Raw genomic sequence first — 109,690 nt, forward strand, 5'->3', positions numbered from 1 at the left:
AAGCCGGCGCCGTGGCAGCGTTCACCGCCGCCGGAACCGCCTACGCCACCCACGGCGTGCCCCTGGTCCCGGTCTACGTGTTCTACTCCATGTTCGGCTTCCAGCGCACCGGCGACGCCTTCTGGGCCGCAGCGGACCAGATGACCCGCGGCTTCATCATCGGCGCCACCGCAGGACGGACCACCCTCACCGGCGAAGGCCTCCAGCACGCCGACGGCCACTCCCCCCTCCTGGCCTCCACCAACCCGGCAGTGGTCACCTACGACCCCGCCTACGGCTACGAAATGGGCCACATCATCCGCGACGGCCTCGAACGCATGTACGGCCCAGGGTCCGAAGGACACAACGCAGACCGGAACCTCATGTACTACCTCACCGTCTACAACGAGCCCATCGTGCAGCCGGCCGAACCCGAGGAACTGGACGTGCAGGGAGTGGTGGGAGGCATTTACCGGGTGTCGGCGTCGGAAGCTGCAGGACCCAAGGCGCAGATCCTGGCCTCCGGCGTGTCCGTGCCCTGGGCCCTCGAAGCCCAGCGCATCCTGGCCGAGGACTGGTCCGTCTCCGCCGACGTCTGGTCCGTCACCTCCTGGAACGAACTGCGCCGCGACGGCCTGGCCGCCGAGGAAGAAGCCTTCCTCAACCCCGACCAGCCCGCACGCGTCCCGTTCGTCACCCAACAGCTCGAAGGCGCCACCGGCCCCGTCGTCGCCGTCAGCGACTACATGAAGGCCGTCCCCGACCAGATCCGGCAATTCATCCCCAACGAATACGCCACCCTCGGCGCCGACGGCTTCGGCTTCTCCGACACCCGCGCAGCAGCCCGCCGCTACTTCAAGAACGACACCCACTCCATCGTGGTGAAGGCGCTGCAGATGCTGGCGGCGCGGGGCGAAGTCGAGGAGGGCGCACCGCAGTACGCCATGGACCGCTACAAGCTCCTGGACGTCAACGCGGGCACGACGGGTGGAGCCGGCGGTGACGCCTGACCCGATAATCACCGCACGACGGGATGCCTCATGGGTGGACGCCTGACGGGTGGATCCCGACGGGTGATCACCGCAGGAACGGGCACCTGACGGACAGGTCGGCGGCCGGGGCAGTTTCCGGGAGGAAGCTGTCCCGGCCGCCGTCGTCTGGCTAGGGTGCAGGTATGGAGGGACGAATGCAGGAGCGGCAGACCACCGGGATTGTCCTGGCCGCCGGCTCGGGGACGCGCCTGGGCCGGGGTCCCAAAGCCCTGCTCCCCTTCCGCGGGCGTCCGCTGGTGGAGGCTGTGGCCGGGAGCCTGCTCGACGGAGGTTGCCGGGAGGTGGTGGTGGTCCTCGGTTCCGGGGCTGCAGATGTTGCCGCAGCAGCAGAACTGGGACGTTTCCGGACTGCGGTCAACCCCGACTGGCAGTCGGGGATGGGAAGTTCATTCCTGCTGGGCCTGGCGGCAGCTGATCCGGCGGACCACGTGATGGTTGCGTTGACGGACCAGCCCGGGCTGACTCCGGAAACCGTGCGTCGGCTGCTGGCCGTCCACCATTCCGGCCGCATCACCGCCGCTGCGTACCGCGCTCAGGGTGACCCCGCCGGCGAAGGGCAAGCCTGGCTGCGCCGCGGCCACCCGCTGCTCATCGACGCAGACCTGAGGGCAGCGGTTGCTGCAACAGTGGCCGGTGATGCCGGGGCGAGGGGTTTCCTCCGCGCCCACCCGGACGCGGTGGATGAGGTCGACTGCAGCGACCAGTCCACCGGCGAGGACATTGACACCCCGGACCAGCTCCACCTGCTCCGCTAGGCCCGTCCCCGTCTCCGCCAGGCCCGTCCCGCGTCACCGCTGGGCCCGGGCTGGTCAGGTGCGGGTGTGGAGGTATTGACTGAGGGCGTCTTCCCAGGGGGATCCGCGGTGGCGGGTGATGTCGATGGCGCCGGTCGCTGCCGGTGACGACCAAGGGGCGTGCGAGCGGCGTGGCGGTGGCCGGTGGGGTGGTTCCCAGTCCTGGTGTTCGCTTTGGTAGTGGCGGCCGGTGGGTGAGGTCCAGCCCGGTGGTGTGGTTTTGGTGGCGGGGGTGGGTTTCCAGGCTGTGGTGTGGCGGAGCCTGTGGTGTTTCGGGCAGGGCTGGCCGAGGTTGCTGATCCCGGTGGTGCCGCCGTTGGCCCAGGCGAGGAGGTGGTCGGCGTCGTTGTCCAGGGAGTGGTTGCTGCAGCCGGGGAACGGGCATTTGCCGTCGCGCAGCCGCAGCCAGGCCCGCATGGCCTTGGTGAGCCGGTAGCTGGTCCGGCCGATTTCCAGCGGCGCCCCGTCCCGGGGATCCACCAGCACCCGGTAGAACGAGTCTGCACCTTCGGCGACCAGGTTCCGCGCCATCGACGGCGGGATGGGACCGTACCCGTCCAGGACCGCCGGCTCGTCGGTCAGGCCCATGAGTGAGAACACCGGGACGGTCACCAGGACCTGCGCCCGGACCGGCGCGCCCGCCCCGCCCGTACCGGTACCGGTGATGGCACGGGTGCCGCCGCTCTCAGGGCTGGTGCGGTCAAGGCTGGTGCGGTCAGGGCGGGTGTGGGTGGGGCCGGGTGCGGCATAGGTGGCGAGCAGGGCCGTGGTGTAGGTGTCGGCACGGAGCTGGGCGAGGGTGCGCCGCTCGTGCGGGGCCTGGAGGGCGCGGGCTTCGGAGGTGAGGCGGTCCCAGACCGCCGAGGCCCGGTCGGCCGGCAGGTATGCGGTGAGCCAGGCCATCCCGTCCCGGTCCGGGCGGTACTCCACCCGCCGCTCCGCCACCCCCTTGGCGTGCCGTGCCTCGATGCTCCCGGCATGGTGGCGTTCCCGCCAGGTCCGGGCCTTGACCCGGAACCGATGCGCCGGCAACTCCCCCACCCGGCATCCCCGCGCCGCGTCCGCGGCCTCCGGGTCCAGCATCCCGGGCAGGAAATGGGCTTCCAGCGCGGCCGTGCCCGCAGCGTCCAGGCCGGCTACCTCGTCGGCCATCACCAGGGCGTGCTGCCAGGACAGCGCCCCGGCCTGCAGCCCCGCCAACGTCCGGGGCAACGTCGAAACTAGGGCGTGCGCGGTGGCCAGGAACGATGACGCTGCCCGAGGCCCCAACGCCAGGACACAGCCGATCTCCGCCGCGGCCGACATCTCCTGCACCTGCGCCATCACCCCCGGCCCCGCCACCACCGCGGCACTCTCCGAATACGCCACCGCGGCCTTCGCCTTCAACCCCGCAACCCTCGCCTCAACCGCCCGGGCACCAGCCAGGACGTCCAAACACCCGCCCGCCAGAGCAGCCAACGGATCAGCCGCAGAGAACGGCTCGCAACCGGCGCCATCCACCTCCGCGTCCAGCACGGCAAGGGCAGCCCGGATCTCCTCAAACGCCCTCACCACCGCCGCTGTCCCCATAACCCCACTATGGCAAAGGGGTCCGACAATCAAACGGGCACGGCCAGGGGCAACAGCTCAGGCCCGCAACCCGTCCTCCAGCAATTGCTCCAGCCCGCGTTTGAAGCCGGCCCGGCCACCGTGGGCCGGGTGCCGGATTTTCCGGGCGTCCACACCGCTGCGGAGCATGCTCTGGTGGGCCACGTTGCCTACCGCCACGACGGATTGGACACCAAACAGCTCGGCCAGGGCCTGCCAGAACGGGGTGCCCAGGACCGCCTCGGAGGGCCGGGGTGTGCGGTTGGACATCGGCTGGCCTGGCTGGTGGGGATGCCAGGGAAAGGCACTCCACAGCACCGGCAGGATGTCCAGCTCAGCCAGGACCTGCCACATCACCGTTGCCGTGGGTTCCGCCGCCACTCCGGCCGCCTCAGGTGGAAGGACGTAGCCATGGCCTGCGCCGAAGAGTCCGAAGTGGTTGGCCGGTCCCTCGAACATGCCCTTGTTGGTGAACGGTACGCCGGTGATGCGCATGCCGCGGTAGCCTGGCGCCTCGCCCACCAGCAGCACGGTTGGCGATCGTTCCAGCATCTGGGTCAGGTACCAGCGGAGGTTGTCGCGGCGGAGCGCATTTTCCGGGACGGTGTGGTCGTAGAAATTGGTGACGGCAGGTCCCGCGGGCACGGCGGCGAGGCCTTCGATGAAGGCGTCAACACTCCGGGCATCCCGCACGGAACCGTCCAGGGTTCCGCTACCAGCGCGGGTGGACGGCCTCGCGGAAGTAGTGGTCGTAGATCCAGCGGACGCCTTCATCGAACTCGCTGCTGACCTCCACGGAGGAGGCACCGGCGTTCGCGGTGGCCTGGTCCACGTTGCGGGCCCCCGGGATCACGGTGGTGACGCCGTCCTGCGCTGCGATCCAGGCGATCGCCGCCTGGGCCGTGGTGGTGCCGGCGGGAACCAGCTGTTCGAATTCGGCCACAGCCTTCAGCCCCAGCTCGTAGTCCACCCCGGAGAAGGTTTCGCCGACGTCGAACGCCTCGCCCTTTCGGTTGTAGTTCCGGTGGTCGTTGTCGGCAAAGGTGGTTTCCTTGGAGTACTTGCCGGAGAGCAGCCCGGACGCCAGGGGAACACGGGCGATGATGCCCACACCGGCTGCCTTGGCGGCCGGCAGCACCTCGTCCAGCGGCTTGAGGCGGAAGGCGTTGAGGATGATCTGGACCGATGCCGTACCGGGGCGCCGGATGGCTTCCAAAGCCTCGTCGGTGCGCTCCACGCTGACGCCGTAGTTCCTGATGGCGCCCTCGGAGACCAGGGTGTCCAGGGCGTCATAGACCTCGTTGTTGCTGTACACGGGGGTGGGCGGGCAGTGCAGCTGGACCAGGTCCAAGGTGTCGGTTCCCAGGTTCTTCCGCGACCGGTCCACCCACTGGCGGAAGTTTGCCAGGGTGTAGTTTTCCGGGACCTGGTCCATCCGGCGGCCCATCTTGGTGGCCACGGTGATGTCCAGGCCCCGGTTGTCAGCGAGGAACTTACCGATGGCCTGCTCGCTCTTGCCGTCACCGTAGACGTCCGCGGTGTCGAAGAAGGTCACGCCGGCTTCCACCGAGGCGGCGAGGATGGCCTGGGCCTGGTCCGGGTCCACGTTGCCCCAGTCCGCGCCGAGCTGCCAGGTGCCCAGCCCCACGATGGAGACGTTACGTCCGGTCCTGCCTAAAATCCGTTGTTCCATCCCCCGACTATAGGGGGCGCTGCTTCCGGGGCCGGAATTTTACGGCTGGAGGCTCACCGCGCCGAGGGCTCCAGCGTGGGGACCAGGCCTGCCTCCTTAAGTCCCAGGTAGATCCGGTCCCGGGCAATGGGCAGGGACGCAAACCGCACCCCGGTGGCATCCCGGATGGCGTTGGCCAGCGCCGGCGCCACGGGATTGAACGGGCTTTCACTCATGGACTTGGCACCCAGCGGCCCGACGGTGTCGTTGGTGTCCGCGAAGTACACCTCGCTGCGGGGCACGTCGGCGAACGTCGGAATGTGGTACTGCCGGAGGATGTCCGTGGTGACCTTTCCGCCGCGATCCACCACCACTTCCTCGTACAGCGCGGCACCGATGGCCTGCGCGATGCCGCCCTCGATCTGGCCGCGGCACTGGCGCGGGTTGACCACCACGCCGGCGTCGGCTGCCTGAACGCTCTGGAGGATCTTCAACTCGCCCGTGCAGCGGTTCACCGCCACCCGGAAGCCGTGCACGTTGAACGCGACCGAGCGCGGGGTACCGCCCCAGCGGCCTTCAGCAGCGAGTTCGACGCCGGCATCCGCAGCTGCGCGGGCAAGGTCGGCAAGTGCCACGGGCGTTCCGTCCACCACCACGGAGCCGGCGTCCAGGACGCAGGCTGCTGCCTGGGTCTGCCGGGTGCCGGCAGCGAAGGCCCTGATCCTGACGGCGAGCTCCTCGGCCGCGGCGAGCGTGGCCTTGCCGGCCACCACCGTTCCGGCGGAGCCAAAGGCGCCGGTGTCGTGTTCAATCAGGTCAGTGTCCGACTGCCGGACTGCCACCGCTGACGCGGTGGTGGACAGTGCCGTGGCGGCGAGCTGGGCGTGGACGGTGGTGGTGCCGTTGCCGAACTCGGCCGTTCCGACGTCGGCCTGGTACGTCCCGTCCGGCAGGAGCCTGACGCGGGTGTGGGCGAAGTGGCCGCGCGGAGGGACGGTGTCGATCATGGACAGCGCAGAGCCTTCACCCACCAGCCAGTCCGGCCCCAGGTCGTCGAGGCCCGCCTCCCGGTACCGGGCCTCGCCGCGGTCCAGGGCATCGCGGACAAGATCCAGGCACTGGTCCAGCCCATAACTGCCGTAGTGGACGTCCTCCTCAGGTTCCGGCTGGGTGGACAGCATGTCGTCGCCCTCGCGGACCATGTTCTTCCGCCGGAACTCCAGCGGGTCCATCCCAATTCCGGCGGCGAGCTCGTCCATGGCGGACTCGATGGCGAAGATCATCTGGCTGAGCCCGTAGCCGCGGAACGCGCCGGCCGGCACGGTGTTGGTGTACATGGCGTGCGCATCCACTTTCTTGTTGGCGCACTTGTAGACCGCCAGGGATTCCCCGCAGCCGTGGAACATCACGCCGGGGCCGTGGTTGCCGTAGGCCCCCGTGTTGGTGAGGACGTCCAGTTCCAGGGCGGTGAGCGCCCCCTCCTTGGACGCACCCGCCTTGAGCCTGATGGTAAACGGGTGCCGGGTGGTGGTGGCTGTGAACTGTTCCGTCCGCGTCAGTTCCAGCTGGACCGGCCGCCGCAGTTTCAGCGCCGCGAGCGCCACGAGGTCCTCGGTGAGCACCTCCTGCTTGCCGCCGAACCCGCCGCCGACGCGCCCGGCCACCACATGGACCGTGTCCTCCTCCAGGCCGAAGACCCGGCACAGGGTGCGCCGCACCAGGAACGGGACCTGGCTGGAGGTCCGGACCTGCAGCCGCCCGTCGGGGTCGACGGAGGCGATGGCGGCATGGGTTTCCAGCGCCACGTGCTGCACCCGCTGGGTCTGGTAGGTCTGCTCATGGATGACATCGGCGGCGGCGAAACCGTCGGCCACGCTTCCCAGCTCGGAATGCAGTTCGGCCACCACGTTTCCGTCCGGCCGGGCAATGCGGGAGGCGGTGCCGTCCTTGTCCCCGTGGACCAGCGGAGCCCCCGGCAGCAGGGCATCCTGCGGGGTGAAGACAGCCGGCAGTTCCTCGTACTCCACCGTGAGCGCCCGGACGCCGGCCTCGGCCGCGGCCACGGATTCGCCCACGACGGCGGCCACGCGCTGCCCGATGAACCGCACCACGTCGTCGAGCACCCGGGTGTCGTCGGGGTCGTCGGTGAACAGCTCGTGCTGGGCCGTCGAGAACAGCTGCCGCGGCGCGTCCCGGTGGGTCAGGACAGCCACCACCCCGGGAACGACGAGGGCGGCATCGGTGTTGATGGACAGGACCCGGGCGTGGGCATGCGGGGAGCGCAGGATCTTCAAGTGCAGGAGCTCCTGCTGCTGGTCCGCCGGCAGGTCAAGGGTGTAGCGGGCCGTTCCGGTGACCACCGCCCGGCTGGCGGGGGCGGGGACGTCGTCGCCGAGCCGCCCGGGCTCGGGTTCGGGCTGGCCGGCCCCGGCGATGCCGGAGCCGGGCCCCTCGGGGTCGGGGTGTCCGGGGTGTCCGCAGACGGCGTCGGCGATGGCCCGGTACCCGGTGCAGCGGCAGAGGTTGCCTTTGAGGTTCCGGGGCAGGTTCTCCTTTTGTTCGTCGTCGAAGGTTGCCGCGGTCATCACCATGCCCGCGGTGCAGAAGCCGCACTGGAAGCCCTGCCGTTCCATGAACTGCTGCTGGACGGGATGGAGCTCCCCTTCCGGCGCCCCGGCGGCAGCGGCCAGCCCTTCGATGGTGGTGACGGAGTGGCCTTCGGCCCGCACCGCGGGGTAGATGCAGCTGTGCACGGGGGTGCCGTCCACGTGGACCGTGCAGGCTCCGCAGTCGCCGCCGTCGCAGCCTTTCTTGACGCCGGTGGTGCCCTGCTCCCGCACAAACGTCCGCAGGCACTGGCCGGGGCGCGGTTCGGCGCCGGCAGGTGTGCCGTTAATGTCGATGGCCATGCTCAGGCCCCTTTCGGAAGTGCTGTGGAACCGGGAGCGGAGCCGCTCCGGGGCGGCCAGAAGTCGCCGGACACCGGGATGCCGGGGGCACCATCGGGCGCTGCGAGTTCGGCTCGGATTTCTTCGGCCAGCCGGTAGGTCATGTCCCGGCGCCAGGCCGGCAGGCCGTGGATGTCGTCGTGGTAGAGGTCGGCGGGGATGGCCCCGGTGAGGGCCGCGGCCAGGGTGTCCGCGTCAGGCAGGGCGTCGAACCGGAGCTGCACGGGCCGTTTGGTGGCGGCGGTGACGGTCAGGACCAGGGCGGTGCCGCCGTCGAGCCGGCCAATGAGCAGTACTCCGGAGCGGCCGAGGTTGCTCAGCGACAGCCGGCGGAAGGCCACCCGCGAGGCAAGGGCCGACGCCGGCAGGTGGACGCTGCGGAGCAGCTCGCCGGGTGCCAGGCAGTTCTTCGCGTCGCCGGTGACGAAGTCCGCCACCGGCACCGTTTTGCTGGTGGCGCCGGGGCCGAGGATGGTGGCCACCCCGTCCAGCCCGGCGCAGAGGGAGATGACCGGCCCGGCCGGGAGCGAGGTGCAGAGGTTGCCGCCCACCGTGGACATGTTCCAGACCTTGAAGGAGGCAACGAAGGAATCGCAGCATGCGCGGACCAGGTCCAGCGCGGGCCAGGCACGGCCGGACACCTCCGGCGAATCGGGCAGGGCATACAACTCGGCGATGGTGCAGGTGGCGGCCAGATCGATGCCGTCGTCAGTGACGGTGACGGGCGCCCAGCCGGCGTTGCCGAGGTCGAGCAGGCGCCGCAAAGGCTGCGGGCCGAAGGCGTAGCTGCCGTAGGAGAACAGGACCGTTCCGCCGGCCAGCCAGGCGTCGCCGTCCTGCCATTGGCCGGGGTCCGTGGTGGGGACCACGGCCTCGATGGTGTTCATGTCCATGCGATCTCCTGTGCGTCAGAGGGTGCGGGTGCCGGGGACGTGCCGTAGCGGGGCACGCCGTGGTCCGGCGCCGGGTGGTCGTGGATGGGGCCCGGGCGGTCCCGGAGCGGTGTTCCGGTGGCGGTGCGGGTGCGGGCCGCGATAAGCTCGGCCGTGATGGAGACGGCAACCTCGGCGGGGGTGACGGCACCCAGGTCCAGGCCGATGGGCGAGTGCAGGGCGGCGATGCGTTCCGGCCGGACCCCGGCGGCCAGGAGCCCGTCCACGCGCTGCAGGTGGCTCCGCCGCGAGCCCATAGCTCCCACGTAGGCGAGGTCCACGGCGAGCGCCGCTTCCAGCAGCGGAAGGTCGAACTTGGGGTCGTGGGTCAGGACGGCGGCGACGGTGCGGCTGTCCAGCCTGCCCGCGGCGGCTTCGGCTGCCAGGTAGCGGTGCGGCCAGTCAGTGACGACAGCGTCCGCGGCGCCAAAGCGCGGCTGGTTGGCGAAGGCCGGCCGGGCGTCCACCAGGGTGACGTGGTAGCCGAGCAGTTTCGCGGCGGGCACCAGGGCGGCGCCGAAGTCGTTGGCGCCGAACACAAGCATCCGCGGCGGGGCGAGCCGGGATTCCACCAGGACAGCGCCTGCGGCGGCGCCGTCCGCAGTATGGGCGGCATCCTGGTCCGCCGGACAGCCGCCCGGCAGGCCGACGCCGATGACGCCCGCGCCGCCGGAACGGACCAGGGACGCGACCCGGCGGAGCCCTTCGCCGTCCACGCCGTCAATGCCCAGCGACCGGGCGCCGGCGGTGGCGGGATCGGCCAGCACGACGGCGGCACTCCCCCGGTCATCCAGCCGACGGACCAGCGCCACCGGCTGGTCCGGGGCGCAGTCCGCGAGCAGGTGCAGTGCCCGTCGCAGCGGAGCGGCGTCATCGGCGGGAACAGGTTCGATGTGGACGGTGAGCGTGCCGCCGCAGGTGAGTCCGGCGGCGAAGGCGTCGGCGGAACTGAAGCCGAACGTCTCCCGGCGGGTGCCGGCGTCGTCCATGGCGTCCTGCGCGAGCGCCACCACGGCGCCCTCCACGCAGCCACCGGACAGGCTGCCCAGCACCTGGCCTGTCGCCGTGACGATCATGGACGTGCCCACGGGCCGGGGCACTGAACCGGCGGCGGCCACGATGGTGGCGACGGCGAACGGCCGGCCGGCGAGCGCAGGCAACCAGGCGCCCAGCGAAGGGATCAGATCAAGCATTGCGGTGTTCCTCCTGCCGCGCGGTGGTGTCCATTGTCGTTCCTATCCGGTGGTTGGGAAAGCATTCCGGCGGGGACATCCGCATCGTCGGTGCGGGATGCGGATGTCCCGCCGGACCGGGGCTGACGGTGTCAGCCGCCGAGCAGGGCGTTGATGGGTCCGCGGGCGAAGTACACCAGGAACCCGGCGCTGACCACCCACATGAGCGGATGAATCTTCCTCGCCTTGCCGGAGGCTGCCCCGATGATGGCCCAGGACACGAAGCCCACGCCGATGCCGTTGGCGATCGAGTAGCTCAGCGGCATGGTGACGATGGTGAGGAATGCCGGCAGGGCCACGGTGAACTTGGTGAACTTGATCTCGCGGACCTGCGCCATCATCATGGCGCCCACCACCACCAGGGCCGCAGCGGCCACCTCGAGCGGCACCACGCTGGTGAGCGGCGTGAGGAACATCGAACCCAGGAACAGCACGCCGGTGACCACGGAGGCCAGTCCGGTGCGGGCGCCTTCGCCGATGCCGGCCGCGGAGTCGATGTAGACGGTGTTGGACGAGCCGGAGGTTGCCCCGCCGGCCACGGCGCCGAAGCCTTCGACGATGAAGGCCGACTTGAGCCGCGGGAACGTGCCGTCCTTATGCGCGACGCCGGCGCTCTTGGCCAGGCCGGTCATGGTACCCATGGCGTCGAAGAAGTTCGTGAAGACGAGGGTGAACACCAGCATGGTGGCCGCGAGTCCGCCGATCCGGGCGAATGAGCCGAAGAGGTCGAACTGGCCCACCAGGCCCAGGTCCGGCGCCGATACCAGCTGGCCGGAGAGGACGGGGGTGTTCAGGTGCCAGCCGCCGGGGTTGGTGGCGCTGGCGGGGCCGATCTTCATGACGGCTTCGACGACGGCGGCCAGCACGGTGGTGCCGACGATGCCGATGAGGAGCCCGCCCTGGACCTTGCGCGCCACCAGGATGCCCATGGCCAGGAGTCCCACGACGAAGACGAGCGTGGGCACCGAGGTGATGGAGCCGCCGTCGCCCAGTTGTACAGGCGGGCCGCCCGCGGTGGGCCGGACGAAGCCGGAGTCCACGAAGCCGATGAAGGCGATGAACAGGCCGATGCCGACGGTGATGGCGGCTTTCAGTTCCTTGGGGACGGCCCGGAAGATGGCGGTCCGGGCGCCGGTGACGCCGAACAGCACGATCAGGATGCCGTTGATGACCACCAGGCCCATGGCCTCGGCCCAGGTGACCTCCTGGATCACCGAGACTGCCAGGAAGGAATTGATGCCCAACCCGGCGGCCAGGCCGAACGGCAGGTTGGCGATCAGGCCGAAGAGGATGGTCATGACGCCGGCGGTCAGGCCGGTGACGGCACCCACCTGGGCGGCGGAGAGCCAGCCTCCGGCGACGTCGGTGGGGGCGTTGTCGGCGCTGAACCCGCCCAGGATGAGGGGGTTCAGGATGACGATGTACGCCATGGTGAAGAAGGTGACCAGGCCGCCGCGGAATTCCCGGGCGATGGTGGAGCCCCGCCGGCTGATGTGGAAGAACCGGTCAAGGATATTGTTCGGCGCCGGCGAGGTGCTTCCTTGCCGTGCCCGCCCGGCTGCCGTCTGCGTGTCGCGTGCCCCTGCGGGCTCTGCACTGGTGTTCCCGTTCGGGAACAGTGCAGCCTGCTTTTCAGAGGAGTTGTCCAGGATTGTCATCTCAGCCACCGGGCCTTAGTAGTCGATCCTGGTGTCCAGCGTGTTCCAGGTGTTGAACGGCTCCAGCGGTTCCGGTGCCTGGGGATCGCCCAGCTCCAGCTTGGAGACCGGCATCAGGGCGTCCCTGTCCTGGTTGTCGAAGTATTCGTAGAACACGGCGTCGTCAAAGCCCACGGAGGCGGCGTCATGCCGGTCGGCGGCAAAGACAACGCGGCTGACGCGTGCCCACAACGCGGAGGCCAGGCACATGGGGCAGGGCTCGCAGCTGGTGTAGAGGACGGCGCCGCTAAGGTCGAAGGTGCCCAGTTCGCGGCAGGCGGTGCGGATGGCGGTGACTTCGGCGTGGGCCGTGGGATCGTTGTCCGCGGTAACGCGGTTGACGCCGTCGAACGTCTTGCCGTCCGCGGTGACGATCATGGCGCCGAAGGGGCCGCCGCTGTTCAGGACGTTGGCCGTTGCCAGCCGGATGGATCGGGCCAGGTATTGCTCGGCCGTGACGGTGGTACTCATGATGCGACTTCCTTAGTGCCGGGAAGCCTGCTGCCGCGCGGAGGATCAGTGGAACCAGGTGCGAACGGTTACCAGGCTTCAGCATGTGCTGTGAAGGTGTAGTTGCGCCTGGTAGATAGCTTCCCGGGTTCGGGTGCCCGCCTTTGGCAGAATCGAGATTAGCACCGGATTGTGGTCCACGCCATAGCTTTCTGGAAATTTAATTTCGCGATGTGAAATCCTTGTTTCAAGCACTTCACAGTCTCCCGGTCACAAACGCAGGCGTTGACGGCGTCGGATGCCGTTCCCTACGCTGGGTCCACCCGTACTGCCTGCCTCGAGCAGCCTGGCCGCGGGCACCTGGATCAGCAGACAGGGCCTCACTGAGCTGGAATATCTGACAGCCCGCTCACCAAAGGACACCCCATGATCCTCCCCTCCCCCGCTTCCGCCACCCCCGCCGCGCCCCGGCTCTGGATCAGGAATCCCCGGGCAGCCTTCACGGCCAATGGCTTGGACGCCTCAGGCGGCCTGGTAGTCAGCAACGGCGTGATTACCGAGGTCCTGGCCGCCGGACAGCAGCCTGCCACGCCCTGCGCTGAAGTTTTCGACGCCGGCCGGCACGTGCTGCTGCCCGGCCTGGTCAATACGCACCACCACTTCTACCAGACCCTCACCCGGGCGTGGGGTCCGGTGGCCAACGCCCCGCTCTTCCCCTGGCTGCAGAACCTCTATCCCATGTGGGCGAGGCTCACCCCCAAGGATCTTGAGCTGGCCACCACGGTTGCCCTGGCCGAGCTGCTGCTGTCCGGCTGCACCACCGCTGCCGACCACCACTACCTTTTCCCGGCCGGGCTCGAGGACGCCATCGACATCGAGGTGGACGCGGTGCGCAGGCTGGGCATGCGCGCCACGCTCACCCGCGGCTCCATGACCCTGGGAACAGACGACGGCGGCCTGCCGCCACAGTCCACGGTGCAGGATCCGGAGGTGGTGCTGCAGGACAGCGAGCGCCTGGTGCGCCAATACCACGAGCGCGGTGACGATGCGGTGATCCAAATAGCCCTGGCGCCCTGTTCCCCGTTCTCGGTGACCAAGGAGATCATGGCCGAAAGTGCGGCACTGGCCGAACGGCTGGACGTCAGGCTCCACACCCACTTGGCCGAAACCCTGGACGAGGAGGACTTCTGCCGGGAGAGGTTCGGACTGCGGACCGTTGACTACCTGGACAGCGTGGGCTGGTTGACGGACCGCACCTGGCTGGGACACGGCATCCACTTCAGCAATGACGAGATCACCCGCCTCGGAAAGGCGGGCACCGCCGTCGCGCACTGCCCCACCTCCAATATGCGGCTGGCCTCGGGCACGGCGCGCGTCCTGGAACTGGAGGACGCGGGAGTCCCCGTCGGGCTGGGAGTGGACGGCTCGGCGTCGAACGATACCTCCAACATGATCCTCGAGGCACGGCAGGCCCTGTACCTGCAGCGGCTGCGGTACGGCGCGGACGTCCCGGTGGAACGGGCACTGGCCTGGGCCACCCGCGGCTCGGCGGCGGTCCTGGGGCGCGCGGGGCTGGGGCAGCTCGCTCCGGGGACGCAGGCGGACCTGGCCCTGTTCACGCTGGACGACCTGCGCTTCTCCGGCAGCCACGATCCCGTGGCTGCGCTGCTGCTCTGTGCCGCGGACCGGGCCGACCGGGTGATGGTGGGCGGCCGGTGGCGCGTGGTGGACGGCCAGATCCCGGGACTGGACATCGCCGGTCTTATTGCGGACCATTCCGCCGCTGCAAAGAGGCTGGTCAACGGCTGACAGGCAGCACACCCACTGCTAGCGTGGCCGCATGACTCCGTCAAAGACCCCGGCCGAGGTCCTGGACATCGATGGCTTCGAGATCCGGATCTCGAGCCCGGACAGAGTGGTTTTCCCGGACCCCGGGCTGACCAAGCTGGACCTGGTGCGCTACTACCTGGCCGTGGCGGACGGGGCCCTGCGGGGCGCCGGCGGCCGGCCCATGGTGCTCAAGCGCTTCCCGAAAGGCATCGACGCCGAGCCGTTCTTCCAGAAGCGCGTGCCGGAGAACCATCCGGACTTCATCGACACCACCACGCTGCACTACGCCTCGGGGACGTCGGCGGAGGAAGCCGTCATCCGCAATGCGGCGGGCCTGGCCTGGGTGGTCAATCTCGGCTGCCTGGACCTGAATCCGCATCCGGTGCGGGCCGAGGACCTCGAGCACCCGGACGAACTGCGGGTGGACCTGGACCCCATGCCGGGCGTGGACTGGTCGCAGATCGTGGACGTCGCCTATGTGGCGCAGGAAGTGCTCGACGACGTCGGGCTCGTCGGGTGGCCGAAGACCAGCGGGTCGCGCGGACTGCACGTCCTGGTGCGGATTGCCCCGCAGTGGTCCTATAAAGACGTCCGCCTTGCGGCCGAGACGCTGGCGCGCGAGGTGGAAAACCGGGCCCCGGGCCTGGCCACCGCCCGATGGTGGAAGGAGGAACGCGGCGAAAGCGTGTTCGTGGACTTCAACCAGAACGCCAAGGACCGCACCGTGGCGTCGGCCTATTCAGTGCGCGCCCTGCCCGACGCCAGGGTGTCTGCGCCGCTGGCCTGGGAGGAAGTCCGCACGGCCAGGCCGGAGGCATTTACTGTCCCCACCATGCTGGAGCGGTTTGCGGAGATTGGAGACCCGCATCAGGGCATTGATGGTGCGCCGGGTTCGCTGGACGGGCTGCTGGCCCTGGCCAAGGAGCTGGGTCCGGCTGAGAAGGCGCCACGGGCCGGAAACGGATCCGGCCGGCGGCAGTCCACCATGCCGCTGATCGAGGTGGCCCGCACCAAAACCAAGCCGGAGGCACTCGCGGCGCTGGAGGAATGGAAAAGCTGGCACTCCGCCGTCGTGCCCTCCCTGGCCCCGGCCGATGTCCTGGTGGACGGGATGCGCGGGTCCAGTTCGCTCTGGTACCGGGTGCGGGTGAACCTGCAGCACGTCCCCGAAGCGGAACGTCCCACCCAGGAGGAACTGCTGGCCGATTACGACCCGTGGGCCGGCAAACAGTGGCCCGGGCGGCCGGAAAGCCAGTGAGCGCCGGACCCCCTCAACGCTCCGCGTTCAGCGGCGGCTGAAACCCGGGAGGGCATGGATCCAGCGCGACAGGCGGCCGGGGGCGGCACTGCGGTCTTCCGGAACATAGAAGTCAGGGTCCGTGCCACCGCCGAGGGGGAGGTAGAACTCCTGGGCTGAAGGCGCGGCAGCCGGCTGCGGTGCGACGGGCGTCATGTCCTGCTGGTACATCTGATCCTCCTCTTTCACGGTCTGTCGGGGTTCCGCGCGACTCAACACTTGGGTTTCGTATAGCGGAAACTATTTATTGCTATGTGAAAAGCCTAGAAGGAGTTCAGCTCCCCGTCAACGCCCCGCGCTGCCGGCGGGCCAGCCGGACGGTCACAAACGGAATTTTGATTCTGTGATGTACACCACCGCCCGGGAGAGGTACGCTGTTAGGCAACTCGTGGCGCAGGTCACGTAACCTGGGAGCAGCAGGCAGGGTCGTAATGAGCTGGCATCAATGGATGCCGGCTCTTTTTTGTTGGGTCGGCTCCACCGGAAATGCGCTGGAAACGCGCACTTAATTTCAGTGATGGAACCTTGGTTCCACTTACCGGAGATTGGGAAAAGACCATGAGCAGCAAGATCATTCTCGGCGAAAACCAGTACGGCAAGGCCGAAGTCCGCGTCGTCAAGATCACCAGGGACACCAACCGCCACGAGATCGAAGACCTGAACGTCACCTCGCAGCTGCGCGGCGACTTCACCGCGGCCCACCTTGAGGGCGACAACGCCCACGTGGTGGCCACGGACACCCAGAAGAACACCATCTACGCCTTCGCCCGCGACGGCATCGGTTCACCCGAGGCATTCCTCCTGCGCCTGGGCGAGCACTTCACCTCCAGCTTCGACTGGGTCACCGGCGGCCGCTGGGAAGCCGAGTCCTACGCCTGGAACCGCATCCAGGCCCACGGCAGCGAGCACGACCACTCGTTCGTCCGCAACGGCCAGGAAGTGCGCACCGCCGTCCTGGTCCGGGACGGCGCCGACACCCACCTCATCTCGGGACTGAAGGACCTGACCGTCCTGAAGTCCACCCAGTCGGGCTTCGTGGGCTACCCCCGCGACCGCTACACCACCCTTCCGGAAACCACTGACCGGATCCTCGCCACGGACGTTTCGGCCCGCTGGCGCTTCAAGCCCGGCACCGATTTCAGCGCCCTGGACTTCAACAAGAGCTACGACGACGTCAAGGGCCTCCTGCTGGAAGGCTTCACCGAAAAGTACTCGCACGCCCTGCAGCAGACCCTGTTCGACATGGGCACCAAGGTCCTGGAGGCGCACAGCGAGATCGACGAGATCAAGTTCTCCATGCCCAACAAGCACCACTTCCTGGTGGACCTGTCCCCGTTCGGGCTGGACAACCCCAACGAGGTCTTCTTCGCCGCCGACCGCCCCTACGGCCTGATCGAGGCCACCGTCCAGCGCGACGACGCCACCGCGGCGCCCGCAGCCTGGTCCGGCATCGCCGGCTTCTGCTGACCCCTGAACCGGTGGTTGGGTCCGCGGCTCTCGCGGGCCCGCCCACCGGCCCCGCATCTTCAACCACACCTGTTAGCCAGACACCAGTTAGCCAGACGATGACGTCTGCCATGAACCCAGAAAGTCTGCCATGAACACCAAGAAGAAACCGGCCGCCGCGGCAGCCGGAGCCGGCACGCAGGCCGGCCGCCCCGAGGACCAGCGCCTGTCGCTGGGAAGCACGTTCGCCTACGGCTTCCAGCACGTCCTCACCATGTACGGCGGCATCATCGCCCCACCCCTGATCATCGGCGCCGCGGCCGGCATGTCCTCGCAGGACATCGGCCTGCTGATCGCCGCCTGCCTCTTCGTCGGCGGCCTCGCCACCATCCTGCAGACCGTCGGCATCCCCTTCTTCGGGTCGCAGCTTCCGCTGGTGCAGGGCGTGTCCTTCGCCGGAGTCTCCACCATGGTGGCGATCGTCCACGGCGGCGGCGGCATCCAGGCCGTTTTCGGCTCGGTCATCGCAGCCTCTCTCATCGGCCTGCTGATCACCCCGCTGTTTTCCAAGATCATCCGGTTCTTCCCGCCGGTGGTCACCGGCACCGTGATCACCACCATCGGCCTGACCCTGATGCCGGTGGCCGCCAACTGGGCCATGGGCGGCAACAACAAGGCGGACAACTACGGCAGCATGGCCAACATCGGCCTCGCAGCCGCCACCATGGCCATCGTCCTGCTCCTGAGCAAGGTGGGCAGCGCCGCCATCTCGCGGCTCTCGATCCTGCTGGCCATGGTGCTGGGCACCGGCATCGCCTTCGCGTTCGGCATGGCCGACTTTTCCAAGGTGGGCCAGGGCGAGATCGTCGCCTTCCCCACGCCGTTCGCTTTCGGCCCGCCCACGTTCGAGATCGCGGCCATTATCTCCATGCTGATCGTCATCCTGGTCACCCTGACGGAAACCTCGGCGGACATCATCGCCGTGGGCGAGATCGTCGGCACCAAGGTGGATTCCAAGCGGATCGGCAACGGCCTGCGTGCGGACATGCTCTCGAGCGCCATCTCCCCGCTGTTCAACTCCTTCACCCAGAGCGCCTTCGCCCAGAACGTCGGCCTGGTGGCCATCACCGGCGTCAAGAGCCGCTTCGTGGTCAGTGCCGGCGGCCTGATCCTGGTGATCCTCGGCCTGCTGCCCGTCCTGGGCCGGGTGGTCGCAGCGGTGCCCACCCCCGTCCTCGGCGGCGCCGGCGTCGTGCTCTTCGGAACCGTGGCCGCCAGCGGCATCCGGACCCTCTCCAAGGTGGAGTACAGGAACAACATGAACCTGATCGTCGTGGCCGCCTCCATCGGCTTCGGCATGATCCCGATCGCCGCCCCCGCCTTCTACGACCACTTCCCGTCCTGGTTCGGGACCATCTTCCACTCAGGCATCAGCTCCGCAGCCGTGATGGCCATCCTGCTGAACCTGCTGTTCAACCACCTCAAGGCCGGCAACTCGGACAACCAGTCCGTGTTCGTCGCCGGCACCGAACGGGTGGTCCAGGAGCAGGACATCAAGTGCCTGATGGACGGTGACCGGTTCGAGAACGGCAAGCTTATCGACTGCGACGGCAAGGAAGTCCGGATCGAATCGGCCGAAAAGGCTTCGGAGCATTGATCCGGACATAGCAAACGACGGCGGCCCGCACCTTCCAGCGAAGGTGCGGGCCGCCGCCGTCGGCAGTTCTGCAGTATCAGGTGCGGTTCAGCTCCCGCGAGATGGCTTCGGCCGCTTCGCGGAGGACCGGCACGGCCTTGTCCGCGAAGTGTTCGTCCACACGGGACACCGGGCCGGACACGGAGATCGCCGTGGGCGTGGGGGCATTGGGCACGGCCATGGAGAAGCAGCGCACGCCGATCTCCTGCTCTTCTTCGTCGATGGCGTAGCCGCGTTCGCGGATCAGCTTGAGGTCCGCCAGGAGATCGTCGATGTCGCCGATGCTCTTGACGGTGGGGGTGGGCATGCCCGCGCGGGCCACAATGCCGCGGACGGTATCGTCGTCGAGCTGGGCCAGGATGGCCTTGCCGACGCCGGTGGCGTGGGTGTGGGCGCGGCGGCCCACCTCCGTGAACATGCGCATTGAGTGCAGCGAGGGGACCTGGGCCACGTAGATCACCATGTCCGAGTCCAGTACGGCCATGTTGGACGTCTCGCCCAGCTGGTCCACCAGGGCCTTGAGCTGGGGGCGGGCCACGGCACCGAGCTGCTTGTTGGCGCCTTCGCCCAGCCGGATCAGCCGCGGGCCCAGGGCGTAGCGCCGGTTGGGCAGCTGCCTGATGTAGCCGAGCGCCACCAGGGTCCGCAGGAGGCGGTGGATCGTGGGCAGCGGCAGGTCGGTGGACGAGGACAGCTCGCTGAGCGTGACGTCACCACCGGCATCAGTGATGAGCTCCAGCAGCTCGAAGACGCGCTCTACCGACTGCACGCCGCCCGAGGCTTTTTCTGCCATTCCGTTGTCTCCTGTGGCTCGGAATCCGACAACTCTTATCCGCATCGTGAAAAGAGTTGCTTAGAACACCCAACATACAGCACACCGGCACCTGCGGCGATGACACGTCACGCGCCGGCAGCAGTCGCAATCGGAGGGGTTGTATTTCCATCTTGCAGATAATAATATCCATAATACGAAAACATTCGTAAAAGAACGCGTACCGGACCCGGCCCGTTTCACGGCCCCACAGGAGGACATTCAATGGCGAACCCCAGCCCCGGCAATTCGATCACCCTGCGCGTGGAAGCACCGTCCAGCTTCAGCGCCACCAGCGAACTCGCTGCAGCAGTGGGAGCGGCAGGCGCCGCCATCACGGCACTGGACGTCACCGAGTCCCACCACGAGACCCTCGTGGTGGACGTCACCTGCAACACCACCGACGACGCCCACGCCGGCCGCGTCAAGGACGCCCTCAACGCACTCGAGGGCGTCACTGTCCAGCACGTCTCGGACCGCACCTTCCTGATGCACCTCGGCGGCAAGCTCGAGGTGGTCCCCAAGGTTCCGCTGCGCAACCGCGACGACCTGTCCCGGGCCTACACCCCCGGCGTCGCCCGGGTCTGCCTGGCCATCGCCGAAGATCCCGCCGCCGCCCGCAACCTGACCGTCAAGCGCAACACCGTCGCCGTCGTCACCGACGGATCCGCCGTGCTGGGCCTGGGCAACATCGGCCCCGCCGCCGCCCTCCCGGTCATGGAAGGCAAGGCCGCCCTCTTCAAGCAGTTCGCCAACGTTGACGCATGGCCCGTCTGCCTGGACACGCAGGACACCGAGGAGATCATCCGCACCGTCAAGCTCCTGGCACCCGTCTTCGGCGGCGTGAACCTGGAGGACATCGCCGCGCCCCGCTGCTTCGAGATCGAAGCCCGCCTGCGCGAGGAACTGGACATTCCCGTCTTCCACGACGACCAGCACGGCACCGCCATCGTCACCCTCGCCGCCCTGGTCAACGCCCTGCGCGTGGTGGGCAAGGACATCGCGGACGTGAAGATCGTGGTCTCCGGCGTCGGCGCTGCCGGTTCCGCCATCATCCAGCTGCTCAAGGCACAGGGCGCACGGCACATCGTGGCCGCCGGCCGTTCGGGCGCCATCCACAACGGTGAGTCCTACAACGATCCCCACCGCACCTGGATCGCCGAGAACACGAACCAGGAAGGCTTCTCCGGCAGCCTGCACGACGCCCTGGTGGGCGCGGACGTCTTCATCGGTGTCTCCGCCCCGAACATCCTCGGCGAAGAGCACGTCGCCTCCATGGCCAAGGACGCCATCGTGTTCGCCATGGCCAACCCCACCCCCGAGGTGGATCCGGCCATCGCGTCCCGGCACGCCGCCGTCGTGGCCACCGGCCGCAGCGACTTCCCCAACCAGATCAACAACGTCCTGGCCTTCCCCGGCCTGTTCCGCGGACTCCTGGATGTGGGCGCCAGCGACATCACCCCGGAAATGCTGGTGGCCGCTGCCGAAGCAATTGCCAAGCGCGTGAATGATAATGAGCTCAATGCGAGCTACATCATCCCGAGCATTTTCGACCCGCACGTGACCGCCGACGTCGCGGCGGCCGTGGCGGCAGCCGCCCACGCCTCCAACGTTGCCACGGCGGCCGATCCTGCCAAGGACCCGGAACCCGCACTGGCTTCCGTCTGACCGCCCGACTTCCAGCTTTAGGAAAGGACCAGAAATGGCCATCACTGTCACAGATCCCCGGCCGATAGACCGCGCGGAGGAGATCCTCACCCCCAAGGCGCTGGCCTTCGTGGAGGAACTGCACACCCGGTTCGCCGGCACCCGCAACGAGCTGCTGGCGGCCCGCGCCGCCAAGCGGCAGCGGGTGGCCGAAACCGGCAAGCTGGACTTCCTGCCGGAGACCCGGGACGTGCGCGACGGCGACTGGACGGTTGCGCCATCACCTGCGGCCCTGCAGGACCGCCGGGTCGAGATGACCGGGCCTGCCTCGCCGGCGAAGATGGCCATCAACGCCCTGAATTCCGGCGCCAAGGTGTGGCTGGCGGACCTTGAGGACGCCAGCACACCCACCTGGTCCAACGTCATCGACGCCATCCTGAACCTGCGTGACGCCGCCCAGGGCACGCTCAGTTACACCTCGGACGAAGGCAAGGAGTACCGGCTGCGCACCGACGCGCCGCTCGCCGTCGTGGTGGCCCGCCCCCGCGGCTGGCACATGCAGGAGAAGCACCTGCTCATCAACGGTGAACCGGCAGTCGGAGCCCTGGTGGACTTCGGTCTGCACTTCTTCCACATCGCCAAGCAGCTGGTGCTCAACGGCCAGGGCCCGTACTACTACCTGCCCAAGATGGAGAGCCACCTCGAGGCGCGGCTGTGGAACGACGTCTTCGTGTTCGCGCAGGACTTCCTGGGCCTGAACCAGGGCACCATCCGCGCCACCGTGCTGATCGAGACCATCCCGGCGGCGTTCGAAATGGACGAGATCCTGTACGAACTGCGGGACCACGCCTCCGGCCTGAACGCCGGCCGCTGGGACTACCTGTTCAGCATCATCAAGTACTTCCGCGACGCCGGCGAGGAATTCGTCCTGCCGGACCGCGCCTCCGTGGTGATGACCGCCCCGTTCATGCGCGCCTACACCGAACTGCTGGTCAAGACCTGCCACAAGCGCGGCGCCTTCGCCATGGGCGGCATGGCAGCGGTCATCCCCAACCGCCGCCACCCCGAGGTCACGGCCGCCGCCTTCGAGAAGGTCCGGGCGGACAAGACCCGCGAGGCCAACGACGGGTTCGACGGCTCCTGGGTGGCCCACCCGGACCTGGTGCCCACCTGCCGCGAAGTCTTCGACTCGGTACTCGGCGACAAGCCCAACCAGGTGGACAAGCAGCGCCCCGAAGTTTCCGTCACGGCGGAACAGCTCCTGGACGTGTCCTCCGCCCAGGGCCAGGTCACCGAGGCAGGCCTGCGCCTGAACCTGTACGTGGCGGTCGCCTACACGGCCGTGTGGCTGTCCGGGAACGGTGCCGTAGCCATCCACAACCTGATGGAGGACGCCGCCACCGCGGAGATCTCCCGCTCCCAGGTGTGGCAGCAGATCCGCAACAAGTCCGTCCTGGCGGACACCGGCAACACGGTGACCAGGGAACTGGTGGAAAAGATCCTCGGTGAGGAGACCGAACGGCTCCGCACCGAGTTCGGCGACGAAGCGTTCCGCCGGTACTACCAGCCGGCCGGCGAACTGATCGCGGACATCTGCCTGTCCGACGACTACACGGACTTCCTGACCACCCCCGCCTACGAGCTGGTGGACTGAGATGACCGCACCCACCACCTCGCTGACGGCAGGGGACCTCGCCCACATCGATGGGCAGCTGGCCGCCACCGACCGGCTGCTGGACCGGAACTACCCTGGCGACGACGGCTCCCGCCAGCCCGTGCATACGGTGTACGTCCCCGCGGACCGCTTCACGCCGTCGTTCGCGGCTGACTGGGGTGCCCAGGCAGCGGCCACGGCGGAAGCGCACGGCGGCTTCGAAAAGCTGGGACGGCTCCTGGGCCAGGACGCCGGCCTCGCCGAAGCGGTCGCCGGCCGCGTGGACACCAAGCTGCGCACCGAGCCCATCGAGGACCTGCGCCTGGACTTCGAGGACGGCTTCGGGGACAGGGGCGACGACGCCGAGGACGCCGCCGCGGTTGCTGCGGCCTCCGCGGTGGCCCAGTCCGTCGCGGCCGGGTCCGCTCCCCCGTTCATCGGGATCCGCTTCAAATGCTTCGAGGCAGCCACCCGCGCCCGCGGCCTGCGCACCCTGGACCTGTTCGTCTCCGGCCTCGCCGCCTCCGGTGAACTGCCCGACGGCCTGGTCCTGACCCTGCCCAAGGTCACCACCGTGGCGCAGGTGCAGGCCATGGATTACGCAGTCTCCCGGCTGGAGGAAGTCCACGGCCTGCCTGCCGGCCGGCTCCGCTTCGAGGTGCAGGTGGAGACGCCGCAGCTGATCCTCGGCCCGGACGGAACGTCGCCGGTGGCGCAACTGCCGCATGCCGTGCCCGGCCGGATCAGCGGGCTGCACTACGGCACCTACGACTACTCGGCATCGCTGCAGATCTCTGCCGAGTACCAGTCCATGGAGCACCCCGTGGCCGACTTCGCCAAGGAAGTCATGCAGCTGGCAGTGGCAGGCACCGGCATCCGCCTCTCCGACGGCTCCACCAACATCATCCCGGTGGGCGACAACGTGGAAAACGCGTGGGCCCTGCATGGCCGGCTGGTCCGCCGCTCTCTGGAACGCGGCTACTACCAGGGCTGGGACCTGCACCCGGCCCAGCTGCCCAGCCGGTTCGCCGCGACCTACGCGTTCTACCGCGAAGGCCTTCCGGCCGCCGCCGCCCGCCTGCGCAACTACGTGGAGCGGACCGAGGGCGGCGTCATGGACGAGCCCGCCACCGCCCGGGCGCTGGCAGCGTTCGTCCTCCGCGGCGTCCAGTGCGGCGCAGTGGGGACCGAAGAGGTCCAGGCGCTTGCCGGCGTCGGACTTCCGCAGCTCACCGCACTGGCGCACCCGCGGCTCGCCACCACGTCCAACTCCTAAGTCCTCAGCAAAGGAAACCCCTCATGGGCAACTACTACTACCCGCAGGGCGGCCTGCCGCCCCAGACCCACCTGACCACCGAGCGTGCCATCGTCACCGAGGCCTACACGGTGATCCCCAAAGGCGTGCTGACGGACATCGTCACGTCCAACCTGCCGGGCTTCACCAACACCCGCTCCTGGATCATCGCCCGCCCCATCTCCGGCTTCGCCACCACGTTCTCCCAGCTGATCGTCGAGATCGCTCCGGGCGGCGGCGCGCCGAAGGCCGAGTTTGAATCCGGCGTCGAAGGCGTGGTCTTCGTGACCAAGGGCAAGCTGAACCTCACCCTGGACGGCGAACTGCACCACCTCGAGGAAGGCGGCTACGCCTACCTCGCAGCCGGTTCGGAATGGGGCGTGGAGAACGTCTCCGACGACATCGTCTCCTACCACTGGATCCGCAAGGCCTACGAGCGCCTTGAGGGGTACGAGGCCAAGTCCTTCGTTACCAACGAAAAGGACATCGAGCCCACGTCCATGCCGGACACCAACGACGTCTGGAAGACCACCCGCTTTACGGACTCCAGCGACCTGGCCCACGACATGCAGGTCAACATCGTGACGTTCCAGCCCGGCGGCGTCATCCCGTTCCCGGAGACGCACGTCATGGAACACGGCCTGTACGTCCTGGAAGGCAAGGCCATGTACCTGCTGAACAACGACTGGGTTGAGGTGGAGGCCGGCGACTTCATGTGGCTGCGTGCCTTCTGCCCGCAGGCCTGCTACGCCGGAGGCCCGGGCGAATTCCGCTACCTGCTCTACAAGGACATGAACCGCCAGGTGAAGCTCACCTAAACAGGGCCGGCGGGGGAAAATGATCCCATGGGACCGCGCCCATCCGCGCTCTGGAAGCAGGCCGCAGCCGTCCTGGCTGCGGCCTTGCTGGTTGCCGGGGCCGCCGCCTGCACCGGTGAACCCCGCCCTCCGGATCCCACTCCGACCGAGCCGGACAGGGCTGTCGCCTTCGCCCTCCTGGAAGCCTTCAGCGACCGGATGATCGGCGACGGCGCCCCGGCCGTCCTGATCGACGTCAGGTACGGGGGCAGGACGTGGACGCATGTGGCCGGCGTGCGGAACCTCGAAGCGCGCGAACCGGCCACTGCATCCGACCCCATCAGGATAGGCGGCATCACGGAATCGATCGTGGCGGTCTCGGTGATGAAGCTGGTGTCGGAGGGGAAGCTTGGGCTGGATGACCAGGCAGCCCGTTACCTCCCTGAGTTTGGTACGGTTCTGCACCCGCCGGGGCCGGTCAGTGTGCGGCAGCTGCTGACCCATGAGTCCGGGCTCCCCGACTTCACCGGCCCCCTGCTGGCCTCCGGCAGCTGGGAGGACGTGGCGGACCGGCCGCTCAGCCTGGAACAGCAACTGGCCCTCGCAGCCACTGTCCCCTGGCCGGCCAGGCTTGCCCGGGTCTTCAACTACTCCCGGACCGATTACGCCGCCCTGGCATTGATCGTGGAGCGGCTCCGCGGCCGGGACATCGCGGAAGTCCTGGCCACGGACACCACGGGACCGCTGGGCCTTGCATCCACCCGGCTGGGCGGCCCCCGCCCGCCGGACATGGTGCACGGCTACATCACCGTCGGGGGAACGCGGCTGGACACCAGCATGCCCGCGTGGCAGGCGGAGACCCCCGCGTCCGGGATGGCGTCCTCGCTGCAGGACATCAACCGGTTCTATTCGGCGCTGCTCCGCGGCGGGCTGCTCCCGCCGGACACCGTGACGGCGATGAAGGGCGGCTACTCGCAGTATTACGGGCTTGCGCTGCGCCGCTGGAACAACACCTGCAACAACCGGTTCTACTACGGCCTGCCCGGAGACACCGACGGGTACGGGACCGTGGCCATGACCAGCGAGGACGGCAGCACCCAACTGGCCATGGCCGTGGCCTACCCGCCCGAGCCCCCAACCCTGGGCGTGAACCCCCTGGTCACCGAACTGACGGAGGTCTCCCAGGACGCCCTGAACAGCCTGTGCTGAGCGGCGTTGGTGGTGCGACTTAGGCACCGGGGTTGAGGACCACCTTGATGCAGCCGTCTTCCTTCTTTTGGAACTTCTCGTACAGTGCCGGTGCTCCGTCCAGGCCGGCGCGGTGCGTGACCAGGTCCATGACACCCAGCGGATCGGCGTCGTCCTCCACCAGCGGCAGGATGTCATCCGTCCAGCGCCGGACGTTGCACTGGCCCATCCGCACCTGGAGCTGCTTGTCGAACATGGTGAGCATGGGCATGGGGCTGGCTTGGCCGCCGTACACGCCGCTCAGGGACAGCGTGCCGCCGCGGCGGACGACGTCGATGGCCGTGTGCAGCGCTGCGAGCCGGTCCACCCCGGCCGTCTCCATGGCCTTCTGGGCCAGCTTGTCCGGCAGCAGGCCCAGCGCCTGGTGGGCGAAGCCGGCCACGGGTGAGCCATGGGCTTCCATGCCGACGGCGTCCACCACCGCATCCGGACCGCGCCCGTCCGTCGTTTCGCGCAGTTCATCGCCGATGGACCGCGTGTAGTCATAGGTGTCCACGCCGTGCCGGGCGGCCATGGCCCGGCGTTCCGGCACAGGGTCCACGCCCACCACCTTCAGGCCCCGCTGCACGCCGATCCGGGCAGCGAACTGGCCTACCGGGCCAAGGCCGAACACCGCGAGGGTTCCGCCGGGCTGGACGTCGGCGTACTCCACCGCCTGCCAGGCGGTGGGCAGGATGTCGGAGAGGAACAGGTAGCGCTCGTCCGGCAGTTCCGATCCCACCTTGACGGGGCCGTAGTCGGCATGCGGCACGCGCAGGTATTCGGCCTGTCCGCCGGGAACCGAGCCGTAGAGCTCCGAATAGCCGAAGAGGGCCGCGCCGGAACCTTTCTCTGCCACCTGGGTTGTTTCGCACTGGGATTGCAGGCCCTGCTTGCACATGTAGCAGGAGCCGCAGGAAATGTTGAAGGGAACCACAACGCGGTCCCCCTTTCGAAGGTTGGTGACCGCGCTGCCCACCTCTTCGACGATGCCCATCGGCTCGTGGCCGATCACGTCGCCCTTGTGCATATACGGGCCGAGGACCTCATACAGGTGCAGGTCCGAGCCGCAGATGGCCGTGGACGTGATCCGCACGATCGCGTCGGTGGGCTCCTGGATCACGGGGTCCGGAACTTCTTCCACGCTGACGGAGCGTTTCCCTTGCCAGGTCAGTGCTTTCACGGATTTCTCCTTTTCCTCGTGGTGGCGGGCACGCGCCCTTCCCTCGACGCTATCGAAAATGGAACAAGAAAGTAAGTATGCTGACTAAATTCCTTGCCCGCCAACCCACGGCCACCCCGGAAACCCCCGGGCACCGGCAGATGAAACGCAGGCTTCCGGTACTTGTCCACCCTCCCCGGGACTCTTAGCGTAAGTAGGGTCAGACCCGCGCCACACCGGCGGACCTTCATGCCAACGGAACGAGGAACACCATGACGCTGTACCAGCCCGAACCGGTCGAGATTTCCACGCGCATGCGGCCCGGCGAATGGACAGAGGAAAGCCTGGAGGAGCTGGTGGCCAGCTACCGCAGCAGGATCGCGGACATGGGGGCACTCCCGGCTGACGTCGTCACGGACATTGAGCGCAACGACGACGGTTCAGTAAAAGTGGCCGTGTCCTGGGTCAAGCCGGCCGACAACGGCACCGAGGCAGACGCGGCGGGCTGACAAACGGCCTAGCTGCCGCGGGTGAGCAGCTTCCCGATGGCACTGCCGTCAAAGTTCCGCAAAAGGTCCGCCGGACCCTCGTAGACTTCCACCGCGCCGGCGTCCTTGAGCACGTCAGCGCTGATGCCGCCGCAGGTAACGCCCACCGCGGGAACGCCCAGCGCGGCCGCGGCCATCATGTCCCAGACCGCGTCGCCGACGAACACGGCGTCCGCCGGCTGCACCCCAAGGGCTTCCAGGGCTGCTGCGAGGATGTCCGGTGCGGGCTTGCTCTCTTTCGCATCCTTGGAGCTGGTGGCGGCGTCGATGGAACCGCCGGCCCCGAGGACGTCCTTCATGACCTCGAGGTCCTTTTCCCGCGCCGAGGACGCAAGGGCAACGGCCAGGCCCGCCTCATGGCAGCGCGCCAGGAGCTCCCCGACGCCGGCAAAGGGCCGCAGTGACGGCCAGCGGGAAGCATAAAGGGCCCCATGGCTGGCCATGATGTCCTCGTCGTCCGCACGGTCCCGGTCCGGCGGCAGCAGGCTGTCCACCAGCCTCGCCCCGCCCATCCCCACGTAGTAGTGGATGGATGCCATCGGGATGTCATAGCCGAATTGCCGGAAAGCACCCCACCAGGAAATGGTGTGGAAATAGGACGAATCGATCAGAGTCCCGTCAACATCGAACAGGACCCCCCGGCGGGAGGTTCCGTTCGACGCCGACGGCGTTGCGCCGGCGGTCGCCATCACCCCACCGCTGCCCGTCTGGCTCCGGGTGCCTTCTTCCTGCTCGCGGCCTCTTCCTTGGGCGTAGGCACCGGGCGTACGCGGTCCCGGATTACGGTCCCGGCGCCGTCAAGGCTCTTGTCCCGGATCAGGCCGGTCCCGGCGATCTCGCGGGCCATCGCCACTCCGGCAACCGCCGCCCTCTTGGTGGGGAAGGTAACGGAAATAGCCATCAAATGACCTGCCCCGTCCATCATCCTGACCCTATAGCCGCCGTCAGGGGCATCAACGAGTTCAAAATACCCGGCCATGCAAATCACTCCTCCGTCAGTCACGGCGTTGTGCTTGGAGCACTCCCATGAGGTGTTAGTAAGTATACTTATCTGTTCTGCGAAGGGAAAGTTAGGCCCCTGCCGGCGCCGCCTCAGCGCCGTTCGGCCGATTCCGGCTGAATGGGGGTGTCACTCCGGCGAACGGTATCCTGATGCAGCTCCAGGGCGCTAGTCACAAGCGCAAAGTGGCTGAACGCCTGCGGGGTGTTGCCCAGTTGACGGCCCGCCCGGACCGCCCACTCCTCGCTCAGCAACCCCACGTCGTTGCGCAGTTCGAGCAGCCGCTCAAAGAGCTCGCGGGACTCCTCGTGCCGGCCGGCCCCCAGCAGCGCCTCGACCAGCCAGAACGAACATGCCAGGAAGACGCCCTCGTTGCCCGGCAGGCCGTCGTCGCTCTTTTCCGGACGGTAGCGCAGGACGAAACCGTCCTCCGTCAGCTCCCGCTGGATCGCCTCGATGGTGCCGATCACCCGGGGATCGTCCGGGGGCAGGAACCCCACGCGCGGTATGAGCAGGAGGCTGGCGTCCAGCTCCCCGCTGCCATAGGACTGCACGAACGTGTTGCGTTCGGCGTCGAACCCGTTGGCCATCACGTCCCGGTGGATGGTGTCCCGCAGCGCCTCCCACCGCTCCACCGGGCCTGGCAGCCCGGACTCGCGGACGCCCTTGACCATCCGGTCCGCGGCCACCCAGGCCATCACCTTCGAGTGGGTGAAATGGCGCCGGGCTCCGCGCATCTCCCACAGCCCGTTGTCCGGCTGGTCCCAGATGGTTTCCAGGTGCTCCATCAGGGCGCACTGCACGTCCCACGACTCATCCGGGTGCTTGAGCAGGGAGTTCCGCGTCAGCGCCAGGCAATCGAGCACCTCGCCCCAGACATCGAGCTGCAGCTGTTCCGCCGCCCCGTTGCCGATGCGCACCGGAACGGACTTCTCATACCCACGGAGCCAGGGCAGCTCCATTTCCGGCAGGCGGCGTTCGCCGTGGATGCCGTACATGATCTGCAGGTCGGCCGGATCGCCGGCCACCGCCCGCAGCAGCCAGTCGCGCCATGCCGCGGCCTCGGCCGTGTAGCCGGCAGCGAGAAGGGCCTGCAGCGTCATGGTTGCGTCGCGCAGCCAGCAGTACCGGTAGTCCCAGTTGCGCGGGCCGCCCGGCTGTTCGGGGAGCGAGGTGGTGACGGCAGCCACGATGCCGCCGGTAGGTGCGTAGGTCAGTGCCTTGAGGGTCACCAGCGAGCGCACCACCGCTTCCTGGTATTCGCCCTGTACCGTGCACTGGCTGCTCCAGCCCCGCCAGAAGGCGAAGGTGGTGTCCAGGACCTTTTCCGCGTCCACCGAATGCGGCCGGCCCACATGGCTCGGCGCCCAGGTGAGGACGAACGGGACGCGTTCACCGGCACTGACGGTGAAATCGCCAACGGTGTGCATGTTCTCGCCGTGCAGAGGGGCCGGGGTCACGAGGTACACGGCGTCCGGGCCGGCGATCGCGTGGAGTCCGTGCTTGTCCCGGCGGACCCAGGGAACAATGTGCCCGTAATCGAAGCGCAGCACCAGCTCGCAGTGCATTGTCACCGAGCCGCTGACGCCCTCGACGATCCGCACGATGTCCGCCACGGAATCGCGGGGCGGCATGAAGTCGATGACCCGCACCGTGCCGTCGGGGGTCTCCCATTCGGTTTCCAGGATGAGGCTGCCGTCCCGGTAGCTCCGCCGCGTGCAGGGGCCGCCGCCCTCCGGCGCCAGCAGCCAACGGCCGGCGTCCGGTGTGTCCAGCAGCGCGCTGAAGCATGCCGGCGAGTCGAACCGGGGCAGGCACAGCCAGTCGATGGAGCCTTCATTGCTGATCAGCGCCCCGGTTTGAAGGTCGCCTACCACCGCATAATCCTCGATTCGCGCCATGACCTTACCCTGCCACAAACCGGCCCGCGGTTTGTGGTGCCGGCCGGTGTAGCCTGCAGGAGTGGCAGTCCATATCGGCACCTCAGGATGGAGTTACGGGCACTGGGACAACGTCCTGTACCCGCCGGGGCTGCCGGCCGGGAAGCGGCTGGAGCATTACGTGGCGGAGTTCACGACGGTGGAACTGAACGCAAGCTTTTACCGGTGGCCGCGGGACATCACCTTCGCGGGCTGGAACCACCGCCTGCCGCCTGGCTTCACCATGTCCGTCAAGGCTCCCCGCGGCCTGACCCACGCCCGGAAGCTGTACCAGCCGGAGGTGTGGCTGGAGCGGATCGCGCGGTGCTGGCACGAACTCGGGGACAAACGGGCGGTGCTGCTGGTGCAGTTGCCGCCGCAGCTGGAACGGGACGACGCCCGCCTGGACTACTTCCTGGCCGCGGTGCCGGAATGGATCCGGGTGACGGTGGAGTTCCGGCACCCCACCTGGGACTGTCCGGAGGTGCTGGCCATCCTGGAACGGCACGGGGCGGCCTACTGCATCATGAGCGGCGCCAACCTGCCCTGCCTGCTCCAGACCACCGCGCCGTTCGCCTATGTGCGGCTGCACGGGCCGGACCACCGGCACCTGTACGCAGGGTCCTACTCCGACGCGGACCTGCACTGGTGGGCGGACAGGATCCGGGGCTGGGCCGGCAGCGGCCTGGACGTTTACGCCTACTTCAATAACGACGGCGGCGGCAACGCCGTGCGGAACGCCCGGACCCTGCGCGCCATCCTGGGGGACGGTTGACGTCATAGTGGGCCGGCACCGGCACGCTGCGCCAGCACCTGCCCCCGCCCTGTGGCAGAGTGGAGCCATGGACCCGGCTCCGCAGAATCCGCCCCAGCCCGCAGCCCGGACGCCCCGGACCCAACCCGACGCCACGGACAACAACCAGGAGCTTCACGGCAACCAGGTGTTCCGGCTGGCGCACCGGGCCTCCGATGCGTTCAACACCTTCCGGATCCGCCTGGCCCGGCGCTGGAAGTTCGTTCCGCAGACCATTGCCTACCAGGGCTACGGATCCACAACGCGGGTCCGTGTCCTGGGCCGTGTGTTGATGACGCAGAAGCCGCTGCCGGGCAGCAAAGCCGAGCAGGAGGCACGGAACGGCACCCAGAACGTGCGCGGGTGGCGGGCCTTCACCGGCGTCCCGCTGCAGTTCATCGACGTCGACATCACCATTGGCGATGTGGTCACCCGCGTGCGCGCCGACCGCGGCGGCCTGGTGGACACCGAGGTGGACGTGGAGCTTTCGCCCGGCTGGCACACGGTGGTCCTGCAGGCCGAAGGAACAGAACCGGCCGAGGCCCTGGTGCACGTCATTGCCCCCGACGTGAAGTTCGGCATCGTGTCCGACATTGATGACACGGTCATGGTCACGGCACTCCCCCGACCCTTCCTGGCCCTGTGGAACACGTTTGTCCTCAGCGAGCGCGCCCGCATGGCAACGCCCGGCATGGCTGTGCTGCTTGACCGGCTGACCATCGAACATCCCGACGCCCCGATCATCTACCTGTCCACCGGCCCGTGGAATGCGGCCCCCACCCTGGCCAGGTTCCTGAGCCGGAACATGTACCCGTCCGGCCCGCTCCTGCTGACCGACTGGGGCCTGACGCAGGACCGCTGGTTCCGCAGCGGCCAGGACCACAAGCACCGCAACCTGGAACGGCTCAGCCGGGAGTTCCCGGACATGCGGTGGCTGCTTATTGGCGACAACGGCCAGCACGACGAAGCCATCTACTCCAGCTTCGCCGCCCGGAACCCGGACAAGGTGGCGGCCATCGCCATCCGCCAGTTGTCCGTCAGTGAGTCCGTCTTTGCCGGCGGCCACTCCGAGGACGGGGATCACACGGCCTCGAAGGTCCCGTGGATCTACTCCCCGGACGGCGCCGGGATCGCCAGGCAGCTGGGCATGCTGGACCTGCTCTAGCCGCCGGAAGGCTCACCGGCCCGGCGCCGGCACCCCTGGCATGTTCAGGCCGCGTCCTCCGGGATGACCGCCTGGGCGATCGCCGCGCCGGCGGCCAGGGACAGGTCCCGTTCCTCGATGAGTTCCTGCAGCCAGAAGTAGGAAGCCTTGGGGGTGCGCTCCAGCGTCTCGTAGTCGACGTGGAGCAGCCCGAACGGCTGCTTGTAGCCGGCGGACCATTCGAAGTTGTCCAGCAGCGACCAGACGTAATAGCCGCGCAGGTCCACGGACTCCGCCGCACCGCCGGGGGCGGTGGCCCGCAGCGCCGTCTCCAGGTGGTCCGAGAGGTACTTGAGCCGGCGCTCGTCCGGGATGAAGCGCGTGTTGGTGGACTTGTCCCGGACAATGATGTCCTCGAAGCTGGCGCCGCCCTCGGTCAGGATGACCGGCGGCAGGTTGGGGTAGCGTTCGGCCATTTCCTTCAGCGCCACGGCAATGTACTCGGGCTTGACGGGCCAGCCGTAGGCGGTGATGTCCGCTTCCGGCCAGGTCTCGACATGGAACGGGGTGCCCCCGCTGCCGGCAGCGCTGAGGTCGCTGCCCATGGCTTCGGCCATGCTGGCAGGAACGGCGCCCCCACCGGATCCCGCGGCCACCTTAGTGGGCATGTAGTAGTTGAGCCCATAGAAATCCAGCGGCTGGGAGATCAGCTCCATATCCTCGTCCGGATGCTCGAAGGAGCTGAAGAATTTCGCGGCCCTGATCAGGTCCGGGTATTTGCCGGTGAGCACCGGATCCGCGTAGAGCCGGTTCTGGCCAAGATCCATCAGGCCGGCGCTGATCCGGTCGAGCGGGTTGGCGGAGTTGGGCACCATGGGCGAGTAGACGTTGGTCATGCCGATCTCGCCGGGCACCCGCGCCGCGCGCAGGGCCTGCACCGCGAGCCCGTGGCCCAGCAGCTGGTGGTGGACCGTGGGGAAGGCACCCAGGGCCAGCTCCTTGCCGGGCGAGTGCAGCCCGAACGCGTAGCCGTTGGCGCTGACGGTGGCGGGCTCGTTGATGGTGACCCAGCGGGCCACCCGGTCCCCGAACGCCTCGGCCAGGATGGCGGTGTACTCCCCCAGCCGGTAGGCCGTGTCACGGTTCATCCAGCCGTCGGCCTCGTCCAGTGCCAGCGGCGTGTCCCAGTGGTAGATGGTGGCCATCGGTGAGATGCCGTTGGCCAGCAGCTCGTCCAGGAGGCGGTCGTAGAACGCCAGGCCGGCCTTGTTGGCCGGCCCCCGCCCGGTGGGCTGGATCCGCGGCCAGGCGAAGGAGAACCGGTAGGAGTCCACCCCGAGCTGCTTCATCAGGGCCACATCCTGCGGCATCCGGTGGTAGTGGTCGGTGGCCACCACCGGGCTGTGGTCCTCCACGATGGCGCCGGGTTTGGCGGCAAAGACGTCCCAGCCGGCCGGCCCCCGCCCGTCCTCCTCCAAAGCCCCTTCGATCTGGAAAGCTGCGGTGGCAACACCGAGCGTGAACCCCGGCGGAATAAGTGCGGCGAGGTCCTTGGCGGAGATATGCATGGAGGGGCCTTAGGGGTCAACGGCGGATAAGTACGTCTCAGGATGGCACAGCAATCCGCTGCTGACGAGCAACTGCGGGAGCAGCGCTTCGCTGCGCCGCGGGTGCCGGCTACTGCGAGCCGAACAGGAACTCCTTGGCGTGCGCCACCGCCTTCCGGAAGGCGTCGTTGCGGAGGGTCACCAGGTGCTCGGGTTCGCCGTCCATCGGCTCCAGGTAGGCCGTATAGCCCGGCCGGAGGACCCAGATATCCCCGGCGGGCGGCAGGTAGAACACGCCAAAGGAACGCTGTTGTTTCTCCTCCGTTGTCCACACCGGCACCACCGCCAGGGCAGCACCGGTTGCAGGGTTGATCCACTGCGCACGCGGGAGCGGCTCCTCATGCGCCTCCGGGTCCAGGAAGGGGGCAGTTCCGGCACCCCACCGCTGTTCGAAGCGTTCGTGGAATGCCGGAATCAGGTGTGAATCGTAGCGACGCCAATCGCTCATGCGTTTCTCCGCCTCCTCGGGCCGGTGTTGTGTGGGATGGCCGGTGTCATGCCCAGGGCCCGCTTTCCCAGCGGACCGGGGTGACCCGGATGGTGCCGTCCGGTGCTTCGTGCCGGACCTTGCGGACAGGGACAGGACGGGCCGTTGAGGCCGGCCGGGTCCGTTGGCCCTCCGGCAGCCCGGATGCCTGCGGGTGCCCGGCGCGTTGCCGGTCATAGGCTGCCCGCCGGCCGGGGTCCCGCAGGATGCCGTAGGCCTTCATGATCAGCAGGAGCTCGTCCTGTGCACTACTGCCAGCCGCGCCGTCTGCTGCCACGCCACTTCCTGCACCGTACTCCCGGTCCAGATCCGGGTGGTGGCTGCGCATGAGTGCGCGGTAGGCGCGGGCGATGTCCTGTTGGCTGGCCTGCGGCAGGACGTGCAGGACCGCGTAGTAGTCGGGGATGTTCGTCATGGCTCCCCTCCTTGGCGAAGCTCGAAACCCACTGGTCAGGCACACCCCTATAATCTATGGTGGTGAATATAGATTTCTTATAGCACCGGCGGGAACCCGAGGCAAGGGTTTCCCCGGGGATTTTGGAGACCAGATGGCAGGGACAGATCTGCCGCGGGAGCACCGCCCGTCCGGACGTGCGCTCTACGCCATTTCCGTGGCTGCCAAGCTGGCGGGGACGGGACAGCAGAACATCAGGTTGTATGAGACCAAGGGGCTCCTGACCCCGGCGCGGACGGCCGGGGGCACCCGGCAGTACAGCGAGGATGACATCACCGTGCTGCTGCGGATCGGTGAGCTCCTGGAGCAGGGGCTGAACCTGGCAGGGGTGGCCAAGGTCCTTGAATTGGAGGCCGCCAACGTGAAGCTGCACCGGGCGCTCAAGCGCGCACGGTCCCGTCCGCAGGACTGAAGCTCCTTAGTCCTGCCGTGTTTCGGCCTTGGACAGTTCCCCGGTGACCTCTTCCCCGGGGACCCGCACCGTTCGCCAAGTATCGAGGGCGATGACGCCGGCCAGGATGATCAGGGACAGCGACACCGAGGCCAGCGCGTCGGTGAGCCAGTGGTAGCCAAGGTAGAGGCGGCTCACTGCGGCGAGGATGATGCCGACGCCGGCACCCGCGAAGCCCAGGACCGCGGCCCTGGTGTTCCGGCGCCGCGAGAAGATGAGGAAGGTTCCCACCAGCAGGAAGTCGCAGGCGCCGAGGACATGCCCGGAGGGGAAGGAGAACGTGTGGTCGATCCCGAAGAGCATCTGGTCCACGGGCGGGCGTGAGCGCTTCACGATCTGCAGGATGATCTGGGAGATGATCACGCCGCTGAGCATGGCCGAGGCCAGCAGGATGGGACGCCAGGCATGCTTGGCCGCGAAGCCCCACACCACAATGACCACCAGCACGATGATGGGCAGTGCGATGGGCCCGAACACCACGGCCAGGAAAATCATGACGGCGGTCAGTGTGGCCGAGCGCTCGGTCAGCAGCCAGTCCCGGACGGGTCCGTCCGCGGCGGACAGCCCATCCGCCTGCAGCACGCTGATCAGCGTGGCGATGAACAGCGCCAGGCCGGCGATGGCCAGGATGACCGAGGCCCGGTACAGCCCGCGCCGGTCCGCGGGTTCCACGAAACGTTCCTCCACCACGAACTTGTCGTGGAAGGCCCGCCAGCGCCCGGACCTTCCGGCGGCCCCGGAACCTGCTGCTTCTCTTTGTGCCACCGCGGTGTCCGTTCTTGCCGTGCAGGGTTGCTGCCAGTGAATGATCGTCCAGTGAGTCTTCATTATGAAGTCTCACTGAAGTGAAGACTATCCCTGCCGGCCCCCGCCGGGACGATCAACGCCCATCAGGTCGACCCGGAAGTCCGGGCGCCGTGCAGCCGGTCAGAGCGATCCGGTGGTGAACTGCCAGGTCTTTGCGGTCAGTGGGTTCCCGGCCAGGTCCCGGATGCCGGAGCTGCCGCCTGACACCGCCACGGTGTATTTGGTCCTGGCGGCAAGGGCCTGCTGGGGGTCCAGGATCCACTGGTTGGTGGTGCCGTTGCGGTAGACGGCCGCTGCCACAGCGGCGCCGGTGGCAGCGTTCCGGAGGGTGAAGGTGCCGGTGGTGACGCCCTGGACGGGTTCGCTGAAGGTCACGGCGGCGTTGCTGGTCCGCCGCACCAGCAGGGCGTTGCTGCCAGGCGTGAACGCGGTGATGGCCGGCGCGGGGCCGGTGGTGAACCGCCAGCTGGTGGTGGCCAGGGGCGTGCCGGCGGCGTCGCGGATGGCTGAGGTGCCGCCGGCCAGGGTGGCGGTGTAGGTGCTGTCCGCGGGCAGGTTCGCCGACGGGTCCAGGGTAGCGGTCCTGGTGGCGGAGTTGTACGTGACGGTGGCCGGGACCGTGCTGCCGGCGGAATTGCGCAGCAGGAAGGTGCCGGCGCCCACCCCCTGCACATCAACGCTGAACGTTGCGGTCACGGTGGTGCCCGCGGCGACGGCCACGGCATTCGACGCAGGCGACGCCGACACCATGGTGGGTGCCGGAGCGGGCGCGGGTGCCGGCGCCGGAGCAGGGGCCGCGGCCCCGGCGAACAGCAGCCGGTTCGGTGTGCCGGCGGACGCTCCGCCGATGACGCCGGAGGTTGCCGAGGATGCCAGCGCACCCGCCACCTGGGCCGGGGTCAGGGCCGGGTTTTGGGACAGCAGCACTGCGGCGGCCCCCGCCACGTGCGGCGTGGCCATGGATGTGCCGGACATCGAGGCGGTGGCCGTGGTGGAGGTGTAGTAGGCCGAGGTGATCCCCACGCCCGGTGCGTAGAGGTCCACGCAGGATCCGAAATTTGAGAAGGACGCCTGGCGGTCGGTGGAATCGCTGGCAGCCACGGTGATGGCGGCGGGCACCCGGGCCGGGGAACTTCCGCACGCATCCACCGCGGAGTTCCCGGCGGCAACCACGGCCGTGACGCCGTCGTTCATGACGGCCTGGATGGCCGCGTCCACGGCGGAACTGGCCGGGCCGCCGAGGCTGAGGTTCACCACGGCGGGCACGCCGGCGGTGTGGTGCGCCGCCACCCAGTCCAGGCCCGCCACCACGTCGGAGTTGTACCCGGAACCGTTGCAGTCCAGGACGCGCACGGGCACCACCGTGGCTGCCTTGGCCACGCCGTAGGTGGCGCCGGCGACGGTCCCGGCCACGTGGGTGCCGTGCCCGTTGCAGTCGCCGGAGCCCCTGCCGTCGCTGACGGCAGTCCATCCGGCCGAGACCCGTCCACCGAAGTCGGCGTGCTGGGCCAGGACGCCGGTGTCCACTACATACGCGGTCACCCCTGCCCCGGCGGCGGCCCAGGTGTAGGAGCCGGACAGCGGCAGCGGCCTTTGGTCCACGCGGTCCAGGCCCCAGGGTGCGGGCTGCTGGGTTCCGGCCAGGCCAACCCGGGCGTCCGGCTCAACGGACGCTGCCCGTCCGGAGCGCACCAGTGCAGCCGCCTGGGCCGGCGTCGCGGTGACGACGGCGGCCCGCATCGCGTGCGTGAAGGTACGTCCGACGGCGAGGCCTTGCCGCCGGAGTCCGTCCGCCTCCGCCGCAACGTCCGCTGCGGCGGCGAACCGGACGATGTAACGCCCGGAGTCGGAGGCCGTGGCAGTGGCCACGGATGCATCGTTGACAGGAAAGGGGGTGGCGGGAGCTGCTGCGGCTGGAATTGCGGCGGCCAGGGCGAGCACCGGAAGCAACGCGGGCAGCATGAAGAACGGGGTACGAATGGCGGGGTCCTTGGGATAGCGGCTGGACGGCGGAGCGGGGTGGTGGACCGCCTATGCCACAAGGGTAGGAGCCCGGCAGGCCGCAGCACCGGGTCCTTGCAGGATCCTTCGCCAAGCCTTGCAGGTTCCTGCGGAACCTCAGCCCTGCCGGTGGTGGCGCCAGCTGTGTTCGGGTTCGAATCCGAGGAGCCGCCGTGCCTTGTCGATCGAAAGCATCGTCTCGTGCTCGCCCAGGTCCTTCGTGACGGTCACGGCGGGAAACACCTCCGCGGCCAAGTCAGCGCTGGACCGGCTCATCACGGTGTCCGCGTTGGCGATGATGAAGGCCTCGAACCCCGGCTTGCCGTTCTCCAGCGCTTTCGCCACGGCCTGGGCGCCGTCGCGGCCGTCAATGTAGCCCCACAGGTTCCACTTCCGCAGCGTGGCGTCGGCGTCGAAGGACGGGAACCGGGCGTAGTCCTCCACGTCCATGACGTTGGAGAACCGGAGCCCCACGATGCTCAGCTCCGGGTCCCAGCGCGTCAATTCCGCAGCCATCCGCTCCTCCAGGGTCTTCACCAGGGAGTAGGTGCTTTCCGGGCGGGGCGGGTATTCCTCATCCACGGGGATGTAGGGCGGGTCGACGTCGAAGGGCAGCCCCAGCACCGTCTCGCTCGAGGCGTAGACCACCTTTTTGATCCCGGCCCGGCGGGCCGCCTGGAAGACGTTGTAGGTGGAGAGCATGTTGTTCTCGAACGTTGCGGCGTCCGGCAGGATGCCCGGCGCCGGAATGGCACCGAGGTGGACGACGGCGTCGAATCCCTCATGCCGGTCATCCACGCCCAGCAGTGCGTCCAGGACCTGGCCGTAGTTCCGCAGGTCCACCACGAGGAGCCCCGGGCTGCGGGTCCCTTCGCGGTCCAGGGTGAGGACCTGGTGTCCGTCCTCCGTGAGGCGGCGGACAACGTGCCGGCCGAGTTTTCCGTTTCCGCCGGTGACGGCAATCTTCATGGACTTTCCTTTGCTGGTGGGGCGGAGATCAGGCGCCGCGGGAGGTGGCCAGGAAATTCTCGACGGCGGTGATCGCCAGGGCGGTGATCGCGCCGGGTTCCCCCGTGCCGTCCACGGACACCAGGATGCCCCGGCCGGCGTAGCCCGAGACTACCTCATGGGTCTGGGTCCGGTAGAGCTTCAGGCGGTGCCGGAAGACTTCCACGGTGTCATCCGAGCGTCCCTGGTCCTGCGCCCTCCGGTGCATCCGCTGCTCCAGTTCCGCATCGGGGGCCCGCAGTTCCAGGACGGCGTCCAGTGCCGTGCCCAGGGAGGCCAGGATGCTGTCCAGTTCGGCGGCCTGGGGGACGGTCCGCGGGTAGCCGTCCAGGAGGAAGCCGGCCTGCAGGTCCCGATCCTGCAGCCGGTCCCTGACCAGGGCGTTGGTGAGCTGGTCCGGGACGAACCTGCCGCCGTCGAGGTATTCAGCGGCCTGGACCCCCAGGACGGTTTCCCGGCTTACGTTGCTGCGGAAGATGTCGCCGGTGGAAACGGCCGGGACGTTGAAGTGGCGGGCCAGGTGTTCGGCCTGCGTCCCCTTGCCCGAGCCGGGCGGACCGATAATGAGCAATCTGGTCATGTTCGCGTCCCTCCGGTGAAGCTCCGTTGGTGCCCGGCCGCCGCCGCGGTCGCGGCGACCGCTTCATTCTGCCGGGAAGACCGGGAGTTGGCCACTGTCCGTGGACGCGCCACCATGACACTTTGTGCTGCCGGTCGATGTATATACTTCTGGATATCGGTTTAGCAGCAGGCCGTTGGAAAGTTCGTCGATCCAGCGACCAGAACCTCCTCCGGCATGGACCGGAGCCGGGGCGCTCGTTGCCGGGTCGTTTTGACCTGAGCGAATGGCACCAGAGAATCGTGGCCAGCGAGTCAACAGCTAAAACCGATACATCCATTACCGATTACCTGCACGAACTGGTCCTCAGCAGCTCCGACGTTGAGGACTTCCTTAATGAACTCGCGCGGGTGTCGGCGCGCAACCTTTCCGAGCCCGACGACGAGATCCTGTGTGCCATCACGCTGCTGCGGCAGCGGAAGGCCGCCACCGTGGCCAGCAGCAGCCCCGACGCCGCATCCCTTGGGGTCCTGGAGCACCAGTATGCCGAAACTCCCAGCCTGACGGCATCCGCGGAGAAGGTCACGGTGCATGTGCCCGACCTGGCGCGGGACGGCAGCTGGCCCGAGTACTCGGAGGCGCTGAAGGCCCAGGGGATCCGTTCCCTGCTTGCCCTGCCCTTCCGGCTGGAGGGCGAAACCAAGGCCGCCCTCATGCTGTACTCACAACGGCCGTACCGCTTCGAGGGCCGTGCCCTGGGTTTCGCCGAAGACTTCGTCAGCCAGACATCGCTGGCCCTCCGCCTGGCGGTGCGCTTTGCGCACTACAGCGAAACGGCGGCCAACCTGCGCGCCACCCTGGAATCCCGCACCGTGATCGACATGGCGGTGGGCATCATCATGGCCCAGAACAGGTGCAGCCAGCATGACGCGTTCGAGATCCTGAAGACCGCCTCGAGCACCCGCAATTCCAAGCTGCATGACGTGGCGTCCGCCGTGGTCAATTCGCTGGGCCAGGGGCCAGCCAGGACGCATTACGACGGCTAGCCCCGCCACGCTAGACTGATGCCATCTTTTTGGCCTGGGGGGCTTCGATGGAACAGCAGCGTGTGTGCCTTGTCGTGGAGGATAACGACGATATCCGTGGACTCATCAGCGTTGTCCTCACGCGCGCCGGGTTCACGGTCAAGGCGGTGGCCAGCGGTGCCGAAGGCATTGCAGCCGCCGCCGATCCGGCGGTTTCGCTGGTCACCCTGGACCTTGGCCTGCCGGACATGGACGGGCATGTGGTGGCACGGGCCATCCGGTCGTTGAGCAAGGCGCCGCTGCTCTTCCTCACTGCACGGTCCGAGAGCGACGACGTGCTGGCTGGCATGGCATCCGGCGCCGCCGCGTACCTCACCAAGCCGTTCCACCCGAAGGAACTCACGGAGCTGGCCAACCAGTTGTGCCCCGCCTCTGTTTCACAGGCCTCTCACATCAACGGCAAAACGTACTGCTAACTTGCCTCCCTAAAAAGGAGGCATGACTTCACCGCACACCACACCCCGTAAACCCCGCCGCGTCCGGCACGCCCTCGCCGCCGGCGCCGTAGCGCTCTCCCTGTCGGCCGGCGGAGCCACCGCCTGGGCCCTGGACCGGTTCGTGATCCAGCACGTGGAGATCGCCGACGTGTCGGCCTACCAGGCGGCCCAGTCGGGCACCACCGGGACGGGCACCGGCACAACCTCGGATTCAGGCTCGGCGGCCAGCGGCGACGCGGTCACAACCGGCACCTCCTATACCTCCGGTTCATCCAGCATCAACATCTCCACGGTGACCACCGGCAGCGGTGACAGCACGGTCACCTACTACGTTGCCGACGTCGTCCTGGATGACGCCACCGCACTGCAGTCCGCTTTCGCCAACGACAGCTTCGGCGAGAACATCACCGAAACCACGTCCGCCATCGCCGAGGACAACAATGCCGTCTTTGCCATCAACGGCGACTACTACGGGTTCCGGGACACCGGCATCGTGATCCGCAACGGCGTGGTGTTCCGCGACGAAGGCGCCCGCCAGGGCCTCGCCTTCTACCGCGACGGCACGGTGAAGATTTACGACGAGACCTCCACCACCGCCGAACAGCTGGTGGCTGACGGGGTCTGGAACACCCTCTCCTTCGGCCCGTCCCTCCTGGACAACGGCCAGGTGGCCGCCGGCATCGAGGACGTCGAAGTGGACACCAATTTCGGCAACCATTCGATCCAGGGTGCGCAGCCCCGCACCGCCGTCGGGGTCATCGACGACAACCATCTGGTGTTCGTGGTGGTGGACGGCCGCAGCCCCGGCTACAGCGCCGGCGTCACCATGACCGGGTTGGCGGAAATCATGCAGGGCCTGGGTGCCACCACCGCCTACAACATTGACGGCGGCGGCTCCTCCACCATGTACTTCAACGGTTCACTGGTCAACAACCCGCTGGGCCAGAACAAGGAACGCGGCACTTCCGACATCCTCTACATCGCGCAGTAGCCGGCCATGGTCATCCTGATTCCGGCCTACGAGCCGGACCGGCACCTGCCCGCACTCATCCGCAGCATCCGCGCAGCCGAGCCGTGGACCGCCGTCGTGGTGGTTGACGACGGCAGCGGCCCCGCCTACCGGCACGTGTTCGACGACGTGAGGGCGCTGGGGTGCCACGTCATCGGCTATTCCCGCAACCGGGGCAAAGGGTTTGCGCTGAAGGCCGGCTTCGGCTTCATCGCGGACACGCTGCCCGGCCAGGACGTGGTCTGCGCGGACAGCGACGGACAGCACACGGTCACGGACATCCTCCGCGTCGCGGCCGCCGTGCAGGCGACCTGCCGGGAACCCCGCGGCTCCGCCACCATGGTGCTGGGCAGCAGGCGCTTCACCGGGGACGTTCCTGCCCGCAGCCGGCTGGGGAACACCGCCACCCGCTGGCTGTTCACCCTGGCCACCGGCGAGCGCATCCCGGACACCCAGACCGGGCTGCGCGGCTACCCGGCGGCCATGCTCCCCTGGCTCCGCAGCGTCCGCGGGGACCGGTACGAGTACGAGCTGAACGTCCTGCTGGAAGCGAAGAACGCCGGCTGCACCATCCGGCCGCTGGACATTGCCACCGTGTACCTGGACCACAACTCGGGCTCCCACTTCCGGCCGCTGGCAGACTCGGCCCGCATCTACGCGCCCCTGCTGACCTTCCTGGCGTCGTCCTTTGCGGCATTCCTGGTGGACACCTTTGTCTTCCTGCTCCTCACCATCCTGGTGGACTCGCTGCTGCTGGCGGTGCTGGGCGCCAGGGCCGTCAGCGCCGCGGTGAACTTCCTGGTGAACCGGCACGTGGTGTTCCGCCACGGCAGGGACAGGCCCGCCCGGGCCGCCGGTGCCCGCTACGCCGGGCTCGCCGCTGTGCTCCTGGCGGCGAACTTCTGCTTGCTCCTGGCACTGGAGGCCGCCGGAGTGCAGGCCCTGCCGGCCAAGATCCTGGCCGAGCTGGCCCTGCTGGCCATCAGTTTCGCGGTGCAGCACCGCTGGCTCTTCGCCCGGAAACCTGGCCCTGCAGGGGGCGCCGCAGACTCAGCGGACACTGCCGGGAAACCGTCGGCCAGGGCTCATATTTCCAGCTGGGTTCCGTCACAGCACCCGCACAGTAACGCCCGGCAACGTAGCAATCAGCCCACAGATAAACCTTCCGGAGAACCCCATGAACCTTCTTTTCATCGCCGCTGACCTCGCGGCCATCAGCATCCTCACCTTCGCCCTGTACCTGCGGCGCCACCGCCGGCGGGACCTGGTGGTCTCCTACCTCGGAATGAACGTGGGCGTCCTGGCAGTAGCCACCGCGCTGTCCGGCTCAGCCGCCGGGCTGGGCCTCGGGCTGGGCCTGTTCGGCGTCCTGTCCATCATCCGGCTCCGTTCCACCGAGCTGGCGCAGCACGAGGTGGCCTACTACTTCTCGGCGCTGGCCCTGGGCCTCATCGCCGGGCTCGGCATCGAACCGTTCTGGCTGACCGCATCCCTGATGGCACTGGTCCTGGCGGTCATGTTCGTGGGCGACCACCCCCGCCTCCTGCCGGCGCACCGCCACCAGACCGTCATCCTGGACCGCGCCATCGCCGGGGACCGTGAACTGTATGCACGGCTGGAGGAAGTCCTCCACGGCAGGGTCCACTCCGCCACCGTCCAGCAACTGGACCTGGTCAACGATAAGACCATCGTGGACGTCCGCTACGCCTACTCCCCCGGGTCTTTCACGGCAGCCCCCTCCGTGCCGGGCAGCCTGGCGGATCTTACGACGGCGGTCCCGCACACCGCGGGCACCATCCCCGCCGCCGAGTACATCCCCGGCGCCGGGCAGGCACCCGCCCAGGCAGGTGCGGCATGAGCACCACCGCAACTACCGCCGTCGGAAACCTGTACCACCTGCCCGCCATCGGCCTGGAGGAGCTGAACGCCGAAGCAGCACTGCAGACCCGGGTGGACCGGAAGTACGTGCTGGCCACCGGTACGGCCCGGCGCCTGCTGGCCACCTGCGCCACGGACATGCGCGTCCTGGAGATGGACGGCAACCGCAGCTTCGCCTACGACTCGGTCTACTTCGACACCGCCGCCCTGGACAGCTACCTGCTGGCCGCCCGCGGCCGGCGCCGGCGCTACAAGATCCGCACCAGGACCTACGTGGACAGCACCGTCAGTTTCCTGGAGGTCAAGACCGAGGGAGCCCGGGAAGCCACCGTGAAGGAGCGGATCCCCTACCGCCTGGAGGACCGTTCCAGGCTCACGGCGGAAGGACTGGGCTACGTCCGTGAAACCCTCGCCGCGGCGGTGGGGACAGTTCCCGCCGGCGCCCTGGGACCGGTCCTGGAAACCCGGTACCACCGCACCACCTTCTACCTCCCGGGCTCCGGGAGCCGCGCCACCATCGACAGTGCAGTGACCTGGCAGCAGCCCGGCCTCGACCCCTGGGTCCTGGACGACGCCGTCATCCTCGAAACCAAATCCGGGTCCACTGCCGGCCCGCTGGACCGCCACCTGTGGGCGGCCGGCATCAGGCCGTCACGGATTTCCAAGTTCGCCACCGGAATGGCCGCCCTCCGGCCGGACCTGCCCGCCAACCGCTGGAACCGCACACTGTCCCGCAGCCTGCCCCTCCGGCCCGCCGCCTGACCCCGACCCCACGTCAACAGCCCAAAGGATTCTCCATGAAAAGCCTCCGCACCTACCTCTCCGTCGCCGCTATGGCGGCCGCCCTCGGCCTGGCCGGCTGCTCCGCAGCCGGTACCGCCTCCACCGGCGTCTCCGCCGTGGCCGGCACCAGCGCCGCCAACTCATCCACCGGTACCGCCGCAGCGGTGTCGCTGGACACGCTCGCGCAGGACACCCATTTCGACGACGACGACCTCACCTGGGACGCCGCGTCCGAAGTAGCCGTCACCCTGGCCGACGGGGCCAGCACGGTATCGGGCTCGTCGGACGCCGTCACCGTGGACGGCGACACCGTCACCATCAACGCCGCCGGCACCTACCGCCTCAGCGGCTCGCTGGCCGACGGCCGGATCGTGGTGGCCGCCGGCGAGGAGGACACCGTGCGCATCATCCTGGACGGCGCCACAGTGTCCAACTCCACCGGCTCGCCGTTCGTGGTCCAAAGCGCGGATGAGGCCATCGTTTACCTGGCGGACGGCACCAGCAATTCCCTCAGCGACGCCGCGACCTACAGCGACCAGGGGACGGATGCCCCCAACGCCGCCCTGTATTCCAAGGCGGACCTCACCATCGCTGGCCCCGGTTCGCTGGCGGTGGACGGCAGGTTCAACGACGGCATCTCCAGCAAGGACGGGCTGGTCCTGGCCGGCGGCAAGGTCACCGTGGACGCGGCAGACGACGGCATTGTGGGCAAGGACTACGCTGTCCTGCTGGACGGCGCCTACCAGGTCACCGCCGCGGACGACGGCTTCAAATCCGACAACGACACCGACGAAGGCCGCGGCTGGCTGCTCATCAATGGCGGCACACTGGACGTTTCAGCGGGCGACGACGGCGTCAAGGCCTACAACACCCTCACCATCGCCGCGGGGACCACCACGGTGAAGGAGTCCGAGGAAGGCCTCGAGGCCCAGCACATCGTGATGTCCGGCGGCACGGCCACCGTCACCTCCAACGACGACGGTGTGAACGCCTCGGGCGGCAGCACCTCGTCCTCCGGCCAGCAGATGGGCGGCGGGATGGGCGGCGGCAGCATGGAAGTGGGCGATTACACCGTTGACATCAGCGGCGGCCAGTTGACCATCAATGCCCAGGGCGACGGCCTGGACTCCAACGGCAACGCGACAGTTTCCGGCGGCACCGTGGTGGTAAACGGCCCCACGAATGACGGCAACGGCGCCCTGGACGTCAACGGTGAGCTCGCCGTATCCGGCGGAACCGTGGCAGCAGCGGGCAGCGCGGGGATGGCCGTCACCCCCGGAACGTCGTCCACCCAGTCCGGCGTACAGGTGACCCTGGGCTCGTCGGTGCCGGCCGGGACGGTCCTGCAGATCGCCGATTCGTCCGGATCGGTGGTGGCGTCATTCGTGACCACCAAAGCTGCCGCGTCCTTTGTCTATTCCTCCGCGGCCATCACTGCGGGCGCGGAATACACCGTGTACACCGGCGGCACTGCCACGGTGGCTGCGGGCCTGGGTACCGGCTCGCTGGACGGCGCCACCAAGGTGGGTACCGTCACGGCCGGCGAATACACCGCGGAGCAGGGCCCTGGCGGGGGCGGCCCGCGCCGGTGACCCGCACCTTCCTGGAACGTCCGACGGCGGCCCGTGCCGCCGTCGGACGTGTGTCCTACTTCTTCAGGAAGCCGAGCAGTGCCTCGTTGACCTCTGCGGCGTGCGTCCACAGCAGCCCGTGCGGGGCGCCTTCGATCTCTACGTATTCGGCGCCGGGCAATGCCTTGGCGAAGAGGCGGCCGGTGGAGTCGATGGGGAGGATGTTGTCCGCGGTGCCGTGCAGGATGAGGGCGGGAACATCGATCTTGGGAATGTCCTGGCGGAAGTCCGTCAACCAGGTGGGCTGGGCGGCCACGGAGGCCGTGGCACCGGCGCCGGCGGCCAGGTTCCAGCTGGCGTCCACCGCTTCCTGGCTGAGCCGCGGGGTACCCAGGAACGTGTCCGAGTTGTAGAAATTCTTGAAGAAGTCGGTGAAGAACGCGTACCGGTCGGCGGTGACTGCCTCCTTCAACCCGTCGAAGACCTCCTGGGGAACGCCGTCCGGGTTGTCGTCCGTCTTGAGCAGGAAGGGTTCCAGCGAGCCGAGGAACGCGGCGCGGGCCACGCGGGCGGAACCGTAGGTGCCCAGGTAGCGGGCCACTTCGCCCGTCCCCATGGAGAAGCCCACCAGCACCACGTCGTTCAGGTCCAGGGTGTTCAGGACGGTGTCCAGGTCGGCCGCGAAGGTGTCGTAGTCGTAGCCTTCGGTGGGCTTGCTGGACTTGCCGAAGCCGCGGCGGTCATAGGTGATCACCCGGTAGCCGGCCTCGAGGAGCGCAGCGGTCTGCTTCTCCCAGGAGGAGCCGTCCAAGGGGTAGCCGTGGATCAGCACGACCGGCTGGCCTGAGCCGTGGTCCTCGTAGTAGAGCTCGATGTCGGTGCTGTTTTCAGTTCCAACGGTAATGAAAGCCATCGCGGCGAATTCCTTTCGAGACTGGGCTGTTGCGGTCCGGCGGCACGCCGGTGGCCCGCGCACTCCCTACTCTAGGGCCGCGGCCCGGCCGCTACTGGGACGGCTGGGGAAGTTCACAGGATATTTGCGGGTTGGCTCCCATGTAGTTCAACGGGCCGGCGACGACCGTCAGCGCGATGGTTCCCGCCTCGGCGCACGTCCCGGGCGCCCCGCCGAAGTAGCCCCGCTGCCACGCGGCGACCCCGCCGATGACCAGCCAGATGACAATAAGGGCTCCCAGGAACTTCATCTTTCCTCCGTAGGCCGCGGCGGCTGTGCGTTCCATTATGCGACGGCGTCCTGCCGCGGCACAGTGCGCCGCGGCCCGAATCTATGACACTATATGCGCATGAATGCAGATAATGGCAGATGTTGGCTGGGCACCGACAGCCAGTACGTGGAACTGGCAGTGGAGGTGTTCTCGCTGCTGGCCGACGCCACCCGGGTGCGGATCATCCTCGCGCTGCGCGACGGCGAAATGGCCGTGGGCGCGCTGGCCGACGTGGTGGGCAAGTCCCCTGCCGCTGTCTCGCAGCACCTGGCCAAGATGCGGCTGGCCCGCATGGTGTCCACCCGCCAGGACGGGACCCGGGTCCTTTACCGGCTGGAGAACGAGCACGCCCGGCAGCTGGTGGTGGATGCCATCTTCCAGGCCGAGCACGCGCTGGGCGGCGAGCCTGCGCACCACCGCACAGCCAAGGATGCGTCATGACGGGTCCGGGCCGGCAGGAGGCGCCCGCGGGGCACCATCACCACCACGACCACGACCACGACCACGACCACGACCACGACCATCATCACCACGGTGGCTTCAAGGGCTGGCTGGTCGACCTGTTCGTTCCGCACACGCATGACGCCGCGGACTCGATCGACGACGCCATGGAAGCCAGCACCGAAGGCATCAGGGCACTGAAGATCAGCCTGTTCGTCCTGCTCGGCACCACGGTGCTGCAGTTTGTGGTGGTGCTCTTCAGCAGTTCCGTGGCACTGCTGGCGGACACCATCCACAACTTTTCCGACGCCCTGACCGCCGTCCCGCTCTGGGTTGCGTTCATCCTGGGGCGCAGGGCCGCCAGCAGCCGCTACACCTTCGGGATGGGACGCGCTGAGGACCTGGCCGGGCTGTTCATCGTGGCAGTGGTTGCCTTGTCCGCGGTCGTGGCGGGCTGGCAGTCAGTGGACCGCCTGATCCACCCGCAACCCCTGCAGAACCTCGGCTGGGTGATGGCCGCCGGGCTGATCGGCTTCGCCGGCAACGAGGCCGTGGCCATCTACCGGATCCGGGTGGGCCGCAGGATCGGGTCCGCCGCGCTGGTGGCCGACGGTGTCCACGCACGGACGGACGGCTTCACGTCCCTGGCCGTGGTGCTGGGCGCCCTGGGGGTCATGCTCGGCTTTCCGCTCGCAGACCCCGTGGTGGGCCTCCTGATTTCCGCGGCCATCATGGTGCTGCTCTGGGGAACGGTCCGGAGCATCGGACGCCGGCTGATGGACGGCATCGAGCCGGACCTCGTGTCACGCGCGCGGACTGCCCTCGCAGGTACCCCCGGGGTACTGGAGGTTCAGCGCGTCCAGCTGCGCTGGAGCGGCCACCGGCTGCAAGGTACCGCCACGGTGATGCTGGAGGACGGCAGCCTGTCCGATGTCCAGGACATCCTGGACCGGGCGGACCACAGACTCCGGCATGCGCTGCCGAAACTGGACGACATGGTGCTCTCACCCCGCTCAGGGAGGTAGCCCCGGCGGCGCTGGCTGCAGCAGCGGGCGCCGCCGGCTGTCAGGGCAGCGCCAGCCGGAAGACCTTGGCCCAGGCGGACCCGACCTGCTTGAGCAGGGGCCCGGTGGTGTACTTCAGCCCGTACCGCCGGCAGATCTCGCGGACCTTGGGCGCCACCTCGGCATACCGGTTGGACGGCAGGTCCGGGAACAGGTGGTGCTCAATCTGGTGCGAGAGGTTGCCGGTCATGATGTGCATGAACTTCGAGCCGGAGATGTTCGCCGAGCCGATCATCTGGCGGACGTACCAGTCGCCCCGGGTCTCGCCCTCGACCATTTCCTCGGTGAAGGTGTCGGTTCCTTCCGGGAAGTGGCCGCAGAAAATTACCGAGTGGGCCCAAACATTGCGGATGGCGTTGGCGGCCAGGGTGCCGAACAGGGCCTGCTTGGCGGAACCGGTCAGCATGGCCAGGGCCGGAGTGGCGGCGTAGTCCTTGGTGAACTGGGTGATGGCCTTGCGTCCCAGGGCCTTCAGGTCCTTCAGCAGCGCTTCCTTGGACTTGCGGCCTTCCCGGTAGTCCACCAGTTCGAGGTCGTAGACGGCGATGCCCCATTCGAAAATGGGGGCCAAAATGGCGTTGTACAGCGGGTTGCCCAGGTTCTTGGGCTTCCAGGGCGTCTCCTTGTCCATGCGCAGGAGGTTGTATCCAACGTCGTTGTCCTTGCCCACCACGTTGGTCCAGCGGTGGTGCAGGTCATTGTGGGTGTGCTGCCAGGACCGGGACGGGGTGACGAAGTCCCATTCCCAGGTGGTGGAGTGGATGTCGGGATCGCGCATCCAGTCCCACTGGCCGTGCAGGATGTTGTGGCCCAGCTCCATGTTTTCGAGGATCTTGGCCAGGCTGAGCAGGGTGGTTCCGGTAACCCAGGCCGCCTTGTTCTTGCCCACCAGCAGGGCGGCACGCCCCGAAATTTCGAGGCCGCGCTGGATCTTGATCATGCGGCGGATGTAGGCCGCGTCCTCCGCGCCGCGCTTGGCCAGGATCTCGTCCCGGATCGCATCGAGCTCCCGGCCCAGCTCCGCCACCTGTTCGTCGGTGAGGTGGGCGGCGGCCGGCGGCCGGACGGTGGGGCTGCCGGATTCAGCCAGCTTGCCGGGGCGCTTCCTTGTGCTGCCGGCGCTTTCGGCGGGTGTGGTCTTGGTGGGTGAGATGACAGACATACTTTTCTGCTCCTCAGATTTCGAGGTTGACGGGCCCGGCGGCTGCCGAAACGCACGTTTGGATCAGTTGGCCGGGGTCGCCGTGGACTTCCCCGGTGCGGAGGTCCCGGACCTGACCGGCGAGCAACGGAGTGAGGCAGCTGTGGCAGATTCCCATCCTGCAGCCGCTGGGCATCAGCACCCCGGCGTCCTCGCCGACGTCCAGGATGGGGGTATCGCCGTCGGCCTCCACCTCGCGGTCGGAGGCTTCAAAGGTGACCAGCCCGCCGTCGTGCCCGGCACCGGCGGAAAGGTTGGTGTTGAACCGTTCGATCGTCAGGTTGCCGGAGCCGCCGGCCACGGCGAGGTCCTTGCCCGGGGTGCCTGCAGTCAGCGCCGTGCGCTTCCACAGGTCTTCGGCGTCGTCCAGGAAACTGTCCGGCCCGCACGCATAGGCGGCACGGTCCTTCCAGTCGGGGCAGATGCCGTCGAGTTCCTTGGCGCTGGAGAAGTCGAGCCGGCCCCGCTTGCCGGTGAACCAGTGTGCCAGCCGGAAGTTGGGGAACTGGTCCGCGAGCTCGGCCAGTTCCTCCCGGAACAGGCTCTCACCGGGTGTGCGGGCGGAGTGCACCAGGACGACGTCGGCATCCGGGCGCCGCGGAACCAGGGTACGGATCATGGACATCACCGGGGTGATGCCGCTGCCCGCGGTCAGCATGAGCAGCGGACGCGGGTGCTCGGGCAGGACGAAGTCGCCCTGCGGGGGCGCCAGGAAAAGGACGTCTCCGGGCCGGGTGGTGCGGACCAGGGTGCCGGAGACGGCCCCGACGTCGGTGACGGTGATGGCCGGGTCTTTGCCGGCGGGGGTGCTCAGCGAGTAGGAGCGCCAGTGCCGGACGCCGTCGAGTTCGACGCCGATGCGGGCCCACTGACCGGCCAGGTGGGCTTTCCAGCCGCGTCCGGGGCGGAAAAAGATGGTGGCGGACTGTGCCGTCTCCTGTACCACCCGCGTGACCACGCCGCGCAACTGCCGGGCGGAGTAGACGGGGTTGAAGAGGGCCAGGATGTCTTCGGGTGCCAAGGGCGTGGTGAGCACCGAGGCCGCTTGGGCCAGCTGTCGTAGCCGGATCATGCGTTAAAGCCTAGGGCGGCGCGAGCCATATTTCTCTCTCTCCGTCATATGACCGTCCCGCAGTCACGCTTGTCTGGGCGCTAAGCCCCCAAGCCGCACTCCAAGGATAACGGCCCGGTCACGGAGATGGTTCCCGTCCTGCCCAAATGCTTCCGCTCAACCCTTTGCCGGCGCCCAGCCGAGGGCGGGCGCGATGTGTTGCGCCACGGTGCCCAGGAGTTTGGCATTGAAGTCGACGCCGAGCTGGTTGGGCACCGTCAGCAGCAGCGTGTCCGCGGCCTGGACCGCGGTGTCAGCGGCCAGTTCCTCGGCGAGCCGGTCGGGCTCGCCCACGTAGCTCTTGCCGAACCGCGCGGTCAGCCCGTCGATGATCCCCACCTGGTCCCGGCTGTCCCGCAGGGCGCTGCCGGCGAAGTAGCGGCGGTCCTCGTCATCGACGATCGGCAGGACGCTGCGGCTGACCGAAACCCTCGGCCGGTGGGAGTGGCCCGCCGCCTGCCAGGCGTCCCGGAAGAGCCTGATCTGCTCCGCCTGGAGTTCGTGGAAGGGCACCCCGGTGTCCTCCGTCAGCAGGGTGGAGCTCATCAGGTTCATTCCCTGCTCCGCCGCCCAGATGGCCGTCTTCCGGCTGCCGGCACCCCACCAGATCCGTTCCTGCAGGCCCGGTGAGTGCGGCTGGACCGGCAGCAGGCCCGTGGCCCCGCCGGCGTAGCGTGGATCAGCCTCTGCCACGCCGGCGCCGGAGATGGCGGTGCGGAACGCCTCAGTGTGGCGGCGGGCCATGTCCGCGTCCGTCTCCCCGTCCCGTGGCACGTAGCCAAAGGCCGAGGCTCCCTGGCGGGCGGGCTCGGGTGAACCGCGGCTGATGCCCAGTTGGAGCCGGCCGCCGCTGATCAGGTCAGTGGCGGCAGCTTCCTCTGCCATGTACAGCGGGTTTTCGTAGCGCATGTCGATGACGCCGGTGCCGATGTCGATCCTGGCGGTGCGGGCGGCGATGGCTGACAGGAGCGGGAACGGGGAGGCCTGCTGCCTGGCGAAGTGGTGGACCCGGAAGAACGCGCCGTCAAGACCGATGTCCTCGGCCGCTACCGCCAGCTCAATGCCCTGGAGCAGCGCCTGGCCGGCTGTCCGCGTGTGGGAACCCTGGCCGGGTCCCCAGTGGCCGAATGAGAGGAATCCTATGCGCTCCATACCTGCAGCAACCCCTTGCGGTCCGGCGGCATTCCCGGCTGGCATGATGGCGGGGTGGGTATCCCGGAAGAAACTGTCAGCATCCTCAAGACCACGGTGCTCTTCGCCCTGGCAGCCGTAGCGGAAATTGGCGGCGCCTGGCTGGTGTGGCAGGCGGTCCGCGAAGGCAAGGACTGGTGGTGGGCAGGCCTGGGCGTCATCGCCCTGGGCGCGTATGGCTTTGTGGCCACGCTCCAGCCGGACGCCCATTTCGGCAGGATCCTGGCAGCCTACGGAGGGGTTTTCGTGGCTGGATCCCTGGCCTGGGGCATGATCTTCGACGGCTTCCGGCCGGACAGGTGGGATATGGCCGGTTCGGTGATCTGCCTGCTGGGCGTCGCGGTGATCATGTTCGCACCACGGAACGGATAGCTGGGGCGCCTGCGCAGGATGGGGCAGAATGTGCGGTGTGGAGCACGTGGACTACTGCATCATCGGCGGCGGCATCGTCGGCCTGGCCACCGCCTACCAGCTGCTGCGCAGGGAACCCGGCGCCTCGCTGGTGGTGCTGGAGGCCGCGGAACAGCTGGCCGCCCACCAGACCGGCCATAACAGCGGCGTCATCCACTCCGGCATCTATTACGCCCCGGGGAGCTTGAAGGCCCGCTTCAGCAAAGCCGGCGCCCGGCAGACCAAGGAGTTCTGCCGGGACCATGGCATCCCGTACCGCGAGCCGGGAAAACTCCTGGTGGCCACCACACCGCTGGAAGTGCAGCGGTTGGCGCAGCTTGCCGAACGCGCCACCGTTCACGGCCTCGGATTCGAGCGGCTGGACCGGCAGGAGCTGCTGCGGCGCGAACCAAATGTCACCGGACGTGGCGCCCTCTTCATTCCCAGCACCGGCATCGTGGACTACCGCGCCGTGGCGCGGAAGCTTGCCCAGCTGGTGGCGGCGGCCGGCGGGACGGTGGTGACGGGCTCGAGGGTCACGTCGATCGCCGAGCAACCCGGCCATGTGGCCGTGGGCACCGCCGCGGAGACGTACGCCTGCCGGCAGCTCGTGGCCTGTGCGGGGCTGCAGTCGGACCGGCTGGCCGGCATGGCGGGCGTAGACATCGATGTCCAAATCATCCCATTCCGCGGCGAGTACTTTGAGCTCCCCGCCGAAAAGTCCGGCTACGTCCGGCACCTGATCTACCCTGTTCCGGATCCTGCCCTGCCGTTCCTGGGTGTCCACCTCACGCCCACGGTGCAGGGCACCATCACCGTGGGCCCCAACGCGGTGCTGGGCCTGTCCCGGGAGGGCTACCCGAAGTTCTCGGTCAATGTCCGGGACGTTGCCCGGTATGTCCGCTTCCCCGGGTTGTGGCATATGGCCCGGGCCAACGCGTGGACGGCGGTCCGGGAGGTCCGCAATTCCCTGTTCAAGGGAAGCTACCTGCAGGAGTGCCGCAAGTATGCCCCCGGGCTCGCCAAGGCGGACCTGCTGCCGTTCGAAGCAGGGATCAGGGCGCAGGCTGTCCGCCGGGACGGGACGCTCATCCACGACTTCCTGCTCGCCCAAACGGACCGCATGATCCACGTGCTGAACGCCCCGTCCCCGGCGGCCACGGCGGCGCTGCCCATCGGCGAACACCTGGCTTCAAAGGCTGCGCTCCGCCGCTCAGCGTAGGCGCGGCCGTGTCCGGGGCGCGGCTAGACTGGCACCGTGACGAACAGCCAGGACGCTCCCGACGGCGGAGCGCCGCCACGCGGCAGGCTCGCCGAACGGCTCCTGCCGGGCGGCGAAGAACCGGACCCGCGGTTCACCCTCGCGAACGAGCGGACGTTCCTGGCATGGATCAGGACCTCGCTGGCCCTGCTTGCCGGCGGCATCGCCATCGAAGCCTTTACCTCTGACCTGTTCCTGGAGCCCGTCCGCAAGGGGCTGGCCGTGGTGCTCCTCCTGCTGGGCATGCTGCTCAGCGCCGGGGCTGCCCTGCGGTGGCTCCGCGTGGAACGGAGCATGCGGCATAAGGCTCCGCTCCCCCTGCCGCTCATTGTGCCGCTGCTGGCCGGGGCAGGCGCGGTGGCTGCCGCCGTCGTCCTTGTCTTTGTCCTCTGGCGCTGACGGCGTGCCGTCACCACCCCGCGGCCACGGGGATCCTGGCCTGCAGCCTGAACGGACCACCTTGGCCTGGGGCCGCACCATGCTGTCCCTGGTGACGGCGAGCGCGCTGTACCTGCGGTGGCTCCCGCACCATGGACTGCCCATCCTGCTGCTGTTCGCCGTCTCCGCCGGCGCGGCGCTGGCCATCTACCTCACCCAGCGCAGGCGCTACGGCGCCAGTGCCTACGGGGTGTCGCGGGAGCGCGTGGACGCTGACGTTAACGCGGTGCTGTGGACGGCGTTCGCGGGCGTGGCCCTCGGAGCCTTGGGCATCGGCGTGGTCCTGGCGGCTTAGGGACGAAGGCCGGCCACGTGGGGACCGCGCACTGGAACCGGCGCCACAACGCGGGGTCAGAACATCGGCAGGACGAAGCCCGCCAGGAGGGCCACCGACCCGATCGCCGTCAGGACCCGCCCCAGCACGGAAGCCGTCCTGCCTGCCTCCTCCGGAACCGTGGTCTGCCACTGGGTGGGCCGCTTGGGGTGGTAGTAGATGGGCAGGGTGTCCCCCACCGCCATGTCCCTGATGTCGTGCGGGGACATGGGCGCGTTGTGTACCTGGTGCCGTCGGTCCATCCACCGGAAGCCCACACCGGTGGTGTCCGAGTAGACCACGGCCTCCGCCACGTCCCAGGGGTGGACGAACCGGCGCAGGAAGCCTGTGTAGAAGAGCAGCCCCAGGCCGACGGGAAGGCACATCCACGTCAGCACTTCCAGGATGGGTCCTGCCATATCGAACACAGTGGGCATGACTTTGATGGTACCGCCCGGGGGCTGGTGGCATCAGCACCTGGTACGTACGCTGAGGGGACCAGTCCGGACGAAGGGGACAGCATGAACGACGAAGACATCCTGACGCGTATCCAGGCCCTCGTGGACGAGGAGCATTCCCTCCGGGAGGGGTCCGGGGACGGGCAGGCACCGGACCACGCCAGGCTGCGGCAGGTGGAGATCAGCCTCGACCAGTGCTGGGACCTGCTGCGGCAGCGGCGGGCCAAGAAGGATTCCGGAGAGAACCCGGACGAGGCCGAGACCCGGCCCGTGAGCGAGGTGGAAGGCTACAAGCAGTAGGGCCGCGCTGAGGCAGGCATGATGGATACAACAGATCGGAGTTCATCCATGCGTCTCGCCGTCGCCCAAATCATCAGCAGCGCTGATACCGCAGCCAACCTGGAGCTGATCCGGGACTCCGCCGCTCAGGCCAAGGCGGCCGGAGCGGAGCTGGTCGTCTTCCCGGAGGCGGCCATGCGCGCGTTCGGCCATTCACTGACCGGCATCGCGGAGCCGCTGGACGGCCCGTGGGCAGACCAGGTGCGTGCCATCGCACGCGACCTGGACCTGGCGATCATAGCCGGGATGTTCACCCCGGGGAAGGACGGCCGCGTCCGCAACACGCTCCTGGTCACCGGTCCGGGGCTCGACACCTCCTACGACAAGGTCCACCTTTTCGACGCCTTCGGGTTCACCGAATCAACCACGGTGGAAGCAGGCGAAAAGCCGGTGACCTTCGAGTTCAACGGCACCGTGTTCGGGCTCGCCACCTGCTACGACGTCCGCTTCCCGGCCCTCTTCACGGCCAACGCGCGGGCCGGCGCCCAGGTGAACATCGTCTGTGCCTCCTGGGGCGCCGGCGAAGGAAAGGCCGACCAGTGGGATCTGCTGGTGCGCGCCCGTGCACTGGACAGCACCACCTTCGTGGTGGCGTGCGGACAGGGCGACCCTGAAACCATCGGCGCGGGCCCCGCCGGCAGTGCCCCCACAGGGATCGGCCACAGCGCTGTCATTTCCCCGCTGGGCAGCACCGTGGCCGCGCTGGGAGGCCGCCCGGAACTCGCCGTCGTCGATATCGATCCGTCCATTGTTGAGGACGTCCGCACCAAACTGCCCGTCCTGGCCAACGCCCGGCAATTCTAAGGGGCTGCCCAAGGCCCCTCCCCCGCCAGTCCTCAACGGCGCGCCGCACCCTGTTGCGGCGCGCCGTCGTCGTCTGCCGGCGCCACAGTGTTCCGGGCGAAGCGCCGGAGCGGTGAGGTCCCGTTCATGGCGGGGAAACGTCCCGCAAAATTGCGGACGACGGCGGCACCTCACCCCGCGGACCCCGCCGGCTGCGGTTTTCCCGCGCCACGCCGGGACCTCCGGCACTCAGCCGGTGCGGTCACCGCGGAACCGGATGGTGCCCGTTTACACGGCCGAAACAATTCCGACACGCGAACTTCACGCAAGGCCGGTTTGTGTAACGCAGCCGCAACTTTTCGCGGCACTGAATGAAACACGCGCCGCGAATGATGGTCCCCGGGGGAAAAGCGGGGCCGGCAATCCGCCCCGTTGAATCTTGCGAAGGGACCACCGGTGGAGATGTCTGCCCAACACGTCTGGCTGCTTATTTCGGCGGCGATGGTACTGCTGATGACCCCCGGGCTCGGGCTCTTCTACGGCGGCATGACCCGCGCCAAGGCCGCCCTCAACATGATCATGATGAGCTTCATCTCGGCCGGCATCGTCGGCGTGGTGTGGGTCCTGTGGGGTTACTCCATGACCACCGGCGACGGGTTCCTGGGCATCTTCGGCAATCCGCTCACCAGCTTTGGCCTCCAGAACCTCATGGGTTCACCGGACCTGATCAAGGCCGGCTACAGCGCCACCTTCGCCATCATCACGGTGGCGCTCATCAGCGGCGCCATCGCAGACCGCGCCAAATTCAGTGCGTGGGCCCTGTTCGTGCCCGTTTGGATCACGGTGGTCTACTGCCCGCTCGCCTACATGATCTGGGGCGGGGGCCTGATGAGTGCCGGCGGCGCCGTCACGGCGGTCTTCGGGCAGGTCATCGACTTTGCCGGCGGTGCCGTGGTGGAAATCAGCTCCGGCACCGCCGCCCTGGTCCTGGCCATCATCGTGGGCCAGCGCCACGGCTTTGCCAAGGACCCCAACCACCGGCCGCACAACGTCCCCTTCATCATGCTGGGTGCCGCCCTGCTGTGGTTCGGCTGGTTCGGATTCAACGGTGGAGCCGCCACCAGCGCGGAGCAGGCCGGGCTGATCTGGATCAACACCCTGGTCACGCCGGCGGCCGCCATGCTCAGCTGGCTGGTCACCGAGAAGGTCCGGCACGGCCACCCCACATCCCTTGGTGCGGCGTCCGGCGTGGTGGCCGGGCTCGTCGCCATCACGCCCTCCTGCGCGAATATCAGCCCGGTGGCCGCAATCGGCCTGGGCCTGGTCGCCGGTGCCGCCTGCGCCGTCTTCGTGGACCTGAAGTACCGCTTTGGCCTCGACGATTCCCTGGACGTGGTGGGCGTGCACCTGGGCGCCGGACTGATCGGCACCCTGGCGCTCGGATTCATCGCCCTGCCCGTGGATGGCCAAGGCGGGGGCCTGTTCTACGGCGGCGGGCTCCAGCAGCTCATCGCCCAGACGGCGGCGGTGGTCATCACCTTGCTGGTCTCCGGCCTCGGCACGCTCGTGATCGGCCGCCTCATCAACAGGACGGTGGGTTTCCGGGTCAGCCACGAAGCGGAGACCGCCGGGGTGGACCTGTCGGAGCACGCCGAGACCGCCTACGCGTTCGGTGAGCTCGGCGCGGCCTTCAATCCCCTGCGCCACGCAGTGTCCCACACACCGGTGGCGGGACAGCCTGCCAGGCAGGAGCAGGCCAAGGAGGAGTCCTTCGCCTGACGGGCACCCCCTGCCGGCGGCCCCGTGCCCTAATCGGCAAGGATCTTGTAGAGCGCCCGCCGCGTTTCGTTCAGCTTCTCCAGCGCCGCTGCCCGCTGCTCCTCAGTGACACCGCTGCGGAACTGGTGAATGACGGCCATCAGCTTGCCGACGCTCTGATGGAACTCCCGGTCCGAGCCCTCCGGCACCGCACTCCAGGCGCCCTCCATTTCCTCCGCGTGCCCGGCAACGTACTCCCGGCCGGCATCGGTGAGCGAAAACTCGGTGCCCCGGCCTTCGCTCAGGGCCTCGATAAGGCCTTCATCCACCAGCTGCTGCAGCGTGGGATAGATGGACCCGGGACTGGGACGCCACGCACCCTCGGTCTTTTCGGCAATCGTCTTGATCAAGCCGTAACCATTGGAGGGTGCTTCGGCCAGCAGGGAAAGGATGGCCGCCCGCACATCGCCCCGGTTGGCCCGGCGCGGTCCGCGGCCGAAACCCGGCCCAAACCCCGGTCCGAAGCCCGGACCAAATCCCGGACCAAAGCCGCCACCACCGCGGTGGCCGTGCGGGCCCCGGCGTCCCCTGCCACGTTCGAACCGGCCCCTGGCGAACTCGGGACCGGGAAATTTTTCGTCTGGTATGCCTCTCATGTTGGCGTCCACCTTTCTTAGTAAAATCATTTCGCCGATGTCTTCGGCGATAGTTAACGATATGTCGTTAACTATCGCCGGTCAAGGGAAATTTTGTGACCTTATCCTGACCTTGCAGGTTCTGGATCACCCCTGGGCAGCGGCGTAGGCTGGACGCACCTCGAGGCGTGAGGGCTGACGGATGGCAAAGAAGAGCAGGCGCAGGCGCGGTTTCGGCGCGGCCCTGGGACGAATTGTGGGGTTCCTTGCCGCAAGTGCCATGTGCGGCGTGCTGGTGGCCAGCCTGGTGGTGCCGGCAGTGGCCGCCGCAGGCTTCGGTGTCAGCAGTTCGATCGGATTCTTCGAACGTTTGCCCGAGGAACTCACGGTGCAGCCGCCGTCGCAGTCCACGCGCGTGCTGACCGCGGACGGCCAGCCGATTGCCACGTTCTATGCCGAGAACAGGGTCCGGATTCCCCTGGACCAGATGTCTCCCTATATCAAGGACGCCATCATCTCTATCGAGGACAGCAGGTTCTACGAGCACGCCGGCATCGACCCGCAGGGCATCCTCCGCGCACTCATCTCCAACGTGACCAAGGGGGACCAGCAGGGCGCTTCCACCATCACCCAGCAGTACGTCACCAACGTGGTCAACGAGGCCAGGCTCTCCCAGGACCGGCCGGACGAGGTGGTCCTCAGCGGGCAAAAGGACATGGGCGACAAGTTGCGCGAGATGCGACTGGCCATCGCCCTCGAGAAGAAGTACAGCAAGGACCAGATCCTTGAGGGCTACCTGAACATTGTGTTCTTCAACAGCGACGCCTACGGCGTGGAGGCTGCCGCCCGGTACTTCTTCAGCACCTCCGCAAAGGACCTCACCCTTCCGCAGGCGGCATTGCTGGCCGGCCTGGTGAACAGCCCCACGTTCTACAACCCGGCCATCAACCCGGACAATTCGCTGGCCCGCCGCAACCAGGTGCTGGATGAGATGCTCCGCCTGGGCAAGATCACCCAGGCCCAGCACGACGATGCCAAGGCCACGCCCATCGAATTGAAGCTCAGCCCGGAGCGGCAGGGCTGCGCCAATGCGGCCATGGCACCGTACTTCTGCGACTACATCTCGCACCTCATCCTCAACAACCCGGCATTCGGGCCCAACGCGACCGAGCGGGAACGCACGTTGTACCGCGGCGGCCTGACCATCGTCACCACCCTCGACAGCCGGCTGCAGGCCGCAGCGCAGGCCCAGGTGGACAGCACAGCGGGCGCCAACCCAGACAAGTGGGGTGCAGCACTGGTCACAGTGCAACCGGGAACGGGCAAGATCCTGGCGATGGCCCAGAACACCTCATTCCTCCCCGAACCGGGCAAGTTCGACACCCAACTGAACTTCAACGTCGATGCCCGGGACCCGCAGGGCAATGACCTCAACGGCGCCGGCGGTTTCCAGACCGGATCCACCATGAAGCCCTTCACGTTTGCTGAGTGGCTTAACGAGGGCAAGACGATCACCGCCGAGATCGATGCCTCCCGCCGGGTGTATCCGCTCGGGTTCCCCTGGCGTTCCAGCTGCGGCAAGGTACTGGGCGCCTACAGCACGGCGCAGAACAATCCACAGCAGGGTGCGGCTGATGACCTGCAGAACGCCGAGGAGGGCTTCTACCGGAAGATGCCCGTCAATTACGGCCTCTACAACTCGATCAATACGGCCACGTTCGCGTCCGCTGCGCAGCTGGACTTCTGCGGCATCCAAAAGATGGTTGACGCTGTGGGACTGCACAGCGGCCTGGACGGATCCCCCATCAACATGCACCAGCTGGGCAACCTGCTCGGCGCCACCGGGGTTGCACCCCTGCACATGGCCAACGCGTTCGCCACGTTCGCCAACGACGGGCGCTTCTGCCAGCCCATTGCCCTGGTGGACATCACCGATGCCACCGGCCGCAAACTGCCGGCCCAGATTCCGGAGTGCAGGGATGCCGTGAAGCCGGACGTGGCACGCGGCGTCAACAGCGTCCTACAGGACGTGCTGGTGAGGGGTTCCGGCTTCTGGATCCAGCCGAAGGTTCACGACAAGTGGCCGACGGCCGCCAAGACCGGCACTTCCAACAACAACGGCGCCACCTGGATTGTGGGCTACACCAGCGGGCTGGCCACGGCATCCTTCTTCGGGGACGCACTCGAAGGTCAAAAACGTGCAGGCCAAAACGTCACCATCAACGGAACGTTCTATCCCCGCCTCGACGGTTACATGATCGCCGGCCCGCAATGGGCAAACTACATGCTCAAGGCGGTTCCCCTCTACCCCGCCGCGCCGTTCCCCGGTCCTCCTCAGTCGATGATCGGTCCGAACCCGTCACCCACCCCCGCACCCAAGCGGTAGCAACGCAGGGGCTGGCCGCTTTAACCTGCCTTACACAGCAGGCGTTGGTCCGGCCCGGCCGAGCACTTCCACGCTGTTTCGCTTGGCTTCGGGGATGCCGACGGCGGCCGCCTTGGGTCCTGAAGTACGTGGCACGGGGGTCCTGGCCCGCCGTCCCAGCTTCTGCCGCAAGGGAAGGTTGGGACGACGGCGACGCTCCTGATCCGCCCCCGCGCCAGGGAGTGCGGCGGGCTGCGGGATGTAAGTGGGGAGTTTGGAACTCCGGTTTCCTGGGAGTGGTGGTGCGGTGGAGTGGTAGGCGTGGCCGGTGGGGCTTCGAAGCGTCACGGTGTGTCGGGCCCCGGGATTGGGAGCTGTTGCCGCCGACCATCCCGGGCTTTCTTTGGTGTGGTTGCAGGCTTCGCAGAGTCCTTGGCCGTTTTCGGTGGTGGTTTTGCCGCCGTGGTGCCAGGGGGTGATGTGGTCGTAGTGGCGGATGGGTGCGTCGCAGTACGGGGTGCGGCAGGTGTCGTCCCGGATGTGGAGGAAGCGTTTGAGTCCTGCCGGGAAGAGCCGGGCTTTGGAGTCTATCCCGATGAGCTCACCGGTGCCGGGGGCCGTGTAGAGCCGCCGGACCCAGACAGCCATCGCGGACTCGGGGTCGGCGCCGGGTTCTTTGTTGATGCTGGTGCCGGCAAGGTTCCGGCGTGCACCGCCGGCACCGGGAGCGCCGGCACCGGTGGCACTGTTGGCACGGTTGGCGTCGCGGGTGGCGGCGCGGGTGGCGGTGCCCGTGCCCGGTTGATGTCCGGCGGCGAGTTCGCGGGCCCAGGCGGCGGGCACGATGCCGTACCCGGCGAGCCGGGCCGGCTCGCTGTCACCTTGTAATAGGGTCCGGTCGGTCATGACGAGCTGGACCTGGACCCCGCTGATCCCGCCCGGGGTCCCGGTGATCCGTTCGACCAGGGTGTCCGCCATGATCTGGCCCGCTGACCGGCCGTCCCCGGAGGACCGGAGGGTACCGGCTTCCCTGGTAAGGGCGGCGTAGGCGGCCACGCCCTCGGCGACGGGCAGCAGCGCGGTCAGCCGGGCCATGGTGTCCGGCGCCGGGCGAAGGCCCACCGTCCGTGCCCCCACCGCTTTGGCGGCCCGCCTGGCCACCGAAGCAGGGTCGCGCCGGTACGCGGCGGCTTTGACCGCGGAGATGATGGTCCGGTCCCCGGCCCCGTCGAAAGCACCGGTATCGGCGGCAAGTTCTTCATCCACGCCCGCCCGGTCCTCGAGTGAGAGGCAGATGGTTTCCTTCACCACCAGCGTGGTCCGCCATTCACTCAACCGTCCGGACCGGAACGCGGCAAACGTGCGGGGCATCCCGGTCAGGGTCTTCGTCAATCCCAGCAGCCTGCCGCCCCGGGACGGGGACTCCCGCCGCGCCAACGCCACCTGCGCCCCGACACCCACTCCAAGCTGATCAGCAGGAACACCTGCAGCGGCCTGCTCCCGCCGCTGGAACAGGTCGAACGCCACAGCTATCTCGGCTTGCCTCGCCGCCGCCACAGCCTTCAAATCCTCAAGCTGCCGGAGCTGATCGATCATCCCCGCACCATCAGGAGCAATAGGCGCCGCCGAGAGCAGCATGAGGATGCCGGCGAGATGCCCATGCACCGCCACTCCATCCTCAGCCGTCCCCAGCACCGCTTCCATGACCAAAGTCTTCCAGCACCCACCGACATTCCCGACGCCCCTCAAGCCCTATGTGGAAAAGCGGTGGTCCAGGACGATCAAGTGGACAATGAACGGCGTGGAGAACCTTGAAACAGAGCGACTGATCCTCCGGCCCTGGGAGCCCAAGGACGCAGACTTCGTGCTGGATCTCTACTCCCGCTGGGAGGTGCAGCGCTTCATCGGCAACCCGCCCCGCGTGATGGCGGACCGCGCTGAGGCAGAGGAACGAATCCGGGTGTGGCGTGCCATGGACCATCCGGTCCACGCGGTCTGGGTCGTTCAACTGAAAGGCCCAGCCCAGCAGGCGAACCCAGCCAACTCAACAAACCCAGCCCAACCATCAAACCCGCCGCAACAGACAGACCCTGCGCAGCCACGAATCCCCGGACACAGCAAGCCCGCACTCGCCGGGACGCTGCTCCTCAAGTCCATTCCGGCGTCGGGCGCTGAACTTCCGCTGCAACCATCGGGTGACACGGAAATCGGCTGGCATTTCCACCCGGACCACTGGGGAAAGGGGTACGCCACCGAGGCCGCGGCGGCGGTCCTCGCCTACGCCTTCAATAACGGCGCGCCCAAAGTGGTTGCCGTGACCAACCCGGCCAACACCGCATCGCAGCGGGTCTGCACCCGGATCGGCCTGCTGCACCGGGGCCGGACCAGCAAGTACTACAACGCTCTGTGTGAGCTCTTCGAACTGGTGAACCCTGCCGGTTAGGCCTGCCCTCGCCAGAGCCGCTGCCACCAGGTGCGCTCCGTCCGGGGCTCTTCTGCCACTTCGGGCGTCCGGGCGGCCCGGCGCGCCCGCCACCGCTCCACCTCGGCGTCAACGTCGCGGGTCCTGGTGATCACGGGAGGGCCGCCCTGAAGCTGCCGCCGGGCATCGATGACCCGGCGGTTGAAGTCCTCCAGGAGCTCGCGGACCTGCTGCTCGGTGTACTGCCCGTCCAGCTGGTGGTCCAGTCCGGCGTCCTCGGTCCGCAGCAGGATGGCTGGCGGGCCCAGGCCGCTGATGTTTTCCCGCTGCAGCAGGCCCTTGACCCACCAGTCGGGGTCGTAGGATTCGCCCAGTCCGGGGATGGGTTTGCCGGCGTACTTGAGGTTGTCGAACTTCCCCTGCGCCATGGCATCCCGCACCAGGTATTCGGCCCGGGCGGCGTCGCTGACCTTGCGCCGTTTCTCCCGCTCGGCGGCGTCCAGCGCATCCAGCGCGGCTTCCTCTTCGGCGCTGATGCCGGCGCCCCGGTAGGACCGCACCTCCGCGGCACGTTCAAGGCGCTTCCGGTATTCCGCCGAACCACTGCCCATGCTGCACCGCCCTCTCCGGACCCATCCCGTCCTTCCAGTATTTCGGAGCAGCCCGCCCGGTTCAACGCCTCGGAGCGCACAACTGAGAAAACGTTTCCCGGAGACGGTGTGGCTGTGCAATACTTCCTCCCATGCCCTCACCCTCCAGCCACGCCAGGCCCCTCCTGCGCGCCGCCCACCAGCCGTGGGACACTCCCCTCACGTCCCCCGCCATGAGCAACACCATTGACCGCCACACCCGCTTCCGGGTCACCAACCGCTACCTTGAAATCGACGGAACACCCGCGATCCCCGTCTCCGGCGAGCTGCACTACAGCCGCCTCCCCCGCGGACAGTGGGAAGACCGGCTGCGGCTCATGAAAGCCGGCGGCATCACCGTAGTGGCCACCTATGTCTTCTGGATCCACCACGAGCAGACCGAAGGAAAGATACGGTTCGACGGCGGCCTGGACGCAGCAGCATTCGTCAGGCTGTGTGCCGACATCGGACTGGACGTGGTCCTGCGCATCGGCCCGTGGTGCCACGGCGAGGTCCGCAACGGTGGCTTCCCTGACTGGGTTCAGGCAGCGCCGGTGCGGCACCGCACCAACGACCCCGCCTACCTTGCCCTGGTCAAGGCCTGGTTTGCCCGCGTGGGTGAGGAACTGCACCAGCTGACGGGCCCGGACAGCAACGTCATCGGCATCCAGCTGGAAAACGAGCTCTACGACCAGCCGGAGCACTTCGCGGAGCTCAAGAAGCTCGCCAGGGACGCCGGACTGTCCGCTCCCCTGTGGACGGCCACCGCCTGGGGCGGAGCGGACATGCCCGAAGGAGAGGTCCTGCCCCTGTTCGGCGGCTACGGGGACGGGTTCTGGGTTGACGCGGATGCCCCCTGGGATCCCACCTTCCGTGAGCACTACTTCTTCAGCCACACCTGGGACGATCCCGGCATCGGGGCGGATGTCCGCGGACTTGCCGGGAACGGCACGGAGCCGGGCCCCGCGGCACCTGCCCCGCGGACGCCGTCGGACCTTTTCCCGCCGGCCACCTGCGAACTGGCCGGCGGGATGGCGACGGCCTACCAGCGCAGGCCCTGGCCGAAAGGGCTGGATGTGGCCGCGGTGGCGCACAACAAGATCGGCAACGGGTCCGCCTGGCAGGGCTACTACATGTTCGCGGGCGGCACGAACCCGGCCGACGGGCTGCAGGAGTCGCAGGAAACCGGCTACCCGAATGACATGCCCCGGTTCGACTACGACTTCCATGCCCCCATCGGCGCCTCGGGCAGGCTGGCACCGAGCTTCGCGGCGCTGCGCCGGCAGCATGCTTTCCTGGATGCCTTCGGTGACCGGCTGGCGCAGATGCCGTCTTCCCTTCCCGATGCCATGCCCGGCGGCATCAATGACACCACCACGCTGCGCTGGGCACTGCGCAGCGACGGCGCCGCCGGGTTCGTGTTCATCACGTGGCACCAGCCCCACCTCCCGCTGGGCACCTATGAGGGGGCACGCTTCGGGGCAGTGCTCGACGGCGGCACGGTCACCTTCCCGGGTTCGCCCGTAGACATCCCGGCAGGGACGGTTGCGCACTGGCCTGTGAACCTCGAGGTGGCCGGCGTGACGGTCTCCTGGGCCACGGCGTCTCCCCTGACCGTCCTGCAGCCCTCGGCCCAAGAACCCGATTCGCTGCCCACCCTGGTTTTGGCCGCCGAGCCCGGGATTCCCGTGGAGCTCTGCTTCCCTGAAGGAACCGAGGTCCATGGGGCGGGAAGCGCCGACCCCGCCGGCACCTACCGGCCGCAGGTCGCCGAACCCACGGTTTTCACCACCCGCCATGGCGATGCCCAGCTTGACGTCCTGGTCCTGCCCGCAGAGGCGGCGAACGTGGCATGGGTCCTGGGAACCGCGCCTAACCGCGCGCTGGTGCTGTCAGCCGACCCGGTGTGGCTGGACGGCACGGGGCGCCTCGCCGGCAGGTCGCAGGCCCCCGCGGAAGTGCTGCGCTACCGGGCCGGAGCACGCTCCTTCGAGGCCGTGGAAACGGTTCTCCGCCACGGCCCGGCCGCCCTACACACCGTGAAGACGGAACTCCTCCGGCCTGCTGGCCCGGTCCCCGCCACTTACGGCTCCTCCGCCAACCGCGCCGCGGCACCTTCGCCAGACACCATTGCCGGGCTCGCCGAAACGTACCGGCTGTCCATCCCGGGTGAGGCCCTGGCCGCGCATGACCTGTTGGACCAGGGCCACAACGAGCTGGAGATCCACTGGGCCGGTGACGTTGCCCGGCTGCTGGTGGACGGGTCCGTGGTGGCGGACAGGTTCTGGGACGGCTCCCCGTGGGTCCTCGACACATGCGGTGCCGGCATCCGCCCGGGCGCGGAGGTCACCCTGGAGATCCTTCCGCTCTCCCCCGCGGCCGAGGTGGGGCTGCCCGCCGAGGCACAACGGCGCCGGGAGGCTTCGCGCGGCGACCTTGCCGCGCTGGACTTGGTCCGGCTGGTCGGCTGGACGGCCTGGCAGGAGGGGTCGGCGACGTAACCCGCCCGCCCGGGCAGCAGGCCAGCGAACACGGAAGCGGGCCAGCGAACACGAAAGCGGACGACGGCGGGAGGTCCCGGCGTCGTCCGCTTGCCGTTGCTGCCTGCGCAGCTGGGTCCGGCGCCTCAGGCGTTGGCGCGCTCTGCGAGGATGCCGTCGATTTGGCCCACGGCCTCCTTCAGGCCTTCCTCCATGCCCATCTGGATCATCTCCTGCAGCTGTTCTTCCGACTCGAACGTGGACAGCATGGTCATCCGGGTGCGCTCCCCCACCGGCTCCAGCGTCACCGTGGCATGGCTGGTGCCGTGTTCCCCGGTGGGATTGCCGTCGCTGTCCGCGAAGCCGTCGTTGAATTCCAGCTGCCGCGGGGCCTCGATGGAGGTGAATTCCCACCAGCCGTGGAACTTTTCCCCTTCGGGACTGGTCATGTAGTAGCTGGCCTTGCCGCCGGGAACAAAGTCGTGCTGGTGGAACGTGGCGGGGTAGGTGGGAGGGCCCCACCAGCGCTCCAGCTGCCGCGGGTCCTCAAAGAGCTGCCAGACGCGGTCGACCCCGGCGTCGAATTCCGCAACGAGGGTAAGGGTCAAGGCCTCGGGGTTCTTATCCGTACTGATGACTGTCATGGCAATGCCTTCCTAACCTTCAGTGAGAATGTCTGCCATCCGGGCGGCGCGCTGCCGCCAGATCTGTTCATATTCGTCGAGCAGCCGCCGGGCTTTCAGCAGGCCTTCATGATCACCGCGCACAATCTGCTCCCTTCCGCGCTTTTCCTTGGAAACCAGGGAGGCGCGCTCCAGCACCGCAACATGCTTTTGGACTGCTGCGAAACTCATGGCGTAGAGCGCCGCGAGACCTGAGACCGTATACTCGCCGACCGTCACCCGGCGGACGATGTCCCGGCGGGTGGAATCTGCGAGCGCCTGGAAGAGGCGGTCAAGTTCGGAATCACGGAGCTGATCTACAACCATTTGGTTGCACGATAGCGCCGCCCGGCGGGACTGTCAACGGTTCTGTAAGTTGATGCCATGAGTATCTTCCTGGTGGGATCCGGCCCTGACGATGCGGCCTTTCCGGACGCGTTCGACCGGTTCGCCGCAGAGGTGGCCGAACGTGCAGGCGGCGGCCCCGCCCGCGTCGCCGTGGCGGTCCACAGCCCGGACGGCCGGCCGCTGGACCGGCTGCCCGACTACGCCCGGCCACTGGATGCCAGGCTGGACTGCGCCATCATTCCGGTGCTCCTGGCGGACGGACAGCCCGCCGATCCTGCCGTGTTCGGCGACGTCCACGGCATCGTGGTGGGCGGCGGCCTGACCCCGTCCTACCTGCGGGGCCTCAGCGGCGCAGCCCCGGCCATCGCACACGCCGTTGCCGGCGGCGTCCCCTACCTGGGTTTCTCCGCCGGAGCCATGGTGGCACCGGAACGCTCCCTCATCGGCGGCTACCGGGTGGACGGTGTCGAGGTGTGCGGCGAGGAGTGCTCAGAAGGCCTCGACGAACTGGCTGTCCGTCCCGGGCTGGACCTGGTCCCGTTCGCGGTGGATGTCCACGCTGCGCAGGCCGGAACCCTCAGCCGTGCCGTCGGCGCGGTATCGGCGGGGCTGGTGGACCGCGCGGTCGCCATCGACGAGGGCACGGCGGCCGTCCTGAAGGCACCCAACTCCGCCCACTACACAGTGATTGGAGCAGGCCGGTGCTGGGACATCCGGGCACAATCCGGGCAAGGGGCGGTTCCGGCGGGCGGGCCTGCAGCAAGGCCCGTGCACGTGACCCTCCGGACGGCGGCCACGCCGTAGGCCCGCGAGGGGCAGCTCCGGACCGGATGTGTCCCGGAAACGGCTAGGAGTCGAAGTGGGTCTGGATCCGGTCACCGGAGAGCTGTTCAATCAGGTCCGTCGCCACGTCCCGCAGCTTGCGGTTGCGGTTGCTGGAAACCTTGGTGAGGATCTCCATGGCCTCGGCCTGGGAGCACCGGTTCTGCGCCATGATGACGCCGCAGGCCAGGTTGATGGCCGTCCTGCTTTCGAGGGCCGCTTCAAGATCGTCGGCGCGGTTTTGCGCCGTATTGATCCGGACCGACAAATGGAGCGTACTGTGTGCGGCCGCGGCGAAGGCCACCGCCTTTTCATACACCTCGGCTGTGAAGGCGCCGGGCCTGGTGGCGAAGAAGTTCAGCGCCGCCCGGGATTCACCGGTGATATCCAGCGGGACGCCCAGGGTGCTGCGCACGTTGGCTTCGGCAAGCGCCTTGGAGTATGCAGGCCAGCGCTGGTCCCGGGCGACGTCGTCGATCAGTACCGCGGACATCTCCTTGATGGCCCTGATGCAGGGACCGTCGCCCAAGGCCTGCTCAACCCGGTCGAGTTCCACCGCCCGCACGCTGCTTCCAGCAGCCGTGGCAGGCCTGCGGCGCACTTTCAGGGTTACGGCACACTCGATGGTGTCGCCGGCGACCTCGGACACGGCTGCCGCAGCCATGCCGGAGAGCCCGGAGAGGAACTCCACTGCGTCCCCGGCACCCACCAGGATTTCCTGCAACTCACGGACAGCCTCGCTGTCACCCGCATTGGACATACGCCCATCCTACGGTCCCGGCTCCCCCGGCGGCGGGACGTGCGGTCCCCTGCCTGCGGGATAGCCCTTGCCCTGTTGCAATGCCCCCGGCGGGCGTAGTCTCGAACTTAGGGACTACCGGCGGTCCACCCCGTCCGAAAGCCAGCCGTTAGTGGCTTGGCCCAGGAAACAGCGACCGTCCAAAGCCGCGGCCGGGACCGCGGCCCAACCGGAATCGAGGCCGGCGTGGCCCGACATCAAACCCAGAACGCACCCACGGAGTTTCCGCCATGAACCCGGACTGGATGGGCGGCCCGGACCAGGTGCGTGAGGCGGACCTGCAGCGGGCAGGCGCCGCCCGGCAGTACCGCGAGGCAGACCTGCCCCTGACGAAGCTGTGGGCCTATTACTACGGCATCGGCGGCGACGTGGATGAGCTCTCGCTCGAGGCTTACCTCCACGAGGCACTGCACCTGCCGGCCGTCCAGGTAGGACTGATTGTGATGGCCTTGGCCGAACTGGCCAGGGAGATGCCCGCGTGAGCGCCGGGGAGGAGCCGGCGCACGGCGACGGCACCGGCAGGCCGGACACGGCGGCCGCACTGCAGGAAGCAGTCCTGGACAGCAAGGACGTCAGGGCTTTCCTTGAGGAGCTGGCAGCCCTGGCCGCCACGCGGCTGTCCGCACCGGACAACACGGTTCATGCGGGCGTAACGGTGCTGCGCCACAAAAGGCCGCAGTCCGTGGCCTCCAGCGATGCAACGGCCGCGGCCTTGGACGAACTGCAGAACGGGATCGGCGATGGCCCCTGCCTCACGGCCCTGAAGCTGAAGAGGACGCTCCTGGTCCCCGACCTGGATACGGAAACACGCTGGCCGGGTTACAGCGGCATCGCCACCGGAGAGGGCGTGCACTCAATCCTTGCCATCCCCCTTGACCTGGACGGCGAGGCGGACGCGGTACTCAACCTCTACTCGGGCCGGCGCAACGGATTTTCGTCGGAGGACGTAGACACCGTGGAGGCCTTCACCGCGCAGGCAGCCGGCTCCCTTCGCCTGGTCCTGAAGATCGCCCAGCTGAACGAGGTGCGCCGCGACCTGACGGCGGCCATGCGGTCCCGGACAGTGATTGACATGGCCATCGGGGCGGTGATGGCGGAGAACCGCTGCGACCGGGACACTGCCTTCGGCATCCTGACCAGGGCCTCCAGCACCAGGAACGTGAAGCTGCGGGACGTGGCAGCCTCCGTCATCACGTCCATCTCCGGAGAAAGCCACATCTCCACCTACTTTGACGAATAGCAGCCACGGACCGGCCCGCCCGGCCGTGTGATGAGATTCACCTGCAACAAACGGCCATTTTGGTTGGGCGGCACCTGCGGCTCCATGCACTATTGAAAGGCAGGGCAGAAGCACTCGCTGGCCCTGAACCACCTGATGACGCGACGTGGCACACCGGTGCGCCACGCGCCGCCGACGCCACAGAGCTCGAGCAGGCCGCTTTCCCGGCTACGGGCCGGGCCTACACAGGAAGTACTGAACAATGACGTTTGAAACTGCCGAATCCGTAACCCTGAAAATCTGGGACCGCGCCTCCACGCACCACACGCTGGACGCCATGATCGACGAACTGTCCAGCCGCCACAATGCCGCCAGGAGCAGCATCTCGGTGACCTGCAGCGGCCCCAACACCTTCACCCTCAGCCTGAACGGCTCCGCACCCGCCCTCTGACGCGGAGCCCGCACACTTGCCGCGGCGCCGGTGTGCTTGCTCACATCGGGGCCCAAACTGTTGCCAAGGTGCTCCAGTGCCGTGCACCATGGATTGTGGGAACGCGCTTTCCCGATGCTTGACCTCACCGATGAGGCCCGGCCGCACGCGGCCGCTGACACGAGATGGAAGTTGAATAATGACGTTCGATGCCACCAGTTCCGTAACCCTGAAGATCTGGGACAGGGCCACCCTGCACCACACGCTTGACGCCGCCGTCAGCGATCTCTCGGCACGGCACAACACCACCACCTGCCAGATCGCCGTGACCTGCAGCGGCCCCAACACCTTCACGCTGAGCGTGCGCGACCGCGCCCTGGCCAACGCTTAAGGGCCGGCAGACGCGAAAGGAAAGCGGGCGACGGCGGGACCTCCCGCCGTCGCCCGCTTTCCTTGTCTCCGCCTTCCGCACTTCAACCAGTAGAGTCGAGGCAACGGCTCACGACGAAGGTTTGACTTATGCAGCCAGGCGGACAATCCACACGAACATCCCCGTCGGGCCCAGGCGCCGGGGAGGTCCAGCCGGCCCGGGCACGTTTGGCCGCGCTGCCCGCAGCCCTGCTCTCAGCCTCGGGATTCGTGCTCTTTGCCCTCGAAAACAGGCCTGCCGGATCTACCCTCCTGGCGGCCGCCCTGGTGGTCGCCGCCTTCCTCAGCCGCCGCCTCCTGATCGACCTGGCCCTGATAGCGGTGGGGCTGACGGCCATGAGCCTGGTTCCGATCACCACGGACATCAGCACCGGGCACATGGCCGTCATGGGTACGGCCATGGTCCTGGCGGTCGGCATCCCCTACACCGTGTCCCGCTTCATTACCCGGGAGCACGCCATCCGCTTCCCCGTCAGGACGGGACAGCCCTGGACCCGCGCCGAAAAGTGGTACCTGCCGGCAGTGCTGGTGATCGGCTACGCCCTGATGCCGGTGTATATGATCCGCACCGGCGTTTACGCCAACTGGCCGGCGGTCAGCGACCCGGAAGGAATCTTCCGGCTCTTCCTCGGCACCAACGCACTGGGCATCTGGGACGAACTGTTCTTCATCTGCACCACCTTCACCCTGCTGCGCCGGCACCTTCCGGACTGGCAGGCGAACCTCCTCCAGGCCGTCCTGTTCACCTCTTTCCTGTGGGAACTGGGCTTCCACGCCTGGGCGCCCTTCTTCATTTTCCCGTTCGCCCTGCTGCAGGCCCGCCTGTTCACCGTCACCAGGTCCCTCTCCTACATCGTCTGCGTGCACCTGCTCTTCGACTTCGTGCTGTTCCTGGTCCTCATCCATGCCCACAACCGGGACTGGATCAACATCTTCCTCTACTAGCACCAAGACGTGATGCACGTCACAGCAATTCGACCGTGACGAACCCGCTCCGGGCTGCGTCTTACCTGTAACGGCGCAGACCATGCGTTGGAAACAAGACGCCAAGCAGTCAAGGAGTGACGGTTATGACGACGGAAACCCAAACCCCCGCCAACAGCCAGGGCACGGCCACCGGGCAGAAGAAGCCGGCCGGACCGCATACCCTGGCCCCCAACGACGGCAACGACGGCCGCGGCCGCACCACGGTGGCCGACGGCGTGGTGGCGAAGATCGCCGGCATCGCCATCCAGGAAATCGACGGCGTGCACGCCCTGGGCGGCGGCGCTGCCCGGGCTATCGGCAACCTCCGCGAAAAGGTGGGCCAGAAGGACCTGACCCAGGGCGTCAGCGTCGAGGTGGGCCAGACCCAGGTGGCGGTGGACGTCACCCTGGTGGTCGAATACCCGCACCCGCTCCAGCAGGTGGCGGACAACGCCCGCGACGCCGTCTACTCGGCCGTGGAGGACCTGGTGGGCATGGAAGTCACCGAAGTCAACATCACCATCACCGACATCCACGTCCCGTCCGAGGACAATGACGGCGAGGCGGACGACGCCGGCCGCGAACCGAGGGTGGCATGACCTCCACCGTTACCGGGACCGCCGCCGGGGCGGCTGCAGGGGCGGTCCTCGCAGTCGTGGCGCTGGCCTTCGGATTCTGGGGCTTCATCCTCACCCTGCTCTTCATGGGCGCCGGCGCGGTCCTGGGCCGGGCAGCCGAGGGCAGGCTGGACCTGGCGGCGGTGTTTGACGCCCTGCGCGGCCGCCGCACCTCCCCATGAACCGCCCGGGCCATACCCGGATCACCCCCACCGCGCTGCGCAAAACCGTGGAAACGGTGGCGTGCCAGGCGTTCGGCATCCCGCCGGGCGACGCGTCGGCCTCGCTGCACGACGATGCGGGGAAGCTGGGAGTGGACCTGCTGGTCCGCCTCCCGGCACCCCCGCTCCTGGCACTGGACCCGGGCGGCCGGGACCGGCCGCTGTTCGAGCGGGCAGACATTGCACGGCTCAAGATCTCGTTCATGGGACGGGAAGTCACCGGCATGGAACTCGGCCGGATCAACATCAGGCTCGGGGCAGCGTAGAACCCCTCCGGGAGGAGGCGGCGGTGCCCCGCACAACAGCAGGAGGTCACCGTGGGCGAGGCCCGAACCCGGAAAAAGCTGATACGGCGCGAAACCCATTCATCACGCGCAGGGCTGTCCATCGCCGTCGCGCTGGTCCTGCTGGCCGTGTTCCTGTGGCTGGGGACCGAAAGCGTCCTCGCACTGCTGGGCCTGGCCCCGCTGCTGGCCAGCCCCTGGCAGCTGGCATCGGCCACAGTAACGGCCTCCGGGGCAGTTGACCGCGGGGAGCTCACAGCGGCCGGCACCGCTGCCGCGGTACTGGGGCTGACCCTGCTGGTGGCGGCGCTCAAGGGCGGCCGCAAGGGGCGCCGTGGAATCGCGGCAGACCGCGCCGCCGTCGTGGTGGACGACCAGGTGATCGCCGCGGCAGTCTCCCGGCAGGTCCAGCGGGCCGCGAAGCTCGCCCCGGAGCAGGTGTCCACCACCGTCAGCCGCTCGCGCGTGCAGGTGATGGTCACGCCCACGTCCGGCGCGCCGCTGGACCGGGACACCGTGGCCACCGCCGCGGCGACCGAAATCGATGCCTGCCGCCCGGTCCGAAAAGTCACCACCGATGTCCGGATAGCCGCTGAAGGAGCCTTGGGACGATGAACCACACCAACCGCGCGTTGAACCGCTTCCTCCTCGCCGCAACCGGACTGGTCCTGCTGGCCGCCGGCGCCCTGATTGCGGGCGCCGGACTGGACGCCGGCATCAGGGGCCGCTGGAGTTCCGCCGGCACCAGCCTATTGGGGGGCTGGCGGAACCTCGCGGGCACCGCACCGCTCCAGGAACCAGCCGGCAGCTGGTGGGCCGTGGCGGTGCCCGCAATCCTCCTGGCCGGGGCCGCCGCCTGCGTCCTGTGGCTGGGCAGGCAAGGCGGCGGCCGGACCAGCGAGGCAGCCCGGCACCGCGACGCCGAACTCGGGGACACCGCCGTCGACATCTCCTTCCTGGAATCCGCCGTTGACGCCGCCCTGGCAGGCAACCGGGCCGTCGTCGGAAGTTCTGTCACGGCGTGGCGCGGGCGCCGCGGCACACCCGGCGGGCTGCGGCTGACGCTGCACGCACGCCGCGGGGCGTCACCACGGGAGGTGGCGGACCTCGCCGATGAGCTCATCGCAGCGATAGAGGCGCTGCTGGGCCATCACACCACCGTCCTGGTCCGAATAGCAGGTGATACCAGGACCCGGCTGGCCGGTGCACACCGCACCAGCTAGCACCGCTGGTTGGAATATCCGCTCCACAGCGGCAAGGCACACCAAGAGAAAGGCACCAATCGTGGGACTCGACGACAAGCTCAACAACGCAGCAACCCGTCACATGGGCGCAGCCAAGGAAGGCGCCGGCAAACTGACCGGCGACGAGCGGCTGGAACGTGAGGGCCAGCAGGACCAGGCCCAGGCAAAGGTCCAGGAAGCCGGTGAACGGGTCAAGGATGCCGCCAAGGACATTGGCAGCAACCTCAAGGACGCCGCGGCCAAGGTCAAGGAAAGCTTCAGCAAGGACTAACCCGGCCGGACGGCAGGCGCGGCGCAGAGCCGAACGGCGCGACGCACCTGCCGTCCTTCCCCTGGCTCCTGCACGGACCGTGCAGGCGCCCAGAGTGAAAGCAGAGTCAGGTGACAGGATCACCCTTGGTGCGGGACCAGCTGGACCTGGTCCCCGACGCCATCCTGGCAGGCAGGGCCGCCGACGGCGATACCGCGGCGTTCGAGGCCCTCGCCCGCCGCTACGGCCCGCACATGCGGGCCTGTGCAAGGCGGCTGACAGGATCGCACGCCGACGCCGACGACGTGGTGCAGGAGGCACTGGTGCAGGCCTGGAAGCAGCTCGATTCGCTGCGCGAGCCGGCAGCCGTCAAGGGCTGGCTGCTGCGCCTCACCGGCAGCCGGAGCATCGACTGCCTTCGCCGCCGCAGGAACCACGCCACCCTGTCCGCGGACGACGACGGCGGACAGGCCGTGGAGCCACCCGCAGGGGAACCAGGCCCGGAGTCCTCTGCCATGGCAACCTCGGGCACCGAAGCACTCAAGCTCGCACTGGCCAGGCTGCCCGAGGAACAGCGCCGGTGCTGGGTACTTAAGGAGTTCAACGGGCAAACCTATGAGCAGATCGCGCAGACCCTGAACATCAGCCCTGCCAGCGTCCGGGGCCGGCTGGCCCGTGCCCGGGTTGCGCTGGTCCGCGACATGGAAGGATGGCGATGAGCACTTCCCACGACACCCTGGGGTGCGGACACACGCTGGAGGAGTTGAGCCTGTACCTGGATACCGGCGACTTCCCGGACCCCGGCCACCTCGATTCCTGCCCCGAGTGCCGCAACGGCCTCGACTCGCTGCGGCGCCTGTCCACGGCAGGCAGTGAGCTTTTCAGCAGTGACCTCGCCGACGCCGGCAGCGGCAGCGACGACTGGATGAAGAACATCCTGGCCAACCTGAAACTGGAACTGCGGCCCGGCCGCACCATTCCCCTGCGGTCCGAGGACCCGCTGGACCGGCTGACCGAAACAGAAGGTTCCGTGCTGGCGCTGGTCCGATCCGTGACCGACAGTACGCCCGGCGCCGTGGCGGGCAAGGTCCGGCTTGAGGGTGATGTCACCGTTCCGGGTGAAGCCATCACCGTCAATCTGGACCTTGCCGTGGTGTTCGGGCATCCGCTCCTGGGCAGTGCCACCGCGTTGCGCCGGGACCTCGGGGAAGCCCTGGCCCGGCACACGGAACTCAACATCGCAGCCATAGACATCACCATCACGGACGTGATCGATGCCCCGCGGGAGGAATCATGACAGTGCCGGCGCAACCTGCCCACGGCAGGGAGGACACAACGGACAGCACGGCTGCCGACGCCCTGCGGGCCGTAGTCCTGGGCGTCGACGGCGTCACCGCCGTCTTCCCGTCCCGCCCCCTGTGGCAGCGGCTCCCGGCAGGCGCGTTGTCGCTGCTCCAGGGCGGGGCGGCGGACGCCGAGGACGGGCCGTTGGTGGAAGGCGGCGGTACCGGCCCCCTGCAGGTGACGGTACGGCTTGGCGTCAGCGATTCTGCCCGGACCCCGGACGTGGTGCGGGCCGTGGCGTCGGCGGTCCGGGGCCACCTGGCCCCGGCCGAGGTGTCCGTCTCCGTCACGGTGGCGCGCATCTCCGCCAAGTGAGGATCCTGCGCGCCCTCACACGCGTTAGGTAAACTGCAGCAACACAGTAGTTTGCAGCAGAGGACGCAGCATGAATCGCAAGGCCACCGCACTGGACGTTGCCAAGCTGGCGGGGGTGTCCCGCAGCGCGGTGTCCCTGGTGCTCAACGGCCGCGGCGACGGAAACGTGGCGCTGGAAAGCCAGCAGCGCATCCGGGAAGCCGCGGCGGCGCTGAACTACAGCCCCAACAAGATTGCGCTAAGCCTGCGGAACCGGCAGTCGCGGATCATCGGCATCGTCTCCGACCAGGTGGTCACCAGCCCCTTCGACGGCAACATCATTGCCGGGGCGGACGCCGTGGCCAGGGAGCACGGATTCGTCACCGTGGTGATGGATACCGAGCTGGACGGGTCCCGGGACGAGGGAGCGGTGGAGACCCTGCTGGACCGGCAGGTGGACGGGCTGATGTATGTGACGGTGGGCCTGCGCCCGCTGCACGTTCCGGCGAACATGGACCGGGTCCCGGCCATCCTGGCCAACTGCTTTGACGACCGCCCCGAAGCCGTGGTGCCGGCCGTCATTCCGGACGAGGTCCGGGGCGGCCGGGAGGCAGCCGAGCATGTCATGTCCCTGGGCCACCGGGATATCGCCTTCCTCGCCGGTGACTCCCTGACCCCTGCGGCGCCGCGGCGGATCGAGGGCTACCGCAGCGCCTTCCTCCACGCCGGACTTCCGGTGAACGAGGCTCGGGTCCTGCAGGTGGGCTGGGACATCGACGCCGGGTTCCACGGAACCATGAAGCTCCTGGACGGCGTCGAGCCCGCCCGCAGGCCCACGGCCATCCTCTGCGCCAACGACCGCCTGGCCATCGGCGTGGTGCTGGCGTGCTACCGGCTGGGCCTGAGCGTCCCGCAGGACATATCCGTCATGGGCTACGACGATGAATTCCGCATTGCCAAAGCCATGGTGCCTGCCCTGAGCACCATGGCCTTGCCGCTGCGCGAAATGGGTGCCGCGGCCATGACCTCGCTGCTGCGGGACGTGGACCGGCAGCAGGCGCCCGACGACGGCGGCACGGCAGCACCCGGCGGCAAGGAACCCCGCTCCGGCACCTCAGCCGAAACCATGGTCCCCTGCCGCCTGGTGGTCCGGGATTCCACCGGGCAGGTGCCCGCGGGCCGCTGAACCCGGCGAATCCGCAACCGCGCCTTAGCTGGGCCGGCGCAGCTCCCACACCTGCGCAGCAACGCCGGCGGGCAGGTTCAGCTGCCATTGCTCCCCCGGCGCCGGGTAGGCGCGGAGCGTTGTGGCCACGGACCCGGTCCGGTACACCTCCACCAGTGAGGCGTCCACGATGATCCGCAGTTCCTCCCCTTCGGCAAGGGGTCCGCTGAAGACGGTCTGCTGCCCGGCCGCACCCGCCAGCAGGAGTTCGACGACGGCGTCCGCGGCGCCTGGCGTTCCAGCGGCCGGGGCGCGGGTCAGGACAGCGTCCGCGAAGGCGGGCAGGACCACGGCGCCTCCGGCTTCGCGTTCAACCACTTCGCCGCGGTACGCGTTGATCTCCGGGGCGGGCCGGACGGCGAGCCGGCCGTCAGCCACGGAGAGTTCCCGCGGGAAGGTCAGCACGCCGGCCCAGCCTGCGGCGTCGATGTCGTCCTGGTTCCGGCCGCGGCGGCCGTCGCGGCCGGGGCCTTCGTTGGCCCACCCCCACAGCAGGGCGCGGTCCTCCAGGGCGACGATCTGCGGGGCGTAGAAGTCGCGGCCCAGATCGGATTTGCCCCCGCTGCGGGGGGTGAACACCGGGAGGCCGGTGGCAGGATCCTCGCTCAGTGATCCCACCAGGTGGCCCACCCCGTTGGCGTGCTCGTGGGCGTCGCCGGAGAGCCACAGCGAGAACATTGCCACCCACGTGTCCGCGCCGGAGGCGTCCGGGACCCGCACCAGCTGCGGGCATTCCCAGATTTCGGCCGGCGTGAACTGCGCAGCCACGGGGTCCGCGGACGTGAGCCACACGCCCTGGTACTTCCAGTCGGACAGGTCCTCCACGGTGTACAGCAGGAGGGCCGCGTGCCCGTTGGCCAGCCCGGCGCCCTGCATGGCGTAGCGCTTGCCGTTGAAGTGGAAGATGAACGGATCCCGCACCGCCGTGACATCTCCGCCGGGCATCCGGGCGGCCACGTGGCCCGTCTGCTCCCAGTGCACCAGGTCCTCCGACCCGCGGGCGATGACCACCTCGGAGTGGCCCCCGTCGCCCCGGACACCGGAGTACGCGGCGGTGGGGACACCGGCGTCGTCCGTCACCACCCCGGTCCAGCAGCCGTACTCGTCCGGACCGCCGGGCTGCGGACGGAGCGCCACTGGGTGCTCTTCCCAGCGCACCAGGTCAGCGGAGCTCACATGGCCCCAGGCGATCCGGTGGTGCCGGGCCGAGTCCGGGTTGTACTGGAAGAACACGTGGTACCGGCCGTTGATGAAGCTGACCCCGTTGGGATCGTTGATCCAGCCTTGCGCGGGACGCGGGTGGAACCGCGGGAAAGCGGGGTCGGGATGGCTGGCGGCGACGTCGTCGAAGGAGATGGCGGCGAGGTCCGGGGTGGGCATGCTGGAGCCTTTCGGTGGCTGGAGAAGGGTGACGTTACTTGCCGGTGCCGGCGGTGAGGCCGGCCTGGAGGGCGCGCTGGCCGAACATGAAGACCACCAGCGCGGGGATCATGGACAGGACCACGCCCGCCAGGACCACTGAGATGCTGCCGGTGCCCAGGTTGCCCTGCAGCGACACCAGGCCCAGCGGAAGGGTGAAGTTCTGCTCGGAGATGGTGAGGATGAGCGGGCGGAAGAACTCGTTCCAGTGGAAGTTGAACGCGAGGATGCCCACGATGGCCATGCCGGGCATCGCCAGCGGGGCGTAGACGGAGCGGAAGGTCCGCCACGGCGAGGCGCCGTCGATCGAGGCGGCTTCCGCGAGCTCCGTGGGGAGCCCCAGGAAGTACTGCCGCATCAGGAAGGTGCCGAACGCCGTCGGAATGGCGGGAAGGATCAGCGCCAGGAGGGTATCGGACAGGCCCATGCCGCGGATCAGCATGAAGACCGGCACGATGGTCACCTGCACGGGAACCATCATGGTGGCCAGGACGATGGAGAACAGCGCGCCGCGGCCGCGGAACTTCAGGTGGGCGAAGGCATATCCGGCCAGGGCTGCGGAGACCATCTGGCCCACCGCGATCAGGCCCGTGACCAGGGCGGAGTTCAGGACCAGCAGGAAGATGTCCAGCTGCTGGAACACCTGCCCGTAGGAGGTGAAGTCCGGGTTCCAGGGGATAAACGACGGCGGGAGCTTGAAGGATTCCGACGGCGAGCGCAGGGACGTGGACAGGGTCCACAGCACCGGGCCCAGGGTCAGGGTGGCGGCGATCAGCAGCAGGATGATCCGGACGGCGGTGTTCCAGCTGAACCGGCGGCGGTTGGCGCGTACTTCCGGAAGGCCCTCGGTGAGCCGGGGCGCGGGCCCGGATGCCAGGCCGTGCTCTGTTGTGGTGGTCATGGCTGGCCTTACTGGTAGAAGACGAATCGTTTGCTGAGCCGGAACTGCACGGCGGTGATGCCCATGATGATGAGCGTGAGGAGGACGCCGATGGCGGACGCCTGGCCGAACTCGAGCCGTTGGAAGGCCGATTCGAAGATCACCATGACGGCGGTGCGGGTGGAGTCGCCGGGACCGCCGCGGGTCAGGACGTAGGGCTGGTCGAAGACCTGGAGGGCGCTGATGATGGCCATCACGGAGGCCACCAGGGTGGTGGGGCTGAGCAGGGGCAGCGTGACGTGGACGTGCTTGCGCCAGCCGGTGGCGCCGTCGATGGATGCCGCCTCATAGGTTTCCACGGGGATGGAGGCCAGGCCGCCGATGAACAGCAGGAACGAGAAGCCGAAGTTTTGCCACACATAGACCAGGATGACGACGGCGGCGGAGCCTCCGGGGGTGGTCAGCCACGGCACCGCGGGGATGCCCACCAGGGACAGCAGCCAGTTGACCACGCCGAACTGTTCGTTAAACAGGTAGCGCATGAAGATGGACACCGAGGCGGCGGAGAGGATCAGCGGGAAGAAGAACGCCGAACGGAAGAACACCCGCAGCCATGCCGGCAGCTTTTCCTGCACCATGATGGCCAGGGCCAGCGCCAGGCCGAGCTGCAGTGCCACGGCCACCACCACGAACACGATGGTGTTCAAGAAGGACACCCGGACGGTGGGGTCCTGGGCCACCTCGGCGAAGTTGTCCAGGCCCACGAAGGTGGGGGCGGAGATGATGTCCCACCGGAAGAAGGCCAGGACCACGGAGGCCACAATGGGGATCAGCGTAAACAGGCCCATGCCCAGGATGGTGGGGGCCAGGAAGGCCCATGCCAGCCACCGCTGGCTGTGCCGGCTGGTGCCGCGCCGGACGGTCCGCGCCGGTGCCGCCTTGCCGGCCCGGGCTGCCTGCCGGGTCTTTTCCCGCGGCGGGACGGTGGTGCTCATGGTTGCCTCCTCAAGGCAATTTCAAGGTCGCGCTGCATCGAGGCGAGCGCCTGCTTGAGCTGCTGCTCGTCGCCGCTGACAGCGAGTGAGACGTTCTTCATCAGGGCAGTTTCGACGGCGGCCTGCTGGGGCGGCGCCGGGATGGGGCCGGTGGTGGGGAACCGGTCCAGGGTGTCGTAGAAGACCTTCCAGTGGGCCGGACCCTTGCCGGCGTAGAGGTCTGCGTTGACCATGGACCGGCGTGCCGGGGTGGTGGCAGGGTTGGGGAAGATCAGTTCCATGGCCTCGCGGCTGGAGCTGAACTTGATCCATTCCCAGGCGGCGTCCTTGTCCTTGGCGGTTTTCATCATGGCGTAGCCGGCGGTGCCGAACTGGTGCCGTTGGGTCTTCCAGCGGGGGAAGAACTGGACGTCGAAGCCGTTCTCCCCCATGCCGGCCTCGTGCAGGCCCTGTACCCAGTACCCGCCGGCCGGGGTGGTGCCGATCCGGTTGGAGGCGAACAGGCCCACCAGCGAGTTGCCGCCGCCTTCCTCGGGCCGGACGCCCAGGCCGTCCTTGACCAGGCCGCGGAGGTAGTCGAAGGATTCAAACACCCGGCCGTCGGTGGCGTTGGGTTCCAGCCACTGGTAGCCGCCGGAGCGGAGGCTGCGGGAGGGGTCATTGGCGTAGAACCCGTCCCAGAGCCAGTCCCCGCCCGTGGACCGCGTCTCCTTGAGGAAGCTGGTGTCGTTGGCGTAAAGCCAGGGCACCACGCCGCCGAAGAGCCTGTTGGTCCAGTAGTACGGGGTGAAGTCGGAGGGCCGCGCCTTCTTCATGGCGGCCAGGTTGCTGCGGAAGTCCAGGTGCGTCCAGTCGTCCGCGGGGCGGTCCAGCCCTGCCTCCGCGAAAGCGGCGGTGTTGTAGTACATGTTGGCGGCGTTCCAGTCCATGGGCAGCTGGTAGAGGCTGCCCTTGTACATGAACGCTTCCACCAGGCTGGGGTGCACGTCGCTGAAGAAGTCGGCCATGTCCGCGGCGTCGCGGCGGATGTAGTCATCCAGCGGGTGGGCGAGCTTCTCAGCGAAGAGCTGGGCGCCCTCGGTGGCCACGTACACCACGTCCGGCGGGGTGCCGGCGGCCACCATGGTGAGGATCTTGGTGAAGAAGTCCTTCCAGTCCACGGCCTGGATGGCCTGGACCTTCACCTTGATCTCCGGGTGGATCCGGCTGAAGGCGTCGATGGCACGCTGGCGGGCGGCGGCGTCCGCGGCGGTGCCCAGGATGGCGATGCTGAGGCTGTTGTCCCCGCGGCCGGGGATGTCCGTTCCGGTGAGCCGCGGCCACGACGCCACGGATGCTCCGATGATTCCAGCTCCCAAGGCGCCAAGGGCCGTGCGGCGGGTGATCTGCCGCAGGTGCCCGTTGATGGCTCCGGTCATGTCTAATTCCTTCCTAACACGTGTTAGGAACTGTAGACCGTCAACCTAACACGTGTCAAGCATCACAATGCGGGCCACGTGGGGAGCGATAAAGGCAGATCCAGGGCAGACGGGGCCGGCCGTATGTTGCGTTCGCTTCGCGCTGCAGATATCCGATTTCGACGAACATAATCGACGGCGCGGACGGTATCTCCGATGCGGCATCGAATAGGCGCGTCGAAAGTCAGCTCAGCGGGGCATGCCCTAGCCTGCGGGGCGGAGCGAGGTGATCATCCGCCGGATGTTCTGGTATTCCGTGGTGTCCATGTACTTCCTGGCCTGCTCCAGGTATGGCAGGCCGTCCGCGCCCGGCGTTTTGTTGTTCTCCGGGTTGTAGAACGCACCGAACATGGCTGCGGTGGGCGGCCACGTGAAGAAATGGAAAATGGGGCAGGCGGTGTTGCCGGACGGAGCCGGCATCACGGTGATGCCGTAGGCCGCCGCGGGCGTGTCCGATGGGCCGGGGGTGCTGCTGTTCCCGCGGGTTTCAAACACGTAGCGGGGCACCGTCCCGGACTGGACCAGGGCCGGCAACTGCTGGGACTCGAACTCTGCGAACGGATACTTTTCCGTGCACGTGGAGCCGGTGGCCATGTTCGTCCGCAGCGTCGCCAGCGGCCTCCCGGCCTCGTTGGCGACTTCGGCGAAGGCCCCACCGCCCTCAGGCAGCTCCCCGGCGGGGTCCCGCACCGTCCACGCAGCCGGAAGGTCGAACGCCAGCTGGCCGTCCGCCGTCGTGAAGGTCTTCAAGGCACCCTTTGTCGGGGTGGGTGCTGCGGTTGCCGCGGGTGCCGTGGTGGCGGTGCCGGCGCCGGGCGGCACGGTGCGAACGGGCACGGTACCGGCAACAGTAGCCTCCGCAATCGGTGGTGAAGGCCGCTGGTCTGCGCACCCGCCTGCCGCCACGGCCGCGAGGACCACCACGGGAAGCAGCCCGCGGAACTTTTTCATGACGCCCCTCCCGGGTTTCCAGGAAATGTCCTTCCATTGTGGGACCGGACGGGGCATCCGGGACTGGACGCGGAATGATTGGCACCCAACCGTAGTGACTGATAACGAATGGAGCCAGTTCCCGCCCCGCTCCCCTTGTATGTCACGCAACGACGGCGGCCCGCGCCTTCCGGAACGGGCCGCCGTCGGTAAGGCTCGTGATGAATTGTCAGAACGTGGCGGTGTCAATCACGAAGCGGTAGCGCACGTCGGATGCCAGCACGCGCTCGTAGGCGTCGTTGATCTTCTCTGCCGGGATGACCTCGATCTCGGCGCCGATGCCATGTTCGGCGCAGAAGTCCAGCATTTCCTGGGTTTCGCGGATGCCGCCGATCATGGAGCCGGCGAACGAGCGGCGGCCGCCGATGAGGGCGAAGGCATTGACCGGGAGCGGCTCGGCCGGGGCACCCACGTTGACCAGGGCGCCGTCGAGGGTCAGCAGCTGCAGGTAGGAGCTGATGTCGATCGAGGCGCTGACCGTGTTGATGATCAGGTCGAAGTGGCCGGCAAGTTCGGCGAAGGTGTTCTCGTCACTGGTGGCGTAGTAGTGGTCGGCACCCAGGCGCAGGCCGTCTTCCTGCTTCTTCAGGGACTGCGAGAGGACGGTCACTTCCGAGCCCATGGCGTGGGCGATCTTGACGGCCATGTGGCCGAGGCCGCCCAGGCCGACCACGGCGACCTTCTTGCCCGGGCCCGCACCCCAGTGGTGCAGCGGGGAGAAGGTGGTGATGCCGGCGCACAGCAGCGGTGCGGCGACGTCCAGCTCCAGGCCCTCGGGGATGGTCACCACGAAGTCCTCGGTGACGACGACGTGCGTGGAGTAACCGCCCTGGGTGATGGTGCCGTCGCGGTCCACGGCGCCGTAGGTGCCCACGTTGCCCTTGAGGCAGTACTGTTCTTCGCCCTTGAGGCAGTTGGCGCATTCGCGGCAGGAGTTGACCATGCAGCCAACACCAACGCGGTCGCCGACCTTGTGCCTGGTCACCTCGGCGCCCACCTCGGTGACGATGCCCGCGATCTCGTGGCCGGGGGTCAGCGGGTACTGCTGCGGGCCCCAGTCGCCGCGGACGGTGTGGATGTCGGAGTGGCAGATGCCGGCGAACTTGATCTCGATCAGCACGTCGTGGGGTCCCACTTCGCGGCGTTCGATGGTGGTGGCAACCAGGTCCTCGGTGGCGGACGGGGATGCGTATGCCTTGACGGTGGTCATGGTTCTCCTGTGGTCTTCGTTGGGGGTCTTTTTCATGCTAGCTGGGGCACGGGACCGCGCAGCGGCAAATCCTGGCCGTAGCGGTGGCCCTGCTGTAACTGGTACTGGCAGTCCTACCCTTCGCCGGACCTGCCAGCCCTTTCCCGGCTGACATTCCTAGGGGCGCAGCAGCACCTTGATGGCGCGGCGTTCGTCCATGGCCTTGTACGCCTCGGGGGCCTGGTCGAGCGGAAGCTCGAGGTCGAAGACCCTGCCGGGGTTGATGGTGCCGCGCAGGATCAGGTCGATCAGCTCCGGCAGGTACTGCCGGACCGGCGCAGGGCCACCGTGCAGGTGGACGTGCGAATAGAACAGGTCGCGGCCGGGGAGCGCCACGTCATGGGACACGCCCACGAACCCCACGTGGCCTCCGGCGCGGGTGGCGTGGATGGCCTGCATCATCGATTCCTGGGTGCCAACGGCCTCCAGGACGGAATGGGCGCCGAGGCCGTCGGTGAGTTGCTTGATTTTCCGTACGCCGGCATCGCCCCGTTCCTCGATGATGTCCGTGGCGCCGAAGTCGCGGGCCAACGCCTGCCGGTCGGCGTGCCGGGACATGGCGATGATCCGTTCGGCGCCCAGCTGCTTCGCTGCCATCACCCCAAAAGTCCCACCGCGCCGTCGCCCACGACCGCCACTGTCTTTCCCGGCCCCACCTCGGCCGCCTTGGCGGCGAACCAGCCTGTACCCAGGACATCGGAGGCGGTCAGCAGCGACGGAACCAGGCCGGCGTCGGGCGTTTCCGGCGTGGCCACCAGGGTGCCGTCCGCCAGCGGCACGCGCAGGTACTCTGCCTGGGCGCCGCCCACACCCTGCCGGTGCACGCAGCCGCTCTGGTAGCCCGCCCGGCAAATTTCACAGGTGTTGTCGGAGGCGAAGAAGGATCCCACCACGAACTGGCCCGGCCTGACGTTTTTCACGTCGTCGCCCACTTCCTCGACGGTTCCCACGTATTCGTGGCCCATCGGCGATGGCCTGGACACCTTGTCCGCCCCGCGGTAGGGCCACAGGTCTGACCCGCACACGCAGGCGGCGGCGACCCTGATTACCGCGTCCGTGGGCCGCTGGATGGTGGGCCGGTCACGGTCCTCGACCCGGACGTCTCCGGGGGCATGCATGATAATGGCGCGCATAAGGGGGTCCTTCCAAAGCTGAATGGCCGAACAGCGGACACCCCTATCCAACCCGTCCGGGCGGTCCTTGGCGAGGCCCTGCCGTAACTGGTTTTGGCAGGGCCTCTTTGGCGGCCCCGCATCCGTCGTAACGTGTCCTGTATGGATAACCGAGCCGAGGTACGGCAGTTTCTTTCCACCCGCCGCGGCCGGATCACCCCGGAGCAGGCAGGCATCGAGCCTTACGGGGGGCGGCGGCGCGTCCCCGGGCTGCGCAGGGAAGAAGTGGCCCGCCTGGCAGGGGTCAGCGTGGACTACTACACGCGGCTGGAACGGGGGAACCTCACGGGAGTTTCGGACAGCGTCCTGGACGCCATCGCCCGGGCACTGGAGCTTGACCGGGCCGAACACGACCACCTGTACGACCTGGCCCGCACCGCCAACACCTCGGGCCGCAAACGGGCGGCGGGGGCGCCGAGTGCCGCTCCGTCCGGGGTCAGGCCCGAACTCCAGTACCTGCTGGACGCCATCACCGGGGCGCCTGCCTTCATCGGCAACAACCGGTTGGACATCGTGGCCGCCAACACCCTGGGCTATGCCCTCTATTCGGACATGTACCGCGGCCCGGCACGCCCGGCCAACCATTCCCGTTTCATCTTCCTGGACCCGCGGGCGCACAACTTCTACACGGACTGGGAGCGGGCGGCGAACACCAACGTGGCCATCCTCCGCAGGGAGGCAGGCCGGAACCCGCACGACAAAGGCATCGCTGAGCTTATCGGTGAGCTGTCCATGCGCAGCGACGAGTTCCGCACCCGCTGGGCCGCGCACAACGTGCGGCGGCACTACGCCGGGACGAAGTTCTTCCAGCACCCGGTGGTGGGGCTGCTGGAGCTGAACTACCAGGTGCTGGGGCTCGAGGAGGACCCCGGCCACTCGCTGACGGTGTACCCGGCCACGCCCGGCAGCCCCTCCGAGGAGGCACTGAAGCTGCTGGCCTCCTGGGCGGCTACGGAAAACATCGTGGAACTGGCCCAGGCGGGTGCCCGGAACTGAAACCCCGCTGAAGGAGCATCCATTGCCCTGACCGTATTACTCCCGGGCCAGCGGGACTGCCAGGATCCGGTCGTCACCCTGCCGGGGGCTGCCGCGGCCGTCAGTGTTGTTGGTCAGGAACCACAGCCGGCCGTCGGGGGCCACAGTGACATCGCGCAGCCTGCCGTAGCCGCGGCTGAAGTGTTCGGTGGAGGTGGACGGATCCGCCACGGGGACCGAGCGCAGCACCTGGCCGCGGAGGTTGGCGATGAACAGGGTGCCGCCGGACTGGACCATGCCGCTGGGGCTTGCCGCGGACGGCTGCCACTGCTGCACCGGGTCCTCGAATCCGTCCCGGTCCGCGATCCCTTCCACCGTGGGCCAGCCGTAGTTGGCACCGGGCTTGATGATGTTCAGCTCGTCCCAGGTGTTCTGGCCGAACTCGGTGGCGAACATCGTGCCGTCCTCCGCCCAAGCCAGGCCCTGCGGGTTCCGGTGCCCGTAGCTGTAGACCAAGGAGCCTGGGAACGGGTTGCCTGCCGGGACGGCGCCGTCCGGGCTCATCCGGAGGATCTTCCCCGCCAGCGATCCGCGGTCCTGTGCGCTGTCCCGTTCGCCGGCGTCCCCGGTGGCCACGTAAAGATTGCCGTCGGGGCCGAAGGCGATCCGGCCGCCGTCGTGGTTGCCCGCCGCGGGGATGCGGTCCAGCAGGGTGCGGGCCTGCCCCAATGCCAGGGACCCGGGCGATCCGGTCACAGTGAAACGCTGGACGCGGTTGCCGCCCACCGCCGTCGAGTAGACGAACAGGTCGCCGGTGCTGCCCACGGCAAGCCCGAGCAACCCGGCTTCGCCGCCGGCCTGCACCCCGTCCACTGTTCCGATTGACCTGGTGGAACCGTCGGCCGCGACTTCCAGGATCCGGCCGCCGTTCCGCTCGCTCACCAGCGGGACGCCGTTCCGGAACACGATGGACCACGGAGCGGCCAGGTCCGCCACGACCGTCTCAGGGGTGCCGGCCACGGTGGCATCAGCAGTCGCCGGGGGCCCGGCGGGTGCGCTGGTACCGCCGGCAGTGGAAGGGGCCGGGGTCGCGGGGATCTCTGAGGCAGTGGGCGTCCCCGATGCAGGGGGCGGCCCCGGGGCAGGGGCAGGCGTGCACGCGGCCAGTACGAGGGCGGCCCCTACGGTAACCGCCGGAATCCTGTGACGCACGCGCTCCCCTGACTTTCGAACCGTTCCAGTCACATTAACGCCTGTTGCCGCCCATGGCGCAGGGTTGCCTGGTTTAACCCCGCACAGGGCGCAATGTGTACCGCTGTTTCGCCGGGTTGAGCAGTGTTGGCAAGGTGCTGGCCCTGCCCGCGGGCAGCGTGCTTAGGTAAGTCCCACGGCCCGGGCCCGGCCGTTTGCACCGAAAACTTCGCAGCGTCGTTCAGCAGCATTGTCCAGGCCACCCACAGCCTGAACCGGCCGCCGTCGGCCACTCATACGGAACTTTCCAAGGAGCCTTCCATGAGCACCACTCCCGCCCCGGCGCACCGCCAACTCCACCTCAACGCCTTCCTGATGAGCACCGGCCACCACGAGGCCTCGTGGCGGCTGCCGGAGAGTGATCCGCACGCCAACACCGACGTGGAGCACTACAAGAAGCTCGCCCGCACCGCCGAGCGCGGCAAGCTGGACTCCATCTTCTTCGCCGATTCGCCCGTGCTGTTCGGCGAGGTGGGCCGCCGTCCCGCCGGCAAGCTGGAACCCACCGTGCTGCTGACGGCCATCGCCGGCGCCACCGAACACATCGGGCTGATCGCCACCGCGTCCACCACCTACAACGAGCCCTTCAACCTGGCCCGCCGCTTCGCGTCCGTGGATTGGGCCAGCGGCGGCCGCGCCGGCTGGAACGTGGTGACCACCGCCGGCCCGGACGCTGCCCGCAACTTCGGCGTGGACGACCAGCCCGCCCACGCCGTCCGGTACGAGCGTGCCGGAGAGTTCATCGAGGTGGCGCGGAAGCTGTGGGACAGCTGGACCGATGACGCCGTCCTGGCGGACAAGGAAGAAGGCGTGTGGGGCGACGCCGACAAGATCCGCACCATCGACCACGAGGGCAAGCACTTCAAGGTCCGCGGCCCGCTCAACGTACCGCGGTCGCCGCAGGGACACCCGCTGATTGTCCAGGCCGGTTCCTCCGAGGACGGCAAGGACCTCGCCGCGAAGTACGCGGACGCGGTCTTCACCGCGCACCAAACCCTCGCCGACGCTCAGGAGTTCTACCGCGACCTCAAGTCCCGCACAGCTGCCGCCGGCCGGGACCCGGAAACCATCAAGATCCTCCCGGGCATCGTTCCGGTGATCGGCGCCACCGAGGAGGAAGCCCTGGAACTGGAGCGTGAACTGGACCGGCTGATCAAGCCCGAGTACGCGAGGATCCAGCTGGCCAAGACCCTGCGCGTGGACCCCGAGGACCTGCCGCTGGACCGGCAGTTGCCGGAGAACCTGCCGAGCGAGGACGAGATTGAGGGCGCCAAGAGCCGCTACACGCTGATTGTCCAACTCGCCCGCCGGGAGCAGCTCACCGTGCGCCAGCTGATCGGGCGGCTGGGCGGCGGGCGCGGGCACCGCACGTTCACGGGCACGCCGGTGCAGGTGGCGGACGCCATCCAGGAATGGTTCGACGGCGGCGCGGCGGACGGCTTCAACATCATGCCGCCGGTGCTCCCGTCCGGGCTGGAGGCGTTCGTGGACCAGGTGGTGCCCATCCTGCAGGAGCGCGGACTCTTCCGTACCGAGTACACGGGCCGGACGCTCCGGGAGCACTACGGCCTGCCCCGTCCGGAAAACCAGTATGCCGGCGCCGCGGCTCCAGAACTGGCATCAATTGGATCGGCGTTCTGAACCAGGCAGCGTTGTCCTAGGCTGGTCTACCGCGGTTCTGCCCGGATAGTCCCTAGACTGGCCGGTGGACGGTAAAACCCGAGTGAAGGAGCAGGCATGAGCGGAGTTGTTGTTGTAGGCGTGGATGCCAGCGCATCTGCACGGAAAGCTGCGGAAGTGGCGCTGGGCCTGGCGGAATCGCTGGGCGCCTCGCTGCACGTCGTGACGGGATTCGAATCCGAGAGCGCTGAGACATTCGGCTCCGGCTCGGACCAGGTCACCGTGTACAGCGGCGACAGCGCCCAGCACGTTGCCGAATCCCTGGCTGCGTCCAAGCCGGGCGTGCAGGTCACCCACTTCGCGGCCCGCGGCAAGCCGGCGGATTCGCTGATCAAGGAAGCCATCCGGCTCGATGCCCGGCTGATCGTGGTGGGCAACCGCAGGATGCGCGGCATCGGCAGGCTCCTGGGCAGCGTCGCCAACAGCGTGGCGCACAACGCCCCGTGCGATGTCTACATCGCCAACACCTACGAGGACTGAGTCTCCCGGCTGGTCAGGCGACGGAACGGACGACGGCGGAACCTCCCGCCGTCGTCCGTTCCGTTTTCCGGGGTGCCGGGCCGGGGTCAGGCCCCGTAGTCCTCGTCGGTGACGTGCTCCAGCCAGGTGACAACCTGGCCGGTCCCGTCGGCTTCCTGCATGGCGACGTGCGCCATGAAGCGGTGCGGGGTGGCGCCGTGCCAGTGCTCCTCGCCGGGCTCGATGTACACCACGTCCCCGGGCCGGATCTCCTGGACTTCCCCGCCTCGCCGGGCAACAAGGCCGATGCCGTCGGTGACGTACAGGGTCTGGCCCTTGGGGTGGTGGTGCCAGGCGGTCCGGGCGCCCGGGGCGAACCGGACGTGGGCGCAGCCGATGGCTGACTGCTCATCCGGGGTGCGGATACCGTCGATCTGCACCGTTCCGGTGAACCATTCCTTCGGGCCGGCCCCTGTCTGGCCGCTGCTCGGGGTGAATTTCATGATGTTCCTATTTTTTAGGGGTGGGTTGGTTGGGTGGCCGCCGCGCGCGAGGTCAGGAAGGCCAGCAGGGCCGCGGCTGCCAGCACCGCCGCGCTGGCCAGGAAGGTGCCGCCGTGGCCGGAGGCGTCGAACAGCACCCCGCCCAGTGTTGAGCCGAGCGCGATGGACGTCTGGACGACAGCCACCATGAGCCCGCCGCCCGCTTCGGAATTGTGCGGCATCGCTTCGGCGAGCCAGCTCCACCAGCCCACCGGCGCGGCCGTGGACAGCAGCCCCCAGAGCCCCAGGAGGATCACGACGGCGGCGACGGAACCGCCGGTGGGAACCAGCACCGCGGCGATGATTGCCATGAGGACCGGGATGGCCAGCAGGGTCCGGTACAGACCCTTGCCGAGGAAGCGCCCGATCAGCATGGTCCCGGCGAACCCAGCCGCACCGATCACCAGCAGCACCAGGGACACGGTGGCCACGTCAACCTTGGTCACCATCTCCAGGAACGGCCGGATGTAGGTGAACAGCATGAACTGGCCCATGAAGAAGGACCCGCACGCGGCCATTCCCCATGCCACGGTGCGGTTCCTGAACCCGGCGAATATTGCCAGGATGCCGCCGCTCCTGCCGGCAGTCTTCTCCACGTGCATGGACGGCAAGCTGATCCATTGCCACACCAGGGCGAGCAGCGCCACCGGCACCAGGCAAAGGAACGCTCCCCGCCAGCCGATGACGGAGCCCAAATAGCTGCCCAGCGGCGCCGCCAGCACGGTGGCCAGGGCGTTGCCGCCGTTGAAGATGGCCAGCGCCCGTGGCACCCGGTGTGCGGGCACCAGCCTCATGGCGGTGGCGGCGGACATGGACCAGAACCCGCCGATCACCACACCGATGAGTGCGCGCCCGACCATGAACAGCGGATACCCCGGGGCGAGCGCCACCAGGGCTCCGGAGGCAGCCATCAGGGCGGTGAGTCCCAGCAGCAGCGTCTTGCGGTTCATGGTGCCTGCCACCGTGGACACGGAGAGGCTGGTGATGACGGCGAACAGTCCGGAGATGGCGATGCCCTGCCCCACCATCCCCTCGGACACCTGCAGCTCGGCAGCCATGGGGGTCAGCAGGCTCACCGGCATGAACTCGGAGGCGATGAGCGCGAAGACGCAGAGCGACATCGCGAACACGCCGCCCCAGTGGCCGTGGTGCCCGGCGCTGCGGGTTTCGTGGGGTTGTTCGTCGGGGAGCGGAATGGTGGGCAGTGCGGTTGTTTCGTGCGCCATGGTTTCCATCAAAGCGGCGCCGGAACACGCTAGCGAGGGCCCTGCTGAAACGGGTTATGGCAGTGCCCCTTCCAACGCGGCCGGGCTACTGGAGCACGGCGGACGACGGCGGAACCTCCCGCCGCTGTCCGCTGTCCTCTTCCGGCGGCCGGGGTTTGTAGACCCAAGCCACCAGCACCACGGAGATGATCATCAGCAGGAACCACGCCACCAGCTTTTCCAGGCCTACCGGGTGCCAGCCGTCCATCTGGCTGGGGTAGAGCCAGGCGCCGGACCAGGTGGCGATGTTCTCGGCGATCCAGATGAACAGCGCCACCAGCAGGAAGGAAACCACCAGCGGCATCCGGAACCGGCGGCGGAACACCCGGAAGTGCATGACGCAGCGCCCAAAGACCACCACGACGGCGGCCAGCAGGACCCAGCGCAGGTCCCAGATGTAGTGGTGGCTGAAGAAGTTGATGTAGATGCCCGCGGCCACGGCGGCGGTGATCCAGCGCCGGGGATAGTTGGCGAACCGGAGGTCGAAGAGCCGGTAGACCCGCACCATGTACGAGCCCACGGCGGCGTACATGAAGCCGCTGAACAGCGGCACAGCCCCGATCCGCAGGACGCCCTCGGCCTCATAGGACCAGGAACCCACGTCCGTCTTGAACAGTTCCATGCAGGTGCCCACCAGGTGGAACAGGACGATGACCCGCAGTTCCTTGAGGGTCTCGAGTTTGAACGCCACCATCAGGACCTGGATCACCACGGCGGCGAGGGTCAGGAAGTCGTTCCGGGCCAGCGCGGCGCTGTCCGGGTACCAGAGGCGGGCCGCCATCAGCACGGCCAGCAGCGCCGCACCGAAGATGCACGCCCAGCCCTGCTTGAGGCCGAACACGACGAACTCCGTGAGCCTGGCTTTGGCGCCGTTGGCCGGCGCGGTGGCAAGGAAGCGGCGGGCACTTTCATCGATCCGCTGTTCAACCGGGGTGGAACTACGCACTGACTCCCTGACGTTTGGCTGGCCGGCCGTCCTTGCGGTTGCGCTGGATGTCCCTGCGGTTCCGCTGGATGTCCTTGTCCAGTTCGGCAAGGAGGTAGTCCTTCAGTCCGTGCCGGACCTGGCGGGGCAGCTTGGGATAAGTTGCGGAGAGGAGCCGCATGGTGCTGCTGAACCGCCGTTCCCGCCGCTCGTTCCAGGGCAGCCCAAAGTCCTGGCGGAGCCGTTCCGGCAGGAGGCCCGCGGTAAGGAACCGGGCGGGCGGGATGATGGCCCGGTACCAGAGCGCGGTGTGCTTGGGGTAGAGAAGTCCGTGGGCCACCCGGATTCCGGCGGGCCCGGCCTGGAGGGTTGCCACCTGCTGGTCCCAGTAGCGCCCAAAGGCGGCCCGGTCCTCTGGCCACATGCCCTCGGGAACCTGCAGGGCTGTGCCGAGCCGCGCGTAGTCCTGGTACATGGCGTCGGCGGTGTCGTCGTCGGGCGCGCCGTAGATCATCTCGAGGATGGTCCGGGCGGTGTCGTAGAGGGTGGCCACCACCCAAAGCTGAAGTTCGGGATCGTAGGCGCTGTAGCCGGGCGAGTCCGCGTTGTCCGGCCGGCGGACGGGCACGTGGGCCCGGTTCACCCTGCGCCGTACTTCCTTCACCTGTTCGTCGGTGCCGTAGACGATGGCGTACACGTACGTGAGCGTGCCTTTGAGCCGGTTGACCGGGCGGCCTTCAAAGTTGCTGTGTTCTTCCACGCCGCGTCCCACGGCCGGGTTGGCAAGCTGCAGCAGCAGGGCACGGCCAGCCCCGGCGAGCATGATGCCCTCACCGCCGTAATCAGCCATTCCCCGAACCATCCCAACAGGCTACCGGAGGTAAACACCACTGTAAGCAGGGGTCGCTACCCGGAAATGCGAGTACCCACCACTCATGCGCACCGGGCATGCCGCCACGTACCGTCCGTTGAAAGTCCTGCCGCAGGTAGCGCGGGATGCCGACGGCGGGAGCACATCATGGGCTGGCACCGGGACCTTCGAGGTGGTGGACCGTGACACCCGAGGAGGGGTATGCCCTGCCGCTCCTGGACAAGGCAGTGCTCGAGAGGCTGCGTTCGGACCTGGACGATGACGAGGGCGTCTGGCAGGTGTTCATCCAGGACTTCATTGCCAACCTTCCGCACAGGATCCAGAAGGTGCGCCTGACGTTCACCACCGGCGATACGTCGGGATCGTTGGACGCCATTCTGAGCCTGAAGACGTCCAGCCAGATGGTGGGCGCCGAGCGGTTGGCGGGGCTTGCACTGGACCTTGAGCGGGCGCTGCGCGCCGTCCGGGATGCCAGCGCCGGCACTGCACTCCCCCGGCTGGCGGCCGAACACCTCCGCGCCATCAAGCAGTGCGCGGACCAGACCACAAACCTTTTGCGGGCGCTCCTGCAGGAACGGACCGGCGGCTACTGACGCGCGTCAGGCAGGCCCGCCAGGATCCCGTCGAGCCGGTTCAGCAGGCCGGGCCAGCCGCTGCCCATCCCCTCGTAGGCGGTGCGGCCCATGGGCGTGTCCAGGTTGAAGCCGGCGTGCTCGAACTGGAGAACCGTGCCGTCCGCCGCTTCTACCAGCTGCCAGGTGATGGTGGTGTCCAGCATGCCCTCGGAAAACAGGAAGCTGATGGCGGTGCCCGGTTCAACGGTGCGGACCTCGCACTGTTGCAGGCCCCAGCTTCCCATGTCCATGGTGAAGCGGTGGCCGGCAATGGGCGCAATGTTCCCCGGCGCCCACCAGCGGGCCAACAGTTGCGGCGTGGTCAAGGCTGCCCAAACGGCCTCCTGTGGATGATCGAAGCGGTGTTCCAGGCGGATGGCGTTGGTCATTGGGGGTTCTCCTTTGTGGGTTCTTCCGCACCTGTCTACCACGCAGCCACGACAGGCATCCCGCCCTAACCGTGCACAACCTGAGACGTCTCCTATTTCAAGGGATATGAGACAGTCTGGGGCGTGTAGCGTTTAGGGCACCTTCACCGGGCATTTCTACGGGCGGTACACGGGAACCTCGAAATCGGCCCTTGCAAAGCCGCACATCTGAACCAGATTGTCGCAGTTGGGGACCGGCTTACGGGCGCCTCTTTGAACTGCGATGGGGCATGAAAGACTCCAGTTATGGTGACGGCCGTTCATTACTTCGCAACTCTTGAAGATCAGATGATGTTGTTCGATTACTTGGGTGAGCCCTCGAAAGTGACCTTGCATCCATGGCCACTCATCCAAACGCCGCTGACGTCATTGAGCCGGGAAGAAGCGCTTGAGCAATCACGCGTCATGGTAGTGAATCACCAACTCGGCTTGCCCGTTCCAGTACGTCCCGGTGACGCAGCAATGCAAGGCGGCTCTGTCAACGCCATATTCAACAGATTGAACTGGGAGAAGTTTGCCCCCGCAGAGGATGAAGCCTTGATGGATGCCAACGCTTCGCCCACCATCTTGTGGTCTCCTGCCCGTCTCACCGCAGAAGCAATATTTCCCAGCTCGCTGGGCTCACAAGCAGATTCGATGGCGGAAATCTCCAAGGACTATGAACGATGGGTCAATCGCAGCACGTCATGGATTCGGCGCAACGGAACCCGGGCCTGGGGGCTAGAAGGGATCCAAACAAGGCCAGACCTGGACATCGACCTCAGCTTCATCAGCACAGTCTTTGCACTCCCCGGCGCCTTGCAGGCGTTGGAGTCCGGCACACCCGGCCGCGACTTTGAAGCAAGAAGAACTGAAGCAGCCGAAAACTGATCCAGGAATGCTGGACCTCGTCCGCTAAAGGATCCTACTCCGAACACTCGCGAGTTTCCTGGAACTGGGTGGGGCCCAGAGCAAACAGGGCGACCCATTAGTCAACTCTTATCGATGCGCGTCGATAGGAGCTGGTTCCGTTTGCGCCGTCGCTGTTCCGGTTGCCTGCCATAACCTAATCAATTTCAGGATGCTTTTGCCGTGAACTGATTTTGTCGAGATAACACGTGGCGGGGATGCTGATTCCTTCCATAACTGGATCAGGTGCCGCTCTGTTGGAGCATACACAACCAGGTCAGAGGCTGCATCCCGGCCGACCGCCTGGATTCGGGCACGGTAGCTGCCCTTCTCGTCACCCACAAGGTTGCCCACGTCTTTCATCTCCCATTCCGTGGGCGTATTGAAGTATGTCCGCCCTTCCGGCAATGTCAGGGATACTTCGTGGACGTCTTCCCAAATAGGAGAAGCCGCATCCGGGCGTTCCTGCAAAACTTCGATGGCCAACTCCACAGGCCCCGTATGCACGCCCGTGTAAACCAGGGGCACTCTCAGGGGTTCCGATCCTTCACCCCGCATCGCAGCCTGCAGCGACGCAATAGGGTCTGCCGGAGGAAATGGCTCCACAACGAAATCCACGGCATGGCCAGCGGCGCGTATGACGAAGGCTGCTGACTCGATCACCACATCAGCCTAGCCCCGGCTACTTGTTCCGTAAGACGATCGGCCCGGGCGCCGGGTAAAGCAACCGACAGCGCCTTGACTTCTAAATCTATATAGCTAGATTTAACGCATGGAGAACTTGGGACGGGTTACGCCGGCTACCGCACTGGTCCTCGAGGCGTTATTGTCGGCCGACGGTATTTGGGGGCTGCAGATCGTCAAGGACGTGGGCAAGAAGCCTGGCACGGTTTACCCGATCCTTGAACGCCTGGAAGCGGCAGGGTGGGTAAAAAGCGAATGGGATTCGACCGAGACGCGCAAAGGCCCTCGCCGGCGCTACTACCGGCTGCTCGCGGAGGCGCAACCACTGGCCAGAGAATACGTGGCCACACGCAAGGCGAAGTCGGCACAGTCTGCGGGCCGACCATCCCCAGCACTCCTTGAGGGCCAGTGGCTGGGCGCATGAAGAATACAGACGGGCTCTTGGCTCTGTGCCTGGCCCTAACTCCCGCTGCCCTGCGGGAAGTCCGCGAGGAACAATGGCGGGCCGACCTGAGGGACGGCCCTGCAATGGGCATTTCCGAGGAGTCCCTGCTTCTAGCCGCCGCCCGCTCATCAACGTCGGCCAGATTCCAGGACGTGCTCCACCGCGGCGGCACCCTGCTGTCGCGACTTCAGAATGGGGGAAACATGAAAGTCGCCTTTGGCATCGCCGGCACAACAGCCGTCCTTGCGGTTGGAGCAGCCGCAGCAATTCAGTTTGGCCATCCCGCCACAACCGAAACCCTGGACAGGACGCCGGTGGCCTTCATAGCCGTGCCCGGCCCGTCGCCTGACCTCACGCCCGCCTCCGGCCTCGCCCCGGTGGCTGTGGAGGACAAACGGGACATCCGCTGCTACTACCGGGCCGACCTCTCCTCCGAATATCAGATTGAGGGATCAGCGGAGACCCCACGGCCGCCTTATATGAGGACAGGAATTGAGGAAGTCGGATTTAATGCCAAAGCAAATCCGACGCCTGAAGACCCCAGTTCGGGACTCCTGCAAGTGGCCGATCCGATCAATCAGTGCAGCCGCATCTGGGACTCCGGAGACATGATTCTGAATGGAATCAACCAAGGTCTGGTCCCCGACGACTTTGTCTCCCCGCCCCCAGGAGTCCCCGCCGAACACACCCTGACGGAGCCAGCCAAGGACCAGAACGGCAACCCCCTCTACGCCGACCCCAACATCAGGACCTTCGGCAACTACATCCCCGTCCTCACAGAATGTGTCATTGACGGAAAGGTCGGGGTCATCCCGGGCACAGCGGAAGTCTGCAGCGAACTCGGAATCCCATCACTTGCCAACTAAGGCCGGCGCAGGCTACCGGATCCACTTTCGGGCAGCTGATCCTGCTCGCAAGCCCTTAAGCTCCTGACACTAAACGCAAGCGGACGACGGCGGGAAATTCCCGCCGTCGTCCGCTTACGTCTGTTCCGGGCTACTTCAGCGCCCCCTCCCGCACTCCGGCCGGCGTAAAGGCTGCACCCGCCCCCGGGAACACCGGCACGTCGATCCGGGCGTGGGTGTGGATCTCGGTGACGGTGGCCTTGGTGTGCCGGGCAATGTCCTCCATAGTGGTCACCCACATGCCGTCCATGTCCTTGACCCGTTCGATCAGCTGCTCCAGGGCGACCGCCTTGGAGGGCCGCCCGGAGATGAAGGGGTGGTTGGTGAGGACGAAGCAGCTGCCCTGCGAGTGGTGCGCCTCCGCTTCCAGGGTCCACATTTCCAGGACCTTGGCCGGGCTTTCGATGACCCCGCTGCCCGTGACTCCCGGGTAGAACGCGTACTGCTCCCAGTCGTCCAAGGTCCAGTCCACGGGGATCTCCACGATGTCCCGCGGATCATCGGCGGCGACGGCAAAGCGGTAGGGGGCGTCGCCGTCGAGCAGGCTCGAATCGTAGAGGAATCCGCGGTCCGCCAGCAGGCCCGGTGAATGCCAGTTCAGTTCCCACCAGGGCGCCCGGTACCCCACCGGCCGGACCCCGGCCACCTTGGCCAGCGCCTCCAGGCCAAGGTCCATGTAGCTTGCCTCGGTGGCGGCGTCGATGCCCTGCATGGGTTCGTGCAGGTAGCCGTGGTGGCCCACCTCATGCCCGCCGTCCACGATCTGCCGGACGATGTCCGGGTAGGACTCGGCGGTGAAGCCAGGAATGAAGAACGTGGCCCGGATGTCCTGGCGCTCCAGGATCTTCAGCAGCCGCGGCACCGCCACCTTGGGCCCGTAGGACTGGTGGGTCATCAGGGACATCCGCCGCGTGCTGGTGGGATCGTGGGCGATGGTGCAGGATTCGGCGTCGACGTCGAAGGTGAAGGACGCGGCGGCCTTGTAGCCTTCGGGCCAGGTGATGGGGTGCAGGAGGTCCGCGATGGCGGGCTGGTTCACGATAGTTTCCTTTCGGGCGGGCACGGCGTGCCCGCCCCGGATCACGAGTGTGGAGGGATGGTCTGGGTGGGCCGCGGTCAGAGGACCGGGATGGCTGCGGCGCCGTCCGTGGTCTCGGGCGCCTGCGCCGGCTTGGCGTCCTTGCCGGTGACGTAGCGGAGGTGGACCCGCGGGCCGAGGACCGCGTAGACACCGGCGCTGGTCAGGCCGCCGGCCAGCCAGGACAGGTCCCAGCCGCCCAGGGCCACGGCGATGGGCCCCTGCATGACGGGGATCAGGCCGTACATGAACAGCCAGGTGGCGAAGATGCCGGCCAGCAGCGAGGTGACGCCGGCCCAGTTGACGGCGGGGAGCCGGCGGGTGCCGATGCCGTCGAAGAGCCGCTCGGCTCCGCCGGGCCAGCGCTTCTCCAGCCAGAAGTAGTGCACCAGCATGACGCCGCCCCAGGCTGCCACCCAGGCCACCAGGCCGATCAGCCACGCATCGAGCACCTCGGCGAAGTTCTCCTGGAAGATGAAGAACACGACGGCGGCAAGGGAGAAGACGCCGACGAACAGGTTGAGCTTGCGGCGGTTGATGGAGATGTCCAACGCCTGGGTGGCGACGGAGAACGTGTAGATGTTCAGGATGTTGGTGGCGATGGGGCCGTGCAGCACCATGAGCAGGACGGGCAGCGCCAGGACGCCGAAGTTCTGGACGATGAGCTTGCCGGGGTCCACTTCGCCGCTGTTCGTGGCCAGGCTGGCGCCGAGGATGCCGAGCCACACCACCGGGATGAACTGACCCAGGACGGAGGCAAGGTACACCTTCTTTTTGGGCACGGACGTGCTCACGAACCGTGAGTAGTCTGCGGCGTAAGTAAACCAGGTGATGCCCCAGCCGATGCCGATGGCAGTCATGACGGCGCTCATGGCCGCGATCCGTTCGGAGCCTTCGAGGATGGCCCCGGCGGGGCCGGCGTAGCCCCAGTCGATCTTCATGCCGAACCAGGCCACGGCGGACATGACGGCGAGGATGATGATGGTGGGCGGAACCGTCCACTTTTCGAAGGCGGCGATGGCCTTGTAGCCGAACCAGGCGATAGCTACCTGCGCCGCCATAATGGCGGTGGCGACGCCGATCTTCCAGGCGTAGTTGTGTGCTTCCGGATCAACCCAGCCGAGCGTTCCGAAGAGTGCCATCACCAGGTCCAGGATGATCCAGGTGTTGACGGCGCACCACCCGATCACCAGCAGCGCCTGGATGGCTGCCGGGAGGTAGTTGCCGCGCCGGCCGAACGCTGCCCGGGCCAGGACCATTCCGGTGGCGCCGGTCTTCTGGCCCAGGAGGACAAAGCAGCCGAAGAGCAGCATGCCGATCAGGTTGCCCAGGACCAGGACGGTCACAGTGTCCGCAAAGCCGAGGCCCAGGTGGATGCCGAGGGCGCCGAGGACCCAGTTGATGGGTGCCAGGTTGGCGCCGGCCCAGATCCAGAACTGGCCGGACACCTTGCGGGTGCGCGCCGATTCGGGGATGGGCTGAAGCCAGGCTTCGTGGTCGGTTGTGTGGTGGTCAGTATTGCCGTTTGAGTCCGAGGCAGCGCGCCCTTGCGCTGCGGAAGAAGACTGTGTGTGCATGGGGGCCTCCGTAAGAGGGGAATGTGTACCTCAAGGCTATGTGGCCCCAATCACAACGAACAAGATACGATGTGTCGAACAGATTCCCATTCGACCTTACGGAATGTCATGTCAGTGTCCCTCGGCGAAATACTCGCCCACCCGGCCCTCGCCGCCGCTGATCCCGTGGTCCACCCGCAGGGCGCAGACACCGCTGCACAGCCGGTGCGCTGGGTGCATTCAAGCGAGGTGCTGGACATCGCGCCGCTGCTCCGCGGCGGCGAACTGCTGCTGTGCGGCGGCATCACCCTCGCCACGGCAACGCCCGCCAGGCGCGCCGACTACGTGCGGGAACTGGCACAGCGCGGCATCGCCGCACTGGCCATCGAGACCGGCGGGGTTCTTCCCGAGGTGCCTCCAGCAATGCTGGAAACGGCGGAGGAATACGGGCTTCCGGTGGTGGAGCTGCGCAAAGTGGTGCCGTTCGTGGGCGTCATGCAGGCCATTAATTCCATCCTGGTCAGCGAGTCCGCGGGCCACCTGCACCAGGCGGACGCCGCAACCCGCGCCATGGCGGCGGAACTGGCCCACGGAGCGTCACTGGACAAGATCCTGGCCGTCCTGGCGGACATCACCGGTTCGGCCGTGCGGCTGGTGTCGCCCTGGGGCGTGGACCTGGGCAGCGCCGTGCCGGAAACAGCAACGGACGACGACGGCGCGGACGGGAGTGCGCAGGCGGAGGTTCCAGCCGGGGCCGCGGAGCTTCCCGGCGAGCCGCTTCCACCCGCGGCACCCGACGCCCCCAGCGTGCCCGATGCGCCCGCGGGGACGCTGATGGGCGTGGACATCCCCGTCCGCGGGGTCCTGATGGGCAGGCTGGAGGTGCGGGTGCCGCAGGGCGGGGACACAGCGCTGGCCCAGGTTGCCGGGGAACGCGCCGTCGACATCCTTGGCCTGGCGCTGCTGCAGCACACCCCGCCGGGCCTGCATGCCCAGGCCGGCGCCGAGCTGATGCGGGCCGTGCTCACGTCCGCACCGGAGTGGCGCCTGGAGCAGCTGGCGCCCGGCGCCGGCTTCCCCGCGGACTCGCCCCTGGTGGTCGCGGCGGTGCACGCGGCGGCCCCGCAGGAGCTGCGCGGTGCCATCGAGGCGTTCCTGAGCGCGGGCCGGATCCCGAGTGCCGCCTACCTGGACGATGCCGAACTCGTGGTGATGGCCAGCCTCCCGGACACGGAAACGGCCGGCGCCCGGCGCGGGCTGGTGGAGTCCCTGCAGGGGCTCGAAGGCAACCACGATGCGGTGATTTCGGTGGGTCCGCTGGCGGACGGGGTGGCGCGGGCCGCGTGGTCGCTGGCCGAGGCGCGCCGGGCGCTGGAAGTCCGCCAGGTCAGGCGCCGCAACGCCTCACCGCGCCGCCGGCCGCCGGCCCACGGCTTGGTGGTGGTGGACGCCGACGATGTGTCAGTGGAGAGCCTCGCCTTGACCGGGATGACCGCTTCCGCGCGGGAGGCGTTCGTCAACCACCACCTGCGCGCCGTCCTGCAGCACGACGCGCAGCGGCAGTCCCAGCTGCTGGAAACGCTGCATGTGTGGCTGGATTCGGGCTGCAATACTGCCCAGTCCGCCCGCGAGCTGCACCTGGAGCGGCAGTCGATGCACCACCGCCTCCAGCGGATTTTCGAGCTGTGCGGCGGCGATCCGCGCGGGACGGGCAAACTGGCTGCGCTGCACCTGGCGGTACGGATGGCGGACCTGCCCTAGGAACGGCCTGTGCCTAGACTGCTGCCCGGCCGCCCAGCCGCGTGGTGACCTGGGCGGCGGCGGCCATGCAGGCCTCGCCGAGGTCTTCAAGCCGTTCGCGTGAGACGCGGAACCTGGGTGCGGGAATGAGGACGACGGCGGTGACGTCGCCGCGGTGGTCGTAGGCCGGAGCGGCGACGCCCACCTCGTCCATCGAGGATTCGCCGTAGTTGCCGGCCCAACCCCGCCGGGCGACTTCCTGGAGCCGGGCCTCGTAAGCCTGCAGCCCGGCGTCGTCCAGCCCGGGGAAGGTGATGGTTCCGCTCCGCAGCAGTTCCCGGACCCGTTCAACGGGCTGGTTGGCCAGGAACACCTGCACGGAGGCGCTCATGGCATCCCGGTAGCGGGCGCCCAGCGGAGTGGTGTGCTTGATCTGGTGCGGGCTGGCGATCTGCTCCACGCAGATGGCCTCATCACCGTTCCAGAGCATGAGCGCACTGGTCTCCCCGGTCTGTTCGGTGAGCCGGCGCAGCACCGGGTACGCCACACGCCGCTCGTCCATTTCAGCGAGCAGCGGCCCGGCCACGGCGATCAGCCCCAGGCCCAGCCGGAACCGTCGGGTCTCGGGGTCCCGCTCCACCAGCCCTTCCTGCTCCAGGGTGGCCAGGATGCGGGAGACTGAACTCTTGTGCATGCCCACGCGGCCGGCGATATCCGTGACGCCCAGCAGTGGTTCCTCCGCGGAAAAGGTGCGCAGCACGGCGATGGCGTTGACGACGACGGAGGCGCCTTTGGCGTCCGCCCCGCCGTTGGTGCCGGCACCGCCGTCGGCCGTTGCGCCCGCGCTGTCCGCGGTCCCGCCGCTTTTCCTGGTGTCTTTGGCTGCTGCTGGAGTCATGGTAGCCATCATTTTTCCTTATGTTCGGCACAGACGCCGGAGGCGGCGCCACGTGTCCGTGACGCCGCCTCTGGTGTGGACGCTAGGCCTCGATGATGTTCTTTTCCGGGCCGAACGGGAACTTGGTGATGTTCTCCACCGTGTTGTCCTCGCCGATGACCAGGATGTCGTGCTCGCGGTAGCCGCCGGCACCGGGCTGGCCGTCCGCCACCGTGATCATCGGTTCCATGGAGACCACCATGCCCGGTTCCAGCACGGTGTCGATGTCCTCACGCAGTTCCAGGCCTGCTTCGCGGCCGTAGTAGTGGCTGAGGACGCCGAAGGAGTGGCCGTAGCCGAAGGTGCGGTTGGCCAGCAGGCCGTGGCTGATGTAGATCTCGTTCAGCTCGGCGGCGATGTCCTTGCAGACCGCACCGGGCTTTATGAGCTCCAGGCCGCGCTTGTGGACCTCGACGTTGATGTTCCACAGTTCCAGGGAGCGCTCGTCGGGCTGGCCCAGGAAGAGGGTGCGCTCCAGGGCGGTGTAGTAGCCGGAGGTCATGGGGAAGCAGTTCAGCGAGAGGATGTCGCCCTGCTGCAGCTTGCGGGTGGTGGCCCAGTTGTGGGCGCCGTCGGTGTTGATGCCGGACTGGAACCACACCCAGGTGTCCCGGACCTCGCGGTCCGGGAAGGTCCGGGCGATTTCGTGCACCATGGCTTCGGTGCCGATCAGGGCCACCTCGTACTCGGTGATGCCTTCGCGGATGGCGTTGCGGATGGCCTCGCCGCCCAGGTCGCCGATGCGGGCGCCGTGCTTGATGACCTCGATTTCCTCGGCGGACTTGATCATGCGCTGGCGCATGGCGTCCTGCGAGACGTCCAGCAGCTGGGCGCCCGGGAACGCGGCGGCGATCTTCTCGCGGGTCAGGCCGGGGAGGAAGTCGTCCTCGACGCCGAGGCGGGTTGCCTTGACGCCGCGCTGGCGCAGGGCTTCCTGCAGGCCGAAGTAGAAGTTGTCACGGCGCCAGTCGGTGTAGACGATGTTCTCGCCGTAGGAGGTGCGCCACGGCATGCCGGCATCGATGTTGGCGGTGACGGTGACGGAGTCGTCAGCGGTGACCACCAGGGCGTAGTTGCGGCCGAACGTGGTGTACAGGAAGTCGGAGTAGTACTTGATGCCGTGGTAGCTGGTGAGGATGACGGCGTCCAGTTCCTTGGCTGCCATGATCTTGCGGAGGCCGTTCAGGCGGCGCTCGAACTCGGCATCGGAGAAGGTGAGCTTGCCCTTGGAGCCGTTGTGGAGGACCTTGAGGCGCTCGAGTTCGGCAATGGACGATGCGTTATCGGCGGTGATAGTCATGGGTGCGCCTTTCTGCACGGTGGTTCTATGGAAGAAGTGGAACAAAGTTGCACTCATTGCAACGCTGTTGCCATAAACGTAAGGCGTGATGCAGCGCGCGTCAAGAGGTTTGTTGCACGTGGTTTGAAAATTGGGAAGCTAGCGCAACAAAAAAAGGGGCGAAGCCTGCAGGCCCGCCCCCTTTTGTTGCGTTGACAGCAACCGAGTTTTACTTAAAGAAGTTTTGTTGTGCTAGGTGTTTCCGGGTTCCTCAGCCTCCGGCTCCTGCGTTTCCTCCGGATGGTCCTTGTGGCGGGCTTCCTGGAGGTGGTGCTCCAGCTTCTCCTCGGCGTCGCGGCGCCGTTGGCCCACGGTACGCATCTGCTGCGTGGTGGGCGCGGTGTGTGCATGTTGATGCGGGCCTGCATCGTTGGGGCTGTCGACCCTGTTTTCCTGCATGGGACCATCGTCCCACCGCGGCTGTTGCCCGGATAGGGCCACAGCGAACCGCGGCCACACACCGGGCCTAAAGACACCTGCATAAGCCGCCGCCGGCGTGCATACTTGCGCCATGAGTGACGCCGCGCGCACCCCAGACCGGATCCTGTTAGTGCTGGTGGGCGTCGTGGGGCTGCTGGTGGTGGTGGCGCTGGCGGTGGTGTTCACCCGGGGCGGACCCGCCCCGCTGGATGAAGCCAGTCCGGCCGGAGTGGTGCAGCGCTACAGCAAGGCCGTGATCGACGGCGACAGCGCGGCAGCGGAAAAGTACCTCACCGACGGTGCCCGCAGCAGGTGCCTCGGCACGTACGGCGGGGTTCCCCGCCCGGCGCGCGTGGTCCTGGTGTCGACGACGGAACGCACCGATTCGGCCACGGTGCGGGTGTCGATCGTCCAGTCATCCCAGGGCGGCCCCTTTGGCCCCCCGGAGTATGAGATGGAGGACGCGTTCATGCTCCTGAAGGTCGGCAGCGAATGGAAGATCGACCAGCCGCCGTATCCGCTGACCTCCTGCACCCTGGAACCGGTGAAGCGATGACGGCGCCGGCGGCCGTTACGTCCCCGCCATCACAGGGCGGCGCCCTGGCCAGCCTCCGCCGCCTGATCATGTACGCGCTGCTCTTCGCCCTGGTGGTCATTGCAGCCTCCGGTGTGGGCGGCCTGCTGGAGCGCCTTTTCCAGACGGCGTCCGTCCTGGCCTCCGGCGATGTCCAGGGTGTGGCATTGTCGCTGGCGTTCACCCTGGTGGGTGGCCCGCTGGCGCTGCTCCTGTGGTGGTTTGCCTGGCGGCGCCTGGACGATCCTGCCGAGCGGACCGCCGCGGGGTGGGGGCTCTACCTGACAGCGATGTACGCGGTCTCGCTCATCATCGCCACCACGTCCTTGCTGGCCATGGCGGTGTCCTTCATCGACACCCGGGAGAGCCAGTGGCAGCCACCGCTGGCCACCGGCCTGGTGTGGCTGGGCATCTGGCTGTGGCACCGCTGGATGTGGAAGCGCCCCGCCAAGCCGTCCCGGCACCTGGACGACGTCAGGGCCGTCGTCGGCTCCGTCTTCGGCCTGCTGTTGGGCGCCGGCGCGGCCATCGCCGCCCTCAGCGCCCTGCTCGATGTCGCCATCCGCGGTTTTCCGCTCAGCGCGGGCTTCGAGCCCTGGTGGTACGCCGTGCTCCGGCCGCTCGTGTGGGCCGCGGGCGGCGCCCTGGTGTGGTGGTGGCACTGGTTCCGGGAGGGCGGCAGGCGCTTCCGGACCGGACTGGTGGACGTGGCGATGATCGCCGTCGGCGTGTTCGCCGCCGGGATCACCTCGCTGGGCGGGCTGGGTGTGGTGGTGTTCGTGCTGCTCCGCCTGGCCTTTGACCGCAGCGACCCGCTGAACCTGCTCCTCGAACCCCTGGCCCCCGCAGTGTCGGCCGCCCTCATCGGCGCCGTGGTGTGGCGCTATCACCGGACCACATCCGCGCACCGCTCCCCCACCACCCGGCGCGCCGGCCTGTTGGTGACATCGGCCGTGGCCCTGGCCGTCGCCGCAGCGGGAGTGGGCGTGGTGGTCAACGCCGTCCTGGCCGCGGCCGTTTCGCCGTTGGCGGGCGGCGGCACCCGCACCCTGCTCCTGGGCGGCATCAGCTCGCTGCTTGTAGGGGCACCGGCCTGGTGGCTGGCATGGGATCCGCGGCACCAGCCCCGGTCCGCTGACCAGATTCCGCCCGGGCGGCGGGTTTACCTGGTGGCGTTTTTCGGGGTCAGCGCCGTGGTGGCCCTGGTGACGCTGCTGGTGATCGGTTACCGGCTGTTCGAGTTCCTGCTCGGCGACGTGACCGGCGGCAGCCTGCTGGACCGTGTCCGCGCACCGCTGGGCCTGCTGGTGGCGGCCGGCCTGGTGGCCGGCTACCACTTTGCGCTGTGGCGGCACGACCGTGGCCTGCTGGCGGCGGCGGCCCCCGCCCGGAGACGGATCATCAGCATCACGCTGGTGAGCGGCTACCCGCCGGCCACGGTGGATCCCGAGGCTCTCGCGGCCGGCATCTCCGCCGCTGCCGGGGGCGCCAAGGTGACCACCTGGCTGCGGACGGACGACGGCGGCCCTGCAGTGCCGCCGTCGTCCGCCCCACCGGCGGCCGGGGACGTCATCCGGCAGGTAGCCGGCGCGCTGGAATCGTCCAGCGCGGAAGGAGCTGGGCGGGAAGGAAGCGCAGGCCGGCACGTCCTGGTAATGGTGGGACCAGCGGGGCGGGTGGAGGTGGTTCCGCTCGAAGCCCCCGGAAGCAGGCCACCTGAACCAGTGGTATGACTCCGGGGAGCCATGCGCCCAACACGGCCAGCGCACTGGACCAGGTCGTTACCCGCCGTTTCAGGCCTGCCGTCACTTAGCCTGTCCGGACGTCAGCTGGAGGCGTCCTTCTCGATCTCCTCGGCGAGGTCGTCCACCTCTTCAGGCCGGGCCTCGATGCCGGCTTCCTCGAACCGTTCCTCCAGGACGGAACTGACGTCGTCCTGGACATGGCCCAGCTGGATCTCGTGCCGCACGTCCTCGGCGATGGACTCGGGAGTCTCGTCGGACGCCGCTCCCGCGGCGATCTCGTCGCTGCCGTCAAAGGGGTCGTCTGCGCCGCCGGTTCCGGAATCAGTCATACCCCATGGTTACCCGCCCGCCGGCCGGAGTAAACAGACCCCGCGTGGCCTGTTCGCCGTCCGAACCTGCCTGAGAGAATGACCCCATGGAAATCGCCCTGGGCGTCCTGGTGCTGGTTGCGGTGGTGTGTGCAGGCAGCGCCCTGGGCCGGAAACTCAACATCTCGGTGCCGCTGGTCCTGGTGCTGATCGGCGTCGCGGGGTCCTTCCTGCCGTTCGTCCCTGACATCGAGTTGAACCCCGAAGTGGTGCTGGTGGGACTGTTGCCGCCACTGCTGTATGCGGCGGCGCTGCGGACGTCCCTGTTCGACTTCGGCTCGAACCGGCGGGCCATCGGCCTGCTGTCGGTCGGCTACGTCATCTTCGGCACCGTCAGCGTGGGGTTCGTGGTCTGGTGGCTGTTCCCGGAGATCCCGCTGGCCGCCGCCATGGCTTTGGGCGCGGTCCTGGCCCCGCCGGATGCCGTGGCGGCCACTGCCATTGCCCGGAAAGTGGGGATGCCCCGCAGGATCGTCACCATCCTCGAGGGTGAGTCCCTGGTCAACGACGCCACCGCGCTGATCTGTCTGCGGGCCGCCATTGCCGCCATCTCCGGGGCGGTGTCCGTGGCGGGCATCGCCGGCGACTTCCTGCTGGCCGTGGGCGGCGGGCTGGTGGTGGGCATCGCCGCGGCCTACGTGTTGACCATGCTCCGCAAACGGATCCGGAACGTCGCCATCAACACCTCCACCTCGCTGGTGGCGCCGCTCGTGGCGTACCTGCCCGCGGAGGCGATCCACGCGTCCGGGGTGCTGGCCGTCGTCGTCACCGGCCTCATCATGGGCACCAAGGCCCCGTCGATGCCCAACGGCGCGGCCCGGCTGAGCCAGCGCAGCAACTGGAACACGGTCCAGTTCCTGCTGGAAAACTCGGTGTTCCTGCTGATCGGGCTGCAGGTACGCAGCATCGTCGAAGGCGTCCAGGACGACTCCCTGGGAGCGGGCCGGATCTGGGCCGGGTGCGCGGTGATCCTGCTTGCGGTGCTGGTGCTGCGCCCGGTGTGGGTGTTCCCGGCCACCTACCTGCCGCGCCTCATTCCCTCCGTTCAGCGCAAGGACCCGGCGCCTCCGTGGCAGTTCCCGGCCATCGTCTCCTGGGCCGGGATGCGCGGCGTGGTCACGCTGGCAGCGGTGCTGGTGCTGCCGGAAGACCTCGAACACCGGTCCGTGCTGATCCTGGCAGCCCTGGTGGTGGTGGGCGGCACGCTGGCGCTGCAGGGCTTCACGCTGCCTGCGCTGGTGCGCGTGCTGCGGGTGCAGGGGCCGGACCAACGGGAGGATGCCTTGAACCAGGCGTCCCTGACGCAGCTGGCCACCGCGGCAGGCGTGGCCAGGCTGCACGAGCTCCGGACGGAGGACGACCCGCCGGAGGTGGTGTCCATGCTGAAGCGCCGCACCCAGGAGCGCGGGCTGGCCGCCTGGGAGCGGCTGGGCCGGCC

The 109,690-nt window shown here is 68.0% G+C and carries 113 protein-coding genes and 1 pseudogene (1 of these 114 cut by a window edge); 61 read left to right on the forward strand and 53 right to left on the reverse strand.

All coding sequences use genetic code 11. From position 1 onward, the window contains the following. On the forward strand, positions 1–989 hold a 989-nt coding region (locus AS031_RS08065; RefSeq protein WP_407681148.1), incomplete at its 5' end, for a transketolase-like TK C-terminal-containing protein. A gap of 176 nt (positions 990–1,165) precedes the next feature. Next, positions 1,166–1,786, forward strand: coding sequence for a nicotine blue oxidoreductase (gene nboR / locus AS031_RS08070; protein ID WP_058267640.1), 621 nt, complete (start codon positions 1,166–1,168; stop codon positions 1,784–1,786). Positions 1,787–1,840: 54 nt separating this feature from the next. Here nboR and AS031_RS08075 read toward each other — a convergent pair whose 3' ends face one another. The 8 genes from AS031_RS08075 to AS031_RS08110 all read right to left on the reverse strand — a co-directional run bounded on the left by AS031_RS08075 (position 1,841) and on the right by AS031_RS08110 (position 12,364). Next, on the reverse strand, positions 1,841–3,394 hold the full coding sequence (locus AS031_RS08075; RefSeq protein ID WP_058267641.1) for an HNH endonuclease signature motif containing protein: 1,554 nt from the start codon (positions 3,392–3,394) through the stop codon (positions 1,841–1,843). A gap of 57 nt (positions 3,395–3,451) precedes the next feature. Continuing rightward, a complete protein-coding gene (locus tag AS031_RS08080) occupies positions 3,452–4,105 on the reverse strand; it encodes a uracil-DNA glycosylase (protein WP_058267642.1) in 654 nt (217 codons plus the stop codon). A gap of 19 nt (positions 4,106–4,124) precedes the next feature. Next, positions 4,125–5,105 carry an aldo/keto reductase gene (locus AS031_RS08085; protein ID WP_058267643.1) on the reverse strand — a complete coding sequence of 327 codons (981 nt, stop codon included), beginning with the start codon at positions 5,103–5,105 and terminating at the stop codon, positions 4,125–4,127. 53 nt (positions 5,106–5,158) lie between these two features. Next, positions 5,159–7,993: a molybdopterin-dependent oxidoreductase gene (locus AS031_RS08090; RefSeq protein WP_058267644.1), complete on the reverse strand. Its 2,835-nt coding sequence runs from the start codon at positions 7,991–7,993 to the stop codon at positions 5,159–5,161. 2 nt (positions 7,994–7,995) lie between these two features. Then, positions 7,996–8,925, reverse strand: coding sequence for an FAD binding domain-containing protein (locus AS031_RS08095; protein ID WP_058267645.1), 930 nt, complete (start codon positions 8,923–8,925; stop codon positions 7,996–7,998). Further along, positions 8,916–10,157, reverse strand: a complete 1,242-nt coding sequence (locus AS031_RS08100) for an XdhC family protein (RefSeq protein ID WP_058267646.1) — start codon at positions 10,155–10,157, stop codon at positions 8,916–8,918. Before AS031_RS08100 ends, AS031_RS08095 begins: the two co-directional genes overlap by 10 nt. Before the next feature lie 131 nt (positions 10,158–10,288). Further along, positions 10,289–11,854: an NCS2 family permease gene (locus AS031_RS08105; RefSeq protein ID WP_176716533.1), complete on the reverse strand. Its 1,566-nt coding sequence runs from the start codon at positions 11,852–11,854 to the stop codon at positions 10,289–10,291. A 15-nt stretch (positions 11,855–11,869) separates the two neighbouring features. Continuing rightward, positions 11,870–12,364, reverse strand: a complete 495-nt coding sequence (locus AS031_RS08110; protein WP_058267648.1) for a nucleoside deaminase — start codon at positions 12,362–12,364, stop codon at positions 11,870–11,872. Between the two features lie 405 nt (positions 12,365–12,769). Here AS031_RS08110 and AS031_RS08115 point away from each other — a divergent pair, with 405 nt between their 5' ends. Together AS031_RS08115 and ligD are read left to right on the forward strand one after the other, a co-directional pair. Next, on the forward strand, positions 12,770–14,152 hold the full coding sequence (locus tag AS031_RS08115; RefSeq protein WP_058267649.1) for an 8-oxoguanine deaminase: 1,383 nt from the start codon (positions 12,770–12,772) through the stop codon (positions 14,150–14,152). Between the two features lie 31 nt (positions 14,153–14,183). Next, positions 14,184–15,431 (forward strand): non-homologous end-joining DNA ligase, encoded by a 1,248-nt coding sequence (gene ligD / locus AS031_RS08120; protein WP_058267650.1) that lies wholly within the window; start codon positions 14,184–14,186, stop codon positions 15,429–15,431. 27 nt (positions 15,432–15,458) lie between these two features. On the opposite strand, the gene AS031_RS08125 is transcribed toward ligD, so the two are convergent. Further along, positions 15,459–15,641 carry a hypothetical protein gene (locus tag AS031_RS08125; RefSeq protein WP_058267651.1) on the reverse strand — a complete coding sequence of 61 codons (183 nt, stop codon included), beginning with the start codon at positions 15,639–15,641 and terminating at the stop codon, positions 15,459–15,461. 387 nt (positions 15,642–16,028) lie between these two features. Here AS031_RS08125 and pucL point away from each other — a divergent pair, with 387 nt between their 5' ends. Together pucL and AS031_RS08135 are read left to right on the forward strand one after the other, a co-directional pair. Next, positions 16,029–16,937: a factor-independent urate hydroxylase gene (gene pucL, locus AS031_RS08130; RefSeq protein ID WP_058267652.1), complete on the forward strand. Its 909-nt coding sequence runs from the start codon at positions 16,029–16,031 to the stop codon at positions 16,935–16,937. A 130-nt stretch (positions 16,938–17,067) separates the two neighbouring features. Further along, the gene (locus AS031_RS08135; protein WP_058267653.1) at positions 17,068–18,573 is read left to right on the forward strand and encodes a nucleobase:cation symporter-2 family protein; all 1,506 of its coding nucleotides are present in this window, start codon (positions 17,068–17,070) and stop codon (positions 18,571–18,573) included. A gap of 76 nt (positions 18,574–18,649) precedes the next feature. Here the strand turns inward: AS031_RS08135 and AS031_RS08140 are convergent, their stop codons facing one another. Beyond that, the gene (locus tag AS031_RS08140; RefSeq protein WP_058267654.1) at positions 18,650–19,405 is read right to left on the reverse strand and encodes an IclR family transcriptional regulator; all 756 of its coding nucleotides are present in this window, start codon (positions 19,403–19,405) and stop codon (positions 18,650–18,652) included. 243 nt (positions 19,406–19,648) lie between these two features. On the opposite strand from AS031_RS08140, the gene AS031_RS08145 reads away from it, so the two are divergent. Genes AS031_RS08145 through AS031_RS08165 form a run of 5 tightly spaced genes read left to right on the forward strand, consistent with a single transcriptional unit; the run spans position 19,649 to position 26,024 of the window. Continuing rightward, a complete protein-coding gene (locus AS031_RS08145) occupies positions 19,649–21,091 on the forward strand; it encodes an NAD-dependent malic enzyme (protein ID WP_058267655.1) in 1,443 nt (480 codons plus the stop codon). Positions 21,092–21,125: 34 nt separating this feature from the next. Then, the gene (gene aceB / locus AS031_RS08150; RefSeq protein ID WP_058267656.1) at positions 21,126–22,724 is read left to right on the forward strand and encodes a malate synthase A; all 1,599 of its coding nucleotides are present in this window, start codon (positions 21,126–21,128) and stop codon (positions 22,722–22,724) included. Position 22,725: 1 nt separating this feature from the next. Then, positions 22,726–24,000, forward strand: coding sequence for a DUF6986 family protein (locus AS031_RS08155; protein ID WP_058267657.1), 1,275 nt, complete (start codon positions 22,726–22,728; stop codon positions 23,998–24,000). A gap of 23 nt (positions 24,001–24,023) precedes the next feature. Continuing rightward, the gene (locus tag AS031_RS08160; protein WP_058267658.1) at positions 24,024–24,836 is read left to right on the forward strand and encodes a bifunctional allantoicase/(S)-ureidoglycine aminohydrolase; all 813 of its coding nucleotides are present in this window, start codon (positions 24,024–24,026) and stop codon (positions 24,834–24,836) included. Positions 24,837–24,863: 27 nt separating this feature from the next. Then, the gene (locus AS031_RS08165) at positions 24,864–26,024 is read left to right on the forward strand and encodes a serine hydrolase domain-containing protein (protein WP_058267659.1); all 1,161 of its coding nucleotides are present in this window, start codon (positions 24,864–24,866) and stop codon (positions 26,022–26,024) included. A 19-nt stretch (positions 26,025–26,043) separates the two neighbouring features. On the opposite strand, the gene AS031_RS08170 is transcribed toward AS031_RS08165, so the two are convergent. Next, positions 26,044–27,225 (reverse strand): zinc-dependent alcohol dehydrogenase, encoded by a 1,182-nt coding sequence (locus tag AS031_RS08170; RefSeq protein ID WP_058267660.1) that lies wholly within the window; start codon positions 27,223–27,225, stop codon positions 26,044–26,046. A gap of 251 nt (positions 27,226–27,476) precedes the next feature. On the opposite strand from AS031_RS08170, the gene AS031_RS08175 reads away from it, so the two are divergent. Next, positions 27,477–27,713, forward strand: coding sequence for a hypothetical protein (locus tag AS031_RS08175; protein WP_058267661.1), 237 nt, complete (start codon positions 27,477–27,479; stop codon positions 27,711–27,713). An 8-nt stretch (positions 27,714–27,721) separates the two neighbouring features. On the opposite strand, the gene AS031_RS08180 is transcribed toward AS031_RS08175, so the two are convergent. From AS031_RS08180 to AS031_RS08190, 3 genes are all read right to left on the reverse strand, one after another. Next, positions 27,722–28,441, reverse strand: a complete 720-nt coding sequence (locus AS031_RS08180) for an HAD family hydrolase (RefSeq protein ID WP_058268050.1) — start codon at positions 28,439–28,441, stop codon at positions 27,722–27,724. Then, entirely contained in the window at positions 28,441–28,731 is a 291-nt protein-coding gene (locus AS031_RS08185; protein WP_058267662.1) for a hypothetical protein, read from the reverse strand. The genes AS031_RS08180 and AS031_RS08185 overlap by 1 nt, the downstream gene beginning before the upstream one ends. A 113-nt stretch (positions 28,732–28,844) precedes the next feature. Then, positions 28,845–30,653 carry a glycoside hydrolase family 15 protein gene (locus AS031_RS08190; protein WP_058267663.1) on the reverse strand — a complete coding sequence of 603 codons (1,809 nt, stop codon included), beginning with the start codon at positions 30,651–30,653 and terminating at the stop codon, positions 28,845–28,847. Between the two features lie 61 nt (positions 30,654–30,714). Between AS031_RS08190 and AS031_RS08195 the strand changes: the two genes are divergently transcribed. Both AS031_RS08195 and AS031_RS08200 read left to right on the forward strand, forming a co-directional pair. Beyond that, positions 30,715–31,446: a DUF72 domain-containing protein gene (locus AS031_RS08195; protein WP_058267664.1), complete on the forward strand. Its 732-nt coding sequence runs from the start codon at positions 30,715–30,717 to the stop codon at positions 31,444–31,446. A 67-nt stretch (positions 31,447–31,513) separates the two neighbouring features. Continuing rightward, the gene (locus AS031_RS08200) at positions 31,514–32,629 is read left to right on the forward strand and encodes an App1 family protein (protein WP_058267665.1); all 1,116 of its coding nucleotides are present in this window, start codon (positions 31,514–31,516) and stop codon (positions 32,627–32,629) included. 44 nt (positions 32,630–32,673) lie between these two features. On the opposite strand, the gene AS031_RS08205 is transcribed toward AS031_RS08200, so the two are convergent. The 3 genes from AS031_RS08205 to AS031_RS08215 form a co-directional block, all read right to left on the reverse strand. Further along, positions 32,674–34,176, reverse strand: coding sequence for a glycoside hydrolase family 1 protein (locus AS031_RS08205; protein ID WP_058267666.1), 1,503 nt, complete (start codon positions 34,174–34,176; stop codon positions 32,674–32,676). 109 nt (positions 34,177–34,285) lie between these two features. Beyond that, positions 34,286–34,663: a hypothetical protein gene (locus AS031_RS08210; RefSeq protein ID WP_058267667.1), complete on the reverse strand. Its 378-nt coding sequence runs from the start codon at positions 34,661–34,663 to the stop codon at positions 34,286–34,288. Between the two features lie 46 nt (positions 34,664–34,709). Beyond that, on the reverse strand, positions 34,710–35,117 hold the full coding sequence (locus AS031_RS08215) for a J domain-containing protein (RefSeq protein ID WP_058267668.1): 408 nt from the start codon (positions 35,115–35,117) through the stop codon (positions 34,710–34,712). A 133-nt stretch (positions 35,118–35,250) separates the two neighbouring features. On the opposite strand from AS031_RS08215, the gene AS031_RS08220 reads away from it, so the two are divergent. After that, positions 35,251–35,568 carry a MerR family transcriptional regulator gene (locus tag AS031_RS08220; protein ID WP_058267669.1) on the forward strand — a complete coding sequence of 106 codons (318 nt, stop codon included), beginning with the start codon at positions 35,251–35,253 and terminating at the stop codon, positions 35,566–35,568. A gap of 6 nt (positions 35,569–35,574) precedes the next feature. Here AS031_RS08220 and AS031_RS08225 read toward each other — a convergent pair whose 3' ends face one another. The 4 genes from AS031_RS08225 to AS031_RS08240 form a co-directional block, all read right to left on the reverse strand. Further along, the gene (locus tag AS031_RS08225; protein ID WP_058267670.1) at positions 35,575–36,372 is read right to left on the reverse strand and encodes a phosphatase PAP2 family protein; all 798 of its coding nucleotides are present in this window, start codon (positions 36,370–36,372) and stop codon (positions 35,575–35,577) included. 162 nt (positions 36,373–36,534) lie between these two features. Then, positions 36,535–38,283: a S8 family serine peptidase gene (locus tag AS031_RS08230; protein WP_228379589.1), complete on the reverse strand. Its 1,749-nt coding sequence runs from the start codon at positions 38,281–38,283 to the stop codon at positions 36,535–36,537. Between the two features lie 249 nt (positions 38,284–38,532). Continuing rightward, positions 38,533–39,384, reverse strand: coding sequence for an NAD-dependent epimerase/dehydratase family protein (locus AS031_RS08235; RefSeq protein ID WP_058267672.1), 852 nt, complete (start codon positions 39,382–39,384; stop codon positions 38,533–38,535). A 28-nt stretch (positions 39,385–39,412) separates the two neighbouring features. After that, a complete protein-coding gene (locus AS031_RS08240) occupies positions 39,413–40,003 on the reverse strand; it encodes an adenylate kinase (RefSeq protein ID WP_058267673.1) in 591 nt (196 codons plus the stop codon). 281 nt (positions 40,004–40,284) lie between these two features. On the opposite strand from AS031_RS08240, the gene AS031_RS08245 reads away from it, so the two are divergent. Genes AS031_RS08245 through AS031_RS08275 form a run of 7 tightly spaced genes read left to right on the forward strand, consistent with a single transcriptional unit; the run spans position 40,285 to position 46,766 of the window. Then, positions 40,285–41,028 carry a GAF and ANTAR domain-containing protein gene (locus tag AS031_RS08245; protein ID WP_058267674.1) on the forward strand — a complete coding sequence of 248 codons (744 nt, stop codon included), beginning with the start codon at positions 40,285–40,287 and terminating at the stop codon, positions 41,026–41,028. A gap of 47 nt (positions 41,029–41,075) precedes the next feature. Beyond that, positions 41,076–41,483, forward strand: a complete 408-nt coding sequence (locus tag AS031_RS08250; protein ID WP_058267675.1) for a response regulator transcription factor — start codon at positions 41,076–41,078, stop codon at positions 41,481–41,483. Between the two features lie 22 nt (positions 41,484–41,505). After that, on the forward strand, positions 41,506–42,495 hold the full coding sequence (locus AS031_RS08255; RefSeq protein ID WP_058267676.1) for a phosphodiester glycosidase family protein: 990 nt from the start codon (positions 41,506–41,508) through the stop codon (positions 42,493–42,495). A gap of 6 nt (positions 42,496–42,501) precedes the next feature. After that, positions 42,502–43,716, forward strand: coding sequence for a GtrA family protein (locus AS031_RS08260; RefSeq protein WP_082641973.1), 1,215 nt, complete (start codon positions 42,502–42,504; stop codon positions 43,714–43,716). Beyond that, complete coding sequence (locus AS031_RS08265) at positions 43,691–44,371, forward strand: DUF4956 domain-containing protein (protein ID WP_058267677.1); 681 nt, start codon at positions 43,691–43,693, stop codon at positions 44,369–44,371. Before AS031_RS08260 ends, AS031_RS08265 begins: the two co-directional genes overlap by 26 nt. Next, on the forward strand, positions 44,368–45,153 hold the full coding sequence (locus AS031_RS08270) for a polyphosphate polymerase domain-containing protein (protein ID WP_058267678.1): 786 nt from the start codon (positions 44,368–44,370) through the stop codon (positions 45,151–45,153). Before AS031_RS08265 ends, AS031_RS08270 begins: the two co-directional genes overlap by 4 nt. A 35-nt stretch (positions 45,154–45,188) precedes the next feature. Beyond that, the gene (locus AS031_RS08275; RefSeq protein WP_058267679.1) at positions 45,189–46,766 is read left to right on the forward strand and encodes a carbohydrate-binding domain-containing protein; all 1,578 of its coding nucleotides are present in this window, start codon (positions 45,189–45,191) and stop codon (positions 46,764–46,766) included. A gap of 55 nt (positions 46,767–46,821) precedes the next feature. On the opposite strand, the gene AS031_RS08280 is transcribed toward AS031_RS08275, so the two are convergent. Together AS031_RS08280 and AS031_RS08285 are read right to left on the reverse strand one after the other, a co-directional pair. After that, the gene (locus tag AS031_RS08280) at positions 46,822–47,658 is read right to left on the reverse strand and encodes an alpha/beta fold hydrolase (protein WP_058267680.1); all 837 of its coding nucleotides are present in this window, start codon (positions 47,656–47,658) and stop codon (positions 46,822–46,824) included. Positions 47,659–47,749: 91 nt separating this feature from the next. Next, complete coding sequence (locus AS031_RS08285) at positions 47,750–47,983, reverse strand: hypothetical protein (RefSeq protein WP_257122378.1); 234 nt, start codon at positions 47,981–47,983, stop codon at positions 47,750–47,752. 63 nt (positions 47,984–48,046) lie between these two features. Here AS031_RS08285 and AS031_RS08290 point away from each other — a divergent pair, with 63 nt between their 5' ends. Continuing rightward, positions 48,047–48,409 carry an ArsR/SmtB family transcription factor gene (locus AS031_RS08290; protein WP_074446943.1) on the forward strand — a complete coding sequence of 121 codons (363 nt, stop codon included), beginning with the start codon at positions 48,047–48,049 and terminating at the stop codon, positions 48,407–48,409. Next, positions 48,406–49,434, forward strand: a complete 1,029-nt coding sequence (locus AS031_RS08295; protein ID WP_058267682.1) for a cation diffusion facilitator family transporter — start codon at positions 48,406–48,408, stop codon at positions 49,432–49,434. Before AS031_RS08290 ends, AS031_RS08295 begins: the two co-directional genes overlap by 4 nt. Positions 49,435–49,474: 40 nt before the next feature. Here AS031_RS08295 and AS031_RS08300 read toward each other — a convergent pair whose 3' ends face one another. From AS031_RS08300 to AS031_RS08310, 3 genes are all read right to left on the reverse strand, one after another. After that, a complete protein-coding gene (locus tag AS031_RS08300; protein ID WP_058267683.1) occupies positions 49,475–50,635 on the reverse strand; it encodes a fatty acid desaturase family protein in 1,161 nt (386 codons plus the stop codon). A 13-nt stretch (positions 50,636–50,648) separates the two neighbouring features. Then, entirely contained in the window at positions 50,649–51,746 is a 1,098-nt protein-coding gene (locus AS031_RS08305; RefSeq protein ID WP_058267684.1) for a ferredoxin reductase, read from the reverse strand. A 156-nt stretch (positions 51,747–51,902) separates the two neighbouring features. Continuing rightward, entirely contained in the window at positions 51,903–52,937 is a 1,035-nt protein-coding gene (locus AS031_RS08310; protein WP_058267685.1) for an LLM class flavin-dependent oxidoreductase, read from the reverse strand. A gap of 54 nt (positions 52,938–52,991) precedes the next feature. On the opposite strand from AS031_RS08310, the gene AS031_RS08315 reads away from it, so the two are divergent. Genes AS031_RS08315 through AS031_RS08330 form a run of 4 tightly spaced genes read left to right on the forward strand, consistent with a single transcriptional unit; the run spans position 52,992 to position 55,360 of the window. After that, the gene (locus tag AS031_RS08315; protein WP_058268052.1) at positions 52,992–53,348 is read left to right on the forward strand and encodes a YnfA family protein; all 357 of its coding nucleotides are present in this window, start codon (positions 52,992–52,994) and stop codon (positions 53,346–53,348) included. A 37-nt stretch (positions 53,349–53,385) separates the two neighbouring features. After that, positions 53,386–54,588 carry an L-2-hydroxyglutarate oxidase gene (gene lhgO / locus AS031_RS08320; protein WP_058268053.1) on the forward strand — a complete coding sequence of 401 codons (1,203 nt, stop codon included), beginning with the start codon at positions 53,386–53,388 and terminating at the stop codon, positions 54,586–54,588. Positions 54,589–54,624: 36 nt separating this feature from the next. Next, positions 54,625–55,026: a YidH family protein gene (locus tag AS031_RS08325; RefSeq protein WP_058267686.1), complete on the forward strand. Its 402-nt coding sequence runs from the start codon at positions 54,625–54,627 to the stop codon at positions 55,024–55,026. A 4-nt stretch (positions 55,027–55,030) separates the two neighbouring features. Then, positions 55,031–55,360 carry a DUF202 domain-containing protein gene (locus AS031_RS08330; RefSeq protein WP_141688785.1) on the forward strand — a complete coding sequence of 110 codons (330 nt, stop codon included), beginning with the start codon at positions 55,031–55,033 and terminating at the stop codon, positions 55,358–55,360. 56 nt (positions 55,361–55,416) lie between these two features. Here the strand turns inward: AS031_RS08330 and AS031_RS08335 are convergent, their stop codons facing one another. Next, on the reverse strand, positions 55,417–55,815 hold the full coding sequence (locus tag AS031_RS08335; protein ID WP_058267688.1) for a hypothetical protein: 399 nt from the start codon (positions 55,813–55,815) through the stop codon (positions 55,417–55,419). Positions 55,816–55,899: 84 nt separating this feature from the next. Here AS031_RS08335 and AS031_RS08340 point away from each other — a divergent pair, with 84 nt between their 5' ends. The 3 genes from AS031_RS08340 (at position 55,900) to AS031_RS08350 (ending at position 58,737) form a co-directional block, all read left to right on the forward strand. Continuing rightward, positions 55,900–56,136, forward strand: a complete 237-nt coding sequence (locus AS031_RS08340; RefSeq protein ID WP_058267689.1) for a DUF2630 family protein — start codon at positions 55,900–55,902, stop codon at positions 56,134–56,136. A gap of 48 nt (positions 56,137–56,184) precedes the next feature. Further along, positions 56,185–56,979, forward strand: a complete 795-nt coding sequence (locus tag AS031_RS08345; protein ID WP_058267690.1) for a carbon-nitrogen hydrolase family protein — start codon at positions 56,185–56,187, stop codon at positions 56,977–56,979. A gap of 435 nt (positions 56,980–57,414) precedes the next feature. Further along, positions 57,415–58,737 (forward strand): ammonium transporter, encoded by a 1,323-nt coding sequence (locus AS031_RS08350; RefSeq protein ID WP_141688786.1) that lies wholly within the window; start codon positions 57,415–57,417, stop codon positions 58,735–58,737. Positions 58,738–58,766: 29 nt separating this feature from the next. On the opposite strand, the gene AS031_RS08355 is transcribed toward AS031_RS08350, so the two are convergent. Next, on the reverse strand, positions 58,767–59,372 hold the full coding sequence (locus AS031_RS08355; RefSeq protein ID WP_058268054.1) for a PadR family transcriptional regulator: 606 nt from the start codon (positions 59,370–59,372) through the stop codon (positions 58,767–58,769). Positions 59,373–59,553: 181 nt separating this feature from the next. Between AS031_RS08355 and AS031_RS08360 the strand changes: the two genes are divergently transcribed. Then, positions 59,554–61,737, forward strand: coding sequence for a transglycosylase domain-containing protein (locus AS031_RS08360; RefSeq protein ID WP_058267692.1), 2,184 nt, complete (start codon positions 59,554–59,556; stop codon positions 61,735–61,737). 30 nt (positions 61,738–61,767) lie between these two features. On the opposite strand, the gene AS031_RS08365 is transcribed toward AS031_RS08360, so the two are convergent. After that, the gene (locus AS031_RS08365; protein ID WP_371325982.1) at positions 61,768–63,354 is read right to left on the reverse strand and encodes an HNH endonuclease; all 1,587 of its coding nucleotides are present in this window, start codon (positions 63,352–63,354) and stop codon (positions 61,768–61,770) included. Positions 63,355–63,508: 154 nt separating this feature from the next. Between AS031_RS08365 and AS031_RS08370 the strand changes: the two genes are divergently transcribed. Continuing rightward, positions 63,509–64,159: a GNAT family N-acetyltransferase gene (locus AS031_RS08370; RefSeq protein ID WP_058267693.1), complete on the forward strand. Its 651-nt coding sequence runs from the start codon at positions 63,509–63,511 to the stop codon at positions 64,157–64,159. On the opposite strand, the gene AS031_RS08375 is transcribed toward AS031_RS08370, so the two are convergent. Continuing rightward, positions 64,156–64,749, reverse strand: a complete 594-nt coding sequence (locus AS031_RS08375) for a DnaJ family domain-containing protein (protein ID WP_058267694.1) — start codon at positions 64,747–64,749, stop codon at positions 64,156–64,158. The two genes, AS031_RS08370 and AS031_RS08375, sit on opposite strands and share 4 nt — an antisense overlap. 131 nt (positions 64,750–64,880) lie before the next feature. On the opposite strand from AS031_RS08375, the gene AS031_RS08380 reads away from it, so the two are divergent. Then, the gene (locus tag AS031_RS08380) at positions 64,881–67,268 is read left to right on the forward strand and encodes a beta-galactosidase (protein ID WP_058267695.1); all 2,388 of its coding nucleotides are present in this window, start codon (positions 64,881–64,883) and stop codon (positions 67,266–67,268) included. 125 nt (positions 67,269–67,393) lie between these two features. Here AS031_RS08380 and AS031_RS08385 read toward each other — a convergent pair whose 3' ends face one another. Together AS031_RS08385 and AS031_RS08390 are read right to left on the reverse strand one after the other, a co-directional pair. Next, positions 67,394–67,891: an SRPBCC family protein gene (locus AS031_RS08385; RefSeq protein ID WP_058267696.1), complete on the reverse strand. Its 498-nt coding sequence runs from the start codon at positions 67,889–67,891 to the stop codon at positions 67,394–67,396. 12 nt (positions 67,892–67,903) lie between these two features. After that, positions 67,904–68,236: an ArsR/SmtB family transcription factor gene (locus tag AS031_RS08390; RefSeq protein WP_058267697.1), complete on the reverse strand. Its 333-nt coding sequence runs from the start codon at positions 68,234–68,236 to the stop codon at positions 67,904–67,906. 57 nt (positions 68,237–68,293) lie between these two features. Here AS031_RS08390 and AS031_RS08395 point away from each other — a divergent pair, with 57 nt between their 5' ends. Continuing rightward, on the forward strand, positions 68,294–69,061 hold the full coding sequence (locus tag AS031_RS08395; protein WP_058267698.1) for a Type 1 glutamine amidotransferase-like domain-containing protein: 768 nt from the start codon (positions 68,294–68,296) through the stop codon (positions 69,059–69,061). Between the two features lie 43 nt (positions 69,062–69,104). Here the strand turns inward: AS031_RS08395 and AS031_RS08400 are convergent, their stop codons facing one another. After that, on the reverse strand, positions 69,105–69,839 hold the full coding sequence (locus AS031_RS08400) for a GAF and ANTAR domain-containing protein (protein WP_058267699.1): 735 nt from the start codon (positions 69,837–69,839) through the stop codon (positions 69,105–69,107). 269 nt (positions 69,840–70,108) lie between these two features. On the opposite strand from AS031_RS08400, the gene AS031_RS08405 reads away from it, so the two are divergent. The 15 genes from AS031_RS08405 (at position 70,109) to AS031_RS08475 (ending at position 78,362) form a co-directional block, all read left to right on the forward strand. After that, the gene (locus AS031_RS08405) at positions 70,109–70,360 is read left to right on the forward strand and encodes a hypothetical protein (RefSeq protein ID WP_082641974.1); all 252 of its coding nucleotides are present in this window, start codon (positions 70,109–70,111) and stop codon (positions 70,358–70,360) included. After that, positions 70,357–71,118 (forward strand): GAF and ANTAR domain-containing protein, encoded by a 762-nt coding sequence (locus AS031_RS08410; RefSeq protein ID WP_058267700.1) that lies wholly within the window; start codon positions 70,357–70,359, stop codon positions 71,116–71,118. The genes AS031_RS08405 and AS031_RS08410 overlap by 4 nt, the downstream gene beginning before the upstream one ends. 241 nt (positions 71,119–71,359) lie before the next feature. After that, positions 71,360–71,548, forward strand: coding sequence for a hypothetical protein (locus AS031_RS08415; RefSeq protein ID WP_058267701.1), 189 nt, complete (start codon positions 71,360–71,362; stop codon positions 71,546–71,548). A gap of 178 nt (positions 71,549–71,726) precedes the next feature. Further along, positions 71,727–71,918 carry a hypothetical protein gene (locus AS031_RS08420; protein WP_058267702.1) on the forward strand — a complete coding sequence of 64 codons (192 nt, stop codon included), beginning with the start codon at positions 71,727–71,729 and terminating at the stop codon, positions 71,916–71,918. A 128-nt stretch (positions 71,919–72,046) separates the two neighbouring features. Then, on the forward strand, positions 72,047–72,901 hold the full coding sequence (locus AS031_RS08425; RefSeq protein WP_228379591.1) for a CPBP family glutamic-type intramembrane protease: 855 nt from the start codon (positions 72,047–72,049) through the stop codon (positions 72,899–72,901). Positions 72,902–73,026: 125 nt separating this feature from the next. Further along, a complete protein-coding gene (locus AS031_RS08430) occupies positions 73,027–73,521 on the forward strand; it encodes an Asp23/Gls24 family envelope stress response protein (protein ID WP_058267704.1) in 495 nt (164 codons plus the stop codon). Beyond that, entirely contained in the window at positions 73,518–73,721 is a 204-nt protein-coding gene (locus tag AS031_RS08435; protein WP_058267705.1) for a DUF2273 domain-containing protein, read from the forward strand. The genes AS031_RS08430 and AS031_RS08435 overlap by 4 nt, the downstream gene beginning before the upstream one ends. Continuing rightward, the gene (locus AS031_RS08440; RefSeq protein ID WP_058267706.1) at positions 73,718–74,026 is read left to right on the forward strand and encodes a hypothetical protein; all 309 of its coding nucleotides are present in this window, start codon (positions 73,718–73,720) and stop codon (positions 74,024–74,026) included. The genes AS031_RS08435 and AS031_RS08440 overlap by 4 nt, the downstream gene beginning before the upstream one ends. Before the next feature lie 51 nt (positions 74,027–74,077). Further along, positions 74,078–74,659 carry a hypothetical protein gene (locus AS031_RS08445; RefSeq protein ID WP_058267707.1) on the forward strand — a complete coding sequence of 194 codons (582 nt, stop codon included), beginning with the start codon at positions 74,078–74,080 and terminating at the stop codon, positions 74,657–74,659. Beyond that, on the forward strand, positions 74,656–75,267 hold the full coding sequence (locus tag AS031_RS08450) for a hypothetical protein (protein ID WP_058267708.1): 612 nt from the start codon (positions 74,656–74,658) through the stop codon (positions 75,265–75,267). The genes AS031_RS08445 and AS031_RS08450 overlap by 4 nt, the downstream gene beginning before the upstream one ends. Positions 75,268–75,328: 61 nt before the next feature. Further along, positions 75,329–75,559: a CsbD family protein gene (locus AS031_RS08455; RefSeq protein ID WP_058267709.1), complete on the forward strand. Its 231-nt coding sequence runs from the start codon at positions 75,329–75,331 to the stop codon at positions 75,557–75,559. A gap of 110 nt (positions 75,560–75,669) precedes the next feature. Then, on the forward strand, positions 75,670–76,257 hold the full coding sequence (locus tag AS031_RS08460; protein ID WP_058267710.1) for an RNA polymerase sigma factor: 588 nt from the start codon (positions 75,670–75,672) through the stop codon (positions 76,255–76,257). After that, a complete protein-coding gene (locus AS031_RS08465; RefSeq protein WP_058267711.1) occupies positions 76,254–76,835 on the forward strand; it encodes an anti-sigma factor in 582 nt (193 codons plus the stop codon). The genes AS031_RS08460 and AS031_RS08465 overlap by 4 nt, the downstream gene beginning before the upstream one ends. After that, entirely contained in the window at positions 76,832–77,197 is a 366-nt protein-coding gene (locus AS031_RS08470; RefSeq protein ID WP_058267712.1) for a hypothetical protein, read from the forward strand. Before AS031_RS08465 ends, AS031_RS08470 begins: the two co-directional genes overlap by 4 nt. Positions 77,198–77,267: 70 nt before the next feature. Then, positions 77,268–78,362, forward strand: a complete 1,095-nt coding sequence (locus AS031_RS08475; protein WP_058267713.1) for a LacI family DNA-binding transcriptional regulator — start codon at positions 77,268–77,270, stop codon at positions 78,360–78,362. A 24-nt stretch (positions 78,363–78,386) separates the two neighbouring features. Here the strand turns inward: AS031_RS08475 and AS031_RS08480 are convergent, their stop codons facing one another. The 7 genes and pseudogenes from AS031_RS08480 to AS031_RS08510 all read right to left on the reverse strand — a co-directional run bounded on the left by AS031_RS08480 (position 78,387) and on the right by AS031_RS08510 (position 86,524). Further along, on the reverse strand, positions 78,387–79,781 hold the full coding sequence (locus AS031_RS08480) for a glycoside hydrolase family 32 protein (protein ID WP_058267714.1): 1,395 nt from the start codon (positions 79,779–79,781) through the stop codon (positions 78,387–78,389). Positions 79,782–79,815: 34 nt separating this feature from the next. Then, the gene (locus tag AS031_RS08485; protein ID WP_058267715.1) at positions 79,816–80,721 is read right to left on the reverse strand and encodes a carbohydrate ABC transporter permease; all 906 of its coding nucleotides are present in this window, start codon (positions 80,719–80,721) and stop codon (positions 79,816–79,818) included. A gap of 8 nt (positions 80,722–80,729) precedes the next feature. Continuing rightward, on the reverse strand, positions 80,730–81,695 hold the full coding sequence (locus AS031_RS08490; RefSeq protein ID WP_058267716.1) for a carbohydrate ABC transporter permease: 966 nt from the start codon (positions 81,693–81,695) through the stop codon (positions 80,730–80,732). After that, positions 81,692–83,113 (reverse strand): extracellular solute-binding protein, encoded by a 1,422-nt coding sequence (locus tag AS031_RS08495; protein WP_058267717.1) that lies wholly within the window; start codon positions 83,111–83,113, stop codon positions 81,692–81,694. The genes AS031_RS08490 and AS031_RS08495 overlap by 4 nt, the downstream gene beginning before the upstream one ends. A 243-nt stretch (positions 83,114–83,356) precedes the next feature. Then, on the reverse strand, positions 83,357–84,103 hold the full coding sequence (locus AS031_RS08500) for a hypothetical protein (RefSeq protein WP_058267718.1): 747 nt from the start codon (positions 84,101–84,103) through the stop codon (positions 83,357–83,359). A gap of 208 nt (positions 84,104–84,311) precedes the next feature. After that, on the reverse strand, positions 84,312–85,352 hold the full coding sequence (locus AS031_RS08505) for an NAD(P)-dependent alcohol dehydrogenase (protein WP_058267719.1): 1,041 nt from the start codon (positions 85,350–85,352) through the stop codon (positions 84,312–84,314). A gap of 156 nt (positions 85,353–85,508) precedes the next feature. Beyond that, positions 85,509–86,524, reverse strand: a pseudogene (locus AS031_RS08510) (zinc-dependent alcohol dehydrogenase family protein). Positions 86,525–86,665: 141 nt separating this feature from the next. Here AS031_RS08510 and AS031_RS08515 point away from each other — a divergent pair. Next, positions 86,666–87,559, forward strand: a complete 894-nt coding sequence (locus tag AS031_RS08515; protein WP_058267720.1) for a helix-turn-helix transcriptional regulator — start codon at positions 86,666–86,668, stop codon at positions 87,557–87,559. A gap of 36 nt (positions 87,560–87,595) precedes the next feature. On the opposite strand, the gene AS031_RS08520 is transcribed toward AS031_RS08515, so the two are convergent. Beyond that, positions 87,596–88,558: a PQQ-dependent sugar dehydrogenase gene (locus AS031_RS08520; RefSeq protein ID WP_371325976.1), complete on the reverse strand. Its 963-nt coding sequence runs from the start codon at positions 88,556–88,558 to the stop codon at positions 87,596–87,598. 492 nt (positions 88,559–89,050) lie between these two features. Here AS031_RS08520 and AS031_RS08530 point away from each other — a divergent pair, with 492 nt between their 5' ends. Together AS031_RS08530 and AS031_RS08535 are read left to right on the forward strand one after the other, a co-directional pair. Continuing rightward, positions 89,051–90,430 carry an LLM class flavin-dependent oxidoreductase gene (locus AS031_RS08530; RefSeq protein WP_058267723.1) on the forward strand — a complete coding sequence of 460 codons (1,380 nt, stop codon included), beginning with the start codon at positions 89,051–89,053 and terminating at the stop codon, positions 90,428–90,430. A gap of 96 nt (positions 90,431–90,526) precedes the next feature. Then, positions 90,527–90,949 (forward strand): universal stress protein, encoded by a 423-nt coding sequence (locus tag AS031_RS08535; RefSeq protein ID WP_058267724.1) that lies wholly within the window; start codon positions 90,527–90,529, stop codon positions 90,947–90,949. A gap of 86 nt (positions 90,950–91,035) precedes the next feature. On the opposite strand, the gene AS031_RS08540 is transcribed toward AS031_RS08535, so the two are convergent. The 4 genes from AS031_RS08540 to AS031_RS08555 form a co-directional block, all read right to left on the reverse strand. Then, positions 91,036–91,431, reverse strand: a complete 396-nt coding sequence (locus tag AS031_RS08540; RefSeq protein ID WP_058267725.1) for a (R)-mandelonitrile lyase — start codon at positions 91,429–91,431, stop codon at positions 91,036–91,038. Between the two features lie 14 nt (positions 91,432–91,445). Continuing rightward, positions 91,446–92,696: an MFS transporter gene (locus tag AS031_RS08545; protein WP_228379592.1), complete on the reverse strand. Its 1,251-nt coding sequence runs from the start codon at positions 92,694–92,696 to the stop codon at positions 91,446–91,448. An 85-nt stretch (positions 92,697–92,781) separates the two neighbouring features. Further along, positions 92,782–93,681: a DUF817 domain-containing protein gene (locus AS031_RS08550; protein WP_058267726.1), complete on the reverse strand. Its 900-nt coding sequence runs from the start codon at positions 93,679–93,681 to the stop codon at positions 92,782–92,784. After that, the gene (locus tag AS031_RS08555; protein ID WP_074446944.1) at positions 93,674–94,510 is read right to left on the reverse strand and encodes an oxygenase MpaB family protein; all 837 of its coding nucleotides are present in this window, start codon (positions 94,508–94,510) and stop codon (positions 93,674–93,676) included. The genes AS031_RS08550 and AS031_RS08555 overlap by 8 nt, the downstream gene beginning before the upstream one ends. A gap of 203 nt (positions 94,511–94,713) precedes the next feature. Between AS031_RS08555 and AS031_RS08560 the strand changes: the two genes are divergently transcribed. Next, positions 94,714–95,124 carry an Hpt domain-containing protein gene (locus AS031_RS08560; RefSeq protein ID WP_058267728.1) on the forward strand — a complete coding sequence of 137 codons (411 nt, stop codon included), beginning with the start codon at positions 94,714–94,716 and terminating at the stop codon, positions 95,122–95,124. Here AS031_RS08560 and AS031_RS08565 read toward each other — a convergent pair. Then, positions 95,118–95,534, reverse strand: coding sequence for an SRPBCC family protein (locus AS031_RS08565; protein ID WP_058267729.1), 417 nt, complete (start codon positions 95,532–95,534; stop codon positions 95,118–95,120). The genes AS031_RS08560 and AS031_RS08565 overlap by 7 nt on opposite strands. 285 nt (positions 95,535–95,819) lie before the next feature. Between AS031_RS08565 and AS031_RS08570 the strand changes: the two genes are divergently transcribed. Further along, positions 95,820–96,443: a hypothetical protein gene (locus AS031_RS08570; RefSeq protein ID WP_058267730.1), complete on the forward strand. Its 624-nt coding sequence runs from the start codon at positions 95,820–95,822 to the stop codon at positions 96,441–96,443. Positions 96,444–96,551: 108 nt separating this feature from the next. On the opposite strand, the gene AS031_RS19775 is transcribed toward AS031_RS08570, so the two are convergent. After that, positions 96,552–97,124: a hypothetical protein gene (locus AS031_RS19775; RefSeq protein WP_141688787.1), complete on the reverse strand. Its 573-nt coding sequence runs from the start codon at positions 97,122–97,124 to the stop codon at positions 96,552–96,554. Positions 97,125–97,233: 109 nt separating this feature from the next. On the opposite strand from AS031_RS19775, the gene AS031_RS08575 reads away from it, so the two are divergent. Next, positions 97,234–97,569 (forward strand): PadR family transcriptional regulator, encoded by a 336-nt coding sequence (locus AS031_RS08575; protein WP_058267731.1) that lies wholly within the window; start codon positions 97,234–97,236, stop codon positions 97,567–97,569. Positions 97,570–97,673: 104 nt separating this feature from the next. Next, entirely contained in the window at positions 97,674–98,456 is a 783-nt protein-coding gene (locus tag AS031_RS08580; protein WP_058267732.1) for a hypothetical protein, read from the forward strand. 130 nt (positions 98,457–98,586) lie between these two features. On the opposite strand, the gene AS031_RS08585 is transcribed toward AS031_RS08580, so the two are convergent. Continuing rightward, positions 98,587–99,534, reverse strand: coding sequence for a polysaccharide deacetylase family protein (locus AS031_RS08585; RefSeq protein ID WP_058267733.1), 948 nt, complete (start codon positions 99,532–99,534; stop codon positions 98,587–98,589). A 77-nt stretch (positions 99,535–99,611) separates the two neighbouring features. Continuing rightward, positions 99,612–101,150, reverse strand: coding sequence for a purine-cytosine permease family protein (locus tag AS031_RS08590; protein WP_058267734.1), 1,539 nt, complete (start codon positions 101,148–101,150; stop codon positions 99,612–99,614). Between the two features lie 108 nt (positions 101,151–101,258). On the opposite strand from AS031_RS08590, the gene AS031_RS08595 reads away from it, so the two are divergent. Next, a complete protein-coding gene (locus AS031_RS08595; RefSeq protein ID WP_058267735.1) occupies positions 101,259–102,890 on the forward strand; it encodes a PucR family transcriptional regulator in 1,632 nt (543 codons plus the stop codon). Positions 102,891–102,903: 13 nt separating this feature from the next. Here AS031_RS08595 and AS031_RS08600 read toward each other — a convergent pair whose 3' ends face one another. From AS031_RS08600 to AS031_RS08610, 3 genes are all read right to left on the reverse strand, one after another. Next, a complete protein-coding gene (locus tag AS031_RS08600) occupies positions 102,904–103,767 on the reverse strand; it encodes an IclR family transcriptional regulator (protein WP_371325977.1) in 864 nt (287 codons plus the stop codon). Between the two features lie 82 nt (positions 103,768–103,849). Beyond that, positions 103,850–105,106 carry an aminopeptidase P family protein gene (locus AS031_RS08605; RefSeq protein WP_058267737.1) on the reverse strand — a complete coding sequence of 419 codons (1,257 nt, stop codon included), beginning with the start codon at positions 105,104–105,106 and terminating at the stop codon, positions 103,850–103,852. Between the two features lie 231 nt (positions 105,107–105,337). Further along, positions 105,338–105,544, reverse strand: coding sequence for a hypothetical protein (locus AS031_RS08610; RefSeq protein WP_058267738.1), 207 nt, complete (start codon positions 105,542–105,544; stop codon positions 105,338–105,340). A gap of 112 nt (positions 105,545–105,656) precedes the next feature. Here AS031_RS08610 and AS031_RS08615 point away from each other — a divergent pair, with 112 nt between their 5' ends. Together AS031_RS08615 and AS031_RS08620 are read left to right on the forward strand one after the other, a co-directional pair. Next, positions 105,657–106,121, forward strand: a complete 465-nt coding sequence (locus tag AS031_RS08615) for an LpqB family beta-propeller domain-containing protein (protein ID WP_058267739.1) — start codon at positions 105,657–105,659, stop codon at positions 106,119–106,121. After that, positions 106,118–107,872, forward strand: coding sequence for a DUF5671 domain-containing protein (locus tag AS031_RS08620; protein WP_058267740.1), 1,755 nt, complete (start codon positions 106,118–106,120; stop codon positions 107,870–107,872). The genes AS031_RS08615 and AS031_RS08620 overlap by 4 nt, the downstream gene beginning before the upstream one ends. Before the next feature lie 92 nt (positions 107,873–107,964). On the opposite strand, the gene AS031_RS08625 is transcribed toward AS031_RS08620, so the two are convergent. Further along, on the reverse strand, positions 107,965–108,213 hold the full coding sequence (locus AS031_RS08625; RefSeq protein WP_058267741.1) for a hypothetical protein: 249 nt from the start codon (positions 108,211–108,213) through the stop codon (positions 107,965–107,967). An 86-nt stretch (positions 108,214–108,299) separates the two neighbouring features. Between AS031_RS08625 and AS031_RS08630 the strand changes: the two genes are divergently transcribed. After that, on the forward strand, positions 108,300–109,690 hold the 5' portion of the coding sequence (locus AS031_RS08630; protein WP_058267742.1) for a Na+/H+ antiporter. The gene runs 484 nt beyond the window's last position; the window shows 1,391 of its 1,875 coding nt (coding positions 1–1,391); its start codon is at positions 108,300–108,302; the stop codon falls past the right edge of the window.

The organism is Pseudarthrobacter enclensis, from assembly GCF_001457025.1.
Lineage (GTDB): Bacteria > Actinomycetota > Actinomycetes > Actinomycetales > Micrococcaceae > Arthrobacter > Arthrobacter enclensis.

Excerpts from the sequence above, each read along its gene's own strand:
- nboR (WP_058267640.1), top strand. The coding sequence starts at position 1,166 with ATGCAGGAGCGGCAGACCACCGGGATTGTCCTGGCCGCCGGCTCGGGG.
- AS031_RS08075 (WP_058267641.1), bottom strand. The coding sequence starts at position 3,394 with ATGGGGACAGCGGCGGTGGTGAGGGCGTTTGAGGAGATCCGGGCTGCC.
- AS031_RS08085 (WP_058267643.1), bottom strand. The coding sequence starts at position 5,105 with ATGGAACAACGGATTTTAGGCAGGACCGGACGTAACGTCTCCATCGTG.
- AS031_RS08090 (WP_058267644.1), bottom strand. The coding sequence starts at position 7,993 with ATGGCCATCGACATTAACGGCACACCTGCCGGCGCCGAACCGCGCCCC.
- AS031_RS08095 (WP_058267645.1), bottom strand. The coding sequence starts at position 8,925 with ATGGACATGAACACCATCGAGGCCGTGGTCCCCACCACGGACCCCGGC.
- AS031_RS08100 (WP_058267646.1), bottom strand. The coding sequence starts at position 10,157 with ATGCTTGATCTGATCCCTTCGCTGGGCGCCTGGTTGCCTGCGCTCGCC.
- AS031_RS08105 (WP_176716533.1), bottom strand. The coding sequence starts at position 11,854 with ATGACAATCCTGGACAACTCCTCTGAAAAGCAGGCTGCACTGTTCCCG.
- AS031_RS08110 (WP_058267648.1), bottom strand. The coding sequence starts at position 12,364 with ATGAGTACCACCGTCACGGCCGAGCAATACCTGGCCCGATCCATCCGG.
- AS031_RS08115 (WP_058267649.1), top strand. The coding sequence starts at position 12,770 with ATGATCCTCCCCTCCCCCGCTTCCGCCACCCCCGCCGCGCCCCGGCTC.
- ligD (WP_058267650.1), top strand. The coding sequence starts at position 14,184 with ATGACTCCGTCAAAGACCCCGGCCGAGGTCCTGGACATCGATGGCTTC.
- AS031_RS08125 (WP_058267651.1), bottom strand. The coding sequence starts at position 15,641 with ATGTACCAGCAGGACATGACGCCCGTCGCACCGCAGCCGGCTGCCGCG.
- pucL (WP_058267652.1), top strand. The coding sequence starts at position 16,029 with ATGAGCAGCAAGATCATTCTCGGCGAAAACCAGTACGGCAAGGCCGAA.
- AS031_RS08135 (WP_058267653.1), top strand. The coding sequence starts at position 17,068 with ATGAACACCAAGAAGAAACCGGCCGCCGCGGCAGCCGGAGCCGGCACG.
- AS031_RS08140 (WP_058267654.1), bottom strand. The coding sequence starts at position 19,405 with ATGGCAGAAAAAGCCTCGGGCGGCGTGCAGTCGGTAGAGCGCGTCTTC.
- AS031_RS08145 (WP_058267655.1), top strand. The coding sequence starts at position 19,649 with ATGGCGAACCCCAGCCCCGGCAATTCGATCACCCTGCGCGTGGAAGCA.
- aceB (WP_058267656.1), top strand. The coding sequence starts at position 21,126 with ATGGCCATCACTGTCACAGATCCCCGGCCGATAGACCGCGCGGAGGAG.
- AS031_RS08155 (WP_058267657.1), top strand. The coding sequence starts at position 22,726 with ATGACCGCACCCACCACCTCGCTGACGGCAGGGGACCTCGCCCACATC.
- AS031_RS08160 (WP_058267658.1), top strand. The coding sequence starts at position 24,024 with ATGGGCAACTACTACTACCCGCAGGGCGGCCTGCCGCCCCAGACCCAC.
- AS031_RS08165 (WP_058267659.1), top strand. The coding sequence starts at position 24,864 with ATGGGACCGCGCCCATCCGCGCTCTGGAAGCAGGCCGCAGCCGTCCTG.
- AS031_RS08175 (WP_058267661.1), top strand. The coding sequence starts at position 27,477 with ATGACGCTGTACCAGCCCGAACCGGTCGAGATTTCCACGCGCATGCGG.
- AS031_RS08180 (WP_058268050.1), bottom strand. The coding sequence starts at position 28,441 with ATGGCGACCGCCGGCGCAACGCCGTCGGCGTCGAACGGAACCTCCCGC.
- AS031_RS08185 (WP_058267662.1), bottom strand. The coding sequence starts at position 28,731 with ATGGCCGGGTATTTTGAACTCGTTGATGCCCCTGACGGCGGCTATAGG.
- AS031_RS08190 (WP_058267663.1), bottom strand. The coding sequence starts at position 30,653 with ATGGCGCGAATCGAGGATTATGCGGTGGTAGGCGACCTTCAAACCGGG.
- AS031_RS08200 (WP_058267665.1), top strand. The coding sequence starts at position 31,514 with ATGGACCCGGCTCCGCAGAATCCGCCCCAGCCCGCAGCCCGGACGCCC.
- AS031_RS08205 (WP_058267666.1), bottom strand. The coding sequence starts at position 34,176 with ATGCATATCTCCGCCAAGGACCTCGCCGCACTTATTCCGCCGGGGTTC.
- AS031_RS08210 (WP_058267667.1), bottom strand. The coding sequence starts at position 34,663 with ATGAGCGATTGGCGTCGCTACGATTCACACCTGATTCCGGCATTCCAC.
- AS031_RS08215 (WP_058267668.1), bottom strand. The coding sequence starts at position 35,117 with ATGACGAACATCCCCGACTACTACGCGGTCCTGCACGTCCTGCCGCAG.
- AS031_RS08220 (WP_058267669.1), top strand. The coding sequence starts at position 35,251 with ATGGCAGGGACAGATCTGCCGCGGGAGCACCGCCCGTCCGGACGTGCG.
- AS031_RS08235 (WP_058267672.1), bottom strand. The coding sequence starts at position 39,384 with ATGAAGATTGCCGTCACCGGCGGAAACGGAAAACTCGGCCGGCACGTT.
- AS031_RS08240 (WP_058267673.1), bottom strand. The coding sequence starts at position 40,003 with ATGACCAGATTGCTCATTATCGGTCCGCCCGGCTCGGGCAAGGGGACG.
- AS031_RS08250 (WP_058267675.1), top strand. The coding sequence starts at position 41,076 with ATGGAACAGCAGCGTGTGTGCCTTGTCGTGGAGGATAACGACGATATC.
- AS031_RS08255 (WP_058267676.1), top strand. The coding sequence starts at position 41,506 with ATGACTTCACCGCACACCACACCCCGTAAACCCCGCCGCGTCCGGCAC.
- AS031_RS08260 (WP_082641973.1), top strand. The coding sequence starts at position 42,502 with ATGGTCATCCTGATTCCGGCCTACGAGCCGGACCGGCACCTGCCCGCA.
- AS031_RS08265 (WP_058267677.1), top strand. The coding sequence starts at position 43,691 with ATGAACCTTCTTTTCATCGCCGCTGACCTCGCGGCCATCAGCATCCTC.
- AS031_RS08270 (WP_058267678.1), top strand. The coding sequence starts at position 44,368 with ATGAGCACCACCGCAACTACCGCCGTCGGAAACCTGTACCACCTGCCC.
- AS031_RS08275 (WP_058267679.1), top strand. The coding sequence starts at position 45,189 with ATGAAAAGCCTCCGCACCTACCTCTCCGTCGCCGCTATGGCGGCCGCC.
- AS031_RS08280 (WP_058267680.1), bottom strand. The coding sequence starts at position 47,658 with ATGGCTTTCATTACCGTTGGAACTGAAAACAGCACCGACATCGAGCTC.
- AS031_RS08285 (WP_257122378.1), bottom strand. The coding sequence starts at position 47,983 with ATGGAACGCACAGCCGCCGCGGCCTACGGAGGAAAGATGAAGTTCCTG.
- AS031_RS08290 (WP_074446943.1), top strand. The coding sequence starts at position 48,047 with ATGAATGCAGATAATGGCAGATGTTGGCTGGGCACCGACAGCCAGTAC.
- AS031_RS08295 (WP_058267682.1), top strand. The coding sequence starts at position 48,406 with ATGACGGGTCCGGGCCGGCAGGAGGCGCCCGCGGGGCACCATCACCAC.
- AS031_RS08300 (WP_058267683.1), bottom strand. The coding sequence starts at position 50,635 with ATGTCTGTCATCTCACCCACCAAGACCACACCCGCCGAAAGCGCCGGC.
- AS031_RS08305 (WP_058267684.1), bottom strand. The coding sequence starts at position 51,746 with ATGATCCGGCTACGACAGCTGGCCCAAGCGGCCTCGGTGCTCACCACG.
- AS031_RS08310 (WP_058267685.1), bottom strand. The coding sequence starts at position 52,937 with ATGGAGCGCATAGGATTCCTCTCATTCGGCCACTGGGGACCCGGCCAG.
- AS031_RS08335 (WP_058267688.1), bottom strand. The coding sequence starts at position 55,815 with ATGCCCACTGTGTTCGATATGGCAGGACCCATCCTGGAAGTGCTGACG.
- AS031_RS08340 (WP_058267689.1), top strand. The coding sequence starts at position 55,900 with ATGAACGACGAAGACATCCTGACGCGTATCCAGGCCCTCGTGGACGAG.
- AS031_RS08345 (WP_058267690.1), top strand. The coding sequence starts at position 56,185 with ATGCGTCTCGCCGTCGCCCAAATCATCAGCAGCGCTGATACCGCAGCC.
- AS031_RS08355 (WP_058268054.1), bottom strand. The coding sequence starts at position 59,372 with ATGAGAGGCATACCAGACGAAAAATTTCCCGGTCCCGAGTTCGCCAGG.
- AS031_RS08360 (WP_058267692.1), top strand. The coding sequence starts at position 59,554 with ATGGCAAAGAAGAGCAGGCGCAGGCGCGGTTTCGGCGCGGCCCTGGGA.
- AS031_RS08365 (WP_371325982.1), bottom strand. The coding sequence starts at position 63,354 with ATGCTGCTCTCGGCGGCGCCTATTGCTCCTGATGGTGCGGGGATGATC.
- AS031_RS08370 (WP_058267693.1), top strand. The coding sequence starts at position 63,509 with ATGAACGGCGTGGAGAACCTTGAAACAGAGCGACTGATCCTCCGGCCC.
- AS031_RS08375 (WP_058267694.1), bottom strand. The coding sequence starts at position 64,749 with ATGGGCAGTGGTTCGGCGGAATACCGGAAGCGCCTTGAACGTGCCGCG.
- AS031_RS08380 (WP_058267695.1), top strand. The coding sequence starts at position 64,881 with ATGCCCTCACCCTCCAGCCACGCCAGGCCCCTCCTGCGCGCCGCCCAC.
- AS031_RS08385 (WP_058267696.1), bottom strand. The coding sequence starts at position 67,891 with ATGACAGTCATCAGTACGGATAAGAACCCCGAGGCCTTGACCCTTACC.
- AS031_RS08390 (WP_058267697.1), bottom strand. The coding sequence starts at position 68,236 with ATGGTTGTAGATCAGCTCCGTGATTCCGAACTTGACCGCCTCTTCCAG.
- AS031_RS08395 (WP_058267698.1), top strand. The coding sequence starts at position 68,294 with ATGAGTATCTTCCTGGTGGGATCCGGCCCTGACGATGCGGCCTTTCCG.
- AS031_RS08400 (WP_058267699.1), bottom strand. The coding sequence starts at position 69,839 with ATGTCCAATGCGGGTGACAGCGAGGCTGTCCGTGAGTTGCAGGAAATC.
- AS031_RS08405 (WP_082641974.1), top strand. The coding sequence starts at position 70,109 with ATGAACCCGGACTGGATGGGCGGCCCGGACCAGGTGCGTGAGGCGGAC.
- AS031_RS08415 (WP_058267701.1), top strand. The coding sequence starts at position 71,360 with ATGACGTTTGAAACTGCCGAATCCGTAACCCTGAAAATCTGGGACCGC.
- AS031_RS08420 (WP_058267702.1), top strand. The coding sequence starts at position 71,727 with ATGACGTTCGATGCCACCAGTTCCGTAACCCTGAAGATCTGGGACAGG.
- AS031_RS08425 (WP_228379591.1), top strand. The coding sequence starts at position 72,047 with ATGCAGCCAGGCGGACAATCCACACGAACATCCCCGTCGGGCCCAGGC.
- AS031_RS08430 (WP_058267704.1), top strand. The coding sequence starts at position 73,027 with ATGACGACGGAAACCCAAACCCCCGCCAACAGCCAGGGCACGGCCACC.
- AS031_RS08435 (WP_058267705.1), top strand. The coding sequence starts at position 73,518 with ATGACCTCCACCGTTACCGGGACCGCCGCCGGGGCGGCTGCAGGGGCG.
- AS031_RS08440 (WP_058267706.1), top strand. The coding sequence starts at position 73,718 with ATGAACCGCCCGGGCCATACCCGGATCACCCCCACCGCGCTGCGCAAA.
- AS031_RS08450 (WP_058267708.1), top strand. The coding sequence starts at position 74,656 with ATGAACCACACCAACCGCGCGTTGAACCGCTTCCTCCTCGCCGCAACC.
- AS031_RS08465 (WP_058267711.1), top strand. The coding sequence starts at position 76,254 with ATGAGCACTTCCCACGACACCCTGGGGTGCGGACACACGCTGGAGGAG.
- AS031_RS08470 (WP_058267712.1), top strand. The coding sequence starts at position 76,832 with ATGACAGTGCCGGCGCAACCTGCCCACGGCAGGGAGGACACAACGGAC.
- AS031_RS08475 (WP_058267713.1), top strand. The coding sequence starts at position 77,268 with ATGAATCGCAAGGCCACCGCACTGGACGTTGCCAAGCTGGCGGGGGTG.
- AS031_RS08480 (WP_058267714.1), bottom strand. The coding sequence starts at position 79,781 with ATGCCCACCCCGGACCTCGCCGCCATCTCCTTCGACGACGTCGCCGCC.
- AS031_RS08485 (WP_058267715.1), bottom strand. The coding sequence starts at position 80,721 with ATGACCACCACAACAGAGCACGGCCTGGCATCCGGGCCCGCGCCCCGG.
- AS031_RS08490 (WP_058267716.1), bottom strand. The coding sequence starts at position 81,695 with ATGAGCACCACCGTCCCGCCGCGGGAAAAGACCCGGCAGGCAGCCCGG.
- AS031_RS08495 (WP_058267717.1), bottom strand. The coding sequence starts at position 83,113 with ATGACCGGAGCCATCAACGGGCACCTGCGGCAGATCACCCGCCGCACG.
- AS031_RS08500 (WP_058267718.1), bottom strand. The coding sequence starts at position 84,103 with ATGAAAAAGTTCCGCGGGCTGCTTCCCGTGGTGGTCCTCGCGGCCGTG.
- AS031_RS08505 (WP_058267719.1), bottom strand. The coding sequence starts at position 85,352 with ATGACCACCGTCAAGGCATACGCATCCCCGTCCGCCACCGAGGACCTG.
- AS031_RS08515 (WP_058267720.1), top strand. The coding sequence starts at position 86,666 with ATGGATAACCGAGCCGAGGTACGGCAGTTTCTTTCCACCCGCCGCGGC.
- AS031_RS08530 (WP_058267723.1), top strand. The coding sequence starts at position 89,051 with ATGAGCACCACTCCCGCCCCGGCGCACCGCCAACTCCACCTCAACGCC.
- AS031_RS08535 (WP_058267724.1), top strand. The coding sequence starts at position 90,527 with ATGAGCGGAGTTGTTGTTGTAGGCGTGGATGCCAGCGCATCTGCACGG.
- AS031_RS08540 (WP_058267725.1), bottom strand. The coding sequence starts at position 91,431 with ATGAAATTCACCCCGAGCAGCGGCCAGACAGGGGCCGGCCCGAAGGAA.
- AS031_RS08545 (WP_228379592.1), bottom strand. The coding sequence starts at position 92,696 with ATGGCGCACGAAACAACCGCACTGCCCACCATTCCGCTCCCCGACGAA.
- AS031_RS08555 (WP_074446944.1), bottom strand. The coding sequence starts at position 94,510 with ATGGCTGATTACGGCGGTGAGGGCATCATGCTCGCCGGGGCTGGCCGT.
- AS031_RS08565 (WP_058267729.1), bottom strand. The coding sequence starts at position 95,534 with ATGACCAACGCCATCCGCCTGGAACACCGCTTCGATCATCCACAGGAG.
- AS031_RS08570 (WP_058267730.1), top strand. The coding sequence starts at position 95,820 with ATGGTGACGGCCGTTCATTACTTCGCAACTCTTGAAGATCAGATGATG.
- AS031_RS08575 (WP_058267731.1), top strand. The coding sequence starts at position 97,234 with ATGGAGAACTTGGGACGGGTTACGCCGGCTACCGCACTGGTCCTCGAG.
- AS031_RS08580 (WP_058267732.1), top strand. The coding sequence starts at position 97,674 with ATGGGCATTTCCGAGGAGTCCCTGCTTCTAGCCGCCGCCCGCTCATCA.
- AS031_RS08590 (WP_058267734.1), bottom strand. The coding sequence starts at position 101,150 with ATGCACACACAGTCTTCTTCCGCAGCGCAAGGGCGCGCTGCCTCGGAC.
- AS031_RS08595 (WP_058267735.1), top strand. The coding sequence starts at position 101,259 with ATGTCAGTGTCCCTCGGCGAAATACTCGCCCACCCGGCCCTCGCCGCC.
- AS031_RS08600 (WP_371325977.1), bottom strand. The coding sequence starts at position 103,767 with ATGACTCCAGCAGCAGCCAAAGACACCAGGAAAAGCGGCGGGACCGCG.
- AS031_RS08605 (WP_058267737.1), bottom strand. The coding sequence starts at position 105,106 with ATGACTATCACCGCCGATAACGCATCGTCCATTGCCGAACTCGAGCGC.
- AS031_RS08610 (WP_058267738.1), bottom strand. The coding sequence starts at position 105,544 with ATGCAGGAAAACAGGGTCGACAGCCCCAACGATGCAGGCCCGCATCAA.
- AS031_RS08615 (WP_058267739.1), top strand. The coding sequence starts at position 105,657 with ATGAGTGACGCCGCGCGCACCCCAGACCGGATCCTGTTAGTGCTGGTG.
- AS031_RS08620 (WP_058267740.1), top strand. The coding sequence starts at position 106,118 with ATGACGGCGCCGGCGGCCGTTACGTCCCCGCCATCACAGGGCGGCGCC.
- AS031_RS08625 (WP_058267741.1), bottom strand. The coding sequence starts at position 108,213 with ATGACTGATTCCGGAACCGGCGGCGCAGACGACCCCTTTGACGGCAGC.